Here is a 113,115-nt window from a genome sequence, read left to right as displayed (position 1 = left end):
GAGCGCGCCCGACCCCGCGCCGCCCCCGGGCGGCGGGGGGCGGGCCGGGGCCCGCGCGGGGGGCGCGGGCCGGGCGCCCCCCCGGCGCGGGGGGCCGCGGGACCGGGCCGGGCGGGACGGCGGACGCCGGGGTCACCAGGACCGCCGGCGGCACCAGGACCGCCGGCGGCACCGTGACCGCCGGGGCGGCGCCCGGTCCCAGCCGCTCGCGTTCGCGGGCCAGGGCCCGGCCGCGCAGGCGCAGGATCTGGGCGATGCCCAGGAGTTCCAGGACGAAGACCGACGAGAACGCGATGCGGTAGTTGTCCCCGGTGGCGTCGAGCAGCAGGCCCACCACCAGCAGGGTCGTCATCGAGGCGATGAAACCGCCCATGTTGGTGATGCCGGAGGCGGTGCCCTGGCGTTCCGCCGGGTTGGCGGGACGGGCGAAGTCGAAGCCGATCATCGACGCCGGACCGCACGTGCCCAGCACCAGGCAGAGCGCGATCAGCAGCCACATCGGCGCGTGGTCCCCGGGGTAGGCCAGGACCGAGCCCCAGAGGAGGGCGGTCAGGGCGACCGTGCCCAGGGCCAGGGGGATCCGGGAGGACTGCCTCCGGCCGACGATCTGGCCGTAGACCAGCCCGAGGGCCATGTTCGAGGCGACCACCAGGGTCAGCAGCCCGCCCGCGGTGGTCCGGGACAGCCCCTGTGCCTCGACGAGGAAGGGCATGCCCCACAGCAGCAGGAACACCATCGCCGGGAACTGCGTCGTGAAGTGCACCCACAGGCCGAGCTTCGTGCCCGGCTCCCGCCAGGAGTCCGTGATCTGGCGCCGTACGAATCCCCCCGCACCGAGGCTTCCCGTCCCGCCGGCCGCCTGCGGCGCGGGCTCGTGGCCTTCCGGGTGGTCGCGCAGGAACAGCACCAGCGGGACCAGCACCACCAGCCCCGCCACGGCGCTCCCCGCGAACGCGGGCACCCAGCCGACCCCGTGCAGCACGGGAGCCAGCACCAGCGTGGAGACCAGGTTGCCCGCCATCCCGACCAGGCCGGCCAACTGCGCCATCAGCGGGCCCCGGCGGGCCGGGAACCAGCGGGTGCCGAGCCGCAGCACGGAGATGAAGGTCATGGCGTCGCCGCAGCCCAGCAGGGCGCGGGCCGCCAGGGCCATCCCGTAGGAGGGGGAGAGCGCGAAGCCGATCTGGCCCGCGGTGAAGAGCACGGCGCCGAGGGTGAGCACCTTCTTGGTGCCGAGCCGGTCGACCATCAGGCCGACGGGTATCTGCATGCCCGCGTAGACCAGGAGTTGGAGCAGGGAGAAGGTGGACAGCGCCGAGGCGTTCACGTGGAAGCGGTCGGCGGCCTCCAGCCCCGCCACGCCGAGGCTGGTGCGGAAGATGACCGCCACGAAGTAGACGGCCACGCCGATCGACCAGACGAGCACCGCCTTGCGGCCGCCCGGCGGGTCCTTGAAGACGACGGGGGAGGCAGCGGACGCGGCGGACGCGGCGGACGCGGAGCTCGCGGAGCTCATCGGGCGGACCCCCGCACCAGTTCCCCGACCCGGCTCACGTGGGCCCGTACCGCCGCGGCGGCCGTGTCGGCGTCACCCGCGCGCAGGGCGTCGAGGATCTCCCGGTGCTCGGCCAGCGTCCGCTCCACCCGCTCGGGGTGCGCGTGCAGCAGGGCCACGCCCATGCGGAGCTGACGGTCGCGCAGCTGGTCGTAGAGGCGGCAGAGGATCTGGTTGCCGGCACTGCGCACGATCTCCGCGTGGAAGGCCCGGTCGGCGGCCATCATCGCCGCGAGGTCGCCCGCGTCGCCGAGCCGGCGCTGCTCCTCGACCAGTTCCGCGAGCCGCTCCAGCAGCCCGGCCGGGGCGGGCACGGCCCGGCGGACGGTGAACTCCTCCACCAGCAGACGGGTTTCGATCACGTCGGCGATCTCCTGGGCGGAGACCGCGAGGACGAGGGCGCCCTTCTTCGGATACAGCTTCAGCAGTCCCTCGGTCTCCAGCCGCAGCAGCGCCTCGCGGACCGGTGTGCGCGAGACCCCGACGGCGACCGCGAGCTCGCCTTCGGTCAGCAGCACCCCGCCCTCGTAGCGGCGGTCGAGTACGGCCTGCTTGACGTGTCGGTAGACGCGTTCGGCAGCGGTCACGGTGGTACCGGCGGTGCGGGCGGGTGGCATGCGCACAGCATAGATACAACAGAGGTGCAACCCGGGAGCCCGTCCACCATCTGGACCGTCACCATCTGGACCGTCACGACGTGGACCCTCACCGCACCGTGACGTCCAGTACGAACTCGTCGTACGCGGCCTCGTCCGGATACGGCGGCCGGACCTGCGCGAAGCGGATCCTGGCCCGGCCCGCGACCCGCCCCCGCACGAGGTACACCCGCTCCACCGTCTCCCCGGGCAGCGGCGCCCCGGGCGGCTCCGCGGCGGCCGCCGGCTCCGCCGGATCCTCCGCCACCGCGACGGCGTCCGCGTCGCCCGTCACCCGCCAGGTCCAGACGTAGCCGCGCGCACCGCGCCCGGTGAGCCGCAGCTCGTACGCCCCACCGGGCGCGAGCACCACCTCGCGGACCTCCACGCGGACTCCTCTCCCACGGACCCTGTGGAGAACTAGGCCGGGCCGATCACCGCGCCCTCGTGCCAGCCCGCGCCGTCGCGCCAGTAGTGCTGGAGCAGGCGGTCGGTGCGCAGGACGATCACCTCCAGGTTGAACCCGAAGCTGCCCTGGAGCATCCCGGTGACCGCCAGCACGTCGTGGCCGAAGACCGCGGAGCGCTGCCAGGCGGCGCCGCCCGCGTTGCCGCGCCACCAGTGCTCGACGCGGCCGCCCTCGCGCGTCACGCACAGCTCGTAGTTCCCGGCGGTGTCCTCGTCGGCCGCCCCGTACTGCGCCTCGATCAGGCAGGGCGCGGAGGTGATGCCGGAGGCGAAGATCTCGCCGGGGCGCCAGACGAACCCGTTCGGGTCGTCGCGCCACCACAGCTGCATCCGGCCGTCGGTGCGCGTGGCGACCAGGTCGAGGTGGCGGGAGCGGGTCTGGACCAGGGCCGGACCGAAGTGGGCGATGCCGGAGGCGAAGCGGCCACCGTCGTTCCAGGTCCAGGGGGCGCCGTTGATCCGCCACCAGTGGCCCAGGCGGCCGTCGGCGGTGCGGACGACCACCTCGAAGTTGCCGGGCGCCCCGTAGTCGCTCTGGATGAAGGCCGGGGTCGAGCCGACCGCCGCGTCGCCGGGGCCGAAGGCGCCGCCGTCGCGCCAGGCGGCGGCGAAGTGCTCGTAGTACCAGTGGCGGAGCCGGCCGCCGGTGGTGACGTGCAGCGACTCCATGTTCCGGTTGTAGGTGGTCCCCGTGAAGGCGGGCTGGCCCGAGGCGTCCGAGGCGAAGTGCTGGGCGCGGTTCCAGGAGAAGGGGGCGTCGCCCTCGCGCCACCAGTGCCGCAGCGAGCCGTCGCCGGCGTCGGCGAGGGCCGCCATCTCGAAGTTGCGGTGGGCGCGCCCGTTGCCGCTCTCGTAGACGTTGCCGGTGTGCAGGCGGCGCTTGCTCCACGGGTCGATGTTGGTGTCCTGCAGCCCGCACTTCGCCCAGTCGTCGATCCGCGCCTCGCCGTACGCGATCCGGCCGTAGCCCCCCACGTGGTAGCCGGTCCCCCAGGAGTTCTTGAACAGCCAGCAGCCGGCCGCGTCGTCGTAGCCGGTGATCAGGACGCAGTGGCCACCCGCCAGGCGGTCGCTGGTGCGGTGGTAGACGCCGGAGCCCAGGCCGAAGAAGTCCTCGTACACGTCGAAGCAGGCGGTCAGCGGGCCCACCGTGTCCAGCCAGACCTTCTGCTGCTCCACGTCCCCGAGCAGGACGTGCCCGGAGATGCGGACGGTCCGGCCGGAGCGGTCCCAGCTCGGGGTGTACTCGGACCGCCAGGCCTCCCGGCGCTCGACGGGGGTACCGGGCGGCGGCGGCGCGTACGGCCGGCACCCCGGGTCCGCGAGTCCGCCGTTGGTCCGGATCCAGTCCAGGGCGGCCTCGGGGCTGCCCGTCTGCCCGCAGGGGGCCTTCATCCCGCCGTGCACGTCGCCCTCGGACCGCTCGGCCCACACGTGGTGCTCGATGCGGGCCATCGACTCCACCAGGCCGGCCGCACCGAAGGCCCAGCAGGCGCTGCACGGGTTCTGGTCCTTCACCTTGGTGAGCCAGGGCCAGCCCCACCGGCTCCGCCAGTCCACGGCGGAGGGGCGGGCCGCGGGGGCCCGGGCTCCGGCGGCCGGGCCCGTGCCCGTGCCCGTGCCCGCCCCTCTGCCTGGGCCCGCACCCGTATCCACGCCGCTGCCTCGGCCCGTGCCCGGGAGCAGCCCGTGCGCCGCCCTGCGCCGGGTGAGGTGCGGGTTGCCGCTGGCCCGGCCCACGAGGCTCCGCAGGTCCACCGGTGGCGCGGCCGCGGCGGGGGTCAGCTCTGCTGCCGCCGCCGTGCTCGGACCCAGGCCCAGGGCGGGTCTCGGTACGAGATCCCCGTCGGCGAGGTGCTCGCTCACGGACCACCGCGCCCCGCGCGCCGCGAGCAGGGCCCGCAGCTCCCCCGCCGTCTGGACATGCCCCTCCGACTGCTCCGGCATACCGGCCCCCCAACGCACCGTACGGATCCGAGCCCCGGGAGCGTCCACCTGCGCAGGGGGCGCGTCAAGGGGGTCCGTACGGTCGCGCGGCGGCACGCGGGGGCGCTGGCCTCCGTGGGTCCGGGAGCCCCCGGGGCACGCGGGCGTGCCACCGCTCGGGGAGCACCGGGGCGGAGCCGGAACCCGAGCCCGGGGGCGGGGCGTGTGACGCCCGACGGCGAACGCCCGACGGCCGACGCCCGGCGGGCGCTGCCACGTTCGGGCGGGCAGCGCCGGTGCCGGGAGTGCGGCGACCGCTACTCGACGGGCAGCGGGACCGGGAGCGGCGGGGCCGGGACCGGGAGCGGGGGCAGACCCGGCAGGCCGAGGCCGGTGAGCAGGGCGACGAGGGCCGCGACCAGGTCGGTCACCACGTCGGTTGCCTTCGCCTTGGCGTCGGTGGAGCAGCCGCAGGGACCGGCGACCTTGGTGAGCCCGTCGACGGAGGCCTTGAGCTTGTCGATGGCAGCGGTGGCCAGGTCGAGCGGGCCGAGGGCGGCCTTGTGCGCGGAGCCGGGGAGCGCCACGGGCAGCTTCGGGGCGCCCACGGGCAGCTTCGGCGCCTCCGCCGGGAGCGCGGGGGCCTCCGCCGGGAGCTTCGGCGCGTCCACCGGCAGCTTCGGCGCGTCCACGGGCAGCTTGGGCGCGTCCACCGGGACCTTCGGGGCATCGACCGGGAGCTTCGGCGCGTCCACCGGCGGGAGCGGTACGGGCAGCGCCGGGGCGGCGGGCAGGCTCTTCTTCAGCTCCGCGATCGCGGCGTCGATCTTCTCCTTGAAGGCGGCGAGGTCCGCCTCAGGGATCTTGCCGTCGGGGGACTTCAGGACGGCGGCCAGCAGATCGGTGACGGGTTTCAGCAGCCCGCCGACGCCGCCGAGCGACTGCACCTGCGCGAGCAGGGCCTCGGTACCGGGGATCGCCTTCCCGGCCGGCGCGGCGGCCTGGAACGCTGCGGCCTGCGGCTTCGCGGACGAAGCGGACGACTCCGCGACTGCCGACGCCAGACCGGGGGACGCGGTCAGCAGGGTCAGGCAGAGGGCGGCGGGGACGGTGTAGCGCGTGATGCGGTGCAACGGATCTCTCCTGTCGAGGAGCCGCGGCATGGGACGTGCCGGGGCGTGACATGACGTGGGACGTGACGTGGGACGCGTCCCAGCCCACTCACCGGCACCCCGTCAGGCCCCGCAACCCGAACCCCCGCACCGCCCGCGCGGACACGCCGGGCAACCGGCCTACGTACGCCCTTGACCTGCACGGACGCCGTCACCCTCGGGCGATGCCCCGTCAGAAGGGTTTCCGGACCGGAAGTCCCTCCCACCTGACCTCGCCGTCCTGCCACCGGTCGGTGGGTGCGAGTCCGATCCCCCCGGCAACGGCGGCGGACGCCGTGTGGCCGGGGTGGATGTGCGCGATGACCGTGCGCACCCCGAGCGTGAGGAGCCGGTCCTTCATCGCCGAGGCCGCCTCGCGGGCGATGCCGCGCCGCTGCCAGGGCGTACCGACGACCCAGGCGATCTCGGCGGTGTCCCCGGACACGGTCGCCTGGACCGTCCCGGTCAGGCAGCCCTCGTCCTTGAGCCGGATCACCCAGTTCCCCCAGGCCACACCGGGATCCGGGGAGCCGGCGGCCAGCCGCTCGTAGCGGGCGCGCAGGGCCGTCTCCGTGGGCGGCTCGCCGCCGATGAAGACGTACAGGTCCGGGTCGGACAGTACGGCGGCCATCTCCTCGGCGTGCGAGGCCCGCAGGGGCACCAGGGTCAGGCGGCCGGTCTCGATGCTCCGGTCGATGAGGCCGTTCACGCGCAGTCCGCGCGGGGAGACGTGGTCACGCCCTCAGCGTAGGGCCGCCGAGCCGGCCCGCGGAGGCGCCGCAAGCCACCGTTAGGCTGATCACATGGATGGGTGGACGGCGCCGAGTTCCATCGAGCGCGAGCTGTACGAGGCCAAGGCGCGCGGGGATTGGGCGGGGTACCTCGACGCCCTCGCCCGCAGCGAGCTGTTCCTGCCGCAGTCCCGGGCGCAGGTCGACGCCGAGCCCACGCAGGCGCGCTTCCACCCCACCCCCGACCGGCGCTGCCTCGTCGTCCACACCCGCGGCATGCTGCCCGTCCCCGACCCGCAGACCGTGTACCTGCCCAGGTCACTCGCCTGGTTCGCGAACGCCTGGGACCCCGCCGACCCGCCGCACCTCGCCGTGAACCCCGGCTCCCCCGCCGAGGCCTACCTCACGACCACCCCCGCCGACCTGGCCCGCTGGCGCGCCCACTGGGACGCCGCGGCCCCGGTCTGGGGCCTCGCCCCCGGAGCCGTGCACTCCCTGCACGTCGGCGGTCCGCTGCACGGGCCCGTCGCGCACGGACTCGCCGTCGGAGCCCATCTCTCCGTCACCAACGGGGAGTTCTGGAACGCCCTCGCCTACCACGGCAACGGCTACACCCGGGAGCGCGAACGCCTGCTCCAGAGCTGGGACATCACCGACTCGGCGGGCTGGCACCGGGTGCTGCGCGGACTGCTCTGCGCCGAGATGGTCAGCCCCGTCTGGGAGTTCGCGCTGCGCGTGCGCCGCCTCCTCGCCTCCGACTTCGCCGGACCCGTCGACCTGGAGCACTGGCGCCACGCCGCGGCCACCGCCCTGCGCCGCAGCGCCGAACGGGCCGCCGAACCGCAGCTCACCCCTGACGGGGTCACCGTCGCCGCACCCCGGCCCAGCGCCGAAGTGGAAGGCGAAGTGGCGGGCGTACAGAGGCTGATCGGCCGGATCGCCCGCTACGAGCAGCGCTTCCGCGCCGACGGACTGCTCCCCCAGGACGGCTGGATCCGCTCCGTCGAGGGCTGGGACCACGGCCGGGCCTCGCAGATGGCCCGCTGGGGGCTGGGCGCCCGCTACGGCACGCTCGCCGAGGCCGAACGCGGCGTACTGGCCGCCGGGGAGGCCGCGCGCGCGGCGTACCGCTCCTGGGAGGAGTTCTCCGCCGGGTACGCGCTGGCCCGGTGCCTGCACTTCGACGAGGAGGAGTTCGGCCCGTGGTACGCGGGCGCGCTGGCCACCCACCTCACCCTGACCACCGACCCGGCGAGCCCCTGGCTCCACATCCCCTGGCGGTCCCCCGGAGCGACCCCGTGACGCGGCAAGGCGCCTTCGTGAGCGGGCCCATGGACGGACCGGCCGCGCTGCGGGCCGCGGACGCGTTCAAGCTGATCTACGCCGAGGCGTTCGCGGAGCCCCCGTACGGCGAGACGGAGGAGGACGTCGCCGCCGCCTTCCGCCGCTTCCCCCTCCAGACGCGCAGGCACGCCTTTCGCGCGGCCTTGGCCCGTACCCCCGAGGGCGAGCCGATCGGCATGGCCTACGGCTGGACGCTCGCGCCCGACACCGTGTGGTGGGACGAACTCACCGAGCCCGTGTCCGACGCGATGCGGCGCGAGGACGGCCGGCGGACCTTCGGGCTCATGGAACTCGCCGTACGCGGACCGTGGCGCGGGCAGGGTGTCGCGCGGCGGCTGCACACGACGCTGCTCGACGGCCTCACGGCCGAGCGGGTGCTGCTGAACGTCCATCCGGAGGGCAGGGCCGCCCCGGCCGCCTACCGGGCGTGGGGATACCGCAAGATCGGCGAGGCGCGCCCCTGGAGCGAGGACGCGGACCTCCATGACGTGATGCTGCTCGATCTGCCCCGCTGAAGGCGGCGGCGCTCAGTTCGGGGACTCCGTGGCGGCCTTGTCGGACGCGCTGCGCAGGACGCAGAACTCGTTGCCCTCGGGATCCGCGAGGACGACCCAGCCCGAGCCGTCGGGGTTCCGGCGGTCGGCGACCAGGACGGCGCCGAGGCCGAGCAGCCGGTCCACCTCCTGTTCGCGCGAGGTGTCCGGGCGCAGGCACAGGTGGATCCGGTTCTTGACCGTCTTGGCCTCGGGCACCTGGTTGAAGTACAGCACCGGTCCCCCGTCCATCAGCACCTGTGTCGCCGGGTCACCGGGCCTGGCGTCCGGATCCACCGGGCTGCCCGTCACGCCGCTCCAGAAGAGGGCCATCCCATGGGCGTCCGCACAGTCGATCGCCACGTTCTGCACTACCGAAACCATGCGCCCCAGCCTTGCCGATCACCGCTCAGGGCGCCACGGGGTTGTGGCGCTCGTCACGGCGGCGGCCCTCACGGCCGTGCCCGTCCCGGCGGCGCGGGAGCCGTGCGAGGGTGACCGCGCGGAGCAGCCATTCCACCGGGCCGTACCGGTGGCGGGCCATGAGCCAGGTGCTGAGGGCGAGTTGGCTCCCGTACAAGGCGAGCGCGCCGAGGACGACGACGGCGGTGCCGAGGCGGTCGTACAGGGCGAGGCCGTAGGCGGTGAAGACGAGGGCCATGACGAGGGACTGGCTCAGGTAGTTCGTCAGGGCCATCCGGCCGGCGGGGGCGAGGAGGAGCGCGGCGCGCCCGCCCCGGGCCGTCTTCATGAAGAGGAGCATGCCGCAGACGTACGCGGCGGTCAGCGCGGGGGCCGTGACCATGCCCACGACCGAGCCGATGAGGAGCCACCGGGGACCGAGCGCGCCGCCGGCGGCCACGGCCATGAAGAGGCTGCCGGGCAGACCCACCGCGACGCCGAGCACGCAGATGCGGCGCATCCGGGCAGCGTGGGCGCCCGTGTCGGCGAGGAGGCGGAGCTTGCCGCAGTACAGGCCGGTCAGGAAGGCCGCCAGCACGGAGCCGCCCATCACCGGTACGGCGAGGAGCGCGTCGGGCAGCTGCCCGAGGTTGGCCCGCACGACGGACGCCGGGTCGCCGCGGTAGTCGGCGGCGAGTGCGGCGAGGTCCGCGGGGATTTCGTTCAGTCCGGCCGCTTCGGCGTCCGACATGAACAGGGAGGCCAGCCCCAGGAGGAGCAGGAAGCCGCTCGCGCAGCCGTAGACGATCCGGGCGGCGCGCAGGGCCGTCCGCGGGGAGCAGGCGCGTGCGGCGATCAGGATCAGGCCGAGCAGCGCGTAGGTCATGAGGATGTCGCCGGTGTACAGCAGTACGGCGTGCAGGAGGCCCAGGACGAGCAGGCCGAGCGTGCGGCGGAGCATCCGGGGAACGGCGCTCGCGCCGTCGCGTGCGGCGGAGTCCTGCTGGAGGGTGAAGCTGTAGCCGAAGAGGAACGAGAACATCAGGTAGAACTTGCCGACCGCCAAGGCCTGGACGATCCCCTCGACGGCCCGGTCGAGCGGGGTGGCGTCCGGGGCGAAAGGGCCGCCGGGACCGTACGGGCCGGCCATCATCAGCGCGTTGACCAGCAGGATGCCGAGCAGCGCGAAACCGCGCAGGGCGTCGACCTCCGGTATGCGCGTCGGCCGGTCTGTTCGTGCGTGCGCGGCCGTTGCGGACACGGCTTCCCCCCAGGTGGTCGTGGGCGCGTGGGGCGCCCTTCTCCTGGCTGACGGTAGCCCGGCGGGTCGGGGCCGGGCGTGCGCCGACCTGTCCTAGTCGCCCCCGTCCGTGCAGAAGTCGCTTGGGGCGGGTGGGCGTCCCCCCTTACCGTCCCCCCATGACCCTTGTGCTGAACGACACCGTGCGAAAGCTCCTCGACGCCCCCCACCCGGCGGTCCTCGCCACGCTCAACCCCGACGGCAGTCCGCAGAGTTCGGTGGTGTGGGTGACCCGGGACGGGGACGAGATCCTCATCTCCACCGAGCAGGGCCGCCGCAAGGAGCGCAACATCGCGCGGGACCCCCGGATCGGCCTCACCGTCTTCGACCTGGCCAACACCAATCTCTACGCCGAGATCCGCGGCACCGCCACCGTCACCGAGGACACCGGCCGGGCCGTCGCCGTCCGCCTCGCGGAGGAGTACGAGGGCCCGGGCGCGGGCGAGGAATACGCGAACGCCCCGGCCGAGAACGTCCGGGTCGTCATACGCCTCACCCCGGCGAAGGTCCTCGGCAGCGCCGCACGCTGAAGGCCCGCCGAACCGCCCGCGGAAGCCCCCTGGTGAGGCGCCCTATGGAAGCCCCGGCCGCACCGCCGTCCAGGCGTCCACGGCGGCCGCCAGGGGGTCGGTCGCCGCGAGGTACGGCCGGGCCGGTTCCGTGCAGCGGATCAGGTTCTTGATGCGGCGCAGCCGGCGGATGGCGGGCCGCGGCAGGTCCCGCCAGACCCGGGCCTGCGCCGCTGCCTGGGCCGGGGTCAGCTCGAAGCGGGCCAGTACGTCCCGGCACAGGGCGGCGGGGTCCCGGTCCGGGTCGCCGTCCTCGCCGGGTCCGAAGCGCTGGATCAAGTAGGCGCGTGCGTACGGCCGGTCCTCCGGCCGGTCCGACCGGTCTATGGCGGCCAGCGCGACCCGGCCCCAGCGCAGCCGCACCCCGTCGGGCAGCTCCTCGTTCTGCATCCCGAACGTGCCCAGGATCCGCAGTTGCTCCGGGTGCGGCTCCTCCAGCAGCGGGGGGCCGGTGGCCAGCCACGCCTCCAGGTCGGCCAGCGCGTGCCCGGTCGGCGGTACGCAGGTCAGCACCTGCCCCCGGGCGAGCAGCGCGACCACGGGCCCGGTGAGGTGCGCCTTCGCCACGTGCCCCGCGTCGAGGGACCCGACCGCGCGCCCGTACCGCTCGATCCCCCGCAGCCTGGTCCGCAGCTCGCCGGCCGCGTACACCTGCCCGTTCCGCGCCACTCCGCCGATGCACCGCACCACGCACACGCCACCCGTGACATCGGCCGCCTCGACGGCACACACCTGCAACTCCGCGAAGGACACCCGGTCCCACCCCTCTCCCGGCGGGGAGGCTACCCCCGGGAGGCTCCGTGCGCGGTCACTTCAGGCCCCCTGGGCCGCCTCCAGGACCAGGCGGATCTCCGTGACCTCGTAGCCGGCGCGGGTGAAGGCGGCGGCCATCGGGGTGTTCACGGTGTCCGTGGTGGCGGTGATGCGGTCGGCGGCCTCGGAGGCGTGGAAGCGGGTGATCTCGGCGAGGATCTCGTCGATCAGTCCCCGGCCGCGCTGTTCGGGGACGACGCCGAGGTAGCCGACGTTGCGGTGGTACGGGGTCGCGGACGGGATCGCCAGGCCGGCGAGGGTGCCGTCCGGGAGGTGGGCCAGGCGCCACCAGGAGCGCTCGCCGGGGCAGTCGGTGTAGAACTCGATGTCGTCGCGCGCCAGTTCCTCGGCGTCGATCGTGCGGAGCTCGTTCTGCGTGTGCAGGTCCAGGCTGCCCTGCGAGAGGCGGACGAAGGCTTCGAGGAACTCCTCGTCGGTGCCCTCGCGGAAGACCAGCCGTCCGGTGGGCTCCGCGGTGCCGGCGGCCGGGGTCCACTCGAAGCGGAGCCGCTCGATCGCGCGGGTCAGGCCGGACCGGTCCGCCGCCTCCTGCCGCCACGCCACCGCGTCGGCCAGGCCTCCCGGGGCGGTGCGCCAGTCGCGCGGCAGCGAGATGTTGTAGCCCGGGAGCGCACCGAAGGCCTCGTGCCCGGCGGCGAGCAGCCCGGCGGCGACGGCGGCCGGGTCGGCCACGGAGCCGCGTACCTGGAGGCAGTCCAGGGCGATCGGCCGCTCGCTGTCGGCGCGGCCCCACCACAGGGCGCGGGCCAGGACCTCGCCGTTCTCGTCCTCGGCGAACCAGGTCCATTCGGGACGCATCTGGTGCGCGGCGAACTCTTCCCGGATCTTCTCGGGGGTGAGGGCGGGGACGGGGCCGTCGGCCGGGTAGGCGAGGGCGCGGTCCAGGTCGGTGGGGTCTGCTGTGGCAGCACGGACATGCATGGGCAGATGATCACATCGCCGAGAGGCTCGCTCCAAGGAATTTGCGCACCTCGCACGGGGTGCGAGCGGTGCGAACGGTGGACCGGCCCGCGGGTGGGTACCCGCGGGCCGGTCCGCCGGGCCGTCAGGACCAGGTGATCAGACGGCGGGGGTGCTCCAGGACGGCGGCGATGTCCGCGAGGAAGCGGGAGCCGAGTTCGCCGTCGATGAGGCGGTGGTCGAAGGACAGCGCCAGGGTGGTGACGTGGCGGGCCTTGACCTTGCCCTTGTGGACCCACGGCTGGAGCTTGATCGCGCCGACCGCGAGGATCGCGGACTCTCCGGGGTTCAGGATGGGCGTACCGGTGTCGACGCCGAAGACGCCGACGTTGGTGATGGTGATCGTGCCGTGCTGCATGTCGGCCGGGGAGGTCTTGCCCTCGCGGGCCGTGGCGACCAGCCCGGACAGGGCCTGCGACAGCTCGCCGAGCGTCTTGGCGTGGGCGTCCTTGATGTTCGGGACGATCAGCCCGCGGGGTGTGGCCGCCGCGATGCCCAGGTTGACGTAGTGCTTGAGCACGATCTCCTGGGCCGCCTCGTCCCAGGACGCGTTGACGTCCGGGTTGCGGCGGATCGCCACGAGGACGGCCTTGGCGATCAGGAGCAGCGGGTTGATCCGCAGACCGGCGAGGTCCGGGTCCTCCTTGAGCTCCTGGACCAGCTTCATCGTGCGGGTCACGTCGAAGGTGATGAACTCCGTGACGTGCGGCGCGGTGAAGGCCGAGCCGACCATGGCCTGGGCGGTGACCTTGCGGACGCCCTTGACCGGGACACGGGTCTCGCGGGCGGAGCCGGGCACCTCGGCCGGGGCCTGTGCCGGAGCCGCCGGGGCCGCCTGCGCCGCCACCGGGGCCGCCGGGACCTGCGGAGCCACGGCCTGCGGGGTGATGGCCGCCGCGGCCGCCGCGTGCACGTCCTCGCGGGTCACGACCCCGCCGTCGCCGGTGGGGATCACCGCCGCCAGGTCGATGCCGAGGTCCTTGGCGAGCTTGCGCACCGGCGGCTTCGCCAGCGCCTTGCCCGCGCCGCCCTGGGCGGGGACCGCCACGGGGGCGGCCGGAGCCGCCGGAGCGGCCGGGGCCGGCGCCGCCGGGGCCACGCCGGTGCCGTTCTGTGCGGCGACCGCGGGCTGCGGCGCAGCCTTGCGCGGGCGGCGCTTCGTAGAGGCGGTGGAGACTCCGTAGCCGACCAGCACGGGCTGGCGGGCCGCCGGGGCCTCCGGCTCCGCAGCGGCCGGGGCCGGTGCGGCAGCGGCGGGGGCCGCCGCTGCGGTCTCCACCGGAGCCTCGTCCGCCGGGCCCGTCTGCACGGAGATGATGACCTGGCCGACGTCGACCGTGACGCCCTCCTCGAAGAGGAGCGCGTGCACGACCCCGTCGAAGGGGATCGGCAGCTCGACGGCCGCCTTCGCCGTCTCCACCTCGCAGACGACCTGGCCGTCGGTGACGGTGTCACCCGGCTGGACGTACCACTTGAGGATCTCGGCCTCGGTGAGGCCCTCGCCCACATCGGGCATCTTGAATTCGCGGATCGTCATCGCAGGGCTCTCCTCAGTACGCCAGCGAGCGGTCGACTGCGTCGAGCACCCTGTCAAGGCCCGGCAGGTACTCGTCCTCCAGGCGGGCCGGCGGGTACGGGGCGTGGTAGCCGCCCACGCGCAGCACGGGCGCCTCCAGGTGGTAGAAGCACCGCTCCGTGATGCGAGCGGCGATCTCCGAACCCACGCCGAGGAACACCGGCGCCTCGTGGACCACCACGAGCCGGCGGGTCTTCTCCACCGACGCCTGGATCCCGTCGAAGTCGACCGGGGACATCGAGCGCAGGTCCACGACCTCGACCGACTTGCCTTCCTCGGCGGCGGCCGCGGCGGCCTCCAGGCAGACCTTCACCATGGGCCCGTAGGCCGCCAGGGTGATGTCGGTGCCGCTGCGGGCCACCCGCGAGCCGTGCAGTGCGTCGGGGATGGCCTCGACGTCGACCTCGCCCTTGTCCCAGTAGCGGCGCTTCGGCTCGAAGAAGATCACCGGGTCGTCGCTGAGGATCGCCTGCTGGAGCATCCAGTAGGCGTCGCTGGCGTTGGACGGCGAGACCACCTTCAGGCCCGGGACGTGCGCGAACAGCGTCTCCGGGGACTCCGAGTGGTGCTCGACCGCGCCGATGCCGCCGGCGTAGGGGATGCGGATGACGACCGGCATCTTGATGGTGCCGAGCGAGCGCGCGTGCATCTTGGCGAGCTGCGTGACGATCTGGTCGTACGCCGGGAAGACGAACCCGTCGAACTGGATCTCCACGACCGGCCGGTACCCGCGCAGGGCCAGGCCGATCGCGGTGCCGACGATGCCGGACTCGGCGAGCGGGGTGTCGATGACCCGCTCCTCGCCGAAGTCCTTCTGGAGTCCGTCGGTGATGCGGAAGACGCCGCCGAGCTTGCCGACGTCCTCGCCCATGATCAGGACCTTGGGGTCCTGCTCCAGGGCCTTGCGCAGGGAGTCGTTGAGCGCCTTGGCGATGGTGAGCTTCTGTACGGCCATGACGGTCACTCCCCGCCTTCGAAGGACGCGAGGTAGGCGGCGAACTGCGCGCGCTCCTCGTCGACGAGCGCGTGCCCGTCCGCGTAGACGTTCTCGAAGATCGCCATTGTGTCGGGGTCGGGCATCGAGCGCACGACCTCGCGCACCCGCTTGCCGAGTGCCTCGCTCTCCACCTCGAGCTGATCGAAGTACGCCTCGTCGGCGCCTCCGGTGGCGAGCAGGTGGGCCTTCAGGCGCAGGATCGGGTCCTTGGCCTCCCAGGCCGCCGTCTCCTCGTCGCGCCGGTACTTCGTCGGGTCGTCGGAGGTGGTGTGCGCCCCCATCCGGTACGTGAAGGCCTCCACCAGGGTGGGCCCCTCGCCCCGGCGGGCCCGCTCCAGCGCCCAGCGGGTCACGGCGAGGCAGGCCAGGACGTCGTTGCCGTCCACCCGGACGCCCGGGAAGCCGAAGCCCTGCGCGCGCTGGTAGAGCGGCACGCGCATCTGGCGCTCGGTGGGCTCGGAGATGGCCCACTGGTTGTTCTGGCAGAAGAACACCACGGGCGAGTTGTAGACCGCCGAGAAGGTGAAGGCTTCCGCCACGTCGCCCTGGCTGGACGCACCGTCGCCGAAGTAGGCGATGACGGCCGAGTCGGCGCCGTCCTTGGCCACGCCCATCGCGTACCCGGTCGCGTGCAGCGTCTGGGAGCCGATGACGATCGTGTACAGGTGGAAGTTGTTGGTGGTCGGGTCCCAGCCACCGTGGTTCACACCGCGGAACATGCCGAGGAGGTTGGTCGGGTCGACCCCACGGCACCAGGCCACGCCGTGTTCCCGGTAGGTCGGGAACACGTAGTCGTCGTCGCGCAGGGCCCGGCCGGAGCCGATCTGGGCGGCCTCCTGGCCGAGGAGCGAGGCCCACAGGCCCAGCTCGCCCTGGCGCTGGAGGGCGGTCGCCTCGCCGTCGAAACGGCGGGTCATGACCATGTCGCGGTACAGACCGCGCAGGTCATCGGTGGTGACATCGGCGACGAAGGGCGCGAATTCCGCGACGTCCGGATTCTCCGCGACGTCGACGCGCACCCCCTCGGGCGTCAGCAGCTGTACGAGCTGGGGCTCGGCGTCATGCGTCTTCGCGGTGGCAGCGGCGGGCTTGGCGGCGCTTGCCGCGCCGGCCGGCCGCTTGGTGCCGCTGCGGCGCGGCTTGCGCGCGGCAGTGCTCTCCACGGTCACGATTGCTCCTCCGTCGGTCCGGCACCCGGGTTCTCCGGGGACCAGTGCGGCTCACCTGGATCTCTGCCCGCGCACGGGGTGGGTGCGCTTCGGGTCTGGGATTCAGGCGTGACAGGTGCCCCGGCGAGTGCCCTGCGCAATGCACGTTACCCAGTGCGTCGCATAACTGCGAAACCCCGTTTGACCTGGGATTTTGCTTGGATTTCCAAGTAAATCTGCGGAACCGGGAACAACCACTGGTCACAGCCTTGCAGGGGGCCGGAACAACGGCACGTTATCCCGCTCGCCACCGGCAGGGAAGGGGTGAGTGTGTGAAACTGAGTTCGTGCGCGAAAACGGAAAAATCAAGGTATTCCTCCTGGACGACCACGAAGTGGTACGTCGGGGTGTTCACGAGCTGTTGTCGATGGAATCGGACATCGAGGTCGTGGGTGAGGCCGGTACGGCCGCCGACGCACTGGTCCGCATTCCCGCCACCCGGCCCGACGTGGCCGTTCTCGACGTCCGCCTGCCCGACGGCAGCGGCGTGGAGGTCTGCCGCGAGGTGCGCTCCCAGAACGAGGACGTCAAGTGCCTGATGCTCACCTCGTTCGCCGACGACGAAGCCCTGTTCGACGCGATCATGGCCGGCGCCTCCGGCTACGTGCTCAAGGCGATCCGCGGGAACGAGCTGCTCAACGCGGTGCGTGACGTGGCGGCCGGCAAGTCCCTGCTGGACCCCGTCGCCACGGCCCGGGTGCTGGAGCGGCTGCGCGACGGCAAGAACGGCAAGGGCGACGACCGGCTCTCCAACCTCACCGATCAGGAGCGCAAGATCCTCGACCTGATCGGCGAGGGCCTGACGAACCGCGTGATCGGCGAGCGGCTGCACCTGGCCGAGAAGACCATCAAGAACTACGTCTCCAGCCTGCTGTCCAAGCTCGGCATGGAGCGCCGGTCCCAGGCCGCGGCGTACGTCGCCCGCCTGCAGGCCGAGAAGGGGCGCTAGCCGCCCCGCATCCGCTACTCCGCGTTACGCCCCGTGGTCGCACACCGCGTCACATCGGAAGGTGGCACGGGGCGCGCTGTTTGACTCGGGACCAACGTCCCCGATGTGCGGGGCGGGCTCCTCTTTCCCGGCACCGTGTCGGTACCGGACAGTGGAGTGCATGTCCCCAGAGGAACTCCACGCCATCGAACTGCTGCGCCGCGTGCCGTACGGCCGGGCCGCCACCAGCATGCGCGCGCTGCCCTTCCTCGCCGTCGCGCGCCACATCGTGGTGAACGGCAAGGTCGTCCTGAGAATGCACGCCGGTTTCGGCTACCACCACGCCTGCAACGGCAGCGTGGTCTCCTACGGAGCCGACAACTTCAATTCCGACGACGCCCAGTTGTGGTCGGTGCAGTTCACCGGCACCGCGAACATCGTCGAACCCACCACCGCCGAACTGGAACTGTTCGGCCCCGGCCCGCACTTCGTGGACGGCGCGGTCTTCGACCCCGTCTACATGCGGATCGAGCCGCACCTCGTCACCGTCCACACCCTCGCGGGCACTCCGGACCGGCAGTACCAGCACGCGCTCTGAGCAGCGCCCCGCGGGACTTCGGTCCCGAGAAGAACGGCCCGGCGGCCACCTCGTCGAGAGGGGCCGCCGGGCCGTTCTTCCTCACTCAGGGCTACTCCCCGGCTTCCCCGCCCCCGTCGTCCTCGGGCGTCTTCGACGGGCTCGGCGTCGACGTCGGCTTCGACGGGGTCGGCGTGGGCGACGGGGTCGGAGTGGGTGTCGGGGTCGGAGACGGCGTCGGAGTGGGCGACGGCGAATACGAGTAGCTCGGCGACGGGGACTTGCTGCGGGTCGGGGGCGCCGAGTAGGAGTACGAGCTCTCCGGCGCCGTCCTGGACGTCGAAGTCTCCGGCGCCGGGCTCTGCGGCTCCGTACCGCCCGAGGAGGACGCGGAACTCGCCGGCGGGGTCACGTTCGTGCCGGGTTCCTTCTTGCCGCCGAAGTTGTCGACCGCGTACGCCACGCCGCCCGCGACCGCGAGCACGGCGAGGATCGCGAACAGCCACAGCTTCCAGTTGCCGCCGCCGGAGGAGCGCTCGCCGTACCCGTCGTAGCCGCCGGTCCCGCCGTGGCCGTTGCCGCCCCCGCCGGGGTAGGCGGAGCCGTCGTCCGGGTTCAGCGGCGGCACCATCGGCTGCTGGAACTGCGAGGTCGAGGAGTGCGAGCCGTACTGCGGCTGGCCCTGACCGGGCGTCGCCATCGCCGTGGTCTGCGCCGGGCCGCGCCCGTGCGGCAGCGCCATGGTGACCGGGCCGGTGTTCCAGGTGCCGGTGTTGGCCCCCTGGTCGTGCAGCATCTGCAGGGCGTACTGGACCAGCCCGCGCATCTCCTCGGCGCTCTGGAACCGGTCGTCCGGGTCCTTGGCGAGGGAGCGCATGACGAGCCCGTCGAGCTCCTGCGGGATGTGGGCGCCCTCCGGCAGCTGCGAGGGCGGGATCGGCGCGTCCTGCACGTGCTGGTAGACCACCGACAGCGGGGTCTCCCCGGTGAACGGGGGGCGCAGCGAAAGGAGTTCGTAGAGCAGACAGCCCGTCGCGTACAGGTCGGAGCGGTGGTCCACGGCCTTGCCGAGGGCCTGTTCGGGCGAGAGGTACTGCGGCGTGCCCATGACCATGCCGGTCTGGGTCATCGTCGACTGCGCGCCGTGCAGGGCGCGCGCGATGCCGAAGTCCATCACCTTGACCGCGCCCGTGTCCGTGATGATCACGTTGGCGGGCTTGATGTCACGGTGCACGATGCCGTGCTGGTGCGAGTACGCGAGCGCTTCGAGCACGCCGGAGGTGATGATCAGCGCCTGGTCGGGGCCGGGGGCCTCGGCGCTGATCAGCAGGTCGCGGATGGTGCGGCCCTCGACGAGTTCCATGACGATGTAGGGGACGACGTTCGGGCCGACCCGGTCCTCGCCCGAGTCGTACACGGCGACCACGGCATGGTGGTTGAGGCCGGCGACCGACTGCGCCTCGCGCGTGAAGCGGGCCTTGGACACCGGGTCCTCGGCCAGGTCGGGGCGCAGCAGTTTGACGGCGACGGTCCGGCCCAGCCGGACGTCCTCCGCGGCGAAGACCTCGGCCATGCCGCCTCGGCCCAGACGGTGGGTCAGCCGGTAACGGCCGTCTCCCACCAGGCCGCCCGCGCCCCAGTGCTCAGGACCCTCTGCCATCCCGGCGCCGCTTCCCTCGGGTTCGGGTGCCATCAGTCCTCACCGTCGTCTGTCTCGGCCGCCGCTCAGCGGTACGTCCTCATCGTGTGCTCCGACGAACGCTACAGCCTCAGAACCGGTCACCGTTCGGGCGCGGGCGTCCTCACACGACGACACGGACCGCGTGTGGACCCCCTGTGGCCTTGTGGTCACGGAACGGGAACCTGGCTTGACGTGTGCTTGCCCTCCGGCAGACTGAGGCCGACATGCGCTCAGCCAGAGGCGTAGGGACACATCCCGAGGGGAAGCAACACTCATGAGCCAGGACGGCACTCAGGGCCAGTACGCGGGCGGCTCTCTGGCCGGTGGCCGTTACCAGCTAAGGGACTTGCTCGGCGAGGGAGGCATGGCCTCCGTCTATCTCGCCTACGACTCCGCGCTCGACCGCCAGGTCGCCATCAAGACGCTTCACAGCGAACTCGGGCGCGAACAGTCCTTCCGCGAACGCTTCCGCCGCGAGGCCCAGGCTGTAGCAAAACTGTCGCACACCAACATCGTGTCGGTATTCGACACCGGTGAGGGCGTCGTCTCCTTCGCGGACCCCTCGGTGGCCGACGGCGCGGTCATGCCGTACATCGTCATGGAGTACGTCGAGGGGCAGCCGCTCGGCTCCGTCCTGGACGGCGACATCAGGCAGTACGGGGCCATGCCGGCCGACAAGGCACTGAAGGTGACGGCCGATGTGCTGGCCGCTCTGGAGAGCAGCCACGAAATGGGGCTGGTCCACCGCGACATCAAGCCGGGCAACGTCATGATGACGCGGCGCGGAGTGGTCAAGGTCATGGACTTCGGCATCGCGCGGGCCATGCAGTCGGGGGTCACCTCGATGACGCAGACCGGCATGGTCGTCGGCACCCCGCAGTACCTCTCCCCCGAACAGGCCCTCGGGCGGGCCGTGGACGCCCGCTCCGACCTGTACTCGGTGGGCATCATGCTCTTCGAGCTGCTGACCGGGCGGGTCCCCTTCGTCGCCGACTCAGCCCTGGGCATGGCGTACGCCCACGTGCAGGAGGAGCCGGTCGCGCCCTCCTCCATCAACCGGTCGGTCACCCCGGCGATGGACGCGCTGGTGGCGCGGGCCCTGAAGAAGAACCCGAACGAGCGTTTCCCCACCGCCGCCGCCATGCTCGACGAGGTCGCGCGGGTGGCGGGCGCCGGGCACACCGGGGCCCCGGTGATCGTCCCGGGCGCGCACCCGACGAACAGCGGCGCCGGGCTCGGCTCGGCCGTGTTCCCGCCGGTGGACTCCGCCCTGCAGGCGCCGCCGCACTCGGTGCAGCAGCCGTACCAGGCGCCGCACACCCCGGTGCCGTCCGCGTACGCGCCGACGCCGCCGCCGCAGTCCGGGGCGTACGGGTACCCGCACCAGCAGCCCGCGCACCTCCAGGCGCAGGCCCCGGCGCCGTACTCCGCCTCGACCCCGCCGCCGTACGCCCTCTCGCCGCAGGGCGGGGCCGGTGGCACCGGCGCCGGTGGCGGCGGGAAGAAGAAGAACACCCCGCTCCTGGTGGGTGCCGTCGTGGTGGCGCTCGTGGCCATCGGCGGGCTGATCGCCGCGCTGGACCTGGGCGGCGACGACAAGGACAAGGCCTCGCCGCCGAGCCCCGGCTCCTCCACCTCGGCGTCCGGCCCGGCGAAGGCCGGGCACAAGGAGGGAGACCCCTCCCGGACGATCGAGGAGTCCAAGTGCAAGGAGCCGCAGAAGCACTACAACGACGCGAACAAGGTGACGGCGCCGGACTTCCGGTACCTGAACGAGGTCTCGGTGAAGGCCTGCATCCGGGCCGGCGGCTGGAAGTACGATCCGAAGCCCAAGGACGAGGCGGTCTACGGCGAAGGGACCATCGTGGAGCAGCAGCCCGCCGGCGGCGACCCGATCGACCCGAAGAACACCACCTTCACCCTGTACATCTCGACGGGCGACCCGGAGTGACCCGGCCCTGAGGGGTGCGCCACGGAGGAGTGAACCGGAGCTCGCCCGACGGGCGCCGACTCTGATACATACGCGCAGGTCACGCCCGCCGCACCTCCGGGAGTCCTGTTGCACCACCCCGCGCGCACCCTCGTACGCGTCCTCACCGCCACCGCCGCCGCGCTGGCGGTGGGCGCGCTCGCCGTCGGGCCCGCCTCGGCGGCCGGCGCCTCGTCCAGCTGCGACACCACCGGCGCCTACGGCAGCGCCGACTGGACCTGGCTGAACGGCTCCACCCTCATCCACATCAAGCTCACGTCCGTGGACACCTCGGACGACGCCCGGGTCGCGGGGGTCCAGCTCTACACGCTGGACCACCGGGGCGGCTCGCACGACTGGCCCTGGCGCTTCAACAAGCGTGGGGCCGGCAAGAGCCAGACCTGGGAGACCACCCTCCAGGACAAGCGCGGGATCGACCGGGTCGGCGTACAGGCCGCGGCCTTCGACGACGCCGGCTACCGGAGCCTGTGCGGGTCCGCATCCGTGAAGAATCCGGCCTTCTGAGCGGGCCGGCATCCCGAACGGCCCGTACGGGATGCCGGTTTTGTCCCGTTATGTAAATCTGAGTCCGTGACCTACGCCCGCGCGCTGCGCTGGACCGCCGGGGCAGCGTTGGCGACCGCCGCGCTGCTGGTCACGGCGCCTGCGCACGCCGCGGCCTCCGGGTCCGCCCCAGCCTCGGCCCCGGTCCCGTCCTCGGCCCCGGTCTCCGCCTTCGCCCCGGCCCTCCCGTTCGCCTCCGCCCATGTCTTCAGCCCCGGCTCCGCCGCAGCCCGCGGTTCCGTCGCCGCCCCCGCTGCCGCGACCGACGCAGCGGCGGACCAGGCCTTCGAGGATCTCGCAGGAAGTCCCGCCGGGGCCGGGCGGGAGCGGCCCGGGCGACCGGTGGGCGAGCCCGCCAATCCCGAGACCGTGCTCGCCGCGCGACCCGTTCCGGCGCACCCGCGCACCGAGCAGCTCCCCGCGGTTCCCGCGATCCCGGCGGAGCCCTCGGTGCCGCCGTTGGTCGGCGCGCTCGGCACCGAGCCGAACGAGCGGGCCGCCGACCTGGCCGCGCACATACTGCCGCTCGGAACGGGATTCGCCCTGATGGGACTGGGTCTCGGGTACATGGGGATGCGGCTGCGCCGGGGCCCGTAGCCCCGGTCCCGCCCGCGGGTCCCCCTTGCGGTGTAGGTCCCAGGATGGTTGCGGAGCGGTACATACTCGGTATACATACTGAGTATGTCGATCCGCCACGGCCTTCTCGCCCTGCTGGAACGGGGCCCCCGGTACGGCTCCCAGCTGCGCACCGAATTCGAGTCCCGCACCGGTTCCACCTGGCCCCTGAACGTCGGGCAGGTGTACACCACGCTCGCCCGGCTGGAGCGCGACGGCCTCGTCGCCCCCGGCGGCGAGGACACGGCCGGGCACACGCTGTACGCCATCACCGAGACCGGGCGCCACGAACTGCGCGAGTGGTACGAGCGTCCCGTCGACCGGGCCAACCCGCCCCGGGACGAGCTCGCCATCAAGCTCGCCATGGCCGTCGGCGCGCCCGGGGTGGACATCCGCGCCGTCATCCAGGCCCAGCGGCACGCCACCGTCCAGGCCATGCAGGACTACACCCGGCTCAAGGCGCAGGCGCTCGCCGCCATCGAGAGCGGGCGGTCCGGCGAGCGTGACGACATCGCCTGGCTGCTCGTCCTGGAACAGCTGATCTTCCAGACCGAGGCCGAGGCCCGCTGGCTCGACCACTGCGAGTCCCGGCTCGTACGGCTGTCCGCGCGAGGGGAGCGCGCGCCGGCCGAGGCCGAACCGCCCGAGGGCACCACCCTCCCGACCACGCCCAAGCCCACGACCACCGACCGGTCCCTTTCCCGTACCGCCCGCACGCGGCGGGTCTGAACCACCGCTCCACGTCCCAGGGGGGAACCCTTCATGCCCGACCAGCCCGTATTGCAGCTGGACAAGCTCGTCCGCATCCACGGCAGCGGCGCCACCGAGGTGCACGCCCTGCGCGGGATCGACCTCTCCGTGTACCCCGGCGAACTCGTCGCCGTCATGGGCCCCTCCGGGTCCGGCAAGTCCACGCTGCTGACCCTCGCCGGCGGACTCGACACCCCGAGCAGCGGCAAGGTGATCGTCGAGGGCACCGACATCACCACCGCGAGCCGCAAGCAGCTGGCCGCCCTGCGCCGCCGCAGCATCGGGTACGTCTTCCAGGACTACAACCTGATCCCGGCGCTCACCGCCGCCGAGAACGTCGCCCTGCCGCTCGAACTCGACGGCGTCTCCGCCCGCAAGGCCCGCGTCTCCGCGCTCGCCGCCCTGGAGGAGATGAACCTCGGGCAGCTCGCCGACCGCTTCCCCGACGAGATGTCCGGCGGCCAGCAGCAGCGCGTGGCCATCGCCCGCGCACTGGTCGGCGACCGCCGCCTCGTCCTCGCCGACGAGCCGACCGGCGCCCTGGACTCCGAGACCGGCGAATCCGTGCTCGCCCTGCTGCGCTCGCGCTGCGACGCCGGCGCGGCCGGGATCCTGGTCACCCACGAACCGCGCTTCGCCGCGTGGGCCGACCGCGTGGTGTTCCTGCGCGACGGCAGCGTCGTCGACGAGACCCTGCGCAGCCAGGCCGACTCCCTGCTCTCCGGGCAGGCGGCCGCTCAGTGATCTCCTCGTACCACTCCTGGATCGCGGCGATCCGAATAGCCCGCCGCGACGCCTGGCGCTCCAAGGGCCGCAGCGCCCTCGTCCTGGCCATGATCGCCCTGCCGATCGTCGGCGTGAGCGCCGTCGACCTCACCGTGCGCAGCTCGGAGCTCTCCACCGAGCAGCGCGTCGGGCGGGTGCTCGGCGCCGCCGACGCCAAGGTGACCTCGCCCCACATGGACACGCCCCTCTACCAGAGCCCCGACGCGCAGAGCTACGCCCCGGTCGGCGGCTTCGACAAGTACGACCCGAGCTCGGACCGCCGCAACAAGGCCGCCGCGCCCCAACTCCCGGCCGGAGCGCAGTCCGTCAAGGACAGCAAGTCCTACGCCAAGGTCCGTACCCGGCACGGGATCATGGACGCCGGGCTGCGCGAGATCGACCCGGCGAGCCCGCTGGTCAAGGGCCTGTGGACACTGGAGCGCGGCCGGCTGCCGAAGGCTCCCGGCGAGATCCTCGCCACCGGCGCCTTCCTGGAGGAGTCCGGGTACTTCCTCGGCTCCAGCGTGACCCCGCGCGAGTCGAAGACCTCGTACAAGATCGTCGGCGTCTACGAGATGCCCAACGAACTGCACAACGCGCAGCTCCTGGCCCTGCCGGGCACCTTGCTCGCCCCGCTCGACCGGGACCGGAAGGCCGCCGGCAGCACGGGGCTGGATCCCCAGGACGAGTACCTGGTGAAGGTCGGCGGCGAAGGTTTCACGTGGAACATGGTCAAGGAGGTCAACGCCAAGCAGCACCTCCTCGTCGAATCGCGCGTCGTGCTGCTCGACCCGCCGGCCGACTCCGAAGTGCCGCTCTACACCGAGCAGCCCAAGGACACGTGGCGGCCCGGAGCCACCATCGGAGCCACCGAACTCGCCATCGTCTCCACCGTCGTCGGCCTCGCCATGCTGGAGATCTGCCTGCTGGCCGGACCCGCCTTCGCGGTGGGGGCCCGGCGCTCGCGCCGCCAGCTCGGCCTCGTCGGCGCCAACGGCGGTGACCGGCGGCACATCCGGGCCATCGTGCTCTCCGGCGGCCTCGTCATCGGCGCCGCGGCGGCCGTCATCGGCACCGCTCTCGGCATCGCCCTCACGGTCGGGCTCCGCCCGGTGCTGGAGGACACGATCGGCCAGCGGTTCGGCAGCTTCGACGTCCGCCCGCTGGAGCTCCTCGCCATCGGCCTGCTCGCCGTCCTGACCGGGCTGCTGGCCGCCATCGTCCCCGCCGTCAACGCCTCCCGGCAGACCGTCCTGGCCTCCCTCACCGGCCGCCGCGGCGTGCGCCGGGCCAACCGGGTGCTGCCCGTCCTCGGCCTGATCGCCATCGCGGCCGGGGCCGCCATCGCCCTGTTCGGCACCGTCTCCAAGATGGGCGCCACCGTCGTCGCGGGCGGCAGCGCCATCGCCGAGCTCGGCATCGTCGCCCTCACCCCCACCCTGGTCGGCCTGTTCGGCCGGGCCGGCCGGTGGCTGCCGCTGTCGCCCCGCCTCGCGCTGCGCGACGCCGTCCGCAACCGGGGGCGCACGGCGCCCGCCGTGGCCGCCGTACTGGCCGCCGTCGCCGGCACCGTCGCCGTGGCCACGTACCAGCACAGCAGGGAGATCCAGGCACGGCACGAGTACGTCGCCCAGCTTCCGTACGGCGCCGGTCTGATCGAGACCAACGACTACAGCGCGTTCCGGGACGTGCCCGCGATGCGCGAGACCCTGACGAAGGAACTCCCGGTGGCCGTACGGGCCGACGTGGACCGCCTCGTCGTCGGCAAGCCGGGCTGCACCCCGTACGGGGAGGATCCGGAGTGCGGGCAGGCCGAGGTCATCATCCCGAAGGAGCAGCGCTGCCCCCTCTACTCGGCCGCGAACGGACCGGAATCGTTCTCCCTGGCCGAGCGCAAGGAGCTGCAGAACGACTGGCGTTGCCAGTACGACCGCTTCGGCATCCAGTACTCCCTGGTCGTCGCCGACGAGAAGCTGATGTCCGTCCTGGGCGTCCAGGATCCGGGCGCCGCGGCCGCGCTGAAGGCGGGCAAGGCCGTCTCCTTCAAGAAGCAGAACGTGCGCGAGGACAAGGTCACCGTCCGGCTGATCAAGGGCCGGGGCGAGCCCGCCCCCGGCTCCGCACCCGATGAGCCGGCGGCCGGCCAGGACAAGGTGTTCGCCGCGTACCAGGTGCCCGAGTCGGTGACGGGCTACGGCCTGGCCCTGGTGCTGCCGCCCTCGGCCGCGAAGAGCGCCGGCATCGCCAGCGTCCCCTTCGGCTCGTACTTCACCCTCGACGGGGGGGCGAGCTCCGAGCAGCGCCAGCGCCTCGACGGGGCCCTGGACAAGCTGGGCGTGGACACGAACGTACGGATCGAGAAGGGCTACGAGGGCGACGACAGCCTGACCATGCTCGTCCTGACCATCTTCGCGGGCCTGGTGACCATCGGCGCGGCCGGCATCGCCACCGGCCTGGCCCAGGCGGACGCCGAGGGCGACCTGAAGACCCTGGCGGCGGTCGGCGCACCGCCGCGGGTACGGCGCACGCTCAGCGGCTTCCAGTGCGGGGTGGTCGCCCTGATGGGCGTGGTCCTCGGCTCGGCGGCCGGCATCCTGCCCGCGGTCGGGCTCCGGCTCACCGAGCAGCGGGCCGCGGCCGACATGGTCCGCCACGGCATCGAGAGCGGCTACTCGTCGGCTTCCGAGGCCATCCCGTACATCCCGATCGCGGTGCCGTGGGCCACGCTGGGCGGTCTGCTGATCGTGGTCCCGCTGGGCGCGGCGCTGCTCGCGGCCCTGGTCACCCGTTCGAGCGGGGCCCTGGCCCGACGCGAGGTCTGAGGCATGTTGGTGCCCCCGCACAGGGTGGATCACGCCCGTGCGGGGGCACACCGAGTGAATACGAAGGTGTGCGAGAGAATGACGGCATGGAGATGCCGAGGAGTGAACGGTCGCAGGACAGCCCCCCGCCCGGCCTGATCGTGGGGCAGGACGGGTTGCCGGTCGGCGGCGCCGATGACGAGTCGCGCGAGGTCCCGGTGACGGAGATGGTCGAACAGCCCGCCAAGGTCATGCGGATCGGCAGCATGATCAAGCAACTCCTGGAAGAGGTACGCGCCGCACCTCTGGACGAGGCCAGCCGGGTCCGTCTCAAGGACATTCACGCAGCGTCGGTGAAGGAGCTGGAAGACGGCCTGGCTCCCGAGCTGGTGGAGGAACTGGAGCGGCTCTCCCTTCCCTTCACCGAGGAGGCGATCCCCTCCGAGGCGGAACTGCGGATCGCCCAGGCGCAGTTGGTGGGCTGGCTGGAAGGCCTGTTCCACGGCATCCAGACGGCCCTGTTCGCGCAGCAGATGGCGGCGCGGGCCCAGCTGGAACAGATGCGCCGCGCCCTCCCGCCGGGCTCCTCCCACGAGGACGACGAGGACGGCCCCCACGGCGCCATCCGCTCGGGCCCCTACCTCTAACCCCACCCCGCCCCACCCCTCCGGGGCCGCCTCCGTGCGGCCCCGGAGCCATGCCCGGCCCCACCCACCCCCGCCGTCGTTCGAGGCCCGGGGTCCGGGTGCATTCAGCCGTCCGGCGTTTGAGGACCGGGGTCCGGGCGCAGCCCCGGGGGGGGCCGGGCGCAGCCCCGGTACCCCTCCCAGCCCGTCCGGCGTTTGAGGACCGGGTCAGGGCGGAGCCCTGGGAACGGAGGAAGGGCGGGTAGGGGACTCCGCCCCGCGCAGCGGCACCCGCAGCCGGCCCGCGGGCCACCGGGTAGGAACCCGTTGAACCCCGAAGCCCATCCGCCCGAAGCCCCCCGCATACTCGGGGCATGACCTACGACGCCATCGTCCTGGCAGGCGGCGCCGCAAGCCGACTGGGCGGAGCCGACAAGCCCGGCCTCCTCGTCGGCGGCCGCCCCCTCCTCGACCGCGTCCTGGACGCCTGCGCGGACGCCCTCACCACCGTCGTCGTAGCCGGCCGCAGGCCGACGTCCCGGCCCGTGCGCTGGGCCCGGGAGGACCCCCCCGGCGGCGGCCCCCTCGCCGCGCTGGACGCCGGGCTGCGGCACACCACCGCGCCGCTGGTCCTCGTACTCTCCGCCGATCTGCCGTTCCTGGACCGGGACACGGTCCATTCCCTGCTCCGCGCCCTCGACGCGCCCGGGCACCACACCCGGGACGGAGCCCTCCTCCGGGACCCGGGCGGCCGCGACCAGCCGCTGGTCGCCGCGTACCGCGCCGAGCCCCTGCGCAGGGAAATCGCCCTGCTGGCCACCGAACACGGCTCGGTCAACGGCCTCCCCCTGCGCGCCCTCACCGCCGAACTCGACCTCACACCGGTCACCGCGGCTGCGCCACTCGCCTCCTTCGACTGCGACACCTGGGACGATCTCGCCGCTGCCCGCGCCCGAATCAGAGAGCATGGAACCGTGCTGGAGCAATGGATCACCGCCGTCAAGAACGAGCTGGGCATCGACGTCGCCGTCGACACCAAGACCCTGCTCGACCTCGCCCGTGACGCCGCCCACGGCGTCGCCCGGCCCGCCGCCCCGCTGACGACCTTCCTCGTCGGCTATGCGGCGGCCCACGCCGAAGCCACCGGCGCCGACCCCGCGCAGGCCGTGGCCGAGGCCTCCCGCAAGGCCGCCGAACTGGCCCTGCGCTGGGCCGCGGAAGGCGAGGCCGCGGAGGCCGCCGGTCCCGAAGCGACCGGCTCCGGATGACCGCCGACCCCGGCACCGACGCCGACGCCGACCGCGCCCTCGACCAGGCCCTCGCGCTGGTCAGCCGCGCCCCCCGTTCCGACGCCGCCGGCGGGGGCGGGAGCAGTGGTGGCGGTGGCCACCGCGCCTCGACCTGGCTCCGGGCCCGGGAGACCGCGACCCGCGCCGGTTCGGCCGTCCGCGGCCGCACCCACCGGGTCCCCCTGTCCGCCGCCCTCGGCGAGGTGCTGGCCGCGCCCCTCGACGCCCTGGGCGACCTGCCCTCCTTCGACACCTCCGCGATGGACGGCTGGGCCGTCGCCGGACCCGGTCCCTGGACCATCCGCCCCGGCGAGAGCGCACTGGCCGGGAGCGAGCGCCCCGCGCCCCTCGCGGACGGCGAGGCCGTACGGATCGCCACCGGCGCCCGGATCCCCGCGGACACCACCGCCGTGATCCGCAGCGAGCACTCCCGCGAGGCCGGCACCCTGCTGTACGCCGAACGGCCCGTCGCCACCGGCCAGGACATCCGCCCGCGCGGCCAGGAGTGCCGCTCCGGCGACCTGTTGCTGCCGGCGGGCTCCCTGGTGACCCCGGCCGTCCTCGGCCTCGCCGCGGCCGCCGGGTACGACGAGCTCACCACCCGCCCCCGGCCGCGCGTGGAGATCCTGGTCCTCGGCGACGAACTGCTCACCGAGGGACCCCCGCACGACGGCCTCATCCGCGACGCCCTGAGCCCCATGCTGGGGCCCTGGCTGACCCGGCTCGGCGCCGAGGTCATCGCCGTCCGGCGGCTCGGCGACGACCCTGCGGGCGCCGAAGCACTGCTGGCGGCCGTCACCGGCTCCGCCGCCGACGTGGTCATCACCACCGGCGGCACCGCATCCGGCCCCGTCGACCACGTCCACCCCGTCCTCGCCAAGGCCGGCGCCGCACTGCTCGTCGACGGGGTCGCCGTACGCCCCGGACACCCGATGCTGCTGGCCCGCCTCGGCGACGACGCCCCCGGCCAGGACCCGGTCCGCCACCTGGTGGGCCTGCCCGGCAACCCTCTGGCCGCCGTCTCCGGGCTGCTCACCCTCGCCGACCCGCTGCTGCGCGCCCTCGCCGGACGGCGTCCGCGCCCCCGGTACGTGGTGCCCGTGGAGGGCGACGTACCGGGCCACCCGCACGACACCCGGCTCGTACCGGTCCTGCTGACCGACGACCACGCCGTACCGCTGCGCTACAACGGGCCGGCGATGCTTCGCGGTGTCGCCGCCGCGGACGCGCTGGCCGTCGTACCCGCGAACGGGGCGCGTTCCGGACAGGAGTTGGAGATCCTCGATCTCCCGTGGGCCTCAGGGGGATGTTTCACGTGAAACTTCACGGATCCGACGCGATGGCACGCGGCGCCGACGAGAAACTCGTCTCGCGCCGCATCAAACTGCCCAGGCGCATCGTCGAGAAACCGCTCCGCCAGGTCTCCCGGCGCCTGCTGATGGCGCTGTTCGTGATGGCCCTGACGGTCCTGATCGTGTGGCTCGACCGCGCGGGTTACCACGACAACGCCAACGACAAGGTCGACTTCCTCGACTGCGTCTACTACGCGACCGTCACCCTGTCGACGACCGGCTACGGCGACATCGTCCCGTACAGCGACAGCGCGCGGCTGGTCAACGTCCTGCTGATCACCCCGCTGCGCGTGCTGTTCCTGATCATCCTGGTCGGCACCACCCTGGAAGTCCTCACCGAACGGACCAGGGAAGAGTGGCGGCTCAGCCGCTGGAGGAAGAACTTGCGTGAGCACACGGTCGTCGTCGGCTTCGGCACCAAGGGCCGCTCCGCCCTGCAGACCCTGCTGTCCACCGGCCTCAGCAAGGAGCAGGTCGTCATCGTCGACCCCAGCGCCAAGGTGATCGACATCGCCAACGCCGAGGGGTTCACCGGGGTCGTCGGCGACGCCACGCGCTCCGACGTCCTGCTGCGGGCCGAGGTACAGAAGGCCCGTCAGATCGTCATCGCCACCCAGCGCGACGACACGGCGGTCCTGGTCACCCTGACCGCCCGCCAGCTCAACCGCGGCGCGAAGATCGTGGCGGCCGTCCGGGAAGAGGAGAACGCACCGCTGCTGCGCCAGTCGGGCGCGGACGCGGTCATCACCAGCGCCAGCGCGGCGGGCCGGCTGCTCGGACTCTCGGTGCTCAGCCCGAGCGCGGGCACGGTGATGGAGGACCTCATCCAGCAGGGCAGCGGGCTCGATCTGATCGAGCGTCCGGTGAACCGCGCGGAGGTCGGCAAGTCGGTCCGGGACACCGACGACCTGGTCGTCAGCGTCCTGCGCGGCCACCGCCTGCTCCCGTACGACGATCCGCACGCGAGCCCCCTCCAGCTGACGGACCGTGTGATCACCATCGTCCGCGCGGCCCCGCCGAGTTCACCGCCGGTGGTGCTCGGGTCGGTGGACTAGCCCGGTCCGGCGCCGGAGGCGACCGCCCGGGCGATAGCCTCCGGCCATGTATGCGATCACCATCGAACAGCCCGGCGGCCCCGAGGCCCTGGTGTGGGCCGAAGCACCCGACCCGGTGCCCGGCGACGGCGAGGTCCTCGTCGAGGTGGCGGCGAGCGCCGTGAACCGCGCCGACGTCCTGCAGCGGCAGGGTTTCTACAACCCTCCGCCCGGCGCCTCCCCCCATCCCGGCCTGGAGTGCTCCGGGCGGATCTCCGCGATCGGGGCCGGGGTGTCCGGCTGGTCGGTCGGCGACGAGGTGTGCGCGCTGCTCTCCGGCGGCGGGTACGCGCAGCGGGTGGCCGTCCCGGCGGGCCAGCTGCTGCCGGTGCCGGCGGGCCTGGACCTGGTGACGGCGGCGGCCCTGCCGGAGGTCGTCTCCACGGTCTGGTCGAACGTGTTCATGGTGGCCGGTCTGCGCCCGGGCGAGACCCTGCTGGTGCACGGCGGATCGAGCGGCATCGGCACGATGGCGATCCAGCTCGCGAAGGCCGTGGGCGCGCGGGTCGCGGTCACGGCGGGCGGCAAGGAGAAGCTGGCGCGCTGCGCCGAACTGGGCGCCGACATCCTGATCGACTACCGCGAGCAGGACTTCGTCGAGGAGATCCGGGCAGCCACGGACGGCGCCGGGGCGGACGTGATCCTGGACATCATGGGCGCGAAGTACCTGACCCGGAACGTGGACGCGCTGGCCGTCAACGGCCGCCTCGCGATCATCGGGCTCCAGGGCGGGGTAAAGGCGGAGCTCAACCTGGCCGCGCTGCTGGCGAAGCGGGCGGCCATCACCGCCACCACGCTCCGGGCGCGGCCCCTGGAGGAGAAGGCGGCGATCGTCGCGGCCGTACGGGAACACGTGTGGCCCCTCATCGCAGCCGGCCGGGTCCACCCGGTGGTACACGCGACGTACCCGATGAGCGAGGCGGCGCAGGCCCACCGCGTCCTGGAGTCGAGCAGCCACGTAGGCAAGTTGCTGCTGACCACCTGAGCCCGTGTCCAGCCCCGCCGCCATGTGAGACGCGGGGTCTGGGGCGGAGCCCCGTGGGGGTCCGGGCGCAGCCCGGTACCCCTCTCCAGCCCGTCCGGCGCCTGAGGACCGGGGTCCGGGCAGAGCCCGGGGAACGGGCAGAGCCCGGGGAACGGGCGAAGGGCGGGTAGGAGACTCTGCCCCGCAGGACAGAGAACCCGCACCCGCCCCCACCCGCGGAGCTACAGGCTGCGCAGCAGCACCGAGGGCGACTCCACGCAGTCGGCCACGTACCGGAGGAACCCGCCCGCGGTCCCGCCGTCACACACCCGATGATCGAAGGTCAGCGAAAGCTGCACGACCTGCCGGACGGCCAACTCCCCCTGGTACACCCACGGCTTCGGAATGATCCGGCCCACGCCGAGCATCGCCGCCTCGGGGTGGTTGATGATCGGCGTGGAGCCGTCCACCCCGAACACCCCGTAGTTGTTCAGGGTGAAGGTGCCGCCGGTGAGATCGGCCGGAGCCAGCTTCCCCGCCCGGGCCAGCTCCGTGAGCCGGGCGAACTCGGCCGACAGCGACTCCGCGCTGCGCGTCTGCGCGTCCCGGACGACCGGAACCATCAGACCCCGCTCCGTCTGCGCGGCGAAGCCCAGGTGCACCGCCGGGAGCCGGACGATCTCGTTCGCCGCCAGGTCCACCGTGGAGTTGAGCTCCGGGTGGCGGGCCAGGGCCGCCGTGCAGATCCGGGCGAGCAGGGCGAGCACCGAGATCTTGGGTCCGCCCGCGGCGTTCATCGCCGCACGGGCCGCCATCAGCTCGGTGGCGTCCGCGTCGACCCAGCAGGTGGCGTCCGGGATCTCGCGCCGGCTGCGCGACAGCTTGTCCGCGACCGCCCCGCGCACCCCCTTGAGGGGGATCCGCGTGGCGCCCTCCGGCGCCGTGGAGGCGGCGACGGGAGCCGTTGCGGCCGGCGCCTGCGCCGGTGCGCGCAGGGCCGCTTCCACGTCCGCGCGCAGGATCAGTCCCTCGGGGCCCGAGCCGCGCAGGGCGCGCAGGTCCACCCCGTGGTCCCGGGCCAGCTTGCGCACCAGCGGCGAGATGACCGGCACGGGCCCGGCGACGACGGCCGGTGCGACGACGGCCGGTGCGGTGGCCGCCGGTGCCGTGACCGCCCGTGCCGTGACCGCCGGGACCGCGGCCGGAGCCGGAGCCGGAGTCGCGGGAGCGGCCCCCGGCGCGGCGGAGCCGGGTCGCACCCGCCTCCGACGCGCCGGACGTGAATCGTCCGAGCCGTAACCGATCAAGGGCCGGGGCGCGTTCGCGGAGTCCTGGGTCCCCGCGGGGGCGACGGCACCGGCCGGCACGCTCACCGCGCCCACGGCCACCGTGATCAGCGGGGCGCCGACGGGCAGTTCGGTCCCCTCCTCGCCGAAGCGGGCGGTGACCACGCCCCCGTAGGGGCAGGGCACCTCCACCATCGCCTTGGCCGTCTCGACCTCGACGACGGGCTGGTCGATGGCGACGACGTCGCCGACCGCCACCAGCCAGCGGACGATCTCCGCCTCGGTGAGGCCTTCTCCCAGGTCCGGCAGCTTGAACTCCATGACCTGCGGCATCAGTTCTCCCACTGCAGACGGGCCACGGTGTCCAGGATCCGGTCCACGCCGGGCAGGTGGTGCTTCTCCAGCATCGGCGGCGGATACGGGATGTCGAAGCCGGTGACGCGCAGCACGGGCGCCTCCAGGTGGTGGAAGCACCGCTCCGTGATCCGGGCGGCGATCTCCGCGCCCGGTCCGCCGAAGCCGCCGGACTCGTGGACCACGACCGCGCGCCCGGTGCGGCGTACGGAGGCCACGACGGTCTCCTCGTCGAAGGGGACCAGCGAGCGCAGGTCGACGACCTCCAGCTCCCAGCCCTCCTCGCGGGCCGCCTCGGCCGCCTCCATGCACACCGGCAGGGAGGGTCCGTAGGTGATCAGCGTCGCGCTGGTGCCGGGCCGCCGGACGAGCGCCTCGCCGATCCCCGGGACCGTCGCGGGCGCGTCGGGCGACCAGTCGGACTTGGACCAGTACAGCCGCTTCGGCTCCAGGAAGATCACCGGGTCGTCGCTGGCTATCGAGGCGCGCAGCAGTCCGTACGCGTCCTCGACCGTCGCCGGGGTGACGACTGTGAGGCCGGGCGTGGCCACGTAGTACGCCTCGGAGGAGTCGCAGTGGTGCTCCACCCCGCCGATCCCGCCGCCGTACGGCACCCGGATCGTGATCGGGAGCGGCATCGCGCCCCGCGTGCGGTTGCGCATCTTCGCGACGTGCGAGATCAGCTGCTCGAAGGCCGGGTAGGCGAAGGCGTCGAACTGCATCTCCACGACCGGCCGCAGTCCGTACATGGCCATGCCGACGGCCGCGCCGAGGATTCCGGCCTCCGCGAGCGGGGTGTCCGTACAGCGGTCCTCGCCGAATTCCTTCGCGAGCCCGTCCGTGATGCGGAAGACGCCGCCGAGCGCTCCGACGTCCTCGCCCATCACGTGGACGGTCGGGTCCTCGGCCATCGCGTCGCGCATCGCCCGGTTCAGGGCCTGCGCCATGGTCGCCGGCTTCACCGCCACCGTGGTCATGATCCGTCCCCCTCTTCCTGCTCGGCCGCGTCCAGCTCGGCACGGAGCATGGCCGCCTGTTCGCGCAGCCGGCCGGTCTGCTGCGCGTAGACGTGTGCGAAGAGGTCCATCGGGTCGAGCACGGGCTCCGCGTTCATCCCGTCGCGGAGCGCCGCCGCCATCGCCTCGGCCTCGTCCTTGGCGGCCTTGATGCCCGCCTCGTCCAGCAGGCCGCGGGCGGTCAGCTCGCGCTCCAGCAGCTCGATCGGGTCGTGCGCCTTCCACGCCTCGACCTCGGCGTCGCCCCGGTAGCGGGTGGCGTCGTCGGCGTTGGTGTGGGCCTCGATCCGGTACGTGACGGCCTCGATCATGGTCGGTCCGCCGCCGGACCGGGCCCGCCGGACCGCCTCGGACAGCACCTCGTGCATGGCGGCGATGTCGTTGCCGTCGACGAGGCGGCCGGGCATCCCGTACCCCACGGCCTTGTGGGCCAGGGTCGGGGCGGCGGTCTGCTTGGCGAGCGGGACGGATATCGCGAAGCCGTTGTTCTGCACGAGGAAGACGACCGGCGCCTGCCAGACGGCGGCGAAGTTCATGGCCTCGTGGAAATCTCCCTCGCTGGTGCCGCCGTCGCCGACCATGGCGAGGGCGACCACGTCGTCACCGCGCAGCCGGGCGGCGTGCGCCAGGCCGACCGCGTGCGGCAGCTGGGTGGCAAGGGGGGTCGAGAGGGGCGCTATCCGGTGCTCGCGCGGGTCGTACCCGGTGTGCCAGTCGCCGCGCAGCAGCGTCAGCGCCTGTACGGGATCCAGTCCGCGCGCCACGGCCGCGAGGGTGTCGCGGTAGCTCGGGAAGAGCCAGTCCTGCTCCTCCAGGACCATCGCGGCGGCGATCTCGCACGCCTCCTGGCCCACCGTGGAGGGATATACGGCCAGACGGCCCTGCCGGGTGAGGGCGGTGGCCTGAGCGTTGTAGCGGCGGCCGCGCACCAGCTCGGCATAGCACCGGCGCATCAGCTCGGGGTCGAGCCGGTCGGCGGCCGGGGTGCCCAGCACCCGGTACGGCTCGGGGTCCGGGAGCAGCGGGGCGGCATCCGTACGGGGCCTCCAGGCGGGCGGCGGGGTGGAGCGGTGGGACGCACCGGCACCGGGCAGCTCTTGGACCGTCATGGCGGCGTACACCTCCTCGTGGGAAGCGGGCAGGGAGGGCCCCGGGTGTGAGGCGCCTCACCTACCGATTGTTCGGTTGTCCGGGCAATTTGGCTACAGGCGGCGCCAGGCTGTGGACAAAGTGGCGTCGACGCCCTGGTATGGGTGCAGGACGTCCAGGAGAGGCAGGCATCGGGCGATGACGGATGAACAAATGGCCGGAGCCGGTTCCGGAGCGGGGGGCGCACTCGGGGGCGCGCCCGTACCGCCGGTATCCCCCGGGCCGACGGTGCCGCCCCGCCCGCTGGACCCGATCGACCGGTCGATCGTGCGGCTGCTCCAGGCGGACGGCCGTGCCTCGATACGCTCCGTCGCCGAGCAGGTCCACGTGTCCCGGGCCAATGCCTACGCCCGGATCAACCGGCTCATCGACGACGGGGTGATCCGGGGGTTCACCGCCCGCGTCAACCACGAACGGGCCGGCCAGGGCGCCTCCGCCTACATCACCCTGAAGATCGTCCAGAACTCCTGGCGCACGGTCCGCGAGCAGCTCCGCGAGCTCCCCGGCGCCGCCCACATCGCCCTGGTCAGCGGCGATTTCGACGTCCTGCTCCTGGTTCACACCCCGGACAACCGCACCCTGCGCGAACTGGTGCTGACCCGCCTCCAGTCCATCCCGGAGGTCCTGTCCACGCGCACCCTGCTGGTCTTCGAGGAGACGGACCTGTTGGCCCGCGACCCGGGCGCGGGTCCGACGATCGCCGAGGAGTCCCCGTGATCCCGCCCCGCCTCGCTCCCCTGTTCGAACAGTTCGACTTCGCGCGCGAGCGCCTCACGGCGCGGCCGACGGGGCCCGTCATGGACAGCGGCGACGGCTCGGACACCCGGGTGGGCCCGATGACCGACGAGGAGTACTTCTGGGAGCCGGTGGCGGACTGCTGGTCCGTGCGCGGCCGCGCCGCCGGGCCGGGGGCCGCGCGCGACGCTGCTGGCCGGAGCGGGCCCGTGGGGGCGCGACGCCGCCGCGTACCCGCACCCCTGGCCGCCGCCGTTCACCACGATCGCGTGGCGGCTCAGCCATCTGGGGGAGACGATCGCCCTGCTCCGCGATCTGTACCGGGCCCGGCCGCACTGAGCCGGCGGGGCCGGAGCCCCCTCAGCGCTGGGTGCGCAGGCCGTCCAGGGCCATGCTGACCACCGCGTCCGCGAGCTGGTCGGGGGTGGTTCCCGGATGCGGGCGGTACCACTCGACGAGGGAGTTGACCATGCCGAAGAGGAGGCGGGTGGCGAGCCGGATGTCCACGTCCGCGCGCAGATCGCCCTCGGCGGCGGCGGCCTTCAGCAGCTCCGCGACCTGGTGGTCGAACTCGCGGCGGCGCTCCAGGGCCCAGCGCTCGGTGCGGGTGTTGCCCCGGACCCGCAGCAGCAGGGTCACGTAGGGGAGCTCCCGGGCGAGGACCTCGACCGTGCGGCGCGTGACGTACTCGACGCGTTCGACCGCGCGGCCGCGTATCGCCCCCGGCTCCCCCAGGACCGCGAAGAGCTCGTCCAGGGCCCGGCTGACGGCGCGGTGGAGCAGCTCCTCCTTGCCGGCGACGTGGTGGTAGATCGAGGACTTCGAGATGCCTGCGGCCTTGGAGAGGTGCTCCATCGAGGTCCCGTCGTAGCCGCGCTCGTTGAAGACCTGGACGGCGACGGACAGGAGCGTCTCGGGCGTGTAGGTGTCCCGCTTGGCCGTGGTCATTCGGTCTCCCCCGCCGCGTCGTCCGCGCCCTCGTCGTCCGCGCCCTCGTCGTCCGCTCCGTTGTCGTCCCCCGCCGCGTAGCCCAGCTTGTACAGCGCCAGCGAGGGCGCGTACCGGCCGCCGGGGCAGCGCTCGTCGAGGTGGTGCAGCAGGTCGTACGCCCAGTCGCGGCCGAGCCGGTCGTGCCATTCCGCGGGGCCCGCCGGGTAGTTGACCCCGAGTCGCATCGCCGTGTCGATGTCCTCGGCGCCCGCCACCCCGCGCGCGACGGCGTCGGCGGTGAGGTCGATCAGCATCGCGACCGTCCGGGCGACGATCATGCCCGGGACGTCGCCGATGACGGAGACCCTCTTGCCGAGCTTCTGGAACAGTCCGACGGCCTCGGCGAGCGTCCGGTCGCTGGTGTCCTCGCTGACGGAGAGCGCGATCCGGGTCGCGTCGCGGTAGTCGAAGGCGAGGTCGAAGTAGACGACGTCGGCGAACTCGATCGCCGTCTTGCCGTCGGCGAGCACGAGCTGCCCCTCACCGGGGAGCTGGATGTACGGGCCCCCGTGCTCGACGGACGCGACCTCGATCCCCGCCTCCTCCAGGAGGTCGAGGAGGCCGGCTGCCGGCCCGAGGTCACCGACGACGGTCACCTTCGCGGGCGCGTCCTCGGGGCCGGCGGTGTGCGGGGCCGGGGCCTTCGCGTCCGGGCCGTAGGGGTACCAGCCGTGGCCCGACTTCCGGCCGAGGCGGCCCGACTGGACCAGCCGGCGCTGCGCGAGGGAGGGGGTGAACTTGGGGCTGCGGAAGAAGGACTCCCACACCGAGCGGGTGACGGCCTCGTTGACGTCCTGGCCGATCAGGTCGGTCAGTGCGAAGGGGCCCATCTTGAAGCCGCCGCTCTCGCGGAGCACGGCGTCGATGGTGGCCGGGTCGGCGCCCTGCTCCTCGTACACCGCGAAGGCCTCGGCGTAGAAGGGCCGGGCGATCCGGTTGACGATGAAGCCCGGGGTGTCGGCGCAGCGCACCGGCGTCTTTCCCCAGCCCAGGGCGGTGGCGTACGCGCGGTCGGCGGCGGCCGGGTCCGTCGCGAACCCGGAGACCACCTCGACGAGCGGGAGCAGCGGGGCCGGGTTGAAGAAGTGCAGGCCCAGGAAGCGGCCGGGGTGCGCGAGTCCGGCGGCGAGCTCGGTCACGGACAGGGAGGAGGTGTTCGTGGCCAGCAGCGCCTCCGGTGCAACCACCTCTTCGAGGGCCGCGAACAGTGCCCGCTTGACGGTGACGTCCTCGACGACCGCCTCCACCACGAGGGCCGCGCCGGCCAGCTCCGCCAGCTCGGCGGCCGATGCGATCCGGCCGATCGCGTCCTCGGCCTCGGCACGGTCCAGCCTGCCCTTGGCGGCCATCCGCTCGACGCGGTCCTGGACGAATCCGACCGCGTCGGCGGCGAGCAGGGCGTTGATGTCGTAGATCAGCACGCGGTGACCTGCGAGAAGGGCGACTTGGGCGATGCCCTGCCCCATCGTTCCGGCGCCGACGACCGCCACTGTGCGGGACCGCTCGATTGCTGTCATGCCCAGATCCTCCCGCACCGACTTGTCCACAGGTCCGCCGGGCCCTCTTGTCCCGACCGATCGTTCGGTTACTCTAACTCCAGTCTGCTCTTGTTCATCCCTTCTTGCCTGCCCCGATCGCCTGATCCCGCCCGGCTCAAAGAGGAGTTGGTCCCTGATGGCCGCCGAGCTCACCGTCCCCCAGCTGTCCGCCAAGCACCGGCCCACCCTGGACCAGGCGCTGGCCACGATCCGCAGCCGCGCCTACTGGTCCCCGCACCCCGAGCACCCCAAGGCGTACGGGGAGACCGCGCCGGCCGACGGCCTCGCCGCCTTCGAGGCGCTGCGCGGCACCCGGCTCGACCTCGGGCAGCCCGGCACCGACGGCTGGACGGGCTCGGAGACCTCCCCCTACGGCGTGGAGCTCGGCGTCGAGTACCCGCACGTCGACCCGGAGGTGCTGCTGCCCGCGATGCGGGCCGGCATGGGCGCCTGGCGTGACGCGGGACCGGAGGCGCGCGCCCTGGTCTGCATCGAGATCCTGGCCCGGATCTCGGCGCGGACGCACGAGTTCGCGCACGCCGTCATGCACACCAGCGGCCAGGCCTTCATGATGGCGTTCCAGGCGGGCGGCCCGCACGCACAGGACCGCGGGCTGGAGGCGGTGGCCTACGCGTACGAGGAGCAGACCCGCGTCCCCGGGCAGGCCGACTGGTCGAAGCCGCAGGGCAAGAAGGACCCGCTGGAGCTGGGCAAGACCTTCACGGCCGTGCCGCGCGGCATCTCCCTGATGATCGGCTGCAACACCTTCCCCACCTGGAACGGCTACCCGGGCATCTTCGCCTCCCTGGCCACGGGCAACCCGGTGCTGGTCAAGCCGCACCCGCGCGCCGTGCTCCCGCTGGCGCTGACCGTCCAGGTGGCCCGCGAGGTCCTCGGCGACGCCGGCTTCGACCCGAACCTGGTCGCGCTGGCCGTGGAGCGTCCGGGCGAGGGCATCGCCAAGGAGCTGGCCGTCCGCCCCGAGATCAAGGTCATCGACTACACCGGGTCCACCGAGTTCGGTGACTGGCTGGAGGCCAACGCCCGCCAGGCGCAGGTCTACACGGAGAAGGCCGGCGTCAACACCGTCGTCCTGGACTCCACCGACAACTACAAGGGGATGCTGTCCAACCTGGCGTTCTCGCTGTCCCTCTACAGCGGCCAGATGTGCACCACCCCGCAGAACCTGCTGATCCCGCGCGACGGCATCGAGACCGACGCCGGGCACAAGTCCTACGACGAGGTCGTCTCCGACCTCGCGGGCGCGGTCGGCGGCCTGCTCGGCGACGACGCGCGGGCCAACGCCCTGCTCGGCGCGCTGGTCAACCCGGACGTCAAGGCCCGCCTGGAGGCCGCGGCCGGTCTCGGCGAGGTCGCGCTGGCCTCGCGCGAGGTGACGAACCCCGAGTTCCCGGGCGCCGTCGTGCGCACCCCGGTGATGGTGAAGCTGGACTCCGCCAAGCCGGACGACTCCGCCCCCTACCTCTCCGAGTGCTTCGGCCCGGTCTCCTTCGCGGTGGCGGTCGACTCCACGGAGAGCGCCCTCGACCTGCTGCGGCGCACCGTCCGCGAGAAGGGCGCCATGACGGTCGGGGCGTACACCACGTCCGCCGACACCGAGCGGGCCATCGAGGAGGTCTGCCTGGAGGAGTCGGCGCAGCTCTCGCTGAACCTGACGGGCGGGGTCTATGTGAACCAGACCGCGGCCTTCTCCGACTTCCACGGCTCCGGCGGCAACCCGGCGGCGAACGCCGCGCTGTGCGACGGGGCGTTCGTGTCGAACCGCTTCCGCGTGGTGGAGGTCCGCCGCCAGGGCTGATCCCTAGGCCGTCTCCTTGGGCCCGCCCCAGTGGAAGAGGGTCATGGCCACGCTGGTGGCCAGGTTGTAGCTGGAGACCTGCGGGCGCATCGGCAGGGACACCAGGTGATCGGCGCGGGCGCGCAGCTCGGGCGAGATGCCGTGGCGTTCGGAGCCGAAGGCGAGCAGGGCCTCGTCCGGGAGGGTGAGGGCGCGGATGTCCTCGCCCTCCGGGTCGAGGGCGTACAGCGGGCCGGGCGGCAGCGCGGCGAGCTCCACCCGGTCCACGGTGGTGGCGTAATGCAGACCCGCCCCGGCCCGGACCACGTTGGGGTGCCAGGGGTCGAGGTCGCCGCGGGTGAGCACGCCGGTGGCACCGAAGCCGGCGGCGAGCCGGACGACGGCGCCGACGTTGCCCAGGTTGCGGGGGTTGTCGAGGAGCACGATCGGGGCCGACCTCGGCCGTGCTTCGAGCCGGGCCCGCCCCTCGGCCCGGCCGGGCCGGACCGCGAGGGCCGCCACCCCGGTGGGGTGCACCCGCGCCACCAGCCCCTTGAGCGGTGCCTGCCGCACCAGCCGCGCCACCTGCGCCTCCACGTCCGGAGCCAGCTCGCGCGCAAGGCCCCGTACGGCCTCCGGGTCCTCGGCGACGGCCAGCCGGACGTCCGCCCCGAAACGCAGGGCGTGCTTCAGCGCGTGGAACCCGTCGAGCAGGACGAGGTCCTCCCGCTCGGCACCCTCCCGCCACTGCCGTTCGGCGTCCCCACTGTTCCCGTACTGCTCACTCATACCGCCGACCCTACGTTCCCCTGACCCACCACCCCCGCCGCCCACCTCCAACCAGCCCGAACCCACCCCGTCCGGCGTTTTGAGGACCGGGTCCGGGCGGAGCCCGGGGAACGGGCGAAGGGCGGGTAGGGGACACGCCCCCGCAGGGCGGGCCTCAGCGCGGTACCGGGCTGGGTACCGCCGACTCCGGATCGGGCTCCGGATCCCCGTACGGCGAGGGAGCCGACTCCGCGACGGCCCCCCGCCCCCGCACCCGCACCCACCGCGCGGCGACCCCCGCCCCGAGCCAGACCAGGAACCCGGTCGGAAGGAACACCGCGTCGGCGGCGATCATCGCCAGCGAAAAGAACGGCAGGCCCAGCAGCACGGCGATCCCCGCGTGCTCCAGCATCATCAGCGCCAGCAGCACGTTCTTGATCCGCCGGTTGAACAGCGTGAACGGGAAGGCCACCTGCACCGCGACCGTCCCGTAGGACAGCAGCATGACCACCGTGCCGCTGCTCGCGAGGAAGGACGAGACCCCGGGCCACGGGGTGAAGTAGTCCAGGTTCAGCGGGTAGTACAGCGCCGTGCCGTCCTGCCACCGCGAACCCTGGATCTTGTACCAGCCGGCCGTCGCGTAGATCAGGCAGACCTCCACCATGATCACCAGCATTCCGGCGTTGTGCAGCAGGTTGGCCAGGACGTCGAGGACCGCCCGCCCCTCCCCCTCCGGCTCGTAGCGGTCGACCATCCACCACAGCGCGGCGATCACCCACAGGGACGTGAAGACCACCAGCCAGCCCGTGCTGAACCGCCCGGTCACGGCCCCGTACGCGAACACCGCGCCGAGCACGCCCCACAGCACCGGACCCGCCCGCCCGGCCGAGGCCGCGCCGAGCCGGCGGGCGCGGCGGGCGTCCAGCGACCACACCTGCGCGCACCGGGTCAGCACGAGGTAGATGGCCATCAGGTGGATGACGTTGTCCCCGCCGTCGCCCATGAAGACGCTGCGGTTCTGCAGGGACAGCACGCCGACCGCGAACACCACGGAGGTCGCCCGGGTGCGCCAGCCCAGCATCAGCAGCACGGACGCCAGCACGGCCACGGCGTAGACGATCTCGAACCAGAGCGCCGAGTCCGACCAGATCAGCACGGTGAAGGCGCGGTTCGAGTCGATCAGCCGCCGCGCCAGCTCCCAGCTCCAGGGGCCGTCCGGCCCGTACAGCTCGTGGCGGTGCGGGAACTCGCGCAGCAGGAAGAAGAGCCAGGTGCCGGCGAAGCCGATGCGGACCACGGCGCTCTGGTACGGCCCCAGCGCCTGCCCGCTGACCCGGGCGAGCGCCCGGCCGCCGGAGGCTCTGAGCCCCTTCACACCTGCCTCTCGCACGCCCGGCTCCCTCAGACCGTCCACCACGGCAGCTCCCGGTAGTACGTCTGGGTGTCGGCCTTCTCGTCGGACCACTGGGGCGCGGGTACCTCCGTCGTCGCCGCGCGCAGCTGGATCCGTACGATCCGCCCCTCGGCCAGGTGCCCGCCCTTGCCCACCGCCGTATCGGCCGGAGTCCGCGGGTCCAACCGGTCCAGGGCGATCCGCCGCAGGTACTGCTCGGCGAGTTCGCCGCGCTCGCCGGTGGACTTGTTGTCCTCGTCGTGGGAGGTGGTGAAGAAGTCCCAGGCCCTGCGGAGCTCGTTCTGCTCGGTGTGGCTCGGCAGCAGGCTGTGGCGGATGGCCGCGCCGTCCTCGGCGGAGAGCCCGCGCCAGTTGCCCGTCACCAGCAGGCCCTCCTCCGTCCGCACTTCCGCGCGCACCTCCACGGCGATGTTCTGCTGGAGCGGGTTGGGGGCGAAGAGCTTCCAGTTCTGTTCGAACTCGGGGTAGACCCACCAGTCGATCCTGCGCGCGTGCTGCTTGCTGACCGTGTTGGACGGGGCCACGTGCAGGAAGACGAGGGCCAGGTGCGAGCAGGCGGCCACCGCCACGGCGCCGAGCGCGAGGGCCGTGACGACCCGGTACGGGGTGGACAGACCGGCGATTCCGGGCGCCCTGGACGGGGGTGGGGCCGCTCCTTCGAGGGGCTCGCGCTCGTTCGAATCCATCCCGCCCCGATCATCCGGTGTCCACAGGGTTGACCACAGAGGTTGACACCCTACGGGCCCTCGTCACACCATTGAAGAGCATGAACCGAACGATCGGTCGGTCGGGCGGGACGGGGCAGGAAGAGACCTCTGACAGGGGGCCGTGATGGTGGCAGTGACCCCGGCAGCGACATCGGGGACCGGGGGGCGGGACGCCGGGCAGGACGCGGGGATCGGCGTGACCGCCGACCTCGGCGCGCAGCTCGCGGCGGCCTTCGACGCGGCCGTGGCGGCCGACGAGCGGGTGGAGCCGCGCGACTGGATGCCCGACGAGTACCGCGCGTCCCTGGTCCGCCAGATGGCCCAGCACGCCCACTCCGAGATCATCGGCATGCAGCCCGAGGCGAACTGGATCACGCGCGCGCCCTCCCTGCGCCGCAAGGCGATCCTGATGGCGAAGGTCCAGGACGAGGCCGGGCACGGCCTGTACCTGTACAGCGCCGCCGAGACCCTCGGCACCAGCCGCGACGAGCTCCTCGACAAGCTCCACGCCGGGAAGCAGAAGTACTCCTCGATCTTCAACTACCCCACGCTGACCTGGGCCGACGTCGGCGCGATCGGCTGGCTCGTGGACGGCGCGGCGATCACCAACCAGGTCCCGATCTGCCGCTGCTCCTACGGGCCGTACGCGCGGGCCATGGTCCGGATCTGCAAGGAGGAGTCCTTCCACCAGCGCCAGGGGTACGAACTGCTCCTCGCGCTGTCACAGGGCACCGAGGCCCAGCACGCGATGGCGCAGGACGCCGTCGACCGGTGGTGGTGGCCCTCGCTGATGATGTTCGGCCCGCCGGACGGCGAGTCGGCCCACTCGGCGCAGTCGATGGCCTGGCGGATCAAGCGCCACTCCAACGACGATCTGCGCCAGCGCTTCGTGGACATCGCCGTGCCGCAGGCCGAGTCGCTGGGGCTGACCCTGCCCGACCCGGACCTGAAGTGGAACGAGGAGCGCGGGCACCACGACTTCGGAGCCATCGACTGGACGGAGTTCTGGGAAGTGCTCAAGGGCAACGGCCCGTGCAACGAAGAGCGGATAGGACAGCGCCGCGCGGCGCACGAGGAAGGCGCCTGGGTGCGCGACGCGGCCGCGGCGTATGCGGAGAAGCAGGCGGCGGCCACCGCCGCCGAGGCGGCAATCGGAAGCGAGGCTCGGGTATGACGCAGAACTGGCCCCTGTGGGAGGTGTTCGTCCGCTCGCGGCGCGGCCTCTCGCACACGCACGCGGGCAGCCTCCACGCCCCCGACGCGGAGATGGCCCTGCGCAACGCCCGCGATCTCTACACCCGGCGCGGCGAGGGCATCTCCATCTGGGTGGTGCCCTCCACGGAGATCACCGCCTCCTCCCCGGACGAGCGGGACCCGTTCTTCGCCCCGTCCGCCGACAAGCCCTACCGGCACCCGACCTTCTACGAGATCCCCGAGGGGGTGCAGCACCTGTGACGAGCACCGAGACGAGCACCGCATCGGGGACGGCCGCCGTGGCGGCGGCCCTGGCCCTCGGCGACGACGCGCTGATCCTGTCGCACCGCCTCGCCGAGTGGGCGGGCCACGCACCCGTCCTGGAGGAGGAGGTCGCGCTCGCCAACATCGCCCTCGACCTGCTCGGCCAGGCCCGTGTCCTGCTGTCGACGACCGGCGACGAGGACGAGCTGGCCTACCTCCGCGAGGAGCGGTCCTTCCGCAACCTCCAGCTGGTCGAGCAGCCGAACGGCGACTTCGCCCACACCATCGCGCGCCAGCTCTACTTCTCGCTCTACCAGCACGAGCTCTACGGGGACCTCGCGCGCGGCGACGGCCCGTTCGCGCCCCTCGCCGCCAAGGCGGTCAAGGAGACGGCCTACCACCGCGACCACGCCGAGCAGTGGACGCTGCGGCTCGGCGACGGCACCGAGGAGAGCCGGCGCCGGATGCGGGCCGGCCTGGACGGGCTGTGGAAGTACACCGGGGAGATGTTCCGGCCGGTGGACGGGCTCGACGAGATCGACTGGGCCGCCCTGGAAGGCCGTTGGCTGGCCGCGCTGGGCGGCGTACTGGAGCGGGCCGGACTGGAGCTGCCCCAGGGACCGCGGCACGGCGCCTGGGCCGCGGGAGCCGGCCGGCAGGGACTGCACACCGAGTCGTTCGGCCGCCTGCTCGCGGAGATGCAGCACCTGCACCGCAGCCACCCGGGGGCATCGTGGTGACCGGTGCCGGCGTCGGCACCGACCGGACCCGGCTGGAGGTGGAGCTGGCCGAGCTGGCCGGCTCCGTCCCCGACCCCGAACTGCCCGTGCTGACCCTCGCCGAGCTCGGCGTGATGCGCGGGGTGCGGATGCACGAGGACGGCCACGTGGAGGTCACCCTGACCCCCACCTACACCGGCTGCCCGGCCATCGAGGCCATGTCCGCCGACATCGAGCGGGTCCTGACCGACCACGGCATACCGGAGGTCCGGGTGCGGACCGTGCTGGCCCCCGCCTGGTCCACCGACGACATCAGCGCCGAAGGCCGCCGCAAACTGGCCGAGTTCGGCATCGCCCCGCCGCGGCCGCACGCCGCCGGCGGACCGGTTCCGCTCACCCTGTCCGTCCGCTGCCCGAACTGCGGATCGACGGACACCGAGCTGCTCAGCCGGTTCTCCTCCACCGCATGCAAGGCGCTGCGCCGCTGCACCGCCTGCCGCGAACCGTTCGACCACTTCAAGGAGCTCTAGATGGCCGTGTCACCGCCGTCGCCCACGCCGGTGGCGCCTGCCGGACCGGCGGCCGCCGCGTCGGCGCGCCCCGTGCGCCACGGCGCGTTCCACACCTTGACGGTGACGGCGGTCGACCGGCTCACCGAGGACTCCGTGGCCCTGACCCTGGCCGTCCCGCCGGAGCTGCGCGCCGATTACCGGCACGCCCCCGGCCAGCACCTCACCCTGCGCCGCGGCGCAGTCGGTGCGGCGGCCGGCACGGCCGTGCCGTCGGAGGTTCGGCGCACCTACTCGATCTGCTCCCCCGCCCCGGCCGCCGACGGGCCCGGCCCCGCCACGCTGCGGGTCGGAGTGCGGCTGGTGGAGGGCGGCGAGTTCTCCTCCTTCGCCCACAAGGAGATCGCCGCCGGGGACGTCCTGGACGTGATGGTCCCGGCCGGCCGGTTCGTCCTGGACCCCGCGGCGGCGCCGCCCGCCGCGCACTACGCCGCGATCGTCGGCGGCAGCGGCATCACCCCGGTGCTGTCGATCGCCGCCACGCTCCTCGCCGCCCGCCCCGACGCCCGGTTCTGCCTCGTGCGCAGCGACCGCAGCGCGGCCTCGACGATGTTCCTCGAGGAGGTCGCCGACCTCAAGGACCGTTATCCCGACCGGTTCCAGCTCGTCACCGTGCTGTCCCGGGAGGAGCAGGAGGCCGGGCTGCCCTCGGGCCGGCTCGGCGAGGAGCGGCTGACCGAGCTGCTCCCCGCACTGCTGCCGGTCGCGGAGGTGACGGGCTGGTTCCTGTGCGGGCCGTACGGTCTGGTGACGGGAGCGGAGAAGGCGCTGAGCTCGCTCGGCGTGCTCCGCACCCGGGTCCACGAGGAGGTCTTCCACGTCGAGGACACCGCCCCGCCCGCGCGCACCGCTTCGCCCGACGCCACCCGCGGCCGGGTCACCGCGCGGCTCGACGGCCGCTCGGGCACCTGGCCGGTGCGCGACGGCGAATCCCTGCTCGACGCGGTGCTCCGGGCCCGCGCGGACGCCCCGTACGCCTGCAAGGGCGGGGTGTGCGGCACCTGCCGGGCGTTCCTCGTCTCGGGCGAGGTGCGGATGGACCGCAACTTCGCGCTGGAGGAGCAGGAGACGGAGGCCGGGTTCGTGCTGGCCTGCCAGTCGCACCCGGTGTCGGAGGACGTGGAGATCGACTTCGACCGCTGAGCCGGCGTGACGGCGCGGCCCGCGCCGTCACCCTGCCGCCCCCTGCCGCCCCCTGCCGCACTTCCAGGCTGTGCTTTTTCAGGAACGTGTTCTATCTTGACGCACCGTCAGACAGAGCACGATTCGGGTACGCGGGAGGACAGGCAGTGGACTTCACCTTCACCGAGGAGCAGCAGGCCGCCGTCGAGGCGGCCAAGGCCGTGTTCGCGGACGTGGCCCCCGACGGCGTGCCCAGCCCCGCCCTCACGCCGAGGGCGGTGGCCGAGGAGTTCGACCGCGAGCTGTGGGCCAAGCTCGCCGACTCCGACCTGCTGAGCCTGGTCCTCGACCAGGAGCACGGCGGCTCCGGACTCGACGCCATCGCCCTGTGCCTGGTCCTGCGCGAGGCCGCGCGGGTACTGGCCCGGGTGCCGCTGCTGGAGCACTGCGCCACCGCGATGGCCGTCCAGGCCCACGGCAGCCCCGAGCTGACCGGCACCCTGCTGCCCGGCGCCGGTGACGGCAGCGTCGTCCTCACCGTCGCCGCGCACGGTCGCAGCGGCCACGAACCGGCCGAGCTGGCGGTCACCGCACGGCAGGACGGGGACACGTGGGTCCTGGAGGGCCTCCAGACGTCCGTCGCCTGGGCGCACGGCGCCGACTGGACCGCCGTGCCGGCCCACACCGGGGAGGGCGAGGCGGTCCTCGCGTTCGTCCCCCCGGGCGCCGCGGGCCTGTCCCTCGCGGAGCAGTACTCCACCAGTGGGGAGCGGCTCGCCGAGCTCACCCTCGACGGCGTACGGGTCCCGGCCGCTCACCTGATCGACGCTCCCGGCGCCTGGGACCACCTGCGCCAGCTCCTGGCCACGGGTACCTGTGCGCTCGCGCTCGGCCTCGGCGAGAACGTGCTCACCATGACCAGCCAGTACACGAGCAAGCGCGAGCAGTTCGGCTTCCCGGTGGCCAGCTTCCAGGCCGTCGCCGTCCAGGCCGCCGACCGCTACATCGACCTGCGCGCCATGGAGGTCACCCTCTGGCAGGCCGCCTGGCGGCTCGACGCCTCCACGGGCGGAGCGGGCGGACCGCTGCCGAGTGCCGGTGATGTGGCCGTGGCCAAGATCTGGGCCTCCGAGGGCGTACGCCGCGTCGTGCAGACCGCACAGCACCTGCACGGCGGCTTCGGCGCCGATACCGACTACCCGCTGCACCGCTACCACGCCTGGGCCAAGCAGCTGGAGCTCCAGCTCGGCCCGGCCGCGGCCCACGAGGAGGCGCTGGGCGACCTGCTGGCCGCCCACCCCCTCGCCTAGGCCGACTCTTCCGGCACGCGGCGGCCGTCTCAGACGACGAAGCCCGGGGCGCCCGCGTCGGTGACGACCGGGCGGCCCGCGGCCTCCCAGTCCTGCATGCCGCCGGCCACGTTGACGGCGTCGATGTCCTGACCCCGCAGGTACTGGGCCACCTGGGCGGAGCGTCCGCCGACCCGGCACATCACGTAGACCGGACGCTCGTCCTCGATCTTCTCGGTCAGCTCACCGATGCGCGCCACGAACTCGCTCATCGGGATGTGCAGCGCACCCTCGGCATGGCCGGCCGCCCACTCGTCGTTCTCGCGAACGTCGAGGACGAAGGCTTCGGAGGGCAGTGCGGAAGCGGCCACCGAGGGAAGCGGTCCGGAGTTCATGTCTGTCGCCTTCTCTCGTCACGGATAGCTGAGCCAACCTATCCGACCCGGCCGGGCGGCCCGGCCGCCGCGGGGTCACTCGGCGGCGAGCGCCGCCAGCTCCGCCTCACGCTTCTCGACGTCGCCGAGCAGCTGCTCGGCGATCTCCTCCAGCAGCCGGTCCGGGTCCTCCGGAGCCATCCGCAGCATCGACCCGATCGCGCTCTCTTCGAGGTCCCGGGCCAGTACCGACAGCAGCTCCTTGCGGCGCGAGAGCCACTCCAGGCGCTCGTACAGCTCCTCGCTCTCGCTCAGCCGCGGCTCGGCCGGCGCCGGGCCCGCCGCCCATTCCTGCGCCAGCTCGCGCAGCGCCTGCTCCTCGCCGCGTCCGTAGGCCGCGTTGACCCGCACGATGAACGCATCGCGCCGCTCGCGCTCGGTCTCGTCCTGGGCGAGGTCGGGGTGCGCCTGGCGGACCAGCTCGCGGTAGAGGCGGCGTACCTCCTCCGAGGGGCGCACCCGCTCCGGCGGCCGCACCGCGCGGTCCGTGAGCATCGCGGAGGCGTCGTCGGACATCCCGTCCGAGTCCATCCAGTCGTGGAACAGCTCGTCCACCCCGGGCATCGGCATCACCAGCGAGCGGGCCTCACGCGCACGGCGCAGGTCCTCCGGGTCCCCGGTCCTCGCCGCTTTCGCCTCGGCGATCAGGGCGTCGAGCTCGTCGAGCCGCGAGTACATCGGGCCGAGCTTCTGGTGGTGCAGGCGGGAGAAGTTCTCCACCTCCACCCGGAAGGTCTCCACCGCGATCTCGAACTCGATCAGCGCCTGCTCGGCGGCCCGCACGGCGCGCTCCAGGCGCGCCTCGGGCCGCTCGTCGGCAGCGGGGCCGGGGCCGTCGCCGGAGCCGGGCTCGGACGCTTCGGGAACTGTCTGCTCGCTCACCCGGCCAGCCTAAGGCCCCGAGGCCCGGGTGTTTCACGTGAAACATCCACCGGTTTCACGTGAAACATCCCGCCCGCGGGCTCGGGCCCCGCTGCTCAGACCCCGGACTCCGCCGCGATCCGCCCCGACCGCACCGCCGCCACCAGCACCGCGTGGTCGGCCTCGCTCCGGTCGGCGTAGGCCACGGCGAAGCCGGCGATGGCCTCGTCCAGCTCCTCGCTCTTGCCGCAGTACCCGGACAGCAGCCGCGGATCCGCGCTGTGCGCGTGCGCCCGCGCCAGCAGGGCTCCGGTCATCCGCCCGTAGTCGTCGAACTGGTCGGCGGTCAGTGCCGCCGGATCCACGCTGCCCTTGCGGTTGCGGAACTGGCGGACCTGGAAGGGCCGCCCCTCCACCGTCGTCCAGCCCAGCAGGATGTCGGAGACCACCTGCATCCGCTTCTGCCCGGCCACCACCCGCCGGCCCTCGTGCTCCTCCGGCGGGGAGACGAAGCCGAGCCCGGGCAGGTGCGGCAGCAGCGCGGAGGGCCGGGCCTCCTTCACCTGGAGGACCAGCGCCTCACCCCGGTGGTCGAGCAGCAGCACCACGTACGAGCGGGTACCGACGCTGCCCGTGCCCACCACCCGGAAGGCCACGTCGTGGATCGCGTACCGGGCCAGCAACGGCAGCCGGTCGCCCTGCAGGGTCTCCAGGTACGGGCCCAGCGCGGCCGCCACGGCCGCCGCCTCCCCGTCGCCGACCCGGCGGAGCACGGGCAGCGCGTCCACGAAGGCACGCCCCCCGTCGGGCGTGAGCTCGGTGGACTTGGCGGCGAACCGGGCGGAAGTGTTGTTGCGGGCCTTCTCCGAAACCCGTTCCAGGGTGCCCAGCAGGTCACGGGCGTCGGTGTGCGAGACCAGTTCCTCGTCCGCGATGGCGTTCCACGCGTCGAGGGCCGGCAGCTTGGCCAGCAGGCGCATCGTGCGCCGGTAGGCGCCCGCCGCGTCGTACGCGGCCGCCCGGCAGGTGGCCTCGTCCGCGCCGGCCACCCGGCCTGCCAGGACCAGCGAGGTGGCCAGCCGCTTGAGGTCCCACTCCCACGGACCGTAGACGGTCTCGTCGAAGTCGTTGAGGTCGATGACCAGCCGGCCGCGCGCGTCCCCGTACAGGCCGAAGTTGGCCGCGTGGGCGTCCCCGCAGATCTGCGCGCCGATCCCGGTCACGGGCCCGCCGGAGAGGTCGTGGGCCATCAGCCCGGCCGCTCCGCGCAGGAAGGCGAAGGGGGTGGCGGCCATCCGGCCGACCCGTATCGGCGTGAGCTCGGCGACCCGCCCGGCATTGGACTCCTCCACCGCCCGCACCGCGTCCGGCCGGTCACCCGGGGCCTCGAACCGGGCGTGCGCCGCCCGGGGCACGCGCGTGCGCAGCGCCTTGCCCGCCTCCCGGGGAGAGCCGGCGGGCGCCCCCGCCGACGAACCGGAGCGCCGCGGAGCGAACCCCTCGACCACCGGGATCCGTACCTCCGACCCCTTCGACTCCGGTTCCACGCCACGCTGCTGCGCTACCGCCGTCATGCGCCCCGCCCCCTGATCGCCATCGGATTTCGGCCCGACGGTACCTAGAGCCCGGCGTCCCTGGCCAGCAGGGCCGCCTGCACCCGGTTCTCGCATTCCAGTTTCGCCAGGATCCGGCTCACGTACGTCTTCACCGTGGCCTCGCTCATGTGCAGCCGCCGCCCCGCGTCCGCGTTCGACAGCCCCTCTCCCAGCAGCGCCAGCACCCCGCGCTCGCGCTCGCTCAGGTCGGCCACCCGGCGCCGCGCGTCCGCGTCGCGGCCGGCCGTCCGGCCGGAGGCGAGCTGGTCCACCACGTGCCGGGTCGCCGCCGGGGAGAGGTACGCGTCCCCCGCCGCGGCCGCCCGTACGGCGCCGATGAGTTCGCCGGGCGCCGAGTCCTTCAGAAGGAACCCCGCGCCGCCGCCGCTCAGCGCCCGCAGCACGTTCTCCTTCTCACCGAAGGTGGTCAGGATCAGCGCCCGCACCTCCGGCGCCGCCCGCCCGAGCTCGGCCAGCGCCGTCAGCCCGTCCATCACCGGCATCTGGATGTCCAGCAGCACCACGTCCGGGCCGTGCGCCCGGGCCAGTTCCACCGCCTCCCTGCCGTTCGCCGCCTCGGCGACGACCTCGATGTCCGCCGCCGAGGTCAGGATCATCCTGATCCCGGCCCTGATCAGCGGTTCGTCGTCAGCGATCACCACGCGGATCACCTTGGCTGTCACCCCTGCTCCTACTGCTTGGCCTGGTACGCCTGCTTCTCGACGAGCTTGCCGTCCTTGAAGCAGAACCGGAAAACGCTGTCGCTGCCCACATCACTGCCGTCCTCCGCCAGCAGGGCCAGACAGGTGGCACCCTGCGGACGCAGCGGTCCCTTCCGGTCGAGCCCCTCGGTCAGGATGCTGTCCCCGCTGGGCAGCCGCGACCGTACCGTGCTCTCCGGCTCGCCCACCTGGATGCCGTCGTAGTCGTCCCGGCTGATGGTCGCGTCGCTCACCGAGCCGACGAGCAGCGCCACCGCCGCCCCGATCACGATCAGCAGCACCACCACGGCCGCGACCGCGATCCCGCAGCCCAGCGACACGCCGCCGACCCGGCCGCTGCGCAGCAGCTTGCGGTCGACCGCGGCCCAGTCCACCGGCTCCGAGCCCTCGGCGAGCATCCGGGCGCGCAGCTGCTGGCCGAAGTCGTCGGCGAGCGGGTCCACCCCGTTCTCCGGCCCGCCGCTCTCCTGCGCCCCGGCCGGCTCGGTCCCGTACGGAAGCACCCCGGCCACCCGGAACCCGCCGCCCTCCGCGGCACCGGCATAGACCATCCCGCCGACCAGCCGGGCCCGTTCGCGCAGCCCGGTCAGCCCCTGCCCGCCGGACACCACGTCACCGGCGTCCGGACCGACCGCCGGCCCGTTGGCGATCTCCACCACCAAGGAGTCGTCCTCGTACCGCAGTTCCACCGTGATGGGTGCGCCCGGCGCGTGCTTGTAGGCGTTGGTCAGCGCCTCCTGCGCGATCCGGTACGCCGCGTGGTCGCATGCCGCGACCAGCGGCCTGGGCTGCCCCGTGGTGGTGAGCCGCACGTCCGTTCCCGCGCTCCGCGCCGACTCCACGATCCCGGCGATGCCCGCCACCCCGCGTGCGGCGGGCTGCGCCTCCTCGACCGGCAGCGGCGCCTCCACCCCGTCCCGCAGGATGCCGACAACCTCGCGCAGCTCGTGCATGGCCGCGACCGAGGCCTGGCGCAGGACGCCCACCGCCTCGCGCTGCCGGTCGGTCAGGACCGGATCGACCTCCAGCGCACCGGTGTGCACCGAGATCAGCGCGAGCTGGTGGCCGAGGCTGTCGTGCATGTCCTGGGCGATGCGCTGGCGTTCGCGCAGCCGGGCCTGGCCCGCGACCATTGCCCGCTCGCGCAGCAGTTGGCCGTTGCGCTCCTGGAGGGCGCGCAGCAGCGTATTGCGCTGGGACCAGTAGCGGCTGGCCAGACCGGGCACGACCACCGTGGCCAGGAACATCAGCGTGGTGAAGACGATCAACAGCACCGGCCGGCCCAGCGACCACTCCTTGACCAGGCTGAAGACGACCACCGCGACGAAGCCGGCGGTGAAGGCGCCGAGCGCCCGTCCGACGCCGACGATGCGCCGCCCTGCCGACCAGCCGAGCGGGATCGCCACGAGGAAGGCCCCGGGCAGGTACACCCCCACCGCCGAGCCGGCCACGAGCGTGAACACCGGAAGCCGCCGCCGCAGCAGGATCAGGACCACCACCGACACCGCACTGGCCAGCATCCGGGCCCCGGAGCCCTTGTCGAGCTCCTCGACCCCCAGCCCGACCAGCACCAGCACCCCCGCCAGCGCGAGGTCCCCCGCCAGCATCCGCCGGGTCCAGGGCTCGGGCCCCTTCACCCAGTCCCATCCCGCACGCACCCTCGCCGTCACATCCACCCGGCCGACCCTAGACACCACCCCGCCATCGGGCTGCCCTCTTTCGTCGCGCCCGCCGCAACGAAAGTCTCCCGGCGCAGCGCGGCCCGGGCGCTCGCCGCGCCGACGCCGCCGCGCCACGGTGTGCCCAGGCCCGGCCCGGGCGAAGGACGGGGCGCCGACCCGGCCGACGAGGCGTCCGGCCGGCGAGACCAGCGACACGGGCGGCCCCGGCGCGGCCGAAGACCGCCGCGATCACGACCCAGGCGCGACGCCGCGCGGTGAATCCGATGACGGCGAGCAAGGTGACGGCGAGCAATTTTCACCCCCTCGGTTGGGATCACTTGTGCTCGGGCCCGCCGAATTGCTCACGCCCCGCGCAGTTCCGGTTCAGGACGTCCCCAGAACCGGAAATGGAGCGGAATGCGGCTGCGGAATGCGCATGCGGACCGTCCGCTCCACCTCTTTCCCCACACCCGCCCGCCGGCACGGTCCCTGCCGTCCTCCGGCCGGGCGGACCTGCGCACGGAGGCGTCCTCCTGAGCGATGCGGCGCACGGCCGGTATGGCCGCGTCGCCGAGGAGGGTGCCGAGGACGACGCCCTCGATCTTGCCGTCCGTACCGGGCACCCGGGCGAGGACTGCCGGCTCGGCATCGGCCACGCATCGGCCACGCATCGGCCACGGCCGCGCACGCGTCGAGCAGGTCCCGCAGATCGCCCCGGCCCAGGTCGCGGTAGTTCACGCCGATCTGGACCAGCGACTTCCAGCCGGGGTTCGTGGGCTTGCGCCCCAGCCGCGCCGCCGCACCAGCTCGCCGAGCACCTCGCGGACGGCCGCGGTCGACGGGCCGCCGACCTCCAGCACCGCCCGGATCAGCCGGAGCCGGTGCACGTGCTCCTCGGAGCACCTCACCTGGTTCGGGCCCGTCCGCTCACCGGGCGGCAACAGCCCTTCTCGGGCGAGTACTTGACCGTCGCTACCGGAACTCCGGCACTCCGCGCCAGCTCCCCGATACGCATTTCGCCAGGGACTGGGTTCCCCCTCCCCGTCCACCCCCCGGCCGGAGTCCGCCGCCCCGCGAATTCCCGGCCTTCACCGGTCGGGAATTCACCCACGATCACGACTCCCCGCCGACCGCGATGCTGGATCCGCGACCGAACTCCCGAGCCGCCGAGGGAATCAGGCGCGGAGCCCTGCGATCTCACCCGCGAACGCACCGTGGGCCGCTCCACGGTCCACCAGCCCGCACGACCATCCGAGACCCTCGTCACGCCCATGCCCCCGGGCACAACGAAAGAACCCCCGCTCCGGATCTCTCCGGAGCGGGGGTTCACTCACATGTGGGCGAGGGGGGATTTGAACCCCCACGTCCCGAAGGACACTGGCACCTGAAGCCAGCGCGTCTGCCGTTCCGCCACTCGCCCGAGTAGCTACCAGCGGTTCTTCCCTTGCGGGCCGTTCCCCTGGCGACATCGGAACATTAGCACGTCGGACGGGGTGGATTCACATCGCTTTTCGTGCTCTCCCCGCTCCCGCCGACGACCGCCCCTCCCGCACTCGGCCGCCGGTGCGGGACACTGTCCTCGGGGCCCCCCTACGATCGCTTGTGAGGACCAACACTCCTGCGCACGTGACCGATGGGGAACCACCCGAATCCGCCATGCGTGGATACGATCAGTAAGCAGTACAGGGCGACAACGACGGAGGAGGTGCCCCATGGGAGTCCTGAAGCGGTTCGAGCAGCGACTCGAAGGTCTGGTGAACGGCACCTTCGCCAAGGTGTTCAAGTCCGAGGTCCAGCCGGTGGAGATCGCGGGCGCCCTCCAGCGCGAGTGCGACAACAACGCCACCATCTGGAACCGCGAGCGGACCGTCGTCCCCAACGACTTCATCGTGGAGCTGAGCGCCGGCGACTACGAGCGCCTGAGCCCCTACTCGGGCCAGCTCGGCGACGAGCTCGCGGGCCTCGTCCGCGACTACGCCAAGCAGCAGCGCTACAGCTTCATGGGCCCCATCAAGGTCCAGCTGGAGAAGGCCGACGACCTGGACACCGGGCTCTACCGGGTCCGCAGCCGCACGCTCGCCTCCAGCACCTCCCAGTCCCCCGGCCAGCACGGTCCGGGCCAGGGGCAGGGCCACCAGGCCCCCCCGGCCCAGCCCGGCGGCTACGGATACCCGCCGAGCTCCGCGCCGCCCATGCCCGCCGGACCGCCCCCGGGCGGTCCCGGTGCGCGCCGGCAGAATCCCGGCGCCCTCGGCGGACCGGGCGGACCGGCCCCCGTACCCACCGGCGGCGCCGTCCGGCGCCACTGGATCGAGATCAACGGCACCCGCCACCAGATCTCGCGCCCTACGCTCGTACTCGGCAGAAGCACCGAAGCCGACGTGCGGATCGACGACCCCGGCGTCTCGCGCCGGCACTGTGAGATCCGGACCGGAACGCCCTCGACGATCCAGGATCTCGGGTCCACCAACGGCATCGTGGTGGACGGGCAGCACACCACCCGCGCTACGCTCCGCGACGGTTCGCGGATCGTCGTGGGCTCCACCACCATCATTTACCGGCAAGCCGAAGGGTAAGCGGGGGCAATGTCAGAGCTGACCCTGACGGTCATGCGGTTGGGTTTCCTGGCCGTTCTGTGGCTGTTCGTCATCGTGGCCGTCCAGGTCATCCGCAGCGATCTCTTCGGAACGAGAGTCACGCAGCGCGGTTCCCGACGCGGCGGGAGCGCTTCCGGCGCCCCGGCGCAGCAGGGCCGCCAGCCGGCGGCCCCACCGCAGCAGCGCCAGCGCCGCGGTGCGCCCACCAAACTCGTCGTCTCCGAGGGCACCCTCACGGGCACCACGGTGGCCCTCGCAGGCCAGACGATCACCTTGGGCCGCGCCCACGACTCCACGATCGTGCTGGACGACGACTACGCCTCCAGCAGGCATGCCAGGATCTACCCCGACCGTGACGGCCAGTGGATCGTCGAGGATCTCGGGTCCACCAACGGCACGTATCTCGACCGGACCCGGCTGACCACCCCGACGCCCATTCCGCCGGGCGCCCCGATCCGCATCGGCAAGACCGTCATCGAGCTGCGGAAGTAGTACGAGAATGAGCGAGCGGAGCGAGCGAGCCGCAGCGGTCCGTCCCACCGGGGACACGGACCCGAGCGCGTTCCAGGCCGGAGGGTGGGCAGTGTGGCTCGAGACCGGTTGTCTTCCGAGGCAGCATGGACGTCGACAGGGCAGGTGCGCATGAGTCTGTCCCTGCGGTTCGCCGCCGGATCGCACAAGGGCATGATCCGCGAGGGCAACGAGGACTCCGGCTACGCCGGTCCCCGTCTCCTCGCGATCGCCGACGGCATGGGCGGCCAGGCCGCCGGCGAAGTCGCCAGCTCCGAGGTGATCTCCGCCCTCGTGCAGCTCGACGACGACGTCCCGGGCTCCGACATGCTCACCGCGCTGAGCACCGCGGTACAGCGCGCCAACGACCAGCTGCGCGTCATGGTCGAGGAGGATCCCCAGCTGGAGGGCATGGGCACCACGCTCACCGCCCTGCTGTGGACGGGCCAGCGCCTCGGCCTGGTCCACGTCGGCGACTCCCGCGCGTACCTGCTCCGCGACGGCGTCCTCACGCAGATCACCCAGGACCACACGTGGGTGCAGCGCCTCGTCGACGAGGGCCGGATCACCGAGGAGGAAGCCACCACCCACCCGCAGCGCTCCCTGCTGATGAGGGCCCTGGGCAGCGGCGACATCGTCGAGCCCGACCTCTCCATCCGCGAGGTCCGGGTCGGCGACCGCTACCTGATCTGCTCCGACGGGCTCTCCGGCGTGGTCTCCCACCAGACCCTGGAGGAGACCCTCGCCGACTACCACGGCCCCCGCGAGACCGTGGCCTCGCTCATCCAGCTCGCACTGCGCGGCGGCGGCCCCGACAACATCACCTGCATCGTGGCCGACGTCCTCGACACCGACAGCGGCGACACCCTGGCCGCACAGGTCAACGACACCCCGGTCGTCGTCGGCGCGGTCGCCGAGAACCAGCACCACCAGCTCTTCGACGGCGGCAACGCCATGCAGACACCGGCCGGCCGCGCCTCCGGGCTCGGCCGCCAGGGCGCCCCGCCCGCCGGCGCCTTCGGCCCCCCCGGCAGCGGTGAGGCCCCGGGCTACGGCGGTTACGGCGCCCAGGGACAGGGCGGCGGAGCCGACGCGTACGGCAGCTTCGGCGACCCGGACCCGTACGACGGGGACTCCGGGTACGAGGACACGTACGACCACCCGCGCAGGCGCCGCGGCAAGGGGCGCAAGTGGACCACGCGCACGCTGACGCTGCTCGTGGTCCTCGGTGTCATCGGCGGCGGGCTGTACGCGGGCTACCGCTGGACCCAGACGCAGTTCTACATCGGGGTCAAGGGCGAGCACGTCGCGCTCTTCCGCGGGATCAGCCAGAAGCTGGGGCCGCTGGAGCTCTCCAAGGTGGAGACCGACCGCCCCGACATCGAACTGAAGTACCTCCCGTCGTTCAAGCGCAAGCAGGTCGTGGAGACGATCAGCGAGAGCAGCATCGACGGCGCCCGCACGAAGATCGACGAGCTCGGCACCCAGACCTCCGCCTGCAAGAAGGACGAGGAGCGGCGTGCCGCCGAGGCCCAGGGCAACCAAACACCCGGCCCCGTCCTGACTGCCGCCGAGCAGCAGGTCGTCGGCCTGTGCGAGAAGCAGTAGACATACGCGGGCACAGGGGGCCCGCCACACCATGAGCGTTGTCACCAACACGACCACCATCGGCGCCATCGAGCTGCCGAGCCGGCGGAACACCGAGCTCCTGCTGCTCGCCTTCGCCGTGGTCATCCCGATCTTCGCCTACGCCAACGCGGGCCTGTCGATCCACGGGAAGCTGCCCCCGGGCATGCTCACCTACGGGCTCGGCCTCGGCGTCCTGGCGGGCATCGCCCACTTCGTCGTACGGCGCTACGCCAAGTACGCCGACCCGCTGCTGCTGCCGATCGCCACGCTCCTCAACGGGCTCGGCCTCGTCCTGATCTGGCGCCTCGACCAGTCCGAGCGCCTGCAGAACCTGGCGAAGCGCTCCTTCGGCGTCTTCTCCGAGTCCGCGCCCCGGCAGATGATGTACACGGCCCTCGCCATCGCCCTGTTCGCCGGCGTGCTGCTGGTCCTGAAGGACCACCGCGTGCTCCAGCGGTTCACGTACATCTCCATGGCCGCCTCGCTCGTGCTGCTGATCCTGCCCGTGATCCCGGGTCTGGGCGCCGACGTCTTCGGTGCCAAGATCTGGATCAGCGTCGGCGGGTTCTCGATCCAGCCCGGCGAGTTCGCGAAGATCGTCATCGCCGTCTTCTTCGCCGGCTACCTCATGGTCAAGCGCGACGCCCTGGCACTCGCCAGCCGCCGCTTCATGGGCCTCTACCTGCCGCGCGGCCGCGACCTCGGCCCGATCCTGATGATCTGGGCGATGAGCCTGCTCGTCCTGGTCTTCGAGAACGACCTCGGCACCTCGCTGCTCTTCTTCGGCATGTTCGTGATCATGCTGTACGTGGCCACCGAGCGGACGAGCTGGATCGTCATCGGCCTGCTCATGAGCGTCGGCGGGGCCACCGTGGTCGGCGCCACCGCCAGCCACGTCAAGGCCCGCGTCACTGCCTGGCTCGACCCCTTCGCCTGCTACCAGAAGTCCGGCGCCTGCGAGCAGGTCGGCCAGTCGATCATGAGCTTCGGCTCGGGCGGGGTCCTCGGCACCGGCTGGGGCCAGGGCAACTCCGACCTCATCGGGTTCGCCGCCAACTCCGACTTCATCTTCTCCACCGTCGGCGAAGAGCTCGGGCTCGCCGGGGTCATGGCCTTCCTCCTGCTCTACGGCCTGATCATCGAGCGGGGCGTGCGCACCGCCCTCGCCGCCCGCGACCCCTTCGGCAAGCTCTTCGCGATCGGCCTCTCCGGCGCCTTCGCGCTCCAGATCTTCGTGGTCGCCGGCGGAGTCATGGGCCTCATCCCCCTGACCGGCATGACCATGCCCTTCCTCGCGTCCGGCGGCTCGTCCGTGCTCGCGAACTGGATCCTCATCGCCATCCTCATCCGGATCAGCGACACCGCACGCCGCCCTGCCCCGGCCCCGGCACCGTCCCCCGACTCCGAGATGACCCAGGTGGTCCGCCCGTCATGAACAAGCCCCTGCGCCGCATCTCGATCTTCTGCGGGCTGCTCGTCCTGGCACTGCTCGTGCGGACCAACTGGCTCCAGTACGTCAAGGCCGAGGAACTGAGCACCCGCAAGGAGAACCGCCGGGTCCAGATCGCCCAGTACGCCACCGAGCGCGGCAACATCATCGTCGAGGGCAAGCCGATCACCGGCTCCGCCGTCACCGACGGCAGCGACTACAAGTTCAAGCGGACCTACATGGACGGTCCGCTCTGGTCCCCCGTGACCGGCTACGCCTCGCAGGCCTTCGGTTCCACGCAGCTCGAGTCCCTCGAGGACGGCATCCTCACCGGCAACGACGACCGGCTGTTCTTCGACCGCACCATCGGCATGTTCACCGGCGAGAAGAAGCAGGGCGGCAACGTCGTCACGACGCTCAACGCCGCCGCGCAGAAGGCCGCGTTCGACAAGCTCGGCAGCAAGAAGGGCGCCGTAGCGGCGATCGACCCGCGCACCGGCGCGATCCTCGCCCTGGTCAGCACCCCCTCGTACGACCCCACGTCCTTCGCGGGCAACTCGAAGGCCGACGAGAAGGCCTGGGTCGAGCTCAAGGACAGCGAGGACAAGAAGCTGGTCAACCGCGCCCTGCGCGAGACCTACCCGCCCGGCTCCACCTTCAAGGTGGTCACCGCCGCGGCGGCCCTGGAGCACGGCGTCGTCAAGAACATCGACGATCCGACCGACACCGAGGACCCGTACATCCTCCCGGGGACCAAGACCGAGCTGATCAACCACGCCCCCGGGTGCGGGAAGGCCAGCCTCAACGAGGCCATGCGCGTCTCCTGCAACTCCGTCTTCGCCAACATGGGCGACAAGGTGGGGCGGGACAACATGGTGAAGACCGCCGAGAAGTTCGGCTTCAACAACGACAAGATCGACACCCCGGTCCGCGCCTTCGCCAGCGTCTACGACAAGACCATGGGCAAGGACGGCAACGCCCTGAGCTCCATCGGCCAGTTCAACACGGCGGCCACCCCGCTGCAGATGGCCATGGTCACGGCCGCCATCGCGAACAACGGCAAGCTGATGAAGCCGTACATGGTCAGCCAGCTGGAATCGCCCGGCATCGACATCGTCGAGAAGCACGAGCCGCAGGAAATGAGCCGTCCCCTCTCCGCCGAGAACGCGAAGAAGGTCCGGGACATGATGGTGAACGTGGTCGAGAAGGGCACCGGCAGCACCGCCAGGATCAAGAACACCGTGGTCGGCGGCAAGACCGGCACCGCCCAGCACGGCGAGGGCAACAAGAAGCGCCCGTACGCCTGGTTCATCTCCTACGTCGAGAACCCGGACGGCAGCTCGCCGGTCGCCGTCGCCGTCGTCATCGAGGACAGCAGCGCGGACCGCGAGGACATCAGCGGCGCCGGCCTCGCCGCCCCCGTGGCCAAGGCCGTCATGGAAGCCGTGCTCAAGAGCAACAAGGGGTGACGGGCGGGGCCGAAGGCCACGCGAGAGCCGCAAGGGGCACACAGATGTGATCCGGGTCACCATTCCCGCCCGGGTCCGAGCGTACGGTACCGGTCCGGTATCAGCCTGTGGTCACGAACCGATCACCGACGATCGGCCGGTAGCCTTTGCGCGAACAGCACACCGCCGGACCACACACGGGTGCGGTCGGGACTGACGGAGAGGGCTGCACGTTATGGAAGAGCCGCGTCGCCTCGGCGGCCGGTACGAGCTGAGCCACGTGCTCGGCCGTGGTGGCATGGCCGAGGTCTACCTCGCCCACGACACCCGGCTCGGCCGTACCGTCGCCGTCAAGACCCTGCGCGCCGACCTCGCCCGCGACCCGTCCTTCCAGGCCAGGTTCCGCCGCGAGGCCCAGTCGGCCGCGTCGCTCAACCACCCGGCGATCGTCGCCGTCTACGACACCGGCGAGGACTACGTCGACAACATCTCCATCCCGTACATCGTGATGGAGTACGTCGACGGCTCGACCCTGCGCGAGCTCCTGCACTCCGGCCGCAAGCTGCTGCCCGAGCGGACCCTGGAGATGTGCATCGGCATCCTCCAGGCGCTCGAGTACTCGCACCGCGCCGGCATCGTGCACCGCGACATCAAGCCCGCCAACGTGATGCTGACCCGCACCGGCCAGGTCAAGGTCATGGACTTCGGCATCGCCCGTGCCATGGGCGACTCCGGCATGACCATGACGCAGACCGCCGCCGTCATCGGCACCGCCCAGTACCTCTCCCCGGAGCAGGCCAGGGGCGAGCAGGTCGACGCGCGCTCCGACCTCTACTCGGCCGGCTGCCTGCTGTACGAACTCCTCGCCGTCCGGCCGCCGTTCATCGGCGACTCCCCGGTCGCGGTCGCCTACCAGCACGTACGGGAAGAGCCCCAGCCCCCGTCGAACTTCGACTCCGAGATCACGCCCGAGATGGACGCGATCGTGTTGAAGGCGCTGGTCAAGGACGCCGACTACCGCTACCAGTCCGCCGACGAGATGCGCGCCGACATCGAGGCCTGCCTCGACGGCCAGCCCGTCGCGGCCACCGCCTCCATGGGCGCCGCCGGCTACGGCTACCCCGACCAGGGCCACGGCTACGGACACCAGGGCTACGACCAGCCCACCACCGCCCTGCGCACCGCCGACCCGAACCAGACCTCCATGCTCCCGCCGATGCCCCCGGGCGACGGCGGATACGGGGCCACCGGGTACGCGGGCCAGGGCGGCTACGACCAGAGCGGCCGCGGCCGGCGCCCGCAGAAGAAGAGCAAGGCCTCCACGATCCTGCTGGTCACCGCCGGCATCCTCGTCCTGGTCGGCGCGATCCTGATCGGGCGCGCCCTCTTCGACACCACCGCCGACAACCGGCCCGCGGTCCCCAAGTTCATCGGCGAAACCTTCGAGACGGCCAAGGCCAACGGGGACAACGTCGGTCTCATCGTCCAGCAGGACGGGGAGATGCCCTGCGAGATCGCCCCCAAGGGCAGCGTCTGCGAGCAGAGCGTGGCCGAGGGCACCAAGGTCGACAAGAACTCCGTCGTCAAGGTGAAGGTCTCCACCGGAGCGCCCAAGATCGTCGTGCCGGACGTCCTCAGGATCCCGTTCGACGCCGCGGAGAAGACCCTCAAGGACAAGGGGGGCTTCCAGGTCACGAAGAAGCTCGTCGAGTCCGAGCAGTCCCCCGGCATCGTCCTGGAGCAGGACCCGAAGGGCGGCGTCGAGGCGGAGCGGGGCAGCCCCATCACGCTGACGGTGGCCAAGGAGATCTCCAAGGTGACCGTCCCGGACCTGACCGGCAAGAGCCAGGCCGACGCTTCCAAGGCCCTGCAGGCCCTCAAGCTGAAGCTCGGCAGCGTCACCGAGGTGGACGCGCCCCCGGGCACGGCCCCCAAGACGGTCGTCGGCCAGGACCCCGGTATCAACACCCAGGTCGACGTCGGCTCGACGGTCAACATCTCCGTCGCCAAGCCGGTCCAGCAGCTCCAGGTCCCGAACCTGGTCGGCAAGACCATCAACCAGGCCAGGGAACTGCTGGCCGCCAGGGGTCTGGTCTTCGGCTCCGTCCTGTCGGGCTCCTCGGACGGCAAGGCCAGGATCCTGAGCACGGACCCGCCCATCGGCAGCCCGGTGGCCCCCAACCAGGTCATCAACGTGAACACGGTGCCGGACAACCAGCAGAACGGCGGCAACGACGGCGGCGGCGGCTTCATCGGAGGCCTCGGCGGCTAGCCGCGCAGCAAGGTGCACCGACGGGTCCGGCCCCTCTCCACGAGAGGAGCCGGACCCGTTCTTTCGTTCGTGTCTTCCTGGCGGGGGTGGGCAGCAGAGCCGACGTGGCCCTCTACATGGCCACCTGCGCCTTCACGCGCGAGCCCTGGGCCCCTCGCGCGCAGGGAGGCCTGACAGCCGTCCACAGGGGCCTTCTGGAGGCCTGGAGCGTCAGCGCAGCTCCGCCGGAAGGCTCCGCTTCGCGTCCACCTTCTCCGTGCGCACCAGCTCGCCCCACACGATGTAGCGGTACTTCGAGGTGTACACGGGCGTGCAGGTCGTCAGGGTGATGTAGCGGCCCGGCGCCGTGCGGCCCGACTCCTTGGGGACCGGGCTGATCGACTCCACGTTGTACTTCGAGGTCTGGCTCAGCTCGGCGAAGACCTTGTACACGTACCAGGTGTCGCGGGTCTCGAAGACGACCGCGTCGCCGTTCTTCAGCTTGTCGATGTCGTGGAACTTCGCCCCGTGCCCGTCGCGGTGGGCCGCCAGCGCGAAGTTGCCCGCCGGGTCCCACGGCAGCGCCGACTTCACCGGCTCCGTGTAGTAGCCGGCGACGCCGTCGTTCAGGACCTCCGAGCCGGTGCCCCGCTTGACCAGCACCTCGCCGTTCTTCATCGCCGGCACGTGCAGGAAGCCGATCCCGCCCTGGACGTCCAGCGCGCCCGGCGCCGCGGCCGTCGCCCGGGAGGGCGCCGCCCGTTCCCACTGCTCGCGCACCGCGTCCCCGCGCGCGGAGGCGTCCCGGTCCGCCAGGACGTTCGTCCACCACAGCGAGTACGCCACGAACAGCCCGAGGACCAGGCCCAGCGTGATCAGGACCTCGCCCAGCAGGCTCAGGAACCCCGCGACGGCGCTGCGGTGCGGGGGCGGTGCGGCACGTGACACTGCGGATCCTCTACGGGCTGGTCAGCTCGGGCGGAGCACCCTGGCTGCGGGGTCGTTCAGCGGTCATCCTGCCCCATACGATCAGCCGGTAGGTGCTGGTGAACTCCGGGGTGCAGGTGGTCAGCGTGATGTACCGGCCCGGGGAGGTGAACCCCGATCCGGCGGGCACGGGCTTGATCACCGACACGTTCGACGGCGGGGTCTGCGCGAGCTGCGCGCTCATCTCGTACGTGTAGTACGCGTCCCGCGTCTCCACCACGATCTTGTCCCCGGGCACCAGCCGGTTGATGTAGCGGAATGGTTCTCCGTGCGTGTTGCGGTGGCCCGCCAGCGCGAAGTTGCCCTGTGGATCGGCCGGCATCCCGGTCGCGAGCGGCGCCTCGGAGTAGTGGCCGACCATGCCCTTGTCGAGGACCTTCGCCTTGTTCGTGCCCTCCGCGACCGGCACCTTCACGTCCAGCTTCGGGATGTACAGGATCGCGAAGCCCTGGCCCGGCTCGAAGGCCGCCACGGGCGGAGCCGCCGCCCCGACCGGATCGCGGTCCCAGGTCTGGAGCAGGGAGCCGGCCGCGTCATCGGCCGTCCGGCCCGCCAGGAAGTTCGTGTACCAGAGCTGGTAGCCGACGAAGAGCAGCATCACCAGGCCCAGCGTGATGAACAGCTCCCCGGCGAGCCTGCTGACGACCACCACCGGACCGCCCGAGGCCGGCCGCCTGCGCCGCCGGCCCCGGCCCCGCGCGCGCGTTCGCTTCGCGGCCTCCTGTGCTGCCCTGCGTCGCGCTGCCCGGCCCTCGGTGGGCGCGGACGGCGCGAGCGCCGTCACGCGACGGCCTTGCCCACCACCGGGGCGAGCCCCACCGAGCGCTCCACCGCGCCCGCGTCACCGCAGCGCACCAGCCAGTTCGCGAGCATCCGGTGGCCCCACTCGGTCAGCACGGACTCGGGGTGGAACTGCACGCCCTCGACGTCGTGCTCGCGGTGGCGCAGACCCATGATGATCCCGTCCTCGGTCCGCGCCGTGACCTCCAGCGTGTCCGGGAGGGTCGGCGGCTCGGCCGCGAGGGAGTGGTACCGGGTCGCGGTGAAGGGCGAGGGCAGTCCCTCGAAGACGCCGAGGCCCTCGTGGACCACCGGCGAGGTCTTGCCGTGCAGCAGTTCCGGAGCGCGGCCGACGACGCCTCCGTAGGCGACGGCCATCGACTGCATGCCGAGGCAGACACCGAAGACCGGTACGCCCGTGTCCGCGCAGTGGCGGACCATGTCCACGCAGACGCCGGCCTCTTCCGGGGTCCCGGGGCCCGGGGACAGCAGGACGCCGTCGAAGCCGTCCTGGGCGTGGGCGAGCTCGACCTCGTCGTTGCGCAGCACCTCGCACTCGGCACCGAGCTGATAGAGGTACTGGACCAGGTTGAAGACAAAGCTGTCGTAATTGTCGACAACCAGAATGCGCGCGCTCACGGAGTCGCTCCCGATCCCTCGTCCACCGTCACATCGTTGAACGGAAGCAGCGGCTCGGCCCACGGGAAGACGTACTGGAACAGCACGAACACCACCGCGAGCACCAGCACGAGGGAGATCGCGACGCGTACCCACGCGTTGCCCGGCAAATGCCGCCAGATCCAGCCGTACATGCCGCCTGTGTCCTTTTCGTCCACGATCGTTCAACGCACCGCAGGGGCGGTACGTCCACAGCCTAAAGCCACCCGCCCGGCGCGGAGGGTCACCTTGCCAAACCCTCCGGTTCGCCCTGGGCGAGGGTCCGCATACCGGTCAGTTCGGCCCAGACCACGAGCCGGTGGCTGTGGCCCCATTCCGGGTCGCAGGTGGTCAGCGTCAGGTACTTGCCCGGCCCGGTGAAGGGCGACCGGCTCGGCACCGGGTCGACGACGCCGACCTCGGTGGGGAGCGTGCGCAGCGGTTCGGCGCGGACGGTGTACGTGTACCAGCCGGTGGCGTCCTTGAGGATCACCAGGTCGCCGGGGCGCAGCTCGGGGATGTCCTTGAAGGGGTCCCCGTACGTGCGCCGGTGGCCGGCCACCGCGAAGTTCCCGCTGCCACCGAGCCGGGCCGTGCCGGCGTAGTGCCCGAGGCCCTTCTTGAGCAGCTCCGTGCCCGTGCCCTCCAGGACCGGCTTGTTCCAGCGGGGGCCGAAGCGCGGTACGTACATCTCGGCGAAGGCCCGGCCGGGCGGGTACGCAGCGGTTTCCGGTGCGGACGCGGCGGCCGACGGGGTCGTGGACGGCGCGGGGGCGGGCTGCGGGGCGGCCGCGGGAGCCGCGGCCCAGCGGTCGCGCATGCGGGCCATCTCCCCGTCCATGGCCTGGTCGGCCTTGACCCCGGTCCACAGCAGGACGTAGGCCACGAAGAGCACGATGAGCGAGCCCGCGGTCAGGCACACCTCGCTGAACGTCCGTACCAGCAGGCGCAGTACGGCGTCACGGGGTGGCGGACTCCAGCGGCTTCGCATAGTGGAGGTCCACTGTGCCGGAGTAGCCCGGAAGTGTCAGCGCCTTGTGCTCGTCCACTTTCCAGCCGAGCCCGTACGCGTTCACGTACAGCTGGTAGTTCTGCAGCGCCGGGGAGGCCGCGAGGGCCTTCTTCAGCGCGCCGGGGTCGCCGACCGCCGACACCTTGTAGGGGGGCGAGTACACGCGGCCCTGGAGGATCAGGGTGTTGCCCACGCAGCGCACGGCGCTGGTGGAGATCAGGCGCTGGTCCATGACCTGGATGCCCTGGGCGCCACCCTGCCAGAGGGCGTTGACCACGGCCTGGAGGTCCTGCTGGTGGATCACCAGGTCGTTGGGCTGCGGCTCGGGCACGTTGGGGATGCGGGCCGTGGCGTTCGGCGGCGCGTCGTTCAGGGTGACCGTCACGGCCTTGCCGCTGATGTCCTCGGTGCCGGAGGCGGCGCGCAGGGCGGCCAGCTTGGCGTCCTCGGCCCTGGTGCTCCCGTTGTCGCGTGCGGCGAGGGCGTCCACCTGGCCGCGTGCGGTGGCGGTGCTCTTCTCCAGCTCCAGATTGTTCTGGCTGCGCTCCTGGATCAGGTCGGACAGCTTGAGGAGCGAGGCGTCGGTCCGGATGTTCGTACCCTTGGAGGTGTTGAAACTGGTCACGAAGATCAAGCCGGCCAGGGCGAAAACGGCGGCCGTGAGCAGCCGGACCGGTCTGGCACGGCGACGGGGACCCGCGGAGGAGTCGTCGGAATTGCTCAACGTACCCTTCTCCTTCAACGCCACAGGTCCACTACGCTAACGGACGCCCGGGGCAGGCCAGGTCCCCAGCCCATCGACAGGAGAGCCCCTCGTGCCGAAGTCACGTATCCGCAAGAAGGACGACTACACGCCGCCCCCCACGCGGACGCCGCAGTCGATCAAGCTGACGAACCGCAACTGGGTCGCCCCGGTCATGCTGGCGTTCTTCTTGGTCGGTTTGGCATGGATCGTCGTTTTCTATCTGTCCGAGACCCAGCTTCCGATCGAAGCTCTCGGAAATTGGAACATTGTGGTCGGATTCGGCTTCATTGCGGCAGGATTCGGCGTCTCCACGCAGTGGAAGTAGCCCGACTCCGCAAGCTCTCCCCATGAGTTATCCACAGCGTCATCCACACCTGAGGAAAAGACAGAAGATCTGTGGATAACTCTGTGGAGAGTTGACGCCGGTGTGATCAGGTGAGAACGGAAAGTTCGGCCGTACGGATCACGATCAGGGCTGTGGCCAGCAGAAACACCGCCACACAGGTGCCCCACTGGACGAATTTGCGATTCCGCGCGCTGTGACCCGTGGCGGGCCACAACAGACCCAGCGCGACCAGCGCACCGGTGACCAGACCACCGATATGGGCCTGCCACGACACGTTCAGCCCGGGTGCGAAGGTCAGCAGCAGCATGAACACCGCCATGGTGATCAGCGGGCGCATTTCGTACCGCATCCGGCGGGCCAGCACGATGGTGGCGCCGAGCAGGCCGAAGACGGCTCCGGAGGCGCCGAGGGTCGCGGCGTTCATCGGGGTCAGCAGGTAGACCACGGCGCTGCCGCCCAGCGCCGACAGCAGGTACACGGTGAGGTAGCGGGCCCGGCCGAGGGCCTGCTCCAGCGGCCCGCCGATGAACCACAGGCCGAGCATGTTGCCGAAGATGTGCCACAGCGCGGTGTGCAGGAACGTCGAGGTCAGCAGCCGGTAGTACTCGCCGGTGGAGACCCCTTCGATCGGCCCGCCCACCAGCTCGCGGTACCGGCCGATCAGCTCCAGGTGGAGCGCCAGCCCGGGAAGGGCGATGGTCGCGAGGAACACGGCGGCGTTGATCCCGATCAGGATCTTGGTGACCAGGTGCGGATCGGCGGCGACCACCCCGCCCGCGATGGTGCGCGGTGCGTTGGCGGCGGAGCCATGGCCCGTTCCCGAGCCCCCGCGGACGCAGTCGGGGCACTGGAATCCGACCGAGGCACTGATCATGCACTCGGGGCAGATCGGCCGCTCACAGCGCGTACAGCTGATCCCGGTCTCGCGGTCCGGATGCCGGTAGCAGCCCGGAAGACGGTCGGTGTCCATCGGTCCCCTCGATCGGCGGCGAGGCGGCGGATCCGCCGCGTCCGTCCGGTACGTATCGAGGACGGACGGGCGGGGCCGAAAGGTTCCCCTGCGGTCAGCGCTTCTCGATGACGACGGACTGGATGATCACGTCGTCCAGGGGTCGCTCGGTGCGCGGGTTGGTGGGCCCTGCCGCGATGGAGTCGACGATCTTCTGGCTGGCCTTGTCGGAGATCTCGCCGAAGATGGTGTGCTTGCGCGTCAGCCAGGCGGTGGGGGCGACGGTGATGAAGAACTGCGAGCCGTTGGTGCCGGGGCCGGCGTTCGCCATCGCGAGCAGGTAGGGCTTGGTGAAGGCCAGGTCGGGGTGGAACTCGTCGGCGAACTGGTACCCGGGGCCGCCGGTGCCGTTGCCCAGCGGGTCGCCGCCCTGGATCATGAACCCGCTGATGACGCGGTGGAAGACGGTGCCGTCGTAGAGGGGGTCCGTGGTCTTCTGGCCGTCCGTGGGACGCGTCCACTCGCGCTCACCGGTGGCGAGCTCGACGAAGTTCCGCACGGTCTTCGGAGCGAAGTTCGCCAGGAGCTCGATCTCGATGTCGCCGTGGTTGGTCTTCAGGGTGGCGTAGAGCTTCTCGGCCACGGATCTGCCTTCCATAGTCATCACTGTCGGTATCAGATCCTCGCACGGAGGGCTGCACCGGACGGAAATCCTCCACCCGTATGCCCTGTCACGCATGCCGGTCGACGGTATGGCAGGCATGATCCGACAAAGGGTGGAAAGGTGAACTGTGTCCGCCACCGAGGAGGAGGATCCCGTGACCCGCAAGGAAAGCGTGCGTCTGGCAGCCACAAGTGCCAGGGATACCGCGCGGCACGCAGCGGAAGTGGTGGCGCCGTACGCGGAATCCGCCAAGCACGCTGCGGTGCATTACGCCCATGAGGCGAATGAACGACTCGCACCGAAGGTGTCCTACGCGGCCGGCGAGGCTGCCAAACAAGCCCGCCTGACGTACTGCGACCACGTACAGCCCCGCATCAAGGCGGCGCGCGCCCATGTGCCGCCGCATGTGGACCGGGCAGCGACCAACGCCGTGAAGCAGACCCGCCTGGCGGCCCGGCACGCGGCGGAGTACACGCAGCCGCGTCTGGAGAGCGCCCTCGCGGCGGCCCAGCCGGTGGCCGAGGAGGCCGCTTCCCGGTCGACGGCGGCGCTGGCGGCGCTGCGCGGCCAGGTATCGGCCAAGGAGGTCCAGAAGCTCGTACGGCGCCACGAGCGGCGTGCGCGCCGTGGCCGCCTGCTCAAGGGCGCAATCGTGGTCGGTGTCCTGGCCGGTGCGGCCTACGCCGCGTGGCGGTGGTGGGACCAGCAGTCGAACCCGGACTGGCTCGTCGAGCCGCCGGCCGCCACCGAGGTGTCTGCGCGGGAGGAGGAGGCTCCGGCCTCCTTCGACGACGAACTGGCGGCGAAGGAGCGCGACGCCGGGACGGACTTCACGTCCGGCCTGGAAGCGGAGGCCGAGGCCGCGCAGGAGCGGATCGACGCCGAGGACGCGAAGCGCAAGCACCGCTGAGGAACGTAATCGGACCGTCACGACGGAGCGTCGCACAGCGGAGTGGGGCCCGGATCCTGGAGAGGATCCGGGCCCCACTCCGTTGCGTGGTTCCTCGTTCCCGCTAGCCGGGGAGGTTGAGCTTCATCCCCGGGTGGATCATGTCGGGGTTCGAGCCGATGACGCCCTTGTTCATCGCGTAGAGCTCGCGCCAGCGGCCCTCGTTGCCGAGCTCGCGGCGGGCGATCGCGGAGAGCGAGTCGCCCGCGCGGACGGTGTACGTGCGCTGCGCCCTGGGCGCGGGCTTCGGTGTCGGGGGCATCGGGGCCGCGGGCACCGCCTTGTGTGCGGCGGAAGCCGGCGTGGGCGTGTGCGGGGCGGGTCGCGCGACGGGGGGCGCCGCGGGCGCCGGTGCCGCCTTGGGCGGCGCCGCTGCCGCCATGCGCTCGGCGGCCGCCTTGGTCGCCGCTGCCGAGTCGGTGTACTTGCTGCCGTTGCCGGGCCTCGCGGACGGCGGCGCCGGAGCGTCCGCGGCCTGCTGTTGGACCTGCTCAGCCGCCTTCCGGGCGGCCTTCTCGGCTTGTTCCTTCTTCTTGTCGGACCTCATGAAGTCGAACAGTCCCATGTGCGTACGCCTCCGGCATGGTGGTGCCCCCCTTGGGCTGAGTGCCTTGTCCCACTCTCTGCCAGAAGGCAGGGGACGGCCGTGTGACGGGACCATCCGGGGGATGCCGGGCCGCTACTGGCGGGCCCTGCGGGCCGGCCTCGGGCTTTCCGACGGGGTTCCCAGGTCGCCCTCCACCAGCAGGTTCAGCACGCGCAGCACGGCCTCGCGGTCGGCTGCCGTGAGGGACGCGAGGGCCTCGGCGTGAACCTGGTCGACGATGCGGCTGCTCTCCTGCGCCAGGGCCGCGCCCTGCTCGGTGACGACGATGACGCGGGCCCGGCGGTCGGTGCTGGACTGCCGCCGCTCGGCCAGGCCGGCCTTCTCCAAGGCGTCGACGGTGACGACCATCGTCGTCTTGTCCATGCCCCCGATCTCGGCGAGCTGGATCTGGGTCCGCTCCTCCCCCAGGGCGTGCACGAGCACGCAGTGCATCCGTGCCGTGAGCCCGATCCGGTCGAGCGCCACCGCCATCCGGGTGCGCAGGACGTGGCTGGTGTGGTCCAGGAGGAAGGAGAGGTCCGGCTCGTTCTGTGCGGGCGCCATGGCTGTCATGGACGCCAGTCTAGCAATTCAGTCCCCAACAGATCGTCTGCAACGGAACCATCTGATACGGTCTCACTACATCAGCCCACCGCTCACGACTGGGGACACCGATGCCTGCCACGTCCGCTCCCGCCGCTCCTCCCACCGCACCCGCCGGGTCCGCTTCCGGCCCGGCCGCGCAGACCGCACCGGCCGCGCAGACCGCCCCGGCCGCCCCGCGCGGGCCGCGCTCCCGGTGGACCGCCCTCGGGGTGCTGTCGACCGGCGTCCTGATGACCGTCCTCGACGGCAGCATCGTCACCGTCGCGATGCCGGCCATCCAGAACGACCTCGGCTTCACCCCCGCCGGACTCAGCTGGGTCGTCAACGCCTACCTGATCGCCTTCGGCAGCCTGCTGCTGCTCGCCGGCCGGCTCGGCGACCTCATCGGCCGCAAGCGGATGTTCCTGGCCGGGACCGGCGTCTTCACCGGAGCCTCCCTGCTCGCCGGGTTCGCCGGGTCCCCCGAGGTACTGATCGCCGCCCGGTTCCTGCAGGGCCTCGGCAGCGCCATGGCCGCGGCCGTCAGCCTGGGCATCCTGATCACGCTGTTCACCGAACCCCGCGAGCGGGCCAGGGCCATCGCCGTCTTCTCCTTCACCGGCGCGGCAGGAGCCTCCCTGGGGCAGGTGCTCGGCGGGGTCCTGACCGATGCCCTCGACTGGCACTGGATCTTCTTCATCAACCTGCCCATAGGACTCGCCGCCCTCGCGCTGGCCCTGCCCGCGCTCCCCGCCGATCGAGGACCGGGTCTGCGCGCCGGAGCCGACGTCATCGGCGCCCTCCTGGTCACCGCGGGCCTGACGATCGGCATCTTCACCGTCGTCGAGGTGGAGCGCTACGGCTGGGTCTCCGCGCACACCCTCGGTCTCGGCACGATCTCGGTCGCCCTGCTCGCCGGATTCACCGCACGCCAGGCCAGGACCCGCACCCCGCTGGTCCCGCTGCGGATCTTCCGCTCGCGGACCGTGGTCGGCGCGAACCTGGTTCAGATGCTGATGGTGGCGGCGCTGTTCTCCTTCCAGGTCCTGGTCGCCCTGTACCTCCAGAACGTGCTCGGTTACGGCGCCGCCGAGACCGGCCTGGCGATGCTCCCGGCGGCCGTGGTCATCGGCGGGGTCTCCCTCTTCGCCTCGGCCCCGCTGAACGCCCGCTTCGGTGAACGGGGCGTCCTCCTGGCCGGACTGGCCCTGCTGGTCGCCGCCCTCGGCCTGCTGACCCGGCTCCCGGTCCGCGCCGACTACCTCACCGACCTGCTCCCCGTGATGCTGCTGGCCGCCGGCTTCGGCCTGGCCCTGCCCGCCCTCACCGCGCTCGGCATGTCCGGCGCCGACGAGCAGGACGCGGGGCTCGCCTCGGGCCTGTTCAACACCACCCAGCAGATCGGCATGGCCCTCGGCGTCGCCGTCCTCTCCACCCTGGCGGCCGCCCGCACCGACTCCCTGCGCGGCACGGGCCTCGACCGCGCCGCGGCGCTGACCTCCGGCTACCACCTGGCCTTCGGCATCGGTGCCGGGCTGATGCTCACGGCGCTCGTGGTGGCCGCGACCCTGCTGCGGACCGGCCGGCGCCGGTGACCCCCGCCCGATGTTTCACGTGAAACATCGGGGCAGGACGAGGTGGTGCCGACCGGGAGGACCCCCGGACACGGCGGTGGGCCGCTCCGCACACCGGAGCGGCCCACCGCCGTTTCACCCCAGGGACTGTCAGGGCCCCCTACTTCACGAAGAGGCCGTTGAACGTGCCGTAGTCGACCGCCCCGTCGAGCGCCCCGTACGTCCCCTGCTCCAGCACCTCCACCGCCGCGGCGCGGGCCGCCGTGTACGCCGCCTGCGCCACCCCGGTCCCGACACTGACCCGGCGCACCCCGGCCTTCGCCAGCTCGGCGACGGACGGACCGCCCGGCCCGGCCATCGCGTTGACCGGCAGCGGGCCCCGCGCGATCTCGCCCAGGGCGTCCAGGTCCAGCAGCCCCGGCACGAAGATCCCGTCGGCCCCGGCGGCGGCGTACGCCTCCACCCGCGCCAGGACGTCGGCGAGGCGGCCGGACTCCTCGCCGATCCCGAACAGGAAGACGTCGGTACGGGCGTTGATCACCAGTTCCGGCAGCCCGGCCGCGGCGGCCGCCGCGCGGGCGGCGCGGATCCGCTCGGCCTGCTCCGAGGCGGTGTGGAGCGTGCCGTCGGTCGCCTTCGAGTCCTCCAGGTTGATCCCGACGGCGCCCACCGCCACCACCTCGCGCACGGTGGCCGCGACGTCCTCGTAGCCGCCCTCCACGTCCACGGTGACCGGGACGTCCACGGCCGCCACGATCCGCGCGGCCGCCGCCAGCATCTCCGGCCCCGTCGCGTGCTGCCCGTCCCCGCGGCCGATCGACCAGGCCACTCCACCACTGGTGGTGGCGATGGCCTGCGCCCCGGCCGACTCGATCACCGCCGCGCTGCCCGCGTCCCAGGCGTTGGGCAGGACGAGTACGCCCTCGCCCAGGGCCCGCAACCGCAGGGCCTTCTCAGTGGTCTCCGCATCCACGGTCATCCGAAGTCTCCTCAACTTGGCCTTGCTGAATGATCGTCATACCGACCACCGGGGCAGAGATTAACGCGAAAAGGCCTCCCGCCCGGCGTGTGCGCCGGGCAGGAGGCCTCATCTCACCGCTGTCGAGCGCCGGTTACAGCGCGCGCCAGTCCAGGGTCGTGCGGGCCAGTCGCGCCACGTCGTCCAGCAGGGCCAGCCGGGCCGCGCGGACCTCCGGGTCGGGGTCCATCACCAGGACGTCGTCGAAGAAGGCGTTGATCGCGGCGACCAGCGGGGCGGAGACCTCGATCAGCGCGGCGAGGTCGTCCTCACGGCCGGTCAGCGACGCACGGACCTCCCGCGCGCTCTCGGCGAGGCGCAGCTCGGCGGGAGCGGTCAGCGGGGAGCGGTCCACGGCGGCGGCGCCTTCGGCAGCGTCTCCGGGGAGGATGCGCACCACGCGCTGGAGGGCGGCGGTGAGCCCGTCGAACGCCTCGGTGCCGATGTGGCGCTCCAGCGTGGCCAGGGTGCGGTCGCCGTGGGCGGGACGATCGGCCCACACCAGGACGGCCTGGACCAGGCGGTGCTCGTGTCCGGCGTCGGTGAGCTGCTGCTCGTAGCGACGGGTGATCAGCTCGGCGGCCTCCGTGAGCCGCTCGGCGGGCACCTCGACGCCCTGGGCGGCGAAGCGTTCGGCCGCCGCGCGCAGCGACGCGTTCACGCGGACGCCGGCCAGCGCGGGAGTGCTCCGCAGCACGTTGAGCAGACCGATGGCGGCCCTGCGCACCCCGAACGGATCGGAGCTTCCGGTCGGCGCGGCGCCGATCACGAACATGCCCGTCACCAGGTCGAACCGGTCGGCGAGCGACAGTACGGCGCCCGCGTCACCGGCCGGCAGCGCGCCGCCCGCGGAACGCGGAAGCTCCATCTCGGCCAGGGCGCGCGCTACCTCCGCGGACTCGCCGGCACGGCGTGCGTACTCCTGCGCCATCACCCCGGCCAGGCCGGAGAACTCGACGACCATCTGGGACGCCAGGTCGAACTTCGCCAGCGCACCGGCGCGGCGCACCGTGGCGAGCGCGTCCTCGTCGAGCCCCGCGTTCGCGGCCAGGCCGACGGCGAGGGCGGCGATGCGGTCGGCACGGTCGGCGACCGTGCCGAGCCGGTCCTCGAAGGTCAGCTTGTCCAGCCGGCCGCGGAGCTCCTGGGGGGAGACCTTCAGGTCGGCGCGGAAGAAGAAGGCGGCGTCCTCGTAACGGGCCCGCAGCACGGCCTCGTTGCCCGAACGCACCACGTCGTCGTCACACGTGCCGTTGGCGAAGGTGACGAAGTGGGGCATGAGGCGTCCGTCGGCGTCCAGCACCGGCAGGTAGCGCTGGTGCTTGCGCATCACCGTGGTCAGGACGCTCGCGGGCAGGTCGAGGTAGCTCTCGTCGAAGGATCCCAGGACCGGGTGCGGGAACTCCACGATGTCGGTGATCTCGTCGATCAGTCCGGCCTCACCGGCCACATCGATCGCTCCGCCGGCCTCGGCCGCCGACTCGTGGGCTCCGCGCACCACCATGTCGCGACGGGAATCGCGGTCCAGCAGGATGCCGTGCATCTTCAGGAAGTGGGCGTAGCCCTCGGCGGACGCCACCTGGACGACCGGGTCCGGGGCCGTGCGGTGGACGCGGGTGGTGGTGCCCGAGGCGAGCGCGGAGACGGCGACCGGCAGGGGGGTGTTGCCGAGCAGGGCGAGCAGCCAGCGGACGGGGCGGGAGAAGGACAGGGCAGGGTCGTTCCACCGCATGTTGCGGCCGGCGCGCAGCCCGGACACGACCTCGGCGAGCAGGGCGCTGAGCACCTCGACCGCCGGGCGGCCCGGCTCCTCGCGGGTGAGCACCACGTACTCGACCCCGCTGACGTCGAGGACCTGGAGGTCCGCCGGGTCGACGTTCTGGCTGCGGGCGAAGCCCAGCAGGGCGGGGGTGGGGGCACCGTCCTTGTAGGCGGCGGCGGCCTTGGGGCCGCGCACGGTCCTGGCGGTGTCCGGCTCGCGCGGCTCCACGCCGTCGACCGTGATCACGATGCGGCGCGGTGTGCCCATCGCGGTGATCGGGCCGTGCCCCAGCCGGGTGGCGGCCAGCTCGGCCGTGACCGCCTCGCGCACGGCGTCGGTGGTGGCGCGGACGTCGGCGTGCGGCAGTTCCTCCATGCCGATCTCGAAGAGCAGCGTCTCGGTGCCGGACACCGTGGGCAGCGCGGCCCGCACGGCGGCGGCCGGCGCGGCCGCGACTCCGAGCGGGTACTCCAGTACGGCGCGGCGCCGCGCCCACAGCTTGGCCGACTCGTGCGTGAGGCCGCGCATCAGGGAGAAGGCCTTGGCCCGCTCCGTGGTGCTGAGCGCGCCGCGCGCGTCGAGCACGTTGAAGGTGTGGCTGCACTTGAGCACGTACGTGTAGGCCGGGATGGGCAGCTCGAGGTCGATCATGCGCCGGGCCTCGGACGCGTACGCCCCGAAGAGCGTGTGCTGGGTCTCGACGTCGGCGTCGTCGAGGTGGTGGCGGCTCATCTCGTACTCGTTCTGGCCGAACACCTCGCCGTAGGTGATGCCCGGCGCGTAGACGATGTCCTTGAAGTGGGACACGCCCTGAAGGTTCATCAGGATGCGTTCGAGGCCGTAGGTGATCTCCACCGACACCGGGGACAGGGTGACCCCGCCGACCTGCTGGAAGTAGGTGAACTGGGTGATCTCCATGCCGTCCAGCCAGACCTCCCAGCCCAGCCCCCAGGCACCGAGCGCGGGCGAGGCCCAGTTGTCCTCCACGAACCGCACGTCGTGCGCGCCCAGGTCGACGCCGAGCGCCTGGAGACTGCCCAGGTACAGCTCCTGCGGGTTGCCCGGGTCGGGCTTGAGGATCACCTGGAACTGGGTGTGGGTCTGGAGCCGGTTCGGGTTCTCGCCGTAGCGCGAGTCGTCCGGCCGCACGCTGGGCTCGACGTAGGCGACGCTCCAGGGCTCGGGGCCGATCACCCGCAGCGCCGTGGACGGGTTGGCCGTTCCGGCCCCCACCTCCGTGTTCAACGGCTGCGTGATCATGCAGCCGTTGTCGCTCCAGTACTTCTGCAGGGTGAGTATCGCGTCCTGCATGGTCAGCGCGGTGTGGCCGTTCTTCATGGTGATCGAATCGCCCGTTTCCCGAGTCGGTGCGGCAAGGAGGACCAAGTCTGCCTCCAGCGCTCGTGCGACCCGCTCGGGGGCAGTTCACGACGTCGGACACCCCCTCCCCACACGAGGACGGGCATGAAAAAAGTCCCCTTGCCCTACGTTTCCGCAGGTCAAGGGGACTTTCTGGAAGTGGAGCCTAGGAGATTCGAACTCCTGACATCTGCCTTGCAAAGGCAGCGCTCTACCAACTGAGCTAAGGCCCCGGATGTGGACGTGCCGGTCCCCCGCGGGCGAGTGACCGTTCCGTAGGACAGAGTACCGGGTGTACCCCCTCATCCCGCAAAATGATAGGGACTCCCGCCCCGCGACCACTCTCCGTAAGATGCTCGCGAGGTTCGCACCAGCGAAGGGGAGTAGTAAGAGTGGACGCAGTACAGCAAGAGGCGACCGCCAGAGCCAGGGAACTCCAGCGGAGTTGGTACGGGGAACCGCTGGGGGCGCTTTTCCGCCGGCTCATAGATGACCTCGGTTTGAACCAGGCCCGCCTCGCTGCCGTCCTCGGGCTGTCGGCGCCGATGCTGTCCCAGCTGATGAGCGGTCAGCGGGCCAAGATCGGCAACCCCGCCGTGGTCCAGCGGGTGCAGGCTCTCCAGGATCTCGCCGGCCAGGTGGCCGACGGGAGCGTCAGCGCGGGAGAGGCCACCGACCGGATGGACGAGATCAAGAAGACCCAGGGAGGTTCCGTCCTCAGCAACAGCACCAGCCAGGCCGCCACCGGCTCCGGCGCACCCACCGTCAAGCGCGTCGTGCGCGAGATCCAGTCGCTGCTGCGCTCGGTCTCCGCTGCCGGGGACATCATCGACGCGGCGGACACCCTCGCCCCGACCCACCCGGAACTGGCAGAGTTCCTCAGGGTGTACGGAGCGGGCCGCACCTCCGACGCCGTCGCGCACTACGAAGCACACCAGAACTGACACGCGACGAACGCGACGAACGCGGCTGATGACGGGGGACGGGCGCAGCAATGGGTGAGATCTTCGCCGGCCGGTACGAACTGATCGACCCGATCGGACGTGGCGGCGCCGGCGCCGTATGGCGAGCCTGGGACCACCGGCGCCGCAGGTACGTCGCAGCGAAGGTCCTCCTGCAGAGCGATGCCCACACCCTGCTGCGGTTCGTCCGCGAGCAGGCGCTGCGGATCGATCACCCGCACGTACTGGCCCCGGCCAGCTGGGCGGCGGACGACGACAAGGTCCTCTTCACCATGGACCTCGTCGCCGGCGGCTCCCTCGCCCATGTGATCGGGGACTACGGTGCCCTGCCGCCCCGGTTCGTGTGCACGCTGCTCGACCAGCTCCTGTCGGGGCTGGCGGCGGTGCATGCGGAGGGTGTCGTGCACCGCGACATCAAACCGGCCAACATCCTGATGGAGGCCACTGGAACCGGGCGGCCGCACCTGCGGCTGTCCGACTTCGGCATCGCCATGCGCAAGGGCGAGCCCCGGCTGACCGAGACCGCGTACGTGGTCGGCACGCCGGGCTATCTCGCGCCCGAACAACTCCTCGGCTCCGAGCCGGACTTCACCGCCGACCTGTACGCGGTCGGACTGGTCGGCCTCTACCTCCTCCAGGGGCGCAAGCCCGACTCCCAGGCCCTCATGGAGCAGTTCCTCACCCACGGAACCCCCGATGCCCCCGAGGGCGTTCCCGCGCCGCTGTGGGACGTCCTGGCCGCGCTGCTCCAGCCGGACCCCCGGAGCAGGTTCCAGACGGCCACCGGGGCGCGCAGGGCCCTCGCCGAGGCCGTGGAACTGCTGCCGCCGCCCGACCCGGACGGGGATCCGGCCGGGACGGTCGAGGTGTTCGACCAACTGGGCCCGGTGCCCGCCGATTTCACGCCCCGGACACCTCAGGAAGCCGCGTACGAGACCCCGCCGACGGCCCGGCCCGCCGTGCCCGCGCAGCCCGCCGGGGCCTCCACGCCCGTCACCGCTCCCCTCGGGGTCTTCGGGCCCTCGGAGACGGGCAGCTTCCACCTCCCGCCGCCCCTCCTCGCCACCTCCCCGGCGCCCTTGCCCGCGCCCACCCCGACGCCGCGGACGACACCGACGGCCGCCTACGCGCATCCGCACCAGCAGCCCGCGCACGCGCCCGCCACACCCCGTACGACCACGCTCGCGCCCCCGCCCGCGAAGGTCGCCGCCGCGATCCTGCTCGCCGCCGTACTGTGCTTCGCCGCCGGGATCTGGGCCCTGACCCGGCTCTAGAGCCGTCCTAGGCGGAACGCCGCCGGGACAGCAGGATCCAGCCTCCCAGGACGAGCAGCAGCAGCGTCCCCGTACCGAAGCCGGCGCCCGCGACCACCCGCATCACCGACCGGTTCGCGGCGGCGGCATCGGCCTCGACGGCCGTGGTGCCCTCCCTGGCCGCGGCACGGTCCTCGCCGCCCACCCCGAACCCGGCGGCCGCGAGGTCCTCCGCGTAGCCCGGTGCCCTGCCCGGCGTGCCGATGATCTGCGTGCGCAGGGTCAGCGGGACGGGCACCGCTTCCTGGGTGAACTCCCCGACCTTCCCGGCCATGGTCACCGCCACGTAGTACCAGCCGGCCACCCGGACCGAGCCGACCTTCCGGTCGGAGGCGAAGCGGTTCTCGTAGGCCACCGGCGGTGTCCGCGGCAGGGTGAGCCCCGCCTGCTTCCCGTCGTACGAGGTGTACTCGCCGTCGACGAGCGACCGGTACGGGCTGTACAGCGCGACGGAGAGTCCGGGTGAGGCGTACCCCGAGTCCTTCGTCGGCTTGCCTGCGGAGAGTTCGGCCGCGAGGCCCAGCTGCTGCCCCCAGTCGAGCGGCACCCGGTAGAAGAGGGTCTGGCCGGGCCGCAGCTCGTCGCTCCAGACGCCGCTGTCCAGCGCCCGTGCGTCGTTGAAGCCGGTCCCGCCGGAGCGCGGAGCCGCGTCGCTGCCGGGCAGCGTCGGCGAGGCGGAGGGCCAGACGCTGGGGGCGGCGACGGGGGCGTTGCTGCCGCCGAGCTTCGGTTCGCGCTGGACCCGCAGCTCCAGCGGCCAGGCCGCCGGGTCCCCGTCCTTGGCCGTTTCGCGCGTGACCTTGACGTAGTAGGTGCCGCCCGTCTGGCATCCGGCGTCCTCCTGCATGACCCGGGCTCCCACGGCGCTGATGGGGACGGGGTCGTAGCCGAAGTCCGCTCGCCCCGGGCTGCCCGGGCAGGAGCGGTTCTCGATGTTCAGGACGTCCACCGCCAGGCCGTCGCTGTAGCTCACCTTGGCTCCGCCCGGGGGCTGGAGCACGGCGGAGACGTACACGGTCGAGCTGTCGTCGAGGTTGAGCCGGTAGTACCGCTCCCCCGGCGCGAGCGAGTCCTTGTAGACCGCGCCGGCCTTCAACTCCGGCGCTCCGGCCGTGGAGGGCTTCCCCGCCACCGCCACCGCCCCGTCCGCGCCCCGGTAGACGGGCACCGGCTGCGGGGTCCCCGCCGCCTCCGCGGCACCCGGCAGGGCCGCGACCAGCCCGAGGGCGGCCAGCGTCGCCGCAGCGGCCGTCCGTACCCGACGTACCCCACCCATCACACGCACCCACCCCGAGTTTGCCAACGCAAGCAAGTTCTTTGCATACCGCAATATTTCGTCACAGAGCAGCACAAAGCCCCGACCGCAGCGGCAGTCGGGGCTCTGGGATCAACCTCGGGTCTCACACACCGGAACCAGAAGGCACGGAGTCGGTTGCCTCCGTCCACAGGTCCTGCTCTGCGCGGTCCGCCTGGATCTGGCGGTACACGAGGAGCCCGCCGATGGCGGCCAGTGCGACCAGGAGCAGCTTCTTCACCGCGCGACCTCGTCTTTCGTTGACGTAGGGGACTTCTGGCGCCCAACAATACACACCGACCGATACCGATCGGTGACCTGTCGGCCCACCAAAGACCCACCAACTGGCCCAACGACGAAGACCCCCAGGCCATGGGCCTGGGGGTCTTCGACACTGTGGGGCTAACAGGATTTGAACCTGTGGCCTCATCCTTATCAGGGATGCGCTCTAACCAACTGAGCTATAGCCCCATCCGCGCTGCGCGCTGACTTCTGAAGGTTAGCGCACAGACCCGGTGACTCCAAAATCGGTTCCCGTGACCCGTCTGCGCAGGTCACCAGCCCCGTCCCAGAAGGCTCTACTCGTCCTCGGCGAGCGTCAGCTCCACACCGCCGACGAAGCCCGCCGACAGGTTGTAGATGAACGCGCCCAGGGTCGCCAGCGCCGTCATGAGCACCACGTCGATGACCGCGATCACCGACGTGAAGATCAGAACGCGCGGCAGCGACAGGAAGCTCTGCAGGTCGAAGCCGTTGCTCTCGTTCGAGCCGGTCGCCTCGCTGATCGTCCCGCCGACGCTGGAGAAGATCCCCATGGCGTCCATGACCATCCACAGCACCACCGCCGCGACGATCGTGCACACGCCCAGCGCGATCGACAGAAGGAAGCTGACCTTCATCACCGACCAGGGGTCGGCCTTGGCCACCCGGAGCCGCGCCTTGCGCGTCCTGGGTGCCATACGGGCCCCCGTGCGCGGCTTGCGCTGCGCACCGGGATCGCCCGCCCCCCGCGGCGTCCCGGGGCCCTGGGGCACCGCGTACGCCTGCGGCGGGTGGTACGGCGGCTGAGGACCGGCCTGGGTCTGAGGCGACTGAGGCGGCTGCGGCCCTCGGGTGTCCGTCACGGTTCCCCCCTGCGAGTCCGCGGCGGGGCCACGGGCACCGTTCGCTCCAGTGTGGGCCGGTCCGGCGCCCGTGGCTCCGCTCACGCTTACTCCTCGTGCTCCCCAGCCGAGGGCTCCGTGCCCTCGGCGGCCTCCGCGGCCTGTCCTTCGACAGTCGCGTCGGTCCCGATCTCGTTCTCGCTGTCGTCGACCTCGTCAGCTTCCTGACCGGCCTCCGCGTTGCGGGCGATGCCGACGACGGCATCCCGCTTGCCCAGGTTGATCAGCTGGACGCCCATGGTGTCACGGCCGGTCTCCCGTACTTCGTTGACGCGCGTACGAATCACACCACCGCTGAGCGTGATGGCGAGAATCTCGTCCGTTTCGTCCACCACCAGCGCCCCGACCAGCGAGCCGCGGTCTTCCACGATCTTCGCGGCCTTGATGCCCAGGCCACCACGGCCCTGGACGCGATACTCGTCCACCGGCGTCCGCTTCGCATAGCCGCCGTCGGTCGCGGTGAAGACGAACGTACCCGGCCGGACCACGCTCATGGAGAGCAGTTCGTCCCCTCCGCGGAAACTCATGCCCTTCACGCCCGAGGTGGCGCGGCCCATCGGGCGCAGCGCGTCATCGGTCGCCGTGAAGCGGATCGACTGCGCCTTCTTGCTGATGAGCAGCAGGTCGTCCTCGGCGGACACCAGCTCGGCGCCGATCAGCTCGTCGTCGCTGCCGTCCTCCGTCTCCCGGAGGTTGATGGCGATGACGCCACCCGAACGGGGCGAGTCGTAGTCCTTGAGCGCCGTCTTCTTCACCAGGCCGCCCTTGGTGGCCAGGATCAGGTACGGGGCGGCCTCGTAGTCGCGGATCGCGAGGATCTGGGCGATCTTCTCGTCCGGCTGGAAGGCCAGCAGGTTCGCCACGTGCTGCCCGCGCGCGTCGCGGCCGGCGTCCGGGAGTTCGTACGCCTTCGAGCGGTAGACCCGGCCCTTGTTGGTGAAGAACAGCAGCCAGTGGTGCGTGGTGGACACGAAGAAGTGGTCGACGAGGTCGTCCTGCTTCAGCTTCGTGCCGCGCACGCCCTTGCCGCCGCGCTTCTGCGAGCGGTAGTCCTCGGTCTTGGTGCGCTTGACGTACCCGCCGTGGGTGATCGTGACGACGATGTCCTCTTCGGCGATCAGGTCCTCCATGGACATGTCGCCGTCGAAGGGCACCAGCTTGGAACGCCGGTCGTCGCCGAACTTCTCGACGATGGCCGCCAGTTCCTCACTGACGATCTGACGCTGGCGCTCCTCGGAGGCCAGGATCGCGTTGTACTCGTTGATCTTGGCCTGGAGCTCGTCGTGCTCGGCGACGATCTTCTGCCGCTCCAGGGCCGCGAGGCGGCGGAGCTGCATCTCCAGGATCGCGTTCGCCTGGATCTCGTCGATCGACAGCAGGCCCATCAGGCCCTCGCGGGCGATCTCGACCGTGTTGCTGCGCCGGATCAGCGCGATGACCTCGTCGATCGCGTCCAGCGCCTTGAGCAGACCGCGCAGGATGTGGGCGCGCTCCTCCGCCTTGCGCAGGCGGAACTTCGTGCGCCGGACGATGACCTCGATCTGGTGCGTCACCCAGTGGCGGATGAAGGCGTCGATCGACAGCGTGCGCGGCACGCCGTCCACCAGCGCCAGCATGTTCGCGCCGAAGTTCGTCTGAAGGTCGGTGTGCTTGTACAGGTTGTTCAGCACGACCTTGGCGACGGCGTCGCGCTTGAGGACGATCACCAGGCGCTGGCCGGTCCGGGACGAGGTCTCGTCGCGGACGTCGGCGATGCCGCCGACCTTGCCGTCCTTCACCAGGTCGGCGATCTTCTGCGCCAGGTTGTCGGGGTTGGTCTGGTACGGGAGCTCCGTGACCACCAGGCACTGGCGGTTCTGGATCTCCTCGACCTCGACCACCGCGCGCATCGTGATGGAGCCGCGACCGGTCCGGTACGCCTCCTCGATGCCCTTGCGGCCCACGACCAGGGCGCCCGACGGGAAGTCCGGGCCCTTGATCCGCTCGATGAGCGCGTCCTGGAGCTCCTCGTGCGAGGCCTCCGGGTGCTCCAGCGCCCACTGGGCGCCGGCCGCGACCTCGCGCAGGTTGTGCGGCGGGATGTTGGTGGCCATGCCGACCGCGATGCCCGCGGAGCCGTTGATCAGCAGGTTCGGGAACCGGGCCGGCAGGACCGTCGGCTCCTGGTTGCGGCCGTCGTAGTTGTCCGTGAAGTCGACGGTCTCCTCGTCGATGTCCCGGAGCATCTCCATGGCCAGCGGCATGAGCTTGCACTCGGTGTAACGCATCGCGGCCGCCGGGTCGTTGCCCGGGGAGCCGAAGTTGCCGTTGGAGTCCACGAGCGGCATGCGCAGCGACCACGGCTGGGCCAGGCGGACCAGGGCGTCGTAGATCGAGGAGTCACCGTGCGGGTGGTACGTACCCATGACGTCACCGACGACGCGGGCGCACTTGTAGAAGCCCTTCTCGGGCCGGTAGCCGCCGTCGTACATCGCGTACAGCACACGGCGGTGGACCGGCTTGAGGCCGTCCCGTACGTCGGGCAGGGCGCGGGAGACGATGACGGACATCGCGTAGTCGAGGTAGGAGCGCTGCATCTCCGTCTCGAGCCCGACGGGCTCGATGCGTACGACGGGCTGCTCCTCCGCGGATTCCGCGGCGGTGGGGGTGATTTCGTCGGCCATTGCTGGTCAGAAGTCCTTTCGGGCGGTCAGCTGAGCCGACTCAGATGTCGAGGAAGCGAACGTCCTTGGCGTTGCGCTGGATGAAGGAGCGCCGGGCTTCGACGTCCTCACCCATCAGCACCGAGAACAGGTCGTCGGCCTGCGCGGCGTCGTCCAGGGTGACCTGGCCGAGCACGCGGTGGTCCACGTCCATCGTGGTGATGCGCAGTTCCTCGGCGTTCATCTCGCCCAGACCCTTGAAGCGCTGGATCGAGTCTTCCTTGATCCGCTTGCCGTTCTGCTTGCCGAGCTCGACCAGCGCGTCGCGCTCGCGGTCCGAGTACGCGTACTCGAAGTCGTCGCGGCCCCACTTGATCTTGTACAGCGGCGGGCGCGACAGGTACACGTGACCGGCCTCGACCAGCGGCCGCATGAAGCGGAACAGGAAGGTCAGCAGCAGGGTGTTGATGTGCTGGCCGTCGACGTCGGCGTCCGCCATCAGGATGATCTTGTGATAGCGGAGCTTCTCGATGTCGAAGTCCTCGTGCACACCCGTGCCGAAGGCGCTGATCAGCGCCTGGACCTCGGTGTTCTGGAGGATCTTGTCGATGCGGGCCTTCTCGACGTTCAGGATCTTGCCGCGGATCGGCAGGATGGCCTGGTACATCGGGTTCCGGCCGGACTTGGCGGAGCCGCCGGCCGAGTCGCCCTCGACGATGAAGATCTCGCACTTGGTCGGGTCGTTGGACTGGCAGTCCGACAGCTTGCCCGGCAGCGACGCGCTCTCCAGCAGACCCTTGCGACGGGTGAGGTCACGGGCCTTGCGGGCCGCGACGCGCGCCGTGGCCGCCTGGATCGACTTGCGGATGATGTCCGCGGCCTCGTTCGGGTTCCGGTCGAACCAGTCGTTGAGGTGCTCGTGCACGACCTTCTGCACGAAGGTCTTGGCCTCCGTGTTGCCCAGCTTGGTCTTCGTCTGGCCCTCGAACTGCGGCTCGCCCAGCTTCACCGAGATGATCGCCGTCAGACCCTCGCGGATGTCCTCGCCGGCGAGGTTGTCGTCCTTCTCGCGCAGGAACTTCTTCTCCCGCGCGTAGCGGTTGACCAGACCCGTCATCGCCGCGCGGAAGCCCTCTTCGTGGGTACCGCCCTCGTGCGTGTGGATCGTGTTCGCGAAGGAGTAGACGCCCTCGGTGTACTGCGAGTTCCACTGCATCGCGATCTCGACCGAGAGCATGCGCTCCTTGTCCTCGGCCTCGACGTCGATGACCGTCGGGTGGATCAGCTCGCCCTTGCGCGCGTTCAGGTACTTCACGAAGTCGACGATGCCGCCCTCGTAGTGGTACTTGACCGTGCGCGCCTGCTGGTCGTCGATCTCCTCGGCGGTGTCCGCGCCCATCGTGGCCTTCGCGGACTCGCGCTCGTCCGTCAGCGAGAGGGTCAGGCCCTTGTTGAGGAAGGCCATCTCCTGGAAGCGGCGCGAGAGCGTCTCGAAGGAGTACTCGGTGGTCTCGAAGATGTCGCCGTCGGCCCAGAAGGTCACCGAGGTGCCCGTCTCGGACGTCTCCTCGTTCTTCAGCAGGGCCGCCGTCGGGACACCGAGCTTGTAGTCCTGGGTCCAGCGGTAGCCGTCGGTCTTGACCTCGACCGCGACCTTGGTCGACAGGGCGTTCACGACGGAGACGCCGACGCCGTGCAGACCGCCGGAGACGGCGTAGCCGCCGCCGCCGAACTTGCCGCCCGCGTGCAGGACCGTCAGCACGACCTCGACGGCCGGCTTCCCCTCGGACGGCACGATGCCGACCGGGATACCGCGGCCGTTGTCGACCACGCGCACGCCGCCGTCGGCGAGGATCGTCACGTCGATGGTGTCCGCGTGCCCGGCCAGGGCCTCGTCGACCGAGTTGTCGACGACCTCGTAGACGAGGTGGTGGAGGCCGCGCTCACCGGTCGAGCCGATGTACATGCCGGGACGCTTGCGGACCGCGTCCAGGCCCTCGAGGACCTGGATGGCACTGGCGTCGTACGAGGAGGTGACCTCGCCGTTCTGGCCGACTGTGGACTGGTTGTCGTTGGGGTTGCCGGAATCGGCCACGAAGCGCCCTTTCTGGCACAGCACAGGCCGTACTCCGGGCCGGCATGCATGCAAGCGGGAGCGGCTGCGTCGATCTGCGTTGTCAGCGGTGGTCAGCTTTACTCGACTGGATCCCGCGCATGCGCGGGATTCTCGTTCAGTCTACCGGTATCACCCCCATGAATGGGCGTTTGCCGGTACCTGAGTCCTCATGTGCCGCCCGGAAACTCCTCTCTCCGACTCCCCATATCCGGGGAGGGGCCCAAAGAGGCTCACACGGGCATTGAGCGCTTCGGGCTGTCAACCTCCCGCTACCGTGAGGGACACCACCCGCACAGCCGTCCGAACGGGTGGCCGCCGGACCCCTACTCACCCGTACGGGTGCCCGCGCGTCCGGGCACGGGCATGGGCATGCGAAGCCGCCCGGACGCGGTCGAACGCGCCGGGCCGGGTCGCCCTCTCACCCGTAGGTGTCCCCCGGGCCGGTGCTCCCCGGCGCCCGCAAGGGCCCGTACCGCTTCGGCCCGCCGCCAGGACCGTGGACCTTGATCAGCCGGACCGTGCCCTGCCCCAGATCCGCGTTGAGCCGGGCCACCAGCTGCGGGGCCAGCAGCTTCAGCTGAGCCGCCCACGCCGAGGAATCGCAGCGCACCACCAGCTCGCGGTCCTCGTACCGGTCCGGCACGCAGTGCGTCGCGATGTCGTGGCCCACGATCTCCGGCCAGCGCTCCATCACGCCCGCCACCGCCATCGGCATCTCCCAGCCGCGCTCCGTGCGCAGCCGGTCCAGCGCCGCCATCAGCGGCATCGGGTCCCGGCCGTCCGCGCGGGCGCCCGAGCGCAGGCCCGGCTGATGGCGGCCCTTCTTGTTCTGCGCCGCGTTGCCGCGGGCCCGCGCCTGCTCGCGCGCCGCCGCCAGCGCCTGGCGCGCCAGGTCCACGCCGGAGGGCTCGGCCGCCTTGCGCGGCGGGTCCTGCGGCCGTCCCTGCGACGGCGGGTCCTGCTCCTTGCCGCTCACAGCCGCGTCACCTCCCCGCCGGACACCGCGAACCGGGTCCCGACCAGCACCCCGGGCACGTCGTCGTCGACCGCCGCCGTCACCAGCACCTGCTCGCCGGGCGCCACCAGCTCCGCCAGCCGCTCCCGGCGCCGCGCGTCCAGCTCCGCGAACACGTCGTCGAGGATCAGCACCGGCTCGCTGCCCTCCGCGCGCAGCAGCTCGTAGGAGGCCAGCCGCAGGGCCAGCGCGTACGACCAGGACTCGCCGTGGCTGGCGTACCCCTTGGCCGGCATCTCCCCGAGGCGCAGCACCACGTCGTCGCGGTGCGGGCCGACCAGGGTCACCCCGCGCTCGATCTCCCCCTTGCGCACCTCCGCCAGCGAGCCGAGGAGGACCTCGTACAGCGCCTCGCGGGTGCGGGCCTCGCCGCTGTCCACCTGCTCGCCCGCGGAGGACTTGTAGGCCACGCCGAGCGGTCCGCCGCCGGGCGCGAGCTGCTCGTACGCCTTGTCCGCCAGCGGCAGCAGGGTCGCGAGCAGGTCGAGCCGGTGGGCGAGCAGCTCCGCGCCCGTGCGCGCCAGGTGCTGGTCCCACACGTCGAGGGTGGACAGGTCCATGGAGCGGCCGCCGTGCCGGCGGGCCATCGCCGCCGACTTCAGCAGGGTGTTGCGCTGCTTGAGCACGCGCTCGTAGTCCGAGCGCACGGCCGCCATCCGCGGCGAGCGGGCCGTGACGAGCTCGTCGAGGAAGCGGCGCCGCTCCCCGGGGTCGCCCTTGACCAGGGCCAGGTCCTCGGGGGCGAACAGCACGGTGCGCACGATGCCCAGCACGTCCCGCGGCCTGACCTGCGAGGACCTGTTGATCCGGGCCCGGTTGGCACGGCCCGGGTTCAGCTCCAGCTCCACGAGCTGCTGGCGCTCGCCCTGGGTGACGGCGGCCCGGATGACGGCGCGCTCGGCGCCCATCCGCACGAGCGGGGCGTCCGCGGAGACGCGGTGGCTGCCGAGGGTCGCGAGGTAGCCGATCGCCTCGACGAGATTGGTCTTGCCCTGCCCGTTGGGGCCCACGAAAGCGGTGACGCCCGGGTCGAGGGGAACCTCGGCCCGGGCGTACGAGCGGAAGTCGGCCAACGAGAGATGCGAAACGTGCATGTGGCGCCGACCTCCCCCGGCTTCCTGCTGCTCTGCCGTGCTCCGCTCCACAGGCTGTGCACATGTGGACCGCACGTGTGGACTGCACGTGCGGACTGTGCACATGCGGACCGTGGACCTGTGGAGCGGTTGTGGATTACTTCTTCTCGACCGCGTGGCCGCCGAACTGGTTGCGCAGCGCGGCGATCATCTTCATCTGCGGGGAGTCGTCCTGGCGGGACGCGAAGCGCGCGAAGAGCGAGGCCGTGATCGCGGGCAGCGGCACGGCGTTGTCGATCGCGGCCTCGACCGTCCAGCGGCCCTCACCGGAGTCCTGCGCGAAGCCGCGCAGCTGCTGCAGGTGCTCGTCCTCGTCCAGCGCGTTCACGGCCAGGTCCAGCAGCCAGGACCGGATGACCGTGCCCTCCTGCCAGGACCGGAACACCTCGCGGACGTCGGTGACCGAGTCGACCTTCTCCAGGAGCTCCCAGCCCTCGGCGTAGGCCTGCATCATGGCGTACTCGATGCCGTTGTGGACCATCTTCGCGAAGTGGCCGGCGCCGATCTTGCCGGCGTGTACCGCGCCGAACTCACCCTCGGGCTTGAGGGCGTCGAAGACGGGCTGGACGGCCGCGACGTGCTCCTTGTCGCCGCCGTACATCAGCGCGTAGCCGTTCTCCAGGCCCCAGACGCCGCCCGAGACTCCGCAGTCCACGAAGCCGATGCCCTTGGCGGCCAGCTCGGCGCCGTGCTTCTCGTCGTCGGTCCAGCGGGAGTTGCCTCCGTCGACGACGATGTCGCCGGGCGAGAGCAGGCCCGCGAGCTCGTCCACGGTGGACTGGGTCGCCGCGCCGGCCGGGACCATGACCCACACCACGCGGGGGGCCTGCAGGCTGTCCACAAGTTCCGACAGGCTGTGGACATCCGCGAGGTCCGGGTTGCGGTCGTATCCGATGACGGTGTGGCCGGCGCGGCGGATGCGCTCGCGCATGTTGCCGCCCATCTTGCCGAGACCGACGAGACCAAGCTCCATCAGGTGGTTCCTTAAGCGTTGTGGCCGTCTGTGCCGGGGTGCGCCCCGCCCGGGGACATCCCCCGTGCCGAGCCTACGCCGGGGCGCGGCGCCCGGCGCCACGGGCACTCCGGGTGTCCGGCGCCGAGGCGCGCGGCGGGCCGCGCACGAGGCCCCGTACGGGCTCCTGCGCAGTCCCGCGAGTCCGCTGCCAGGCCCCTGGGAGGCCGCTACGGGGCCGCTACGGGGCTTCGCGGGCGGGAGGCGGAACACCCTCGGGCCCGGTCCGCGGGAAGCGGTGCCGGGCCCGAGGGGCTGCCGCGTCGTTCCGGGCTCAGCCGGAGAGGCGGACCGGCATGATCAGGTACTTGTACGCCTCGTCGGCCTCGGCGTCGACCGCCGGGCGGCCGCTGAGCAGCGCCGGCTTGGTGGACGTGGTGAAGCTCAGCTGCGCGGCCGGCGAGTCGATCGCGCTCAGGCCATCCAGGAGGAAGGTCGGGTTGAAGGCGATCGAGATGTCGTCACCCTCCAGCTTCGCGTCGACGCGCTCCACAGCCTGTGCATCGTCGGAGGAACCGGCCTCCAGGATCAGCACGCCCTGCTCGAAGCTGAGACGGACCGGGGTGTTGCGCTCGGCGACGAGGGCCACGCGCTTGACGGCCTCGACGAACGGGGCGGTCTCGATCACGGCGACGGAGTTGAACTCGGTCGGGAAGAGCGTGCGGTACTTCGGCAGGTCGCCCTCGAGGAGGCGGGTGGTGGTGCGCCGGCCGGCGCCCTCGAAGCCGATGAGGCCCTCGCCCTGGCCGGAGCCCGACAGCGCGATGGTGACCGTGTCGCCGCTGGTGAGCGACTTGGCGGTGTCCAGGAGGGTCTTGGCGGGCACCAGGGCCACGGCCGAGGCCTCGGGGTCCTCGGGCTTCCACAGGAACTCGCGGACCGCGAAGCGGTAGCGGTCGGTGGAGGCCAGGGTGACCTTGTCGCCCTCGATCTCGATGCGCACACCGGTCAGCACGGGCAGCGTGTCGTCGCGGCCGGCGGCGATGGCGACCTGGGCGGCGGCGGAGGCGAAGACCTCGCCGGGCACGGTGCCGGTCGCGGTGGGCATCGTCGGCAGTGCCGGGTACTCCTCCACAGGCAGGGTGTGGAGTGTGAATCGCGAGGAGCCGCAGACCACGGTCGCCCGTACACCGTCTGTGGAAATCTCCACCGGGCGGTTGGGGAGGGCGCGGCAGATGTCGGCGAGCAGCCGGCCCGAGACCAGGACGGTGCCGTCCTCCTCGACGTCCGCCTCGACGGAGACCCGCGCCGAGACCTCGTAGTCGAAGCCGGAGAGGGACAGCTTGCCCTCCTCGGCCTTCAGCAGCAGGCCCGCGAGAACGGGCACCGGCGGCCGGGCCGGGAGGCTACGAGCAGCCCAGGCCACCGCCTCCGCGAGTACGTCGCGCTCCACCCGGATCTTCACCGGAAACCGCCTCCTGCTGTTGCTCGCTCGTCTGCCGGCCTTCGTCGTCGGCTCGTCGATGCCTCGACCGATGCCGGGGACCAGTCTGACGTACGGCGCCGACAGTCGTTGCTGCCGGCGGTCAAGTCGGGAGCGAGGTGTCGGGGAGGGCGATCCACCGAGTTGTGCACAGGACCCGCTTGAAAACCGAAACCGGGCTAACTCTCTATGGGGGTAGTAGTAGGGCCTGTGGAAACGGTGGATAACAGTGTTTTTGCAGGTCAGCCATCGTTTTTTATCCCCACACCCTGTGGGCGACACCGGTGGACAACCAGGTGTCTCTGTGGAGAACGAAAACTTCTGCACAGGCCATCCCCAGATGACCCCGATTACTCCACAGGTGCGTCCCCAGGTTTTCCCGAGTACTCCACAGCCCAAACGTCGACATCGGTGTGACCGCTTTCACTCGGGGCGGTGAGAGGGGGTTCCCCGTTGCCGAACAGTGGACAACGGTGTGGGGAAGTCGTCTGATCCTGTGCACAGGACCCGGGAAGCTGTGGACCGGCGGTGGACAACGCGGTGGACGGACCTGTGGATGAAAATTTCGTCCACAGCCTGTGGATAGTGGTTGCGCACAATTCCACAGGGGTCTGACCAGCCCTGATGGTGCCTCACACCCGGCCCCTGTGGACAGTCTTGTGGGTGGCACGGCCCGTCCCCAGGGTGTGGACGGAAGAAAGTCGCCCAATCTGTGGATGAGTTGCCCCTGAGGGGGCGTATTCGAACAGGTCAGGGGCGCACGCATGAAGAAGGGCGCCCCCGAAGTAACCCGGGAGCGCCCTCTGAAGGTGTTTGAAGGGGCCTCGGCGGCGCCCGTACGGCACGTGCACAGAGCCGGCGTCAGCCGTTCTTGATGCGGTTGGTGAGCTCGGTCACCTGGTTGTAGATGGAGCGGCGCTCCGCCATCAGGGCGCGGATCTTGCGGTCCGCGTGCATCACGGTGGTGTGGTCGCGGCCGCCGAACTGGGCCCCGATCTTGGGCAGCGAGAGGTCCGTGAGCTCCCGGCACAGGTACATGGCGATCTGCCGCGCGGTGACCAGTACGCGGCTGCGCGAGGAGCCGCACAGGTCGTCCACGGTCAGCCCGAAGTAGTCGGCGGTGGCGGCCATGATGTCCGTGGCCGTGATCTCGGGCGCGCTGTCCTCGCCGCCGGGGATCAGGTTCTTCAGTACGTCCTCGGTCAGACCCAGGTCCACCGGCTGCCGGTTCAGGCTCGCGAAGGCCGTGACCCGGATCAGCGCCCCCTCCAGCTCGCGGATGTTGCGCGAGATGCGGGAGGCGATGAACTCCAGCACCTCCGGCGGGGCGTTGAGCTGCTCCTGGACGGCCTTCTTGCGCAGGATCGCGATACGGGTCTCCAGCTCGGGCGGCTGGACGTCGGTGATCAGACCCCACTCGAAGCGGTTGCGGAGCCGGTCCTCCAGGGTGACGAGCTGCTTGGGCGGCCGGTCGGAGGAGAGCACGATCTGCTTGTTGGCGTTGTGGAGCGTATTGAAGGTGTGGAAGAACTCCTCCTGCGTCGACTCCTTGCTCGCGAGGAACTGGATGTCGTCGACGAGCAGGATGTCCATCTCGCGGTAGCGCTTGCGGAACGCGTCGCCCTTGCCGTCGCGGATCGAGTTGATGAACTCGTTGGTGAACTCCTCGGAGCTCACGTACCGCACCCGGGTGCCGGGGTAGAGGCTCCGCGCGTAGTGCCCGATGGCGTGCAGCAGGTGCGTCTTGCCGAGGCCCGACTCCCCGTAGATGAAGAGGGGGTTGTACGCCTTCGCCGGCGCCTCGGCGACGGCCACCGCGGCGGCGTGCGCGAAGCGGTTGGAGGCGCCGATGACGAAGGTGTCGAAGAGGTACTTGGGGTTCAGCCGGGCGGTCGGCTCCAGCGGGCCGGAGGTGGATCCGCCGGACGGCGCCGAGGGCGCGGGACGGCTGGGTGCCTGCCGCGCGGGCGGCTGGTCGTACTGCTGCTGCTCGTACTGGCGGGAGGAGCGCTGCTGCTGACCCTCGTACTGCTGCTGCTCGTACTTCTGCTGTTCGTAGGAGCCCTGGTCGTAGGAGGAGGGCTCGGACTGCTGCATGTAGCCCGGCTGCGGGGAGGCGTACGGGTCGCGCTCGGGGAAGCCGCCGAGGCGGGGCTGCTGCCAGCCGTAGTCGTCCTGCTGGCCGCCGCGGGGCCAGGCGCCGGGCTCGGAGCGCGGCTGCTGGTAGTCCGGGTAGGCGGGGCGGGCGCTGGGGAGCTGGTCGTCCGCCGGTCCCGTGTGTCCGCCGGGTCCCGTGTGGCCCCCGGGGCGCTGGCCGCCGTACGGTTCGTAGCCGTCGCGGGAGGAAGACGGGGACGGAGCCGGGGGCGAGGGCTCGCCCGCGGAGTCGTCGACGGTGATGGCGATGCGGATGGGGCGGCCGCACTCACGGCTGAGGGCGTCGCTGATGAGCGGGGCGAGCCGGCCCTCGAGGACGCGCTTGCCGTACTCGTTGGGGACGGCGAGCAGCGCGGTGTCCGCCACCAGGGCCAGGGGCTGACAGCGCTCGACCCACTGCTTGTCCTTGGGCTCGATGCTGTTCTGTCCCTCCCCGAGGAGCTTTTCGAGCACCCTTGGCCACACTGCGGCAAGATCGGCAGGTACGTCAGCCACAGAGCACGCTCTCTCAGAGGGGGTCCCACGAATGTGTGGTTCTTTGGGACGGTCGGGACAAAAAATCCGGGGTCAGGCAACGGTAGTCAGGCCAGCGGGTACGGTTCAAGTCGTTGTCCACAGCCTGTGCACAGTGTGGGGCACCGTCGGCTCGGTTTGACCGGATGGCGTAGCCGCGCGTACCGTAACGAGGTCGAGTTGTCGATGGCTGCTGCCGCCTGCCTACCGATGGGCGAAGATCACTGATTGTGATCGTTTTGCGGTGCCACTCGGGCGAACACGCGAGTTTTCTCCTCGTGGGCGCACGGTGACAGCCAGGCGATGTCCCGCCACAACGATTTATTCTCTGGAGCCCCCGAGTGAGCAAGCGCACCTTCCAGCCGAACAACCGCCGTCGTGCCAAGACCCACGGCTTCCGCCTGCGGATGCGTACCCGTGCCGGTCGCGCGATCCTCGCGAACCGTCGTGGCAAGGGCCGCGCCGCCCTCTCCGCGTAACTGACGGGCGGATCGTGACGTCGTGCTGTCTCCCGAAAATCGGCTGAGGCGGCGCGAGGACTTCGCGAGCGCGGTACGTCGAGGTCGTCGGGCTGGTCGCCCGCTCCTCGTCGTCCACCTACGTACAAGCGGTGCAACGGACCCGCACGAGTCGGGGGAGATCGATCCCTCGGCGCGTGCGGGTTTCGTCGTCAGCAAGGCTGTCGGCATCGCCGTCGTACGCAACCGGGTCAAGCGCCGTTTGCGCCATCTCGTCCGCGAGCGGCTGTCTCAGCTGCCCGCAGGTAGCCTGATGGTGGTACGGGCTTTGCCCGGAGCGGGTGATGCCGGTCTCGACGAGCTGGCCCGGGACCTCGATGCCGCATTGCTGCGGCTCTTGGGAGGCGTGGCTCGATGAAGTACCCGCTGCTCGCATTGATCAAGCTGTACCAGTGGACGATCAGTCCGCTGCTCGGGCCGGTGTGCCGCTACTACCCCTCGTGCTCGCACTACGGGTACACGGCCATCGACCGGCATGGTGCGGTGAAGGGGACGGCTCTGACCGCCTGGCGGATCCTGCGGTGCAATCCGTGGTCCCCGGGTGGCGTGGATCACGTCCCACCCCGGAAACGCCCGCGTTGGCACGAGCAGCTGCGCAGTGCGTTGCGTAGATCTCGCAATGCTCAAGGAGCTTGATTAGTGGACACGATTGCCAGTTGGTTCACCTTTATCACCACGCCCGTCTCGTGGATCATCGTTCAGTTCCACAAGCTGTACGGTGCCATGTTCGGCGCGGACAGTGGCTGGGCCTGGGGCCTGTCCATCGTCTCCCTGGTGATCTTGATCCGCATCTGTCTGATCCCGCTCTTCGTGAAGCAGATCAAGGCGACGCGCGGCATGCAGGCGATCCAGCCGAAGATGAAGGCGATCCAGGAGCGCTACAAGAACGACAAGCAGCGCCAGTCCGAAGAGATGATGAAGCTGTACAAGGAGACGGGTACCAACCCGCTCTCCTCGTGCCTTCCCATCCTGGCGCAGTCCCCGTTCTTCTTCGCGCTCTACCACGTGCTCGCCAGCATCGCCAACGGCACGCCGATCGGCCAGATCGACGGCGCGCTGCTGGAGAGCGCCCGTAACGCGCACATCTTCGGCGCCCCGCTGGCGTCCAAGTTCACGGACAGCGCCGACAAGGTCGCCGCTCTGGGCGCCTCGATCACCGACGTGCGGGTGGTCACCGCGGTCATGATCGTGCTGATGTCGCTGTCGCAGTTCTACACGCAGCGCCAGCTGATGCAGAAGAACGTCGACCTCTCGGTCAAGACGCCGTTCATGCAGCAGCAGAAGATGCTGATGTACATCTTCCCCGTGATCTTCGCGGTCATGGGCATCAACTTCCCCGTCGGTGTCCTCGTCTACTGGCTGACCACGAACCTGTGGACCATGGGCCAGCAGATGTTCGTGATCAGCCGGAACCCCACCCCGGGAAGCCTGGCCCAGGACCAGTACCTGACGCGTCTGCTCAAGCAGATCGGTGCGCACGGCCAGCTCAAGGGCCGGGGCAAGAAGAAGATCGTCGCGGCGATCGTGGCCAAGGGCCCGGACCGCAACGACAACGAGCGCAAGTTCATCACCGGTCTGACCAAGCAGGGCCTGGCCGCGCAGGCGGACGGCTCCGTGGCGAAGAGCGTCGAGGCGACCGTCGACGCCGATGCCGCCGGCGGCGGTGCCCCGAAGCGGCAGCAGCCCAAGCGGCAGTCGAAGTCGCAGCGCCAGACGCCCCCCAGCAAGCCCTCTCCCAAGAAGTAAGAAGGAGTCCCTCCCGTGACGGAAGGCACCACCACCGCCGCCGCTGAGAGTGGCGACACCCTGACCCGCCTCGAGCAGGAGGGTGAGATCGCGGCCGACTACCTTGAGGGTCTGCTGGACATCGCCGACCTGGACGGCGACATCGACATGGACGTCGAGGCGGACCGCGCCTCTGTCTCCATCGTCAGCGAATCCGCGCGCGACCTGCAGAAGCTCGTCGGCCGTGACGGCGAGGTGCTGGAGGCTCTGCAGGAGCTGACCCGTCTCGCCGTGCACCGCGAGACCGGGGACCGCAGCCGGCTGATGCTCGACATCGGCGGCTTCCGGGCGAAGAAGCGCGAGGAGCTGACGGCCCTCGGCGCCAAGGCCGCGGAGGACGTGAAGGCGTCCGGCGAGCCCCTGAAGCTGGACCCGATGACCCCCTTCGAGCGGAAGGTCGTCCACGACGCCGTGGCGGCCGCCGGTCTGCGGAGCGAGTCCGAGGGCGAGGAGCCGCAGCGCTTCGTCGTCGTGCTTCCGGCCTGACCGGAAGCCTGAGTGTCCGGCCCCGTCTGTATCGCAGGCGGGGCCGATGTTTGTCAGCCTGGCAGTGACGACGTGGCCCGCGGGACGGCACGGCCACAACCATGCGGTACGGAAGGACGGTCCCCGTGACGGAGGCAGCTGAGCTTCCCCCGATGCCCGAAGAGGCACCCCAGGCACCTGAAGAGGCGCGTGCGGTGTTCGGTGAGCATTTCCCGGAAGCTGTGCGCTACGCGGAGCTGCTGGCGGACGCGGGTGTCAAGCGGGGCCTGATCGGGCCGCGCGAGGTGCCGCGACTCTGGGAGAGGCACCTGCTGAACTGCGCCGTGCTCTCGGAGGTGGTGCCCGAGGGCGTCACCGTGTGCGACGTGGGTTCGGGCGCCGGCCTCCCCGGCATTCCGCTGGCCCTGGTGCGCAGGGACCTGAAGATCACGCTGTTGGAGCCGCTGCTGCGCCGCACGAACTTCCTCCAGGAAGTCGTGGAGCTGCTGGGCCTCGACCATGTGACGGTCGTGCGCGGGCGGGCCGAGGAAGTTCTCGGCAAGCTCCAGCCGGTGCACGTGGTGACCGCGCGTGCGGTGGCTCCGCTGGACCGGCTCGCCGGATGGGGTGTGCCCCTGCTGCGCCCGTACGGCGAGATGCTGGCGCTGAAGGGCGACACCGCCGAGGAGGAGCTGGTGGCGGCGAAGGCCGCGCTGACCAAGCTCGGTGTGGTGAAGACCTCGGTGCTGCACGTCGGCGAGGGGGTCGTGGACCCGCTCTCCACCGTGGTGCGGGTCGAGGTCGGGGAAAGCCCCGGCGGTGTGCGGTTCGCGGCGAAGCGGGCCAAGGCCGCCCGCGTGAGCCGTACGCGCCGGCGCCGCTGATCCCCTGCGGGGCCGTGTTCGAGGCGTATTGCAGGGGTGTTGAGCCCTATAGGTATGGATTTCGGAGTGTCGTAGCGGCCGGGTGACTCCGTCCGGGCATCGTGTTTCACGTGAAACGTCGCTCTCTGCTGCACGGAATCATCAGCCGCGGTCGTGCGGCCACGTCCCCCCGTCCCCGCAAGGGCGAAGGGGGGACGGAGTTGTCCACATCGGTGGATTCATCCACAGGAGTACGGGCCCCGCTGGTTCGCAGCCCCGGTGACATGGCAGGCTCTGTTCATCGCGAGCCTGATGCCGAGGAGAGTGACACCGTGCGGTCAGACGCCAACCTTGCGGGGCCGATGGCCGATCCGGTCCCCGGTCCCCGCTCTGAATTCCCGGGCGACGATGTTTCACGTGAAACATCGGCCCCCCTGGTGGACAACGAAGACACGCCCATCGGCCGTGCCGCCCAGATCGCGGTCGAGGCCCTCGGACGTGCGGGTGAGGGCCTGCCCAGGCCCCCGAAGACCCGGATCATGGTGGTGGCCAACCAGAAGGGCGGCGTGGGCAAGACCACGTCGACCGTGAACCTGGCCGCATCCCTGGCCCTGCACGGTGCACGGGTCCTGGTGGTCGACCTCGACCCGCAGGGCAATGCCTCGACGGCGCTGGGCATCGACCACCACGCGGACGTGCCGTCCATCTACGACGTGCTTGTGGACAGCCGCCCGCTGATGGAGGTCGTCCAGCCGGTGGCCGACGTGGAAGGGCTCTTCTGCGCGCCGGCCACGATCGACCTGGCGGGTGCCGAGATCGAGCTGGTGTCTCTCGTGGCACGGGAGAGCCGTCTCCAGCGGGCCATCCAGGCGTACGAGCAGCCGCTCGACTACATCCTGATCGACTGCCCGCCCTCGCTGGGCCTGCTGACGGTCAACGCCCTGGTCGCGGGTGCGGAAGTACTGATCCCGATCCAGTGCGAGTACTACGCGCTGGAGGGGCTCGGTCAGCTGCTGCGCAATGTGGACCTGGTGCGGGCGCACCTGAACCCGACGCTGCACGTGTCCACGATCCTGCTGACCATGTACGACGGCAGGACCCGGCTGGCCTCGCAGGTGGCGGAGGAGGTGCGCACCCACTTCGGCAAGGAGGTGCTGCGCACGAGCATCCCGCGGTCGGTCCGCATCTCCGAGGCTCCGAGCTACGGGCAGACGGTGCTGACCTATGACCCGGGTTCCAGCGGTTCCCTCTCCTACCTGGAGGCGGCGCGGGAGATCGCGCTGCGCGGGGCCGGATTCCAGTACGACCCCCAGCACCCCCATCAGGGTGCGGGCATGAACAACACGCAGAGCATGGCGGAGGGGATCCAGTGAGTGAGCGACGTAGGGGTCTGGGGCGGGGGCTCGGCGCGCTGATTCCCGCGGCTCCCCAGGAGAAGGTGCCGCCGGTGATCGGTGCCGGTTCGACGTCCCCGTCGGCGGTGCCGGTACTGCCCTCGGAGCGGGGTGTCGCGGCGGCGAAGCTGGCTTCGCTGGCGCAGGCCGATGTTTCACGTGAAACATCGGCGGTGGCCGCGTCCGTGAGCGAGCCGGCGCCGGTCGCGGCTCCGGTGGCCGCTGAAGTGGCGGGGGCTACGTTCGCGGAGCTCCCGATGGACTCGATCACGCCGAATCCGCGGCAGCCGCGTGAGGTGTTCGACGAAGACGCGCTGGCCGAGCTGGTGACCTCCATTCAGGAGGTTGGCCTGCTCCAGCCGGTGGTGGTGCGCCAGTCCGGCCCGGGCCGCTATGAGCTGATCATGGGCGAGCGGCGCTGGCGGGCGTGCCGGGAGGCCGGCCTGGACCGGATTCCGGCGATCATCCGGGCCACGGACGACGAGAAGCTGCTGCTGGACGCGCTCCTGGAGAACCTGCACCGGGCGCAGCTGAACCCCTTGGAGGAGGCGGCCGCGTACGACCAGCTGCTCCAGGACTTCAACTGCACGCACGACCAGCTGGCGGACCGGATCGGGCGTTCCCGTCCGCAGGTCTCGAACACGCTGCGCCTGCTGAAGCTCTCGCCGCCCGTGCAGCGGCGGGTTGCGGCGGGTGTGCTCTCGGCGGGGCACGCGCGGGCCCTGCTGTCGGTGGACAACTCCGAGGAGCAGGACCGGCTGGCGCACCGGATCGTGGCCGAGGGCCTCTCGGTGCGTGCGGTCGAGGAGATCGTGGCGCTGATGGGGTCGGAGTCGCCGAGTTCGGTGAAGCCGAAGGGTCCGCGGGCGGGTGCCAGGGTCGCTCCGGCGCTCAGTGAGCTGGCGACGCGGTTGTCGGACCGCTTCGAGACGCGGGTGAAGGTGGATCTCGGCCAGAAGAAGGGCAAGATCACCGTCGAGTTCGCGTCGATGGAGGATCTGGAGCGGATCCTGGGGACCCTGGCGCCGGGCGAGGGCCGGGTGCTGGACCAGGGCGACGGCGGGGAGTAACCCACAGCCCGGGGGCGGGTCGTGCCGGTGTGCGCCGGTGCGGCCCGCCCCTTTGCCTTGTTGCGGTTTCGGGTGATTCGAGCTGTGGATAGCATGCGGTCATGGGTCGTCGGCTGGTACCTCTCACGCTGGACAACCTCCAAGACCTGCCCCGGCGTTGCCGGTCCTGTGTCTTCTGGGAGCTGGACCCCGTCAGCGGTGAGGCGGCCGTGAAGGCGGGGAACCCTGCTGAGGAGAAGGAGGCGTGGATCTCCGCGGTCCTCCTGGAGTGGGGCTCGTGCGGCCGGGTGGTCTACGTGGACGAGGTTCCCGTGGGATTCGTTCTGTACGCGCCGCCCGCGTACGTGCCGCGGGCGACGGCGTTCCCGACCAGTCCGGTGTCGCCGGACGCCGTTCAGCTCATCACCTCGTGGATCAGTCCTGGGTACCAGGGCCAGGGGCTGGGGCGGGTGATGGTCCAGACGGTGGCGAAGGACTTGCTGCGCAGGGGGTTCCGGGCGATCGAGGCGTTCGGCGATGCCCGTTGGGAGGGTCCGGCCTGTCTGCTGCCGGCGGACCATCTGCTGGCGGTGGGCTTCAAGACGGTACGTCCGCATCCGACGCGTCCCCGGCTGCGGCTGGAGCTGCGCTCCACGCTGTCGTGGAAGGAAGACGTGGAACTGGCCCTGGACCGGTTGCTGGGCGCGGCCCGGAAGGAACCGGCGCTGCGTCCGCTGTGAGGCGGGAGCGGTCTGCTCCCGGTCCCTCCTCCTGACATGCGAACGGGGCCGCCCCCGGCAGGGGCGGCCCCGTTGTCACGCGATCGCGTCCGGCCTCGGACGCGGGTGCGTCAGGCCTTGATCGTGACGAAGCCGTCGAGGTCGCGCAGGATGGCGGCCTTCGGCTTGGCGCCGACGATGGTCTTGACGACCTCGCCGCCCTGGTAGACGTTCAGGGTCGGGATGGACATGACGCCGTACTTGGCCGCCGTCTCCGGGTTCTCGTCGATGTTGAGCTTGACGATCTCGATCTCGTCGCCGTACTCGGAGGCGATGGCCTCGAGGGACGGAGCGATCTGGCGGCACGGACCGCACCAGGCGGCCCAGAAGTCCACCAGGACGGGCTTGTCGCTCTTGAGGACGTCGTCATCGAAGCTTGCGTCGGTGACGGTCTTGAGGGTGCCGGCCACAGCGGCCTCCTTCTTTTCCTGCGGGGAGTGGGGTGTGGTGCTGCTTGAGGGTGTCAGACCGCCGCGTGCGCCTTCTCGGCGTCCGCGAGGGCGGCGAGGAAGCGCTCGGCGTCGAGGGCCGCGGAGCAACCCGTGCCCGCAGCGGTGATGGCCTGACGGTAGGTGTGGTCGACTACGTCGCCCGCGCCGAACACACCGGTGAGGCTGGTGCGGGTGGAGGGGGCGTCGACCTTGAGGTAGCCCTCCGCGTCGAGGTCGAGCTGGTCCTTGAACAGCTCGGTGCGCGGGTCGTGGCCGACGGCGATGAAGAGGCCGGTCACGGGCAGTTCGGAGGTCTCACCGGTCTTGGTGTTGCGCAGGGTGAGGCCGGTGAGCTTCTGCTCGCCGTGGATCTGCGCGACCTCGCTGTCCCAGGCGAACTTGATCTTCGGGTCGGCGAAGGCGCGGTCCTGCATGGCCTTGGAGGCGCGCAGGGAGTCGCGGCGGTGGACGATCGTGACGGACTTGGCGAACCGGGAGAGGAAGGTGGCCTCCTCGATCGCGGTGTCACCGCCGCCGACCACGGCGATGTCGTGGTCCTTGAAGAAGAAGCCGTCGCAGGTCGCGCACCAGGAGACGCCGCGGCCGGAGAGGGCGTCCTCGTTGGGCAGGCCGAGCTTGCGGTGCTGGGAACCGGTGGTCACGATCACGGCCTTGGCGCGGTGCACGGTGCCGGCGGTGTCGGTGACGGTCTTGATCTCACCGGTGAGGTCCACGGCGACGACGTCGTCCGGAATCAGCTCGGCGCCGAAGCGCTCGGCCTGGCCACGCATGTTGTCCATGAGGTCCGGCCCCATGATGCCGTCCTGGAAGCCGGGGAAGTTCTCGACCTCGGTGGTGTTCATCAGCGCGCCACCGGCGGTGACGGCACCTTCGAAGACCAGGGGCTTGAGCGAAGCGCGTGCGGTGTACAGGGCGGCGGTGTAACCGGCCGGCCCGGAGCCGATGATGATCACGTTTCGTACGTCGCTCACGGGTTGATTCCTCGTCTCTGCGGACTGCCTGCTGCCTACCGGGGGCCGGTGTGGACTCTCACCCCACCCAACGGATCCTACGGCGCCTGCATTCCCGAGATTTCCCCCCGAGCTTCCCGGCTTCTCAGCTCCTCGGGTAGGTGCGGGTGAGGAGGGGCTTTCCGGGGACGGCCGAGGGGTCGGTGACGCACGCGGAGCCGATGAGATAGGCGTCCACGACGGCGGGGTCGCCGGGGTGGGGCAGGACGATGAGGAAGACGTCCCGGCCCTCGTAGGTGCCGGGCTCGAAGCCCAGGGGGGTCTCGGTGCGGCCGGTGGCTTCCTGTACGCAGGCGGGTGCCCGGGGGGCTTCGCCATCGGCCGGGGCGAGGCTCGGTGCGGCCGGAGGGCTGTTCTCCACTCCGAAGGTGTTGTTCTCCCCCGGCGCCCTCTCCCCCACCGCCTTGTCCCCCGGGCCGCCGGACGCGAGGAGCTCGCGCACGGTGCCGGGGAGCCCCTGGGCGGTGTACTCGGGCGCGCCGGACCGGGTGTCGGAGGTCTTGCTCCGCGCGGACATGTCCTGCGCGGGATGGTCACCGGACAGGAGGCCGGCCACGAGGACCCCGGCGGCGCACGCCGCGAGCAGTCCGCCCGCGAGGGCGATCCGGCGGCGTCCGCGACGCCGTCCGGGGCCGGTTGGGCCGGCCGGGTGACCGGAGGGTCGCAGGGCGCCGGTTTCACCGAGCGGTGCGGGGGGCGTTTCACGTGAAACATCGGCACCGGCGACCCCGGAGGCCGCCCGGTCCGGGTGGTCGGGTTCGGACTCCGCGTGCGGGGTGGTGGCGTCGAGGAGTGCTTCGGCGGCGAGGGCCGCGTCGATCCGGCCGGAGATGTCGACGGGCATCCGGGCGGGTCCGGGCAGAGTGCCGAGCAGGGCCCGGATCTCCTCCAGGGAGGCACGGACGTCCGCGCACAGGGGGCAGTCGCCGAGATGGCTGCGGACCTCCGCCGTGCGGGACGGGGAGAGGAGGCCTTCCGCCAGCTCGGAGATCTCCGAGACGTCGGGGTGCCCGATCGTGCCGGTCGCGCCGGTTGTGGGGTTCACGCTCGTCCACCTCCGCCCTTCACTGCGTTGGGATCCGGGGCCGGATCCCCGCGCTCTGCCGCCGGTGGGACGGTTGTCCCCGGTGTCCGGTTCCTTCCCCGCTCGGTGTCGGTGTTATCCCCGGTATGCGTGCGCAGATGAGTGAGGAGCGGGACGAGTTTCGCCCTGCCGCGTGCGCACCGGCTCTTCACGGTGCCGACGGGGACGTCGAGCACGCGGGCGGCCTCGGCGACGGGGTAGCCCTGCATGTCGACGAGGACCAGAGCGGCCCGCTGATCTGCCGGGAGGGTGCTCAGGGCCGCCAGCAGCTGCCGGTGGAGGTCCTGGCGCTCCGCGGGCGCCTCGGCGGACTCGTGGGGCTCCAGAAGGCGCTCCAGGCGGTCCGTGTCGTCGAGGGGGGAGGTCCTGCGGGAGGCGGCCTTGCGGGCCCGGTCCAGACAGGCGTTCACCGTGATCCGGTGCAGCCAGGTCGTGACGGCGGATTCGCCGCGGAAGGTGTGTGCGGCCCGGTAGGCGGAGACGAGGGCGTCCTGCACGGCGTCGGCGGCCTCCTCCCGGTCGCCGAGGGTGCGCAGGGCCACGGCCCACAGCCGGTCGCGGTGCCGGCGTACGAGCTCGCCGAAGGCGTCCGGGTCACCGGCGGCGTGCAGCGACAGGAGTTCCTGGTCGCTGCGGCCGCCGGGTGTGGCTTCGTCCAACGCTGGGCCCCTCCCCTGCCGTCCGTCAGCCCGTGAACTTCACGTCCGTGATGGCTTGCTTGAACCCCGCTCCGCTGTACGTGTCGGTGCCCGCCTGCGGCATCGCAGTGATCCAGACGACGACGTAGCGCGTGGTGACCGGTGTGTCGGTGGTCGCCTTGAGCGTGCTGTCCGAGGTGGTGCCGGTCGCGATCTTCTTCATGGAGCCGACCGGGGTCGACGAGGACATGGAGTCGGCCGCGTAGAGCGTGACGGTCGTGTGGTTGCCGGCGTACTTCAGCGCTATCGAAGCGCCGTTGACCGCTTGTTCGGAGCCGAGATCGTAGACGATGCCGACTCCGGCCTTGAAGTCCGCCTTCATCTCCGGGCCGTCGCGGTAGCTCTTGGTGCGCCAGTAGGTGGTGGCGTCGCCGTCGTGGGTGTTCCCCACGTTGTTGGCGTCCTGGGCCAGGCCGTCGGGGTAGTACTCCTGGGCACCCTTGATGGAGAGGAGCGTGGGCTCCTTCTTCTCCGGGACGTCGGCGGCCTTCTCGTGCGTGGTCTCGCTGCCGCTGGTGCTGCCCTGGTTGTTCCGGTTGAGCAGGGTGTCGGCGAGCTGCCAGCTGCCCAGTCCGAGGGCGGCGATCAGCAGGGCCGCGACGCCCCACTTGAGGACGCGGCCGGTACGGCTCTGCAGGGGCGGCGGCGGAGGAACGACGCCGAGTACCTGCGCGGTGGGCATGCCGGGGCCCTGGGGCCTGCCGTAGCTGCCCTGCTGGTAGGTGGTGTGCTGGTACTCCGGAGGCGCTGTGAACGTGGGCTCCGGCGGCCGGATGCGGGGCATCGCGGCCACGGCCTTGGAGAGCTCCTCCGGGGTGGTGCAGGCGGGTTCCTGCCGCGAGGCGGTGGCCCCGTCGTTGGCGAGGGCGCGCATGGCCAGCTCGCCCAGACCGCGGTGCACGCCGGCGCGGACCTGGTCGGGGGCGATCAGGCCGACGCCCTTGGGCAGGCCGGTGAGGCCGTAGGCGTCGTTCTCGTACGGCCAGCGCTGGGTCAGCGAGGCGTACAGGAGGGCGCCGATGGCCTCGGTGTCCGAACGCTGCGGGGTCTCGCTGGTGATGCCGCGCAGGGCGGCGTTCACGGCGAGGCCGCGGATGCGGTACTGGCCCGTGGAGGTGCGCAGTATCGCGCTGGGGGTCAGCCGCAGGTGAGCCAGGCCCTCGCGGTGCGCGGCGGCCATGGCCTGGGAGACCTGGCTGACGAGCTGATAGGCCTCGTGCGGTTCCATGGGGCCCGCGGCGAGGACCGCGGTGAGCTCCGTGGCGTCGGGGAGCCACTCGTGGACGACGTAGACGAGGTCGTTCTCCTCCACGGCGTCGAGGACCTGGACGAACCGGGGGTCGCCGAGCAGCGCGGAGGAGCGGGCGGCCGCCAGGACGGCACGGGCCCGCGCGTGGTCGGCGGGCAGCAGGTGGACGCCCACGGCCCGGCGCAGCTTCTCGTCCATTGCACGCCAGCTGCTGAATCCGTCCAGACGGGTGACGCACTCTTCGAGCCGGTAGCGTCTGGCCAGTTTGTGACCGCTGTGCAGTTCGGGCGCGGCAGCGGGTGCCGGGTTCCTGCGATCGCCGTCCTTCTCGGGCATGGTTCCGTCCGCGGCTTGTCCGTTCTGGATGTCCACCCCGTCGGCCGTGGCCTGGGCCGTCTCCGCGGCCAGCGGCTCGTCGCCGCCGTTGTCGGCCACGTCGACGGCAGCCGTGCTACGTTCCGCCACCGTCGTCCCCGCCTCCCCATCCGTTGCGCACTGTCGGCCAGTCTGCGAAGCCATGCCAATTGTGCCCACAGTCCACCGCTCTGCACGACACGCCAGGGAGCGGGATGGTTGTACGCATCAGCGCCCCAGGCGTCCGCGGACCATCCCGACCATGGCGTTGAGTTCTTCGATGCGCATCCGCTTGGCGGCGACGAGGAACACCGCCGCCAGGGAGATGCCGCCGGCCACCAGGGCCGTGAGGGAACCGAGTGCTCCGCTGCCGATGAAGTGCAGGACGGCGTAGGCCACGGCGCCGGCCACGGCGGCCGCGGGGACGCACGCGCCGATGAGCCGGGTGTAGGTGCGCATCACGTGTGCCCCGTCGAGGTCGCCGCCGAGGCGGGCGCGCAGTCGGCGCCAGGCGACACCGACGCCCACGGCGTAGCCGAGGCCGTAGGCGGCGGCCATGCCCACGACGGCCCAGCGGGCGGGGAGCACGAAGAAGGCGACCGCGGACATGCCCGCGTTGACGGCGGCCACGATGACCGTGTTGTAGAAGGGCGTCCGGGTGTCCTCGTAGGCGTAGAAGCCGCGCAGGACCACGTACTGGACGGAGTACGGGATCAGTCCGAGGCCGAAGGCCATCAGGATGAAACCGATGTTCTGGGCGCTGCCCGTGCCGGACCCGGCGTAGAGCAGACCGGCCATGGGGACGCCCAGGGCGAGGAACGCGAAGGCGCAGGGCACGATCGCGACGGCCGAGGTGCGCAGTCCGTAGGAGATGTCGTCGCGGACGGCGGCGGCGTCGCCGTCGTGGGCGGACCGGGAGATGCGCGGCAGCACGGCGGTCATGACGGAGACGGTGATGATGGCCTGCGGCATCTGCCAGAGCAGCAGGGCGTAGTTGTAGCCGGTGATGCCGGTACCGCCGTGGCCCTGCTTGTCGGCCACTTCGCCCGCCCAGGTGGCGAGCTGGGTGACGACGATCAGGCCGAGCTGGTTGGCGAGGACGAAGAAGAACGTCCACTTGGCCAGGCCGGCGGCCTTGCCGAGGCCGTGGCCCTTCCAGTCGAACCGCAGGCGCGGCTTGAAGCCGGCGTCGCGCAGGTAGGGAAGCATCGCCAGGGACTGGACGACGAGGCCGAGCAGGGTGCCCAGGCCCAGCAGCCGGACGCCCTCGGGAGTGATGCCGGCTTCGGTGACGCCCGTGGTGGTGAAGCCGCCGAAGGCCCAGATGAAGGCGCCGAAGGTGGCGATGACGACGACGTTGTTGAGGACCGGGGTCCACATCATCGCGCCGAACCGGCCGCGGGCGTTGAGGATCTGACCGAGGACCACGTGCACGCCCATGAAGAACATGGTGGGCAGGCAGTAGTGGGCGAAGGCGACGGCGACGTCCAGCCGCGCCGGGTCGTCGGCGATCTTCTGCGACATCATGCCGATGAACAGCGGGGCCGCGAGCACACAGACCACGGTGACGGCGCCCAGCAGGACCATGACGAGGGTGAGCAGCCGGTTGGCGTACGCCTCTCCCCCGTCCTCGTCGTTCTTCATCGCGCGCACCAACTGCGGGATGAAGACGGCGTTGAGGGCACCGCCGCCGACCAGGACGTAGATCATCGTCGGCAGGGTGTTGGCGACCTGGTAGCTGTCGTTGAGGGTGGCGACGCCGATCGCCCCGGCGATCACCAGGGTCCGCAGGAAGCCGGTGATGCGGGAGACGATCGTGCCGGCGGCCATTAGGGCGCTGGACTTGAGCAGACTGGAGGCGCGGCCGGCGGGCTTGGCCGGTGCCGGGGCGGCTACGGGCGCGTCCTCGGCGGGGGTGCGGGGCGCCGCGTCCTGGTCCCGGTAGAGGTGGGCGAAGGCGTCCGGACGGGGGGCCTCGTCGGCGGCCTTGGTCACGAGGGAGTCCACGCCGACGAACTGCGTGGTCGTTGCGTGGTCGCCGTAGGGCAGGTGCCGCGACGGGCCGTCCGGCTCGGGCGGCGGGGTCTGGGCCCATACCCGCGGGTCCGGGGCGTACGCGGGAGCCGGCGGGGCCGCGTAGAGCGGACCGGGCTCCTGGAAGGTGCCGGGCGGAGGCGGGGGGTGCGAGGCGCGGTCGTACAGGACCTCGGCCACCGGGTCCTGGGCGGAGAGGTCCTGCGCCCGGTACGGGTCGTAGGCGTAGGCGTCCTGGACATAGGGGTCGTGGTCCGGCGCTGGCGCGGGCGCGGGAACCTGCCCCGGCACCGGGGTGCCGGGGGCAGTGCCCTGGGAGGGCGCGGGCCCACCAGTGCCCTGCGCGCGGTCACCTTCGTACGGCGCGTTCATCGAAACCCCACCTCATCGTCCCCAGGCCGACCGGCCACGGCATCGCTCAACGGTCCACTGTCTCACCCGTGCCGGACGGGTCCGCGCTTTGCGGTCCGGTGTCCGGGGACTCGTCACTCTGCTGCGTGCTCTCCTCGGCGGCGGCGCGTGCCGCGACACGCTTGCGGCTGGCGTACATCTTGATGCCGGCCAGCACGAGGAGGAGGACACCGCCCGCGATGACGAGCATGACGGTCGGGGTCACCTCGGTGGCTTCGACGGTGAACTTGCGGGCCTTGCCGTAGGGCACGCCGTCGGTGGTGAAGAGCTGGGCCGTCACCTCGACGGGGCCGCTCGCGGTGGCGTTGGCGGGGAACTTCACGGTCTGGCTGTGCCCGCCCTGGATCGCGACTTCCTGCTGGGACTCACCGCTGTCGCCGAACATCAGGCGGGTCGGGTTGGCGGACCGCACCCGCAGGACCAGGTTGTGGGTGTCCTGGACGAGGCTGTTCTGGACGCTGACGGGGATGGTCGCGCTGTGTCCGGAGAGCGTCGCGTCGGACTTGGGGATGATCTTGACCTTCTCGGTCAGCCGGATCAGGTACCGCTGCACCTGGTCCCGGTAGTCCCACGCCGCATCGGGGCGGCCGCGCCACGAGGTGGACATCTCCCGGTTGGTGGTGTTGCCGAAGGGGATCTCCACGCGATCGGGCGCGGTCAGGATCACCTTGAAGTGGTCGAGGGTGGTCTCGGTGGTACGGATCTTCTCGAAGGCGGAAACCGGCAGTTCCTGCTTGCTCAGCGCCTCGGGGTACTGGCCGGCACCCGGAACCTGCCTCGCGGCGCGGGGGTCGGGAGTGGCGGTGGCCGCCGCCTCCAGGTCCACGGCCTGGCTCCAGCGGCCCGCCTGCAGAGCCCGTATGGCGGCGGCCATCGTCTGTACCTGGCTGGAGCTGGGCATCCGCTGCGGGGCGACGACGAAGCTGCGCTGGTTGTCGGTGTCCTGGAGGTTCAGGGCGAGGGTCTGGGCGAGGAACTGCTGTACGGCGAGGGTGGACGTCCCGGCGCGGAGCATGTCGCCCTGGAAGGCGGTGGAGAGCTCGGCGTCGGCGACGACCGCGGTGGTGCCCGCGCCGATGGGGCGGGCGGCCGACGGGGTGTAGCCGAGGGCGCCGGTCTCCTGGAGGCTGTCGCTGCGGGTGAGGACGTTGTGGGCGCCCGCCGAGGTCGCGACGTTGACGATCGAGGGGTCGATCGCCCCTTCCACGGGCCAGGAGAAGTCGGTGCTCGCGGGGACGTGCAGGACCGTCTCGACGGCCTGCTTCGCCTTGTCGGTGGCCGGCCGCAGCTGTCCCAGGGTGCCGGAGACGTCCTTGCCGTGGTGGGCGAGCGAGGCGATGTCCGGATCGGCGAAGGGCAGGGCGACGACCTTCTTGCCCTGGACGGCGCCTTCCAGCAGGCTCAGCCACTGCTCGGCGATGGCCTTGTTCTTGCCCTGGACGGTCCGGCCGTCGGGGGTGCGGACCCGGTAGCCCTTGGTCATGGCATCGACGGTGTAGAGCAGATCCGGGTCGATGACCCAGGTGATGGGAAGGTCCTTGCCGAGGGTGACCATCTGTTCCAGGCGGCCGCCCGGCTTCAGCTCGTCGGCGAGGCTGTCGTCGAGGAAGACGGGGGTCTGCAGCTCGTCCGAGCCGGTCTCCGAGGTCAAGTGCGTGGTGGAGATCAACGGCCACACGTACGCGAGCTGGGACCGCTTGGCGGCGGCTTCCGGCTGCCAGGGCAGGAAGGTCCGCTTGATGCCGAGGACCCGCTCGTACTGGCGGCTCTCGGTCTCCCCGGACAGGGAGACGCCGAGCTGGTAGACGCCGTCCTCGTCCAGGTCCAGCTTGTTCACCGGAACCTTGAGGGTGAACGGCTGGCTGACCTTCGAGGGCAGCGAATCGATCTTCACGGCGAACTCGGGGCCGACCTCCGCCGGGTCGGTTCCCGCACGGAAGCCGCCCCGGTCCGCGGCCTCGTCGATGGAGCTGCGGTCCCCCAGCGCCGGCCCGACCCGCAGACCCACGTGCGCGTCGGTGATCTTCTCGGAACCGTTGTTGATCACGGTTCCCGAGATGGTGAGGGTGTCGCCCTTGACCGGGGCGCTCGGTGCCAGGGCGTCGAGCTGGACGTCGACGGCGGCGGCCGCCGTGTCGGCGGCCTGGGCTTCGGGGGCGTGCGAGTAGACCAGGCCGGCGAGTACCGGGGTCCCGGCGAGCAGGACGACCGCGCGCCGCAGCCAGCGCCGCCGGGCAGGAGCGAGCGGCGCCCCCTGGATGTCTGCCGCATCGGCCAACGCGCTCGCCCGTCCCTCGAAGTGTCAGTGGTCGTCGTTTGTGCGTCCACGCATGGTAACGAGGCCCGCTGTGCGCGAGTGCCGCGCCTTGCTCCACATGATCGGGTCCGCCCCGGTGGGGCCGTGGGCCGGGGTGGCCGCAAAACACGGGAGTTCCCGGCGGGCCGGGCACGTACCCTTTTCTGTTGTGCCGAACGCCAACGAAGACAACCCCAGTGTCCTGAATCACGGGCAGGCCCGCGCAGTGAGCGAACTGCTGCGGATCGCCCCTGTCGCCGACGAGCTCGGCCGCCGTTTCCAGGAGGCGGGTTTCCGCCTCGCCCTGGTCGGCGGGTCCGTCCGCGACGCGCTGCTCGGGCGCCTCGGCAACGACCTCGACTTCACCACCGACGCCCGTCCCGAGGACGTTCTCAAGATCGTCAGGCCGTGGGCCGACTCGGTCTGGGACGTCGGCATCGCCTTCGGCACGGTCGGTGCGCAGAAGGAAGCCCGTGTCGGAGACGCTGACCGAAGCTTCCAGATCGAGGTGACCACGTACCGCTCGGAGTCCTACGACCGGACCTCGCGCAAGCCCGAGGTGTCCTACGGCGACTCCATCGAGGAAGACCTCGTCCGCCGGGACTTCACGGTGAACGCGATGGCCGTCGCGCTCCCCGAGAAGGAGTTCGTGGACCCGCACGGCGGTCTGGAGGACCTCCGGGCGGGTGTGCTGCGCACCCCGGGCACCGCCGAGGACTCCTTCTCCGACGACCCGCTGAGGATGCTGAGGGCCGCGCGGTTCGCCGCCCAGCTCGACTTCGAGGTCGCCCCGGACGTGGTGACGGCCATGACGGAGATGTCCGGCCGCATCGAGATCGTCTCGGCCGAGCGGGTCCAGGGCGAGCTGAACAAGCTGCTGCTGTCCGCGCACCCGCGCAAGGGCCTGGGTCTCCTCGTGGACACGGGGCTGGCCGAGCACGTGCTGCCGGAGCTGCCGGCGCTGCGTCTGGAGAGTGACGAGCACCACCGGCACAAGGACGTCTACGACCACTCGCTGATCGTGCTGGAGCAGGCGATCGCACTGGAGGAGGACGGCCCGGACCTGGTGCTGCGGCTCGCGGCGCTGCTGCACGACATCGGCAAGCCCCGGACCCGCCGGTTCGAGAGCGATGGACGGGTCTCCTTCCACCACCACGAGATGGTGGGCGCGAAGATGACCAAGAAGCGCATGACCGCGCTCAAGTACTCCAACGACATGGTCAAGGACGTGTCCCGGCTGGTGGAGCTGCACCTGCGCTTCCACGGCTACGGAGACGGGGAGTGGACCGACTCGGCCGTGCGGCGCTATGTCCGCGACGCCGGTCCGCTGCTGGACCGTCTGCACAAGCTGACCCGCTCCGACTGCACCACGCGCAACAAGCGCAAGGCGAACGCGCTCTCCCGGACCTACGACGGGCTGGAGGAACGCATCGCCCAGCTGCAGGAGAAGGAGGAGCTGGACGCGATCCGGCCCGACCTCGACGGCAACGAGATCATGCGGGTCCTCGACGTGGGTCCCGGACCCGTGATCGGCAAGGCCTACGCGTTCCTGCTGGAGCTGCGGCTGGAGAACGGTCCCATGGAGCACGACGCGGCGGTCACCGCCCTCAAGGAGTGGTGGGCCGCACAGGGCTGAGGCCCTGGGAGCCCGAGCGGGGCCTTGTTTGTGCGGTAACAAACGGCGGGGCGGGGGGGTGTGGGGGGGTGTGGGGGCTGGTGTTGGTGGTAAAAACTCGCGGCGCGCT

The 113,115-nt window shown here is 71.6% G+C and carries 100 protein-coding genes, 3 tRNA genes and 4 pseudogenes; 46 read left to right on the top strand and 61 right to left on the bottom strand.

Annotation, left to right across the window (positions count from 1 at the left end; all coding sequences use genetic code 11):
* Positions 1 to 199: 199 nt before the first annotated feature.
* The 6 genes and pseudogenes from ABZY57_RS01005 to ABZY57_RS00980 all read right to left on the bottom strand — a co-directional run.
* Positions 200 to 1,516 (bottom strand): annotated as a pseudogene (locus ABZY57_RS01005) (MFS transporter); the annotation flags it as partial.
* On the bottom strand, positions 1,513 to 2,172 hold the full coding sequence (locus ABZY57_RS01000) for a GntR family transcriptional regulator (protein WP_356506798.1): 660 nt from the start codon (positions 2,170 to 2,172) through the stop codon (positions 1,513 to 1,515). The gene ABZY57_RS01000 and the pseudogene ABZY57_RS01005, both read right to left, overlap by 4 nt.
* A gap of 88 nt (positions 2,173 to 2,260) precedes the next feature.
* The gene (locus ABZY57_RS00995; RefSeq protein WP_356506796.1) at positions 2,261 to 2,578 is read right to left on the bottom strand and encodes a protease inhibitor I42 family protein; all 318 of its coding nucleotides are present in this window, start codon (positions 2,576 to 2,578) and stop codon (positions 2,261 to 2,263) included.
* A gap of 32 nt (positions 2,579 to 2,610) precedes the next feature.
* Positions 2,611 to 4,605, bottom strand: coding sequence for a C1 family peptidase (locus ABZY57_RS00990; RefSeq protein ID WP_356506794.1), 1,995 nt, complete (start codon positions 4,603 to 4,605; stop codon positions 2,611 to 2,613).
* Between the two features lie 296 nt (positions 4,606 to 4,901).
* Positions 4,902 to 5,717 (bottom strand): hypothetical protein, encoded by an 816-nt coding sequence (locus ABZY57_RS00985; protein WP_356506792.1) that lies wholly within the window; start codon positions 5,715 to 5,717, stop codon positions 4,902 to 4,904.
* 211 nt (positions 5,718 to 5,928) lie between these two features.
* Positions 5,929 to 6,444, bottom strand: coding sequence for a GNAT family N-acetyltransferase (locus ABZY57_RS00980; RefSeq protein WP_356506790.1), 516 nt, complete (start codon positions 6,442 to 6,444; stop codon positions 5,929 to 5,931).
* A gap of 94 nt (positions 6,445 to 6,538) precedes the next feature.
* Here ABZY57_RS00980 and ABZY57_RS00975 point away from each other — a divergent pair, with 94 nt between their 5' ends.
* Positions 6,539 to 7,768: a DUF1266 domain-containing protein gene (locus ABZY57_RS00975; protein ID WP_356506788.1), complete on the top strand. Its 1,230-nt coding sequence runs from the start codon at positions 6,539 to 6,541 to the stop codon at positions 7,766 to 7,768.
* Between the two features lie 29 nt (positions 7,769 to 7,797).
* Positions 7,798 to 8,325, top strand: a complete 528-nt coding sequence (locus ABZY57_RS00970; RefSeq protein WP_356506830.1) for a GNAT family N-acetyltransferase — start codon at positions 7,798 to 7,800, stop codon at positions 8,323 to 8,325.
* Between the two features lie 12 nt (positions 8,326 to 8,337).
* Here ABZY57_RS00970 and ABZY57_RS00965 read toward each other — a convergent pair whose 3' ends face one another.
* Entirely contained in the window at positions 8,338 to 8,727 is a 390-nt protein-coding gene (locus tag ABZY57_RS00965; RefSeq protein ID WP_356506786.1) for a VOC family protein, read from the bottom strand.
* 25 nt (positions 8,728 to 8,752) lie between these two features.
* Positions 8,753 to 10,006, bottom strand: coding sequence for a DUF418 domain-containing protein (locus tag ABZY57_RS00960; protein WP_356506784.1), 1,254 nt, complete (start codon positions 10,004 to 10,006; stop codon positions 8,753 to 8,755).
* A gap of 158 nt (positions 10,007 to 10,164) precedes the next feature.
* Here ABZY57_RS00960 and ABZY57_RS00955 point away from each other — a divergent pair, with 158 nt between their 5' ends.
* Complete coding sequence (locus ABZY57_RS00955) at positions 10,165 to 10,575, top strand: PPOX class F420-dependent oxidoreductase (protein ID WP_356506782.1); 411 nt, start codon at positions 10,165 to 10,167, stop codon at positions 10,573 to 10,575.
* A gap of 42 nt (positions 10,576 to 10,617) precedes the next feature.
* On the opposite strand, the gene ABZY57_RS00950 is transcribed toward ABZY57_RS00955, so the two are convergent.
* From ABZY57_RS00950 to pdhA (ABZY57_RS00930), 5 genes are all read right to left on the bottom strand, one after another.
* Complete coding sequence (locus ABZY57_RS00950; protein WP_356506780.1) at positions 10,618 to 11,367, bottom strand: hypothetical protein; 750 nt, start codon at positions 11,365 to 11,367, stop codon at positions 10,618 to 10,620.
* A 60-nt stretch (positions 11,368 to 11,427) separates the two neighbouring features.
* Complete coding sequence (locus ABZY57_RS00945) at positions 11,428 to 12,369, bottom strand: GNAT family N-acetyltransferase (RefSeq protein WP_356506778.1); 942 nt, start codon at positions 12,367 to 12,369, stop codon at positions 11,428 to 11,430.
* Positions 12,370 to 12,493: 124 nt separating this feature from the next.
* Positions 12,494 to 13,945: a dihydrolipoamide acetyltransferase family protein gene (locus tag ABZY57_RS00940; RefSeq protein WP_356506776.1), complete on the bottom strand. Its 1,452-nt coding sequence runs from the start codon at positions 13,943 to 13,945 to the stop codon at positions 12,494 to 12,496.
* Positions 13,946 to 13,958: 13 nt separating this feature from the next.
* Complete coding sequence (locus ABZY57_RS00935) at positions 13,959 to 14,939, bottom strand: alpha-ketoacid dehydrogenase subunit beta (RefSeq protein WP_356506774.1); 981 nt, start codon at positions 14,937 to 14,939, stop codon at positions 13,959 to 13,961.
* 5 nt (positions 14,940 to 14,944) lie between these two features.
* The gene (gene pdhA, locus ABZY57_RS00930) at positions 14,945 to 16,150 is read right to left on the bottom strand and encodes a pyruvate dehydrogenase (acetyl-transferring) E1 component subunit alpha (RefSeq protein WP_356506772.1); all 1,206 of its coding nucleotides are present in this window, start codon (positions 16,148 to 16,150) and stop codon (positions 14,945 to 14,947) included.
* A 325-nt stretch (positions 16,151 to 16,475) separates the two neighbouring features.
* Here pdhA (ABZY57_RS00930) and ABZY57_RS00925 point away from each other — a divergent pair, with 325 nt between their 5' ends.
* Together ABZY57_RS00925 and ABZY57_RS00920 are read left to right on the top strand one after the other, a co-directional pair.
* A complete protein-coding gene (locus ABZY57_RS00925; protein WP_356506770.1) occupies positions 16,476 to 17,138 on the top strand; it encodes a response regulator transcription factor in 663 nt (220 codons plus the stop codon).
* Positions 17,139 to 17,298: 160 nt separating this feature from the next.
* Positions 17,299 to 17,715: a pyridoxamine 5'-phosphate oxidase family protein gene (locus tag ABZY57_RS00920; protein WP_356506768.1), complete on the top strand. Its 417-nt coding sequence runs from the start codon at positions 17,299 to 17,301 to the stop codon at positions 17,713 to 17,715.
* Between the two features lie 91 nt (positions 17,716 to 17,806).
* On the opposite strand, the gene ABZY57_RS00915 is transcribed toward ABZY57_RS00920, so the two are convergent.
* Positions 17,807 to 19,387, bottom strand: a complete 1,581-nt coding sequence (locus ABZY57_RS00915; protein WP_356506766.1) for a protein kinase — start codon at positions 19,385 to 19,387, stop codon at positions 17,807 to 17,809.
* Positions 19,388 to 19,649: 262 nt separating this feature from the next.
* On the opposite strand from ABZY57_RS00915, the gene ABZY57_RS00910 reads away from it, so the two are divergent.
* The 11 genes from ABZY57_RS00910 to ABZY57_RS00860 all read left to right on the top strand — a co-directional run bounded on the left by ABZY57_RS00910 (position 19,650) and on the right by ABZY57_RS00860 (position 32,185).
* Positions 19,650 to 21,326 carry a protein kinase gene (locus ABZY57_RS00910; RefSeq protein WP_356506764.1) on the top strand — a complete coding sequence of 559 codons (1,677 nt, stop codon included), beginning with the start codon at positions 19,650 to 19,652 and terminating at the stop codon, positions 21,324 to 21,326.
* A gap of 108 nt (positions 21,327 to 21,434) precedes the next feature.
* Positions 21,435 to 21,869 carry a hypothetical protein gene (locus tag ABZY57_RS00905; RefSeq protein ID WP_356506762.1) on the top strand — a complete coding sequence of 145 codons (435 nt, stop codon included), beginning with the start codon at positions 21,435 to 21,437 and terminating at the stop codon, positions 21,867 to 21,869.
* Between the two features lie 66 nt (positions 21,870 to 21,935).
* On the top strand, positions 21,936 to 22,505 hold the full coding sequence (locus ABZY57_RS00900) for a hypothetical protein (protein WP_356506760.1): 570 nt from the start codon (positions 21,936 to 21,938) through the stop codon (positions 22,503 to 22,505).
* Between the two features lie 84 nt (positions 22,506 to 22,589).
* Complete coding sequence (locus ABZY57_RS00895) at positions 22,590 to 23,252, top strand: PadR family transcriptional regulator (protein ID WP_356506758.1); 663 nt, start codon at positions 22,590 to 22,592, stop codon at positions 23,250 to 23,252.
* Between the two features lie 33 nt (positions 23,253 to 23,285).
* The gene (locus ABZY57_RS00890; RefSeq protein WP_356506756.1) at positions 23,286 to 24,017 is read left to right on the top strand and encodes an ABC transporter ATP-binding protein; all 732 of its coding nucleotides are present in this window, start codon (positions 23,286 to 23,288) and stop codon (positions 24,015 to 24,017) included.
* Positions 24,014 to 26,860 carry an ABC transporter permease gene (locus tag ABZY57_RS00885; protein ID WP_356506754.1) on the top strand — a complete coding sequence of 949 codons (2,847 nt, stop codon included), beginning with the start codon at positions 24,014 to 24,016 and terminating at the stop codon, positions 26,858 to 26,860. Before ABZY57_RS00890 ends, ABZY57_RS00885 begins: the two co-directional genes overlap by 4 nt.
* A gap of 86 nt (positions 26,861 to 26,946) precedes the next feature.
* Complete coding sequence (locus ABZY57_RS00880; protein WP_356506752.1) at positions 26,947 to 27,486, top strand: bacterial proteasome activator family protein; 540 nt, start codon at positions 26,947 to 26,949, stop codon at positions 27,484 to 27,486.
* A 353-nt stretch (positions 27,487 to 27,839) separates the two neighbouring features.
* Positions 27,840 to 28,733 carry an NTP transferase domain-containing protein gene (locus tag ABZY57_RS00875; protein WP_356506750.1) on the top strand — a complete coding sequence of 298 codons (894 nt, stop codon included), beginning with the start codon at positions 27,840 to 27,842 and terminating at the stop codon, positions 28,731 to 28,733.
* The gene (locus ABZY57_RS00870; protein ID WP_356506748.1) at positions 28,730 to 30,073 is read left to right on the top strand and encodes a molybdopterin molybdotransferase MoeA; all 1,344 of its coding nucleotides are present in this window, start codon (positions 28,730 to 28,732) and stop codon (positions 30,071 to 30,073) included. The genes ABZY57_RS00875 and ABZY57_RS00870 overlap by 4 nt, the downstream gene beginning before the upstream one ends.
* Positions 30,061 to 31,161 carry a potassium channel family protein gene (locus ABZY57_RS00865; protein WP_356506746.1) on the top strand — a complete coding sequence of 367 codons (1,101 nt, stop codon included), beginning with the start codon at positions 30,061 to 30,063 and terminating at the stop codon, positions 31,159 to 31,161. Before ABZY57_RS00870 ends, ABZY57_RS00865 begins: the two co-directional genes overlap by 13 nt.
* A 46-nt stretch (positions 31,162 to 31,207) precedes the next feature.
* Positions 31,208 to 32,185 carry an NAD(P)H-quinone oxidoreductase gene (locus ABZY57_RS00860; protein ID WP_356506744.1) on the top strand — a complete coding sequence of 326 codons (978 nt, stop codon included), beginning with the start codon at positions 31,208 to 31,210 and terminating at the stop codon, positions 32,183 to 32,185.
* Between the two features lie 221 nt (positions 32,186 to 32,406).
* Here ABZY57_RS00860 and ABZY57_RS00855 read toward each other — a convergent pair whose 3' ends face one another.
* Genes ABZY57_RS00855 through pdhA (ABZY57_RS00845) form a run of 3 tightly spaced genes read right to left on the bottom strand, consistent with a single transcriptional unit; the run spans position 32,407 to position 35,929 of the window.
* Positions 32,407 to 33,783 carry a dihydrolipoamide acetyltransferase family protein gene (locus ABZY57_RS00855; protein ID WP_356506742.1) on the bottom strand — a complete coding sequence of 459 codons (1,377 nt, stop codon included), beginning with the start codon at positions 33,781 to 33,783 and terminating at the stop codon, positions 32,407 to 32,409.
* The gene (locus tag ABZY57_RS00850; protein ID WP_356506740.1) at positions 33,783 to 34,781 is read right to left on the bottom strand and encodes an alpha-ketoacid dehydrogenase subunit beta; all 999 of its coding nucleotides are present in this window, start codon (positions 34,779 to 34,781) and stop codon (positions 33,783 to 33,785) included. Before ABZY57_RS00850 ends, ABZY57_RS00855 begins: the two co-directional genes overlap by 1 nt.
* Positions 34,778 to 35,929 (bottom strand): pyruvate dehydrogenase (acetyl-transferring) E1 component subunit alpha, encoded by a 1,152-nt coding sequence (gene pdhA / locus ABZY57_RS00845; RefSeq protein WP_356506738.1) that lies wholly within the window; start codon positions 35,927 to 35,929, stop codon positions 34,778 to 34,780. The genes ABZY57_RS00850 and pdhA (ABZY57_RS00845) overlap by 4 nt, the downstream gene beginning before the upstream one ends.
* 178 nt (positions 35,930 to 36,107) lie before the next feature.
* On the opposite strand from pdhA (ABZY57_RS00845), the gene ABZY57_RS00840 reads away from it, so the two are divergent.
* The gene (locus tag ABZY57_RS00840; RefSeq protein ID WP_356506736.1) at positions 36,108 to 36,686 is read left to right on the top strand and encodes an Lrp/AsnC family transcriptional regulator; all 579 of its coding nucleotides are present in this window, start codon (positions 36,108 to 36,110) and stop codon (positions 36,684 to 36,686) included.
* Positions 36,683 to 37,010 (top strand): annotated as a pseudogene (locus ABZY57_RS00835) (DinB family protein); the annotation flags it as partial. The gene ABZY57_RS00840 and the pseudogene ABZY57_RS00835, both read left to right, overlap by 4 nt.
* Positions 37,011 to 37,064: 54 nt before the next feature.
* Here ABZY57_RS00835 and ABZY57_RS00830 read toward each other — a convergent pair.
* Positions 37,065 to 37,652 (bottom strand): TetR/AcrR family transcriptional regulator, encoded by a 588-nt coding sequence (locus ABZY57_RS00830; RefSeq protein ID WP_356506734.1) that lies wholly within the window; start codon positions 37,650 to 37,652, stop codon positions 37,065 to 37,067.
* Positions 37,649 to 39,211 (bottom strand): 3-hydroxyacyl-CoA dehydrogenase, encoded by a 1,563-nt coding sequence (locus ABZY57_RS00825; RefSeq protein ID WP_356506732.1) that lies wholly within the window; start codon positions 39,209 to 39,211, stop codon positions 37,649 to 37,651. Before ABZY57_RS00825 ends, ABZY57_RS00830 begins: the two co-directional genes overlap by 4 nt.
* Before the next feature lie 157 nt (positions 39,212 to 39,368).
* Here ABZY57_RS00825 and paaN point away from each other — a divergent pair, with 157 nt between their 5' ends.
* Complete coding sequence (paaN, locus tag ABZY57_RS00820) at positions 39,369 to 41,051, top strand: phenylacetic acid degradation protein PaaN (RefSeq protein ID WP_356506730.1); 1,683 nt, start codon at positions 39,369 to 39,371, stop codon at positions 41,049 to 41,051.
* 3 nt (positions 41,052 to 41,054) lie between these two features.
* On the opposite strand, the gene ABZY57_RS00815 is transcribed toward paaN, so the two are convergent.
* The 3 genes from ABZY57_RS00815 to ABZY57_RS00805 all read right to left on the bottom strand — a co-directional run bounded on the left by ABZY57_RS00815 (position 41,055) and on the right by ABZY57_RS00805 (position 43,898).
* Complete coding sequence (locus tag ABZY57_RS00815) at positions 41,055 to 41,819, bottom strand: TrmH family RNA methyltransferase (RefSeq protein WP_356506728.1); 765 nt, start codon at positions 41,817 to 41,819, stop codon at positions 41,055 to 41,057.
* A gap of 154 nt (positions 41,820 to 41,973) precedes the next feature.
* Positions 41,974 to 43,188, bottom strand: a complete 1,215-nt coding sequence (locus tag ABZY57_RS00810) for an HTTM domain-containing protein (RefSeq protein ID WP_356506726.1) — start codon at positions 43,186 to 43,188, stop codon at positions 41,974 to 41,976.
* A gap of 11 nt (positions 43,189 to 43,199) precedes the next feature.
* Positions 43,200 to 43,898, bottom strand: coding sequence for a DUF5819 family protein (locus ABZY57_RS00805; protein ID WP_356506724.1), 699 nt, complete (start codon positions 43,896 to 43,898; stop codon positions 43,200 to 43,202).
* A gap of 145 nt (positions 43,899 to 44,043) precedes the next feature.
* Between ABZY57_RS00805 and paaA the strand changes: the two genes are divergently transcribed.
* The 6 genes from paaA to ABZY57_RS00775 all read left to right on the top strand — a co-directional run bounded on the left by paaA (position 44,044) and on the right by ABZY57_RS00775 (position 49,097).
* Positions 44,044 to 45,093, top strand: a complete 1,050-nt coding sequence (paaA, locus tag ABZY57_RS00800) for a 1,2-phenylacetyl-CoA epoxidase subunit PaaA (protein ID WP_356506722.1) — start codon at positions 44,044 to 44,046, stop codon at positions 45,091 to 45,093.
* Entirely contained in the window at positions 45,090 to 45,374 is a 285-nt protein-coding gene (gene paaB / locus ABZY57_RS00795; protein ID WP_243331024.1) for a 1,2-phenylacetyl-CoA epoxidase subunit PaaB, read from the top strand. Before paaA ends, paaB begins: the two co-directional genes overlap by 4 nt.
* On the top strand, positions 45,371 to 46,117 hold the full coding sequence (gene paaC, locus ABZY57_RS00790) for a 1,2-phenylacetyl-CoA epoxidase subunit PaaC (RefSeq protein WP_356506719.1): 747 nt from the start codon (positions 45,371 to 45,373) through the stop codon (positions 46,115 to 46,117). The genes paaB and paaC overlap by 4 nt, the downstream gene beginning before the upstream one ends.
* A complete protein-coding gene (paaD, locus tag ABZY57_RS00785) occupies positions 46,114 to 46,626 on the top strand; it encodes a 1,2-phenylacetyl-CoA epoxidase subunit PaaD (protein ID WP_356506828.1) in 513 nt (170 codons plus the stop codon). Before paaC ends, paaD begins: the two co-directional genes overlap by 4 nt.
* On the top strand, positions 46,627 to 47,808 hold the full coding sequence (locus tag ABZY57_RS00780; RefSeq protein WP_356506718.1) for a 2Fe-2S iron-sulfur cluster-binding protein: 1,182 nt from the start codon (positions 46,627 to 46,629) through the stop codon (positions 47,806 to 47,808). It begins immediately after the preceding gene.
* 146 nt (positions 47,809 to 47,954) lie between these two features.
* Entirely contained in the window at positions 47,955 to 49,097 is a 1,143-nt protein-coding gene (locus ABZY57_RS00775) for an acyl-CoA dehydrogenase family protein (RefSeq protein WP_356506716.1), read from the top strand.
* Between the two features lie 29 nt (positions 49,098 to 49,126).
* Here ABZY57_RS00775 and ABZY57_RS00770 read toward each other — a convergent pair whose 3' ends face one another.
* The 8 genes from ABZY57_RS00770 to ABZY57_RS00735 all read right to left on the bottom strand — a co-directional run bounded on the left by ABZY57_RS00770 (position 49,127) and on the right by ABZY57_RS00735 (position 55,769).
* The gene (locus ABZY57_RS00770) at positions 49,127 to 49,471 is read right to left on the bottom strand and encodes a rhodanese-like domain-containing protein (RefSeq protein WP_112446690.1); all 345 of its coding nucleotides are present in this window, start codon (positions 49,469 to 49,471) and stop codon (positions 49,127 to 49,129) included.
* A 75-nt stretch (positions 49,472 to 49,546) separates the two neighbouring features.
* Positions 49,547 to 50,305, bottom strand: a complete 759-nt coding sequence (locus ABZY57_RS00765) for a hypothetical protein (protein WP_356506826.1) — start codon at positions 50,303 to 50,305, stop codon at positions 49,547 to 49,549.
* 182 nt (positions 50,306 to 50,487) lie between these two features.
* Entirely contained in the window at positions 50,488 to 51,945 is a 1,458-nt protein-coding gene (locus ABZY57_RS00760) for a DUF2252 domain-containing protein (RefSeq protein ID WP_356506713.1), read from the bottom strand.
* A gap of 44 nt (positions 51,946 to 51,989) precedes the next feature.
* Complete coding sequence (locus tag ABZY57_RS00755) at positions 51,990 to 52,649, bottom strand: response regulator transcription factor (protein WP_356506711.1); 660 nt, start codon at positions 52,647 to 52,649, stop codon at positions 51,990 to 51,992.
* A gap of 8 nt (positions 52,650 to 52,657) precedes the next feature.
* Positions 52,658 to 54,364, bottom strand: coding sequence for a histidine kinase (locus tag ABZY57_RS00750; protein WP_356506709.1), 1,707 nt, complete (start codon positions 54,362 to 54,364; stop codon positions 52,658 to 52,660).
* Positions 54,365 to 54,711: 347 nt separating this feature from the next.
* Positions 54,712 to 55,005, bottom strand: coding sequence for a hypothetical protein (locus ABZY57_RS00745; RefSeq protein WP_356506707.1), 294 nt, complete (start codon positions 55,003 to 55,005; stop codon positions 54,712 to 54,714).
* Between the two features lie 78 nt (positions 55,006 to 55,083).
* The gene (locus ABZY57_RS00740) at positions 55,084 to 55,257 is read right to left on the bottom strand and encodes a hypothetical protein (RefSeq protein WP_356506824.1); all 174 of its coding nucleotides are present in this window, start codon (positions 55,255 to 55,257) and stop codon (positions 55,084 to 55,086) included.
* 429 nt (positions 55,258 to 55,686) lie between these two features.
* A tRNA-Leu gene (locus ABZY57_RS00735) sits at positions 55,687 to 55,769 on the bottom strand.
* A gap of 292 nt (positions 55,770 to 56,061) precedes the next feature.
* On the opposite strand from ABZY57_RS00735, the gene ABZY57_RS00730 reads away from it, so the two are divergent.
* The 6 genes from ABZY57_RS00730 to pknB all read left to right on the top strand — a co-directional run bounded on the left by ABZY57_RS00730 (position 56,062) and on the right by pknB (position 64,234).
* Positions 56,062 to 56,925 (top strand): DUF3662 and FHA domain-containing protein, encoded by an 864-nt coding sequence (locus tag ABZY57_RS00730; RefSeq protein ID WP_356506705.1) that lies wholly within the window; start codon positions 56,062 to 56,064, stop codon positions 56,923 to 56,925.
* Positions 56,926 to 56,934: 9 nt separating this feature from the next.
* Positions 56,935 to 57,438, top strand: coding sequence for an FHA domain-containing protein (locus ABZY57_RS00725; RefSeq protein ID WP_356506703.1), 504 nt, complete (start codon positions 56,935 to 56,937; stop codon positions 57,436 to 57,438).
* Positions 57,439 to 57,588: 150 nt separating this feature from the next.
* Positions 57,589 to 59,064 carry a PP2C family serine/threonine-protein phosphatase gene (locus tag ABZY57_RS00720; protein ID WP_356506701.1) on the top strand — a complete coding sequence of 492 codons (1,476 nt, stop codon included), beginning with the start codon at positions 57,589 to 57,591 and terminating at the stop codon, positions 59,062 to 59,064.
* A gap of 31 nt (positions 59,065 to 59,095) precedes the next feature.
* Positions 59,096 to 60,520, top strand: a complete 1,425-nt coding sequence (locus ABZY57_RS00715; protein ID WP_356506699.1) for an FtsW/RodA/SpoVE family cell cycle protein — start codon at positions 59,096 to 59,098, stop codon at positions 60,518 to 60,520.
* Positions 60,517 to 61,983 (top strand): penicillin-binding transpeptidase domain-containing protein, encoded by a 1,467-nt coding sequence (locus ABZY57_RS00710; protein WP_356506697.1) that lies wholly within the window; start codon positions 60,517 to 60,519, stop codon positions 61,981 to 61,983. The genes ABZY57_RS00715 and ABZY57_RS00710 overlap by 4 nt, the downstream gene beginning before the upstream one ends.
* A 214-nt stretch (positions 61,984 to 62,197) precedes the next feature.
* Positions 62,198 to 64,234 carry a Stk1 family PASTA domain-containing Ser/Thr kinase gene (gene pknB, locus ABZY57_RS00705; protein ID WP_356506695.1) on the top strand — a complete coding sequence of 679 codons (2,037 nt, stop codon included), beginning with the start codon at positions 62,198 to 62,200 and terminating at the stop codon, positions 64,232 to 64,234.
* 210 nt (positions 64,235 to 64,444) lie between these two features.
* On the opposite strand, the gene ABZY57_RS00700 is transcribed toward pknB, so the two are convergent.
* From ABZY57_RS00700 to ABZY57_RS00675, 6 genes and pseudogenes are all read right to left on the bottom strand, one after another.
* Positions 64,445 to 65,161, bottom strand: coding sequence for a class E sortase (locus ABZY57_RS00700; protein WP_356506693.1), 717 nt, complete (start codon positions 65,159 to 65,161; stop codon positions 64,445 to 64,447).
* 10 nt (positions 65,162 to 65,171) lie between these two features.
* Positions 65,172 to 65,981, bottom strand: a pseudogene (locus ABZY57_RS00695) (class E sortase); the annotation flags it as partial.
* Positions 65,981 to 66,619 carry an aminodeoxychorismate/anthranilate synthase component II gene (locus ABZY57_RS00690; protein ID WP_254382122.1) on the bottom strand — a complete coding sequence of 213 codons (639 nt, stop codon included), beginning with the start codon at positions 66,617 to 66,619 and terminating at the stop codon, positions 65,981 to 65,983. The gene ABZY57_RS00690 and the pseudogene ABZY57_RS00695, both read right to left, overlap by 1 nt.
* Entirely contained in the window at positions 66,616 to 66,816 is a 201-nt protein-coding gene (locus ABZY57_RS00685; RefSeq protein ID WP_266960486.1) for a hypothetical protein, read from the bottom strand. The genes ABZY57_RS00690 and ABZY57_RS00685 overlap by 4 nt, the downstream gene beginning before the upstream one ends.
* A 65-nt stretch (positions 66,817 to 66,881) precedes the next feature.
* On the bottom strand, positions 66,882 to 67,628 hold the full coding sequence (locus tag ABZY57_RS00680; RefSeq protein WP_356506691.1) for a class E sortase: 747 nt from the start codon (positions 67,626 to 67,628) through the stop codon (positions 66,882 to 66,884).
* The gene (locus tag ABZY57_RS00675) at positions 67,597 to 68,373 is read right to left on the bottom strand and encodes a DUF881 domain-containing protein (protein ID WP_356506689.1); all 777 of its coding nucleotides are present in this window, start codon (positions 68,371 to 68,373) and stop codon (positions 67,597 to 67,599) included. The genes ABZY57_RS00680 and ABZY57_RS00675 overlap by 32 nt, the downstream gene beginning before the upstream one ends.
* Positions 68,374 to 68,464: 91 nt before the next feature.
* Between ABZY57_RS00675 and crgA the strand changes: the two genes are divergently transcribed.
* Positions 68,465 to 68,719 carry a cell division protein CrgA gene (gene crgA / locus ABZY57_RS00670; protein ID WP_250738676.1) on the top strand — a complete coding sequence of 85 codons (255 nt, stop codon included), beginning with the start codon at positions 68,465 to 68,467 and terminating at the stop codon, positions 68,717 to 68,719.
* Positions 68,720 to 68,825: 106 nt separating this feature from the next.
* Here crgA and ABZY57_RS00665 read toward each other — a convergent pair whose 3' ends face one another.
* Together ABZY57_RS00665 and ABZY57_RS00660 are read right to left on the bottom strand one after the other, a co-directional pair.
* The gene (locus ABZY57_RS00665; RefSeq protein WP_356506687.1) at positions 68,826 to 69,710 is read right to left on the bottom strand and encodes a rhomboid family intramembrane serine protease; all 885 of its coding nucleotides are present in this window, start codon (positions 69,708 to 69,710) and stop codon (positions 68,826 to 68,828) included.
* A 94-nt stretch (positions 69,711 to 69,804) separates the two neighbouring features.
* A complete protein-coding gene (locus ABZY57_RS00660) occupies positions 69,805 to 70,332 on the bottom strand; it encodes a peptidylprolyl isomerase (RefSeq protein WP_356506822.1) in 528 nt (175 codons plus the stop codon).
* A 175-nt stretch (positions 70,333 to 70,507) separates the two neighbouring features.
* Here ABZY57_RS00660 and ABZY57_RS00655 point away from each other — a divergent pair, with 175 nt between their 5' ends.
* Positions 70,508 to 71,263 (top strand): DUF5324 family protein, encoded by a 756-nt coding sequence (locus ABZY57_RS00655; RefSeq protein ID WP_356506685.1) that lies wholly within the window; start codon positions 70,508 to 70,510, stop codon positions 71,261 to 71,263.
* A gap of 103 nt (positions 71,264 to 71,366) precedes the next feature.
* On the opposite strand, the gene ABZY57_RS00650 is transcribed toward ABZY57_RS00655, so the two are convergent.
* Both ABZY57_RS00650 and ABZY57_RS00645 read right to left on the bottom strand, forming a co-directional pair.
* Complete coding sequence (locus ABZY57_RS00650) at positions 71,367 to 71,867, bottom strand: LysM domain-containing protein (RefSeq protein WP_356506684.1); 501 nt, start codon at positions 71,865 to 71,867, stop codon at positions 71,367 to 71,369.
* A 114-nt stretch (positions 71,868 to 71,981) separates the two neighbouring features.
* The gene (locus ABZY57_RS00645) at positions 71,982 to 72,461 is read right to left on the bottom strand and encodes a MarR family transcriptional regulator (protein WP_356506682.1); all 480 of its coding nucleotides are present in this window, start codon (positions 72,459 to 72,461) and stop codon (positions 71,982 to 71,984) included.
* A gap of 101 nt (positions 72,462 to 72,562) precedes the next feature.
* On the opposite strand from ABZY57_RS00645, the gene ABZY57_RS00640 reads away from it, so the two are divergent.
* A complete protein-coding gene (locus tag ABZY57_RS00640) occupies positions 72,563 to 74,068 on the top strand; it encodes an MFS transporter (RefSeq protein WP_356506680.1) in 1,506 nt (501 codons plus the stop codon).
* Between the two features lie 139 nt (positions 74,069 to 74,207).
* Here the strand turns inward: ABZY57_RS00640 and ABZY57_RS00635 are convergent, their stop codons facing one another.
* The 3 genes from ABZY57_RS00635 to ABZY57_RS00625 form a co-directional block, all read right to left on the bottom strand.
* Positions 74,208 to 75,026, bottom strand: a complete 819-nt coding sequence (locus ABZY57_RS00635; RefSeq protein ID WP_356506679.1) for an isocitrate lyase/phosphoenolpyruvate mutase family protein — start codon at positions 75,024 to 75,026, stop codon at positions 74,208 to 74,210.
* A gap of 133 nt (positions 75,027 to 75,159) precedes the next feature.
* On the bottom strand, positions 75,160 to 78,165 hold the full coding sequence (locus tag ABZY57_RS00630) for a glycine--tRNA ligase (RefSeq protein ID WP_356506677.1): 3,006 nt from the start codon (positions 78,163 to 78,165) through the stop codon (positions 75,160 to 75,162).
* A gap of 181 nt (positions 78,166 to 78,346) precedes the next feature.
* Positions 78,347 to 78,419 (bottom strand) — tRNA-Ala (locus ABZY57_RS00625).
* A gap of 159 nt (positions 78,420 to 78,578) precedes the next feature.
* Between ABZY57_RS00625 and ABZY57_RS00620 the strand changes: the two genes are divergently transcribed.
* Positions 78,579 to 79,130 carry a DNA-binding protein gene (locus tag ABZY57_RS00620; protein ID WP_243331094.1) on the top strand — a complete coding sequence of 184 codons (552 nt, stop codon included), beginning with the start codon at positions 78,579 to 78,581 and terminating at the stop codon, positions 79,128 to 79,130.
* 50 nt (positions 79,131 to 79,180) lie between these two features.
* Positions 79,181 to 80,422 carry a serine/threonine-protein kinase gene (locus ABZY57_RS00615; protein ID WP_356506675.1) on the top strand — a complete coding sequence of 414 codons (1,242 nt, stop codon included), beginning with the start codon at positions 79,181 to 79,183 and terminating at the stop codon, positions 80,420 to 80,422.
* 7 nt (positions 80,423 to 80,429) lie between these two features.
* Here ABZY57_RS00615 and ABZY57_RS00610 read toward each other — a convergent pair whose 3' ends face one another.
* The 11 genes from ABZY57_RS00610 to dnaA all read right to left on the bottom strand — a co-directional run bounded on the left by ABZY57_RS00610 (position 80,430) and on the right by dnaA (position 94,911).
* Positions 80,430 to 81,737 carry a hypothetical protein gene (locus ABZY57_RS00610; protein ID WP_356506673.1) on the bottom strand — a complete coding sequence of 436 codons (1,308 nt, stop codon included), beginning with the start codon at positions 81,735 to 81,737 and terminating at the stop codon, positions 80,430 to 80,432.
* 124 nt (positions 81,738 to 81,861) lie between these two features.
* On the bottom strand, positions 81,862 to 81,996 hold the full coding sequence (locus ABZY57_RS00605) for a DLW-39 family protein (protein ID WP_208809277.1): 135 nt from the start codon (positions 81,994 to 81,996) through the stop codon (positions 81,862 to 81,864).
* 156 nt (positions 81,997 to 82,152) lie between these two features.
* Positions 82,153 to 82,226, bottom strand: a tRNA-Ile gene (locus tag ABZY57_RS00600).
* 107 nt (positions 82,227 to 82,333) lie between these two features.
* A complete protein-coding gene (locus tag ABZY57_RS00595) occupies positions 82,334 to 82,963 on the bottom strand; it encodes a DUF3566 domain-containing protein (protein WP_356506671.1) in 630 nt (209 codons plus the stop codon).
* 2 nt (positions 82,964 to 82,965) lie between these two features.
* Positions 82,966 to 85,581, bottom strand: a complete 2,616-nt coding sequence (gene gyrA, locus ABZY57_RS00590; RefSeq protein WP_356506669.1) for a DNA gyrase subunit A — start codon at positions 85,579 to 85,581, stop codon at positions 82,966 to 82,968.
* A 40-nt stretch (positions 85,582 to 85,621) separates the two neighbouring features.
* Positions 85,622 to 87,679, bottom strand: a complete 2,058-nt coding sequence (gene gyrB, locus ABZY57_RS00585) for a DNA topoisomerase (ATP-hydrolyzing) subunit B (protein ID WP_356506668.1) — start codon at positions 87,677 to 87,679, stop codon at positions 85,622 to 85,624.
* Positions 87,680 to 88,094: 415 nt separating this feature from the next.
* Positions 88,095 to 88,652: a DUF721 domain-containing protein gene (locus ABZY57_RS00580; RefSeq protein WP_356506666.1), complete on the bottom strand. Its 558-nt coding sequence runs from the start codon at positions 88,650 to 88,652 to the stop codon at positions 88,095 to 88,097.
* Positions 88,649 to 89,785 (bottom strand): DNA replication/repair protein RecF, encoded by a 1,137-nt coding sequence (gene recF, locus ABZY57_RS00575; protein WP_356506665.1) that lies wholly within the window; start codon positions 89,783 to 89,785, stop codon positions 88,649 to 88,651. Before recF ends, ABZY57_RS00580 begins: the two co-directional genes overlap by 4 nt.
* Before the next feature lie 136 nt (positions 89,786 to 89,921).
* Positions 89,922 to 90,797 carry a phosphogluconate dehydrogenase (NAD(+)-dependent, decarboxylating) gene (gnd, locus tag ABZY57_RS00570; RefSeq protein WP_243331108.1) on the bottom strand — a complete coding sequence of 292 codons (876 nt, stop codon included), beginning with the start codon at positions 90,795 to 90,797 and terminating at the stop codon, positions 89,922 to 89,924.
* A 313-nt stretch (positions 90,798 to 91,110) separates the two neighbouring features.
* The gene (gene dnaN, locus ABZY57_RS00565) at positions 91,111 to 92,241 is read right to left on the bottom strand and encodes a DNA polymerase III subunit beta (protein WP_243331110.1); all 1,131 of its coding nucleotides are present in this window, start codon (positions 92,239 to 92,241) and stop codon (positions 91,111 to 91,113) included.
* A gap of 879 nt (positions 92,242 to 93,120) precedes the next feature.
* The gene (gene dnaA, locus ABZY57_RS00560; protein WP_356506663.1) at positions 93,121 to 94,911 is read right to left on the bottom strand and encodes a chromosomal replication initiator protein DnaA; all 1,791 of its coding nucleotides are present in this window, start codon (positions 94,909 to 94,911) and stop codon (positions 93,121 to 93,123) included.
* A 359-nt stretch (positions 94,912 to 95,270) separates the two neighbouring features.
* Here dnaA and rpmH point away from each other — a divergent pair, with 359 nt between their 5' ends.
* The 9 genes and pseudogenes from rpmH to ABZY57_RS00515 all read left to right on the top strand — a co-directional run bounded on the left by rpmH (position 95,271) and on the right by ABZY57_RS00515 (position 101,743).
* Positions 95,271 to 95,408: a 50S ribosomal protein L34 gene (gene rpmH, locus ABZY57_RS00555; RefSeq protein ID WP_008741645.1), complete on the top strand. Its 138-nt coding sequence runs from the start codon at positions 95,271 to 95,273 to the stop codon at positions 95,406 to 95,408.
* Positions 95,409 to 95,430: 22 nt separating this feature from the next.
* Entirely contained in the window at positions 95,431 to 95,805 is a 375-nt protein-coding gene (rnpA, locus tag ABZY57_RS00550; protein ID WP_356506661.1) for a ribonuclease P protein component, read from the top strand.
* Positions 95,802 to 96,056: pseudogene (gene yidD / locus ABZY57_RS00545) on the top strand (membrane protein insertion efficiency factor YidD); the annotation flags it as partial. The gene rnpA and the pseudogene yidD, both read left to right, overlap by 4 nt.
* A 30-nt stretch (positions 96,057 to 96,086) precedes the next feature.
* Entirely contained in the window at positions 96,087 to 97,193 is a 1,107-nt protein-coding gene (yidC, locus tag ABZY57_RS00540; protein ID WP_356506659.1) for a membrane protein insertase YidC, read from the top strand.
* 15 nt (positions 97,194 to 97,208) lie between these two features.
* Positions 97,209 to 97,718 carry a R3H domain-containing nucleic acid-binding protein gene (locus ABZY57_RS00535; RefSeq protein WP_356506658.1) on the top strand — a complete coding sequence of 170 codons (510 nt, stop codon included), beginning with the start codon at positions 97,209 to 97,211 and terminating at the stop codon, positions 97,716 to 97,718.
* A 152-nt stretch (positions 97,719 to 97,870) separates the two neighbouring features.
* The gene (gene rsmG / locus ABZY57_RS00530; protein ID WP_356506820.1) at positions 97,871 to 98,581 is read left to right on the top strand and encodes a 16S rRNA (guanine(527)-N(7))-methyltransferase RsmG; all 711 of its coding nucleotides are present in this window, start codon (positions 97,871 to 97,873) and stop codon (positions 98,579 to 98,581) included.
* 263 nt (positions 98,582 to 98,844) lie between these two features.
* Positions 98,845 to 99,933, top strand: coding sequence for a ParA family protein (locus ABZY57_RS00525; RefSeq protein ID WP_356506656.1), 1,089 nt, complete (start codon positions 98,845 to 98,847; stop codon positions 99,931 to 99,933).
* Positions 99,930 to 101,024 carry a ParB/RepB/Spo0J family partition protein gene (locus ABZY57_RS00520; RefSeq protein WP_356506654.1) on the top strand — a complete coding sequence of 365 codons (1,095 nt, stop codon included), beginning with the start codon at positions 99,930 to 99,932 and terminating at the stop codon, positions 101,022 to 101,024. The genes ABZY57_RS00525 and ABZY57_RS00520 overlap by 4 nt, the downstream gene beginning before the upstream one ends.
* Positions 101,025 to 101,125: 101 nt before the next feature.
* Positions 101,126 to 101,743, top strand: coding sequence for a GNAT family N-acetyltransferase (locus ABZY57_RS00515; protein WP_356506652.1), 618 nt, complete (start codon positions 101,126 to 101,128; stop codon positions 101,741 to 101,743).
* 110 nt (positions 101,744 to 101,853) lie between these two features.
* Here ABZY57_RS00515 and trxA read toward each other — a convergent pair whose 3' ends face one another.
* The 7 genes from trxA to ABZY57_RS00480 form a co-directional block, all read right to left on the bottom strand.
* A complete protein-coding gene (trxA, locus tag ABZY57_RS00510) occupies positions 101,854 to 102,192 on the bottom strand; it encodes a thioredoxin (RefSeq protein ID WP_266906852.1) in 339 nt (112 codons plus the stop codon).
* 53 nt (positions 102,193 to 102,245) lie between these two features.
* On the bottom strand, positions 102,246 to 103,205 hold the full coding sequence (trxB, locus tag ABZY57_RS00505; protein ID WP_356506650.1) for a thioredoxin-disulfide reductase: 960 nt from the start codon (positions 103,203 to 103,205) through the stop codon (positions 102,246 to 102,248).
* A 124-nt stretch (positions 103,206 to 103,329) separates the two neighbouring features.
* Positions 103,330 to 104,289, bottom strand: coding sequence for a hypothetical protein (locus ABZY57_RS00500; RefSeq protein ID WP_356506649.1), 960 nt, complete (start codon positions 104,287 to 104,289; stop codon positions 103,330 to 103,332).
* Entirely contained in the window at positions 104,286 to 104,987 is a 702-nt protein-coding gene (sigM, locus tag ABZY57_RS00495) for an RNA polymerase sigma factor SigM (RefSeq protein WP_356506647.1), read from the bottom strand. The genes ABZY57_RS00500 and sigM overlap by 4 nt, the downstream gene beginning before the upstream one ends.
* 25 nt (positions 104,988 to 105,012) lie before the next feature.
* Positions 105,013 to 106,740 (bottom strand): protein kinase family protein, encoded by a 1,728-nt coding sequence (locus tag ABZY57_RS00490; protein ID WP_356506646.1) that lies wholly within the window; start codon positions 106,738 to 106,740, stop codon positions 105,013 to 105,015.
* Positions 106,741 to 106,857: 117 nt separating this feature from the next.
* Entirely contained in the window at positions 106,858 to 109,035 is a 2,178-nt protein-coding gene (murJ, locus tag ABZY57_RS00485; protein WP_356506644.1) for a murein biosynthesis integral membrane protein MurJ, read from the bottom strand.
* A 46-nt stretch (positions 109,036 to 109,081) separates the two neighbouring features.
* A complete protein-coding gene (locus ABZY57_RS00480; RefSeq protein WP_356506642.1) occupies positions 109,082 to 111,352 on the bottom strand; it encodes a DUF6049 family protein in 2,271 nt (756 codons plus the stop codon).
* Between the two features lie 187 nt (positions 111,353 to 111,539).
* Between ABZY57_RS00480 and ABZY57_RS00475 the strand changes: the two genes are divergently transcribed.
* A complete protein-coding gene (locus ABZY57_RS00475) occupies positions 111,540 to 113,006 on the top strand; it encodes a CCA tRNA nucleotidyltransferase (protein WP_356506640.1) in 1,467 nt (488 codons plus the stop codon).
* Positions 113,007 to 113,115 lie beyond the last annotated feature (109 nt).

The sequence above is a fragment of the Streptomyces sp. NPDC006450 genome (genome assembly GCF_040612195.1).
Taxonomy (GTDB): Bacteria; Actinomycetota; Actinomycetes; order Streptomycetales; family Streptomycetaceae; genus Streptomyces.
The sequence above is the reverse complement of the archived record's forward strand: the minus strand, read 5'-3'. Positions and strand labels throughout refer to the sequence as shown.

Bases quoted from the DNA above. Each gene is read 5' to 3' on its own strand.
- ABZY57_RS01000 (WP_356506798.1), bottom strand. From the start codon at position 2,172: ATGCCACCCGCCCGCACCGCCGGTACCACCGTGACCGCTGCCGAACGC.
- ABZY57_RS00990 (WP_356506794.1), bottom strand. From the start codon at position 4,605: ATGCCGGAGCAGTCGGAGGGGCATGTCCAGACGGCGGGGGAGCTGCGG.
- ABZY57_RS00975 (WP_356506788.1), top strand. From the start codon at position 6,539: ATGGATGGGTGGACGGCGCCGAGTTCCATCGAGCGCGAGCTGTACGAG.
- ABZY57_RS00970 (WP_356506830.1), top strand. From the start codon at position 7,798: ATGGACGGACCGGCCGCGCTGCGGGCCGCGGACGCGTTCAAGCTGATC.
- ABZY57_RS00965 (WP_356506786.1), bottom strand. From the start codon at position 8,727: ATGGTTTCGGTAGTGCAGAACGTGGCGATCGACTGTGCGGACGCCCAT.
- ABZY57_RS00955 (WP_356506782.1), top strand. From the start codon at position 10,165: ATGACCCTTGTGCTGAACGACACCGTGCGAAAGCTCCTCGACGCCCCC.
- ABZY57_RS00945 (WP_356506778.1), bottom strand. From the start codon at position 12,369: ATGCATGTCCGTGCTGCCACAGCAGACCCCACCGACCTGGACCGCGCC.
- ABZY57_RS00940 (WP_356506776.1), bottom strand. From the start codon at position 13,945: ATGACGATCCGCGAATTCAAGATGCCCGATGTGGGCGAGGGCCTCACC.
- ABZY57_RS00935 (WP_356506774.1), bottom strand. From the start codon at position 14,939: ATGGCCGTACAGAAGCTCACCATCGCCAAGGCGCTCAACGACTCCCTG.
- ABZY57_RS00920 (WP_356506768.1), top strand. From the start codon at position 17,299: ATGTCCCCAGAGGAACTCCACGCCATCGAACTGCTGCGCCGCGTGCCG.
- ABZY57_RS00915 (WP_356506766.1), bottom strand. From the start codon at position 19,387: ATGGCACCCGAACCCGAGGGAAGCGGCGCCGGGATGGCAGAGGGTCCT.
- ABZY57_RS00910 (WP_356506764.1), top strand. From the start codon at position 19,650: ATGAGCCAGGACGGCACTCAGGGCCAGTACGCGGGCGGCTCTCTGGCC.
- ABZY57_RS00895 (WP_356506758.1), top strand. From the start codon at position 22,590: ATGTCGATCCGCCACGGCCTTCTCGCCCTGCTGGAACGGGGCCCCCGG.
- ABZY57_RS00890 (WP_356506756.1), top strand. From the start codon at position 23,286: ATGCCCGACCAGCCCGTATTGCAGCTGGACAAGCTCGTCCGCATCCAC.
- ABZY57_RS00880 (WP_356506752.1), top strand. From the start codon at position 26,947: ATGGAGATGCCGAGGAGTGAACGGTCGCAGGACAGCCCCCCGCCCGGC.
- ABZY57_RS00875 (WP_356506750.1), top strand. From the start codon at position 27,840: ATGACCTACGACGCCATCGTCCTGGCAGGCGGCGCCGCAAGCCGACTG.
- ABZY57_RS00870 (WP_356506748.1), top strand. From the start codon at position 28,730: ATGACCGCCGACCCCGGCACCGACGCCGACGCCGACCGCGCCCTCGAC.
- ABZY57_RS00865 (WP_356506746.1), top strand. From the start codon at position 30,061: ATGTTTCACGTGAAACTTCACGGATCCGACGCGATGGCACGCGGCGCC.
- ABZY57_RS00860 (WP_356506744.1), top strand. From the start codon at position 31,208: ATGTATGCGATCACCATCGAACAGCCCGGCGGCCCCGAGGCCCTGGTG.
- ABZY57_RS00855 (WP_356506742.1), bottom strand. From the start codon at position 33,783: ATGCCGCAGGTCATGGAGTTCAAGCTGCCGGACCTGGGAGAAGGCCTC.
- ABZY57_RS00850 (WP_356506740.1), bottom strand. From the start codon at position 34,781: ATGACCACGGTGGCGGTGAAGCCGGCGACCATGGCGCAGGCCCTGAAC.
- pdhA (WP_356506738.1), bottom strand. From the start codon at position 35,929: ATGACGGTCCAAGAGCTGCCCGGTGCCGGTGCGTCCCACCGCTCCACC.
- ABZY57_RS00840 (WP_356506736.1), top strand. From the start codon at position 36,108: ATGACGGATGAACAAATGGCCGGAGCCGGTTCCGGAGCGGGGGGCGCA.
- ABZY57_RS00830 (WP_356506734.1), bottom strand. From the start codon at position 37,652: ATGACCACGGCCAAGCGGGACACCTACACGCCCGAGACGCTCCTGTCC.
- ABZY57_RS00825 (WP_356506732.1), bottom strand. From the start codon at position 39,211: ATGACAGCAATCGAGCGGTCCCGCACAGTGGCGGTCGTCGGCGCCGGA.
- paaN (WP_356506730.1), top strand. From the start codon at position 39,369: ATGGCCGCCGAGCTCACCGTCCCCCAGCTGTCCGCCAAGCACCGGCCC.
- ABZY57_RS00815 (WP_356506728.1), bottom strand. From the start codon at position 41,819: ATGAGTGAGCAGTACGGGAACAGTGGGGACGCCGAACGGCAGTGGCGG.
- ABZY57_RS00805 (WP_356506724.1), bottom strand. From the start codon at position 43,898: ATGGATTCGAACGAGCGCGAGCCCCTCGAAGGAGCGGCCCCACCCCCG.
- paaA (WP_356506722.1), top strand. From the start codon at position 44,044: ATGGTGGCAGTGACCCCGGCAGCGACATCGGGGACCGGGGGGCGGGAC.
- paaB (WP_243331024.1), top strand. From the start codon at position 45,090: ATGACGCAGAACTGGCCCCTGTGGGAGGTGTTCGTCCGCTCGCGGCGC.
- ABZY57_RS00780 (WP_356506718.1), top strand. From the start codon at position 46,627: ATGGCCGTGTCACCGCCGTCGCCCACGCCGGTGGCGCCTGCCGGACCG.
- ABZY57_RS00770 (WP_112446690.1), bottom strand. From the start codon at position 49,471: ATGAACTCCGGACCGCTTCCCTCGGTGGCCGCTTCCGCACTGCCCTCC.
- ABZY57_RS00760 (WP_356506713.1), bottom strand. From the start codon at position 51,945: ATGACGGCGGTAGCGCAGCAGCGTGGCGTGGAACCGGAGTCGAAGGGG.
- ABZY57_RS00730 (WP_356506705.1), top strand. From the start codon at position 56,062: ATGGGAGTCCTGAAGCGGTTCGAGCAGCGACTCGAAGGTCTGGTGAAC.
- ABZY57_RS00725 (WP_356506703.1), top strand. From the start codon at position 56,935: ATGTCAGAGCTGACCCTGACGGTCATGCGGTTGGGTTTCCTGGCCGTT.
- ABZY57_RS00720 (WP_356506701.1), top strand. From the start codon at position 57,589: ATGAGTCTGTCCCTGCGGTTCGCCGCCGGATCGCACAAGGGCATGATC.
- ABZY57_RS00715 (WP_356506699.1), top strand. From the start codon at position 59,096: ATGAGCGTTGTCACCAACACGACCACCATCGGCGCCATCGAGCTGCCG.
- ABZY57_RS00710 (WP_356506697.1), top strand. From the start codon at position 60,517: ATGAACAAGCCCCTGCGCCGCATCTCGATCTTCTGCGGGCTGCTCGTC.
- pknB (WP_356506695.1), top strand. From the start codon at position 62,198: ATGGAAGAGCCGCGTCGCCTCGGCGGCCGGTACGAGCTGAGCCACGTG.
- ABZY57_RS00680 (WP_356506691.1), bottom strand. From the start codon at position 67,628: ATGCGAAGCCGCTGGAGTCCGCCACCCCGTGACGCCGTACTGCGCCTG.
- ABZY57_RS00665 (WP_356506687.1), bottom strand. From the start codon at position 69,710: ATGGACACCGACCGTCTTCCGGGCTGCTACCGGCATCCGGACCGCGAG.
- ABZY57_RS00650 (WP_356506684.1), bottom strand. From the start codon at position 71,867: ATGGGACTGTTCGACTTCATGAGGTCCGACAAGAAGAAGGAACAAGCC.
- ABZY57_RS00645 (WP_356506682.1), bottom strand. From the start codon at position 72,461: ATGACAGCCATGGCGCCCGCACAGAACGAGCCGGACCTCTCCTTCCTC.
- ABZY57_RS00640 (WP_356506680.1), top strand. From the start codon at position 72,563: ATGCCTGCCACGTCCGCTCCCGCCGCTCCTCCCACCGCACCCGCCGGG.
- ABZY57_RS00635 (WP_356506679.1), bottom strand. From the start codon at position 75,026: ATGACCGTGGATGCGGAGACCACTGAGAAGGCCCTGCGGTTGCGGGCC.
- ABZY57_RS00630 (WP_356506677.1), bottom strand. From the start codon at position 78,165: ATGAAGAACGGCCACACCGCGCTGACCATGCAGGACGCGATACTCACC.
- ABZY57_RS00615 (WP_356506675.1), top strand. From the start codon at position 79,181: ATGGGTGAGATCTTCGCCGGCCGGTACGAACTGATCGACCCGATCGGA.
- ABZY57_RS00610 (WP_356506673.1), bottom strand. From the start codon at position 81,737: ATGGGTGGGGTACGTCGGGTACGGACGGCCGCTGCGGCGACGCTGGCC.
- gyrA (WP_356506669.1), bottom strand. From the start codon at position 85,581: ATGGCCGACGAAATCACCCCCACCGCCGCGGAATCCGCGGAGGAGCAG.
- recF (WP_356506665.1), bottom strand. From the start codon at position 89,785: ATGCACGTTTCGCATCTCTCGTTGGCCGACTTCCGCTCGTACGCCCGG.
- gnd (WP_243331108.1), bottom strand. From the start codon at position 90,797: ATGGAGCTTGGTCTCGTCGGTCTCGGCAAGATGGGCGGCAACATGCGC.
- rsmG (WP_356506820.1), top strand. From the start codon at position 97,871: ATGCCCGAAGAGGCACCCCAGGCACCTGAAGAGGCGCGTGCGGTGTTC.
- ABZY57_RS00525 (WP_356506656.1), top strand. From the start codon at position 98,845: ATGGCAGGCTCTGTTCATCGCGAGCCTGATGCCGAGGAGAGTGACACC.
- ABZY57_RS00515 (WP_356506652.1), top strand. From the start codon at position 101,126: ATGGGTCGTCGGCTGGTACCTCTCACGCTGGACAACCTCCAAGACCTG.
- murJ (WP_356506644.1), bottom strand. From the start codon at position 109,035: ATGAACGCGCCGTACGAAGGTGACCGCGCGCAGGGCACTGGTGGGCCC.